The organism is Eggerthella sinensis, from assembly GCF_003339815.1.
Classification (GTDB): domain Bacteria; phylum Actinomycetota; class Coriobacteriia; order Coriobacteriales; family Eggerthellaceae; genus Eggerthella; species Eggerthella sinensis.
The window spans coordinates 1-114,000 of record NZ_PPTT01000011.1 but is presented as its reverse complement, the minus strand read 5'-3'; the positions used below and the strand labels follow the sequence as shown (position 1 = coordinate 114,000).

103 protein-coding genes (1 of these 103 only partly in view) are annotated in these 114,000 nt (G+C 64.7%); 47 read left to right on the top strand and 56 right to left on the bottom strand.

Annotated elements, in window-relative coordinates; all coding sequences use genetic code 11:
* From C1876_RS07970 to C1876_RS07930, 9 genes are all read right to left on the bottom strand, one after another.
* Positions 1-2,685 carry the 5' portion of a molybdopterin-dependent oxidoreductase gene (locus C1876_RS07970; protein WP_114546190.1) on the bottom strand. It extends 45 nt beyond the left edge of the window, so only the first 2,685 of its 2,730 coding nucleotides appear in the window; the start codon lies at positions 2,683-2,685; its stop codon lies beyond the left edge, outside the window.
* Between the two features lie 319 nt (positions 2,686-3,004).
* On the bottom strand, positions 3,005-3,928 hold the full coding sequence (locus C1876_RS07965; RefSeq protein WP_114546189.1) for a slipin family protein: 924 nt from the start codon (positions 3,926-3,928) through the stop codon (positions 3,005-3,007).
* A 33-nt stretch (positions 3,929-3,961) separates the two neighbouring features.
* Positions 3,962-4,390: a GntR family transcriptional regulator gene (locus tag C1876_RS07960; protein WP_227114112.1), complete on the bottom strand. Its 429-nt coding sequence runs from the start codon at positions 4,388-4,390 to the stop codon at positions 3,962-3,964.
* 40 nt (positions 4,391-4,430) lie between these two features.
* Complete coding sequence (nrfD, locus tag C1876_RS07955; RefSeq protein WP_114546188.1) at positions 4,431-5,333, bottom strand: NrfD/PsrC family molybdoenzyme membrane anchor subunit; 903 nt, start codon at positions 5,331-5,333, stop codon at positions 4,431-4,433.
* 148 nt (positions 5,334-5,481) lie between these two features.
* The gene (locus C1876_RS07950; RefSeq protein WP_114546187.1) at positions 5,482-6,639 is read right to left on the bottom strand and encodes a helix-turn-helix domain-containing protein; all 1,158 of its coding nucleotides are present in this window, start codon (positions 6,637-6,639) and stop codon (positions 5,482-5,484) included.
* A 158-nt stretch (positions 6,640-6,797) separates the two neighbouring features.
* Positions 6,798-8,453 carry an ABC1 kinase family protein gene (locus tag C1876_RS07945; protein ID WP_114546186.1) on the bottom strand — a complete coding sequence of 552 codons (1,656 nt, stop codon included), beginning with the start codon at positions 8,451-8,453 and terminating at the stop codon, positions 6,798-6,800.
* A 24-nt stretch (positions 8,454-8,477) separates the two neighbouring features.
* Complete coding sequence (locus C1876_RS07940; RefSeq protein WP_114546185.1) at positions 8,478-8,861, bottom strand: phasin family protein; 384 nt, start codon at positions 8,859-8,861, stop codon at positions 8,478-8,480.
* Positions 8,862-9,057: 196 nt separating this feature from the next.
* Positions 9,058-9,258, bottom strand: coding sequence for a hypothetical protein (locus tag C1876_RS07935; protein WP_114546200.1), 201 nt, complete (start codon positions 9,256-9,258; stop codon positions 9,058-9,060).
* A 235-nt stretch (positions 9,259-9,493) separates the two neighbouring features.
* A complete protein-coding gene (locus tag C1876_RS07930; protein WP_114546184.1) occupies positions 9,494-10,540 on the bottom strand; it encodes a DMT family transporter in 1,047 nt (348 codons plus the stop codon).
* A gap of 256 nt (positions 10,541-10,796) precedes the next feature.
* Here C1876_RS07930 and C1876_RS07925 point away from each other — a divergent pair, with 256 nt between their 5' ends.
* Positions 10,797-11,705, top strand: coding sequence for a LysR family transcriptional regulator (locus C1876_RS07925; protein WP_114546183.1), 909 nt, complete (start codon positions 10,797-10,799; stop codon positions 11,703-11,705).
* Between the two features lie 48 nt (positions 11,706-11,753).
* On the opposite strand, the gene C1876_RS07920 is transcribed toward C1876_RS07925, so the two are convergent.
* The 4 genes from C1876_RS07920 to C1876_RS07905 form a co-directional block, all read right to left on the bottom strand.
* Positions 11,754-12,422, bottom strand: coding sequence for an HAD family hydrolase (locus C1876_RS07920; protein ID WP_114546182.1), 669 nt, complete (start codon positions 12,420-12,422; stop codon positions 11,754-11,756).
* A 219-nt stretch (positions 12,423-12,641) separates the two neighbouring features.
* The gene (locus C1876_RS07915; RefSeq protein ID WP_114546181.1) at positions 12,642-14,399 is read right to left on the bottom strand and encodes a proline--tRNA ligase; all 1,758 of its coding nucleotides are present in this window, start codon (positions 14,397-14,399) and stop codon (positions 12,642-12,644) included.
* Entirely contained in the window at positions 14,396-15,463 is a 1,068-nt protein-coding gene (gene ispG / locus C1876_RS07910) for a flavodoxin-dependent (E)-4-hydroxy-3-methylbut-2-enyl-diphosphate synthase (RefSeq protein WP_114546180.1), read from the bottom strand. Before ispG ends, C1876_RS07915 begins: the two co-directional genes overlap by 4 nt.
* A 111-nt stretch (positions 15,464-15,574) precedes the next feature.
* A complete protein-coding gene (locus C1876_RS07905) occupies positions 15,575-16,669 on the bottom strand; it encodes a site-2 protease family protein (protein WP_114546179.1) in 1,095 nt (364 codons plus the stop codon).
* Positions 16,670-17,074: 405 nt separating this feature from the next.
* Here C1876_RS07905 and C1876_RS17495 point away from each other — a divergent pair, with 405 nt between their 5' ends.
* Positions 17,075-17,338 carry a hypothetical protein gene (locus tag C1876_RS17495; protein ID WP_148044499.1) on the top strand — a complete coding sequence of 88 codons (264 nt, stop codon included), beginning with the start codon at positions 17,075-17,077 and terminating at the stop codon, positions 17,336-17,338.
* A gap of 10 nt (positions 17,339-17,348) precedes the next feature.
* On the top strand, positions 17,349-17,630 hold the full coding sequence (locus C1876_RS07900) for a ribbon-helix-helix domain-containing protein (protein WP_114546178.1): 282 nt from the start codon (positions 17,349-17,351) through the stop codon (positions 17,628-17,630).
* Here the strand turns inward: C1876_RS07900 and C1876_RS07895 are convergent.
* Entirely contained in the window at positions 17,627-18,517 is an 891-nt protein-coding gene (locus C1876_RS07895; protein WP_158544649.1) for a LysR family transcriptional regulator, read from the bottom strand. The genes C1876_RS07900 and C1876_RS07895 overlap by 4 nt on opposite strands.
* 216 nt (positions 18,518-18,733) lie before the next feature.
* On the opposite strand from C1876_RS07895, the gene C1876_RS07890 reads away from it, so the two are divergent.
* The gene (locus C1876_RS07890; protein WP_114546176.1) at positions 18,734-20,344 is read left to right on the top strand and encodes an FAD-dependent oxidoreductase; all 1,611 of its coding nucleotides are present in this window, start codon (positions 18,734-18,736) and stop codon (positions 20,342-20,344) included.
* A gap of 59 nt (positions 20,345-20,403) precedes the next feature.
* On the opposite strand, the gene C1876_RS07885 is transcribed toward C1876_RS07890, so the two are convergent.
* The 5 genes from C1876_RS07885 to C1876_RS07865 are packed head-to-tail and all read right to left on the bottom strand — an operon-like array spanning position 20,404 to position 24,583.
* A complete protein-coding gene (locus tag C1876_RS07885) occupies positions 20,404-21,471 on the bottom strand; it encodes a radical SAM protein (RefSeq protein ID WP_114546175.1) in 1,068 nt (355 codons plus the stop codon).
* Positions 21,472-21,489: 18 nt separating this feature from the next.
* Positions 21,490-22,293: an ABC transporter ATP-binding protein gene (locus C1876_RS07880; protein ID WP_114546174.1), complete on the bottom strand. Its 804-nt coding sequence runs from the start codon at positions 22,291-22,293 to the stop codon at positions 21,490-21,492.
* Positions 22,293-23,426 (bottom strand): FecCD family ABC transporter permease, encoded by a 1,134-nt coding sequence (locus C1876_RS07875; RefSeq protein WP_148044498.1) that lies wholly within the window; start codon positions 23,424-23,426, stop codon positions 22,293-22,295. The genes C1876_RS07880 and C1876_RS07875 overlap by 1 nt, the downstream gene beginning before the upstream one ends.
* A gap of 33 nt (positions 23,427-23,459) precedes the next feature.
* Positions 23,460-24,284, bottom strand: a complete 825-nt coding sequence (locus C1876_RS07870; protein ID WP_114546172.1) for an ABC transporter substrate-binding protein — start codon at positions 24,282-24,284, stop codon at positions 23,460-23,462.
* Complete coding sequence (locus C1876_RS07865; protein WP_114546171.1) at positions 24,281-24,583, bottom strand: hypothetical protein; 303 nt, start codon at positions 24,581-24,583, stop codon at positions 24,281-24,283. The genes C1876_RS07870 and C1876_RS07865 overlap by 4 nt, the downstream gene beginning before the upstream one ends.
* 204 nt (positions 24,584-24,787) lie before the next feature.
* Between C1876_RS07865 and C1876_RS07860 the strand changes: the two genes are divergently transcribed.
* Entirely contained in the window at positions 24,788-25,885 is a 1,098-nt protein-coding gene (locus C1876_RS07860; RefSeq protein ID WP_114546170.1) for a hypothetical protein, read from the top strand.
* Between the two features lie 48 nt (positions 25,886-25,933).
* On the opposite strand, the gene C1876_RS07855 is transcribed toward C1876_RS07860, so the two are convergent.
* Positions 25,934-27,511 carry a helix-turn-helix transcriptional regulator gene (locus C1876_RS07855; RefSeq protein WP_114546169.1) on the bottom strand — a complete coding sequence of 526 codons (1,578 nt, stop codon included), beginning with the start codon at positions 27,509-27,511 and terminating at the stop codon, positions 25,934-25,936.
* Positions 27,512-27,835: 324 nt separating this feature from the next.
* Between C1876_RS07855 and C1876_RS07850 the strand changes: the two genes are divergently transcribed.
* From C1876_RS07850 to C1876_RS07840, 3 genes are all read left to right on the top strand, one after another.
* The gene (locus C1876_RS07850; protein ID WP_114546199.1) at positions 27,836-29,653 is read left to right on the top strand and encodes a molybdopterin-dependent oxidoreductase; all 1,818 of its coding nucleotides are present in this window, start codon (positions 27,836-27,838) and stop codon (positions 29,651-29,653) included.
* A gap of 18 nt (positions 29,654-29,671) precedes the next feature.
* Positions 29,672-30,748 (top strand): molybdopterin-dependent oxidoreductase, encoded by a 1,077-nt coding sequence (locus tag C1876_RS07845; RefSeq protein ID WP_114546168.1) that lies wholly within the window; start codon positions 29,672-29,674, stop codon positions 30,746-30,748.
* Between the two features lie 68 nt (positions 30,749-30,816).
* Positions 30,817-31,434 carry a hypothetical protein gene (locus C1876_RS07840; protein ID WP_114546167.1) on the top strand — a complete coding sequence of 206 codons (618 nt, stop codon included), beginning with the start codon at positions 30,817-30,819 and terminating at the stop codon, positions 31,432-31,434.
* A gap of 65 nt (positions 31,435-31,499) precedes the next feature.
* Here the strand turns inward: C1876_RS07840 and dxr are convergent, their stop codons facing one another.
* The 6 genes from dxr to C1876_RS07810 all read right to left on the bottom strand — a co-directional run bounded on the left by dxr (position 31,500) and on the right by C1876_RS07810 (position 37,446).
* A complete protein-coding gene (gene dxr / locus C1876_RS07835) occupies positions 31,500-32,729 on the bottom strand; it encodes a 1-deoxy-D-xylulose-5-phosphate reductoisomerase (protein WP_114546166.1) in 1,230 nt (409 codons plus the stop codon).
* Positions 32,719-33,642, bottom strand: a complete 924-nt coding sequence (locus tag C1876_RS07830; protein ID WP_114546165.1) for a phosphatidate cytidylyltransferase — start codon at positions 33,640-33,642, stop codon at positions 32,719-32,721. Before C1876_RS07830 ends, dxr begins: the two co-directional genes overlap by 11 nt.
* Positions 33,643-34,422: an undecaprenyl pyrophosphate synthase gene (locus tag C1876_RS07825; protein WP_114546164.1), complete on the bottom strand. Its 780-nt coding sequence runs from the start codon at positions 34,420-34,422 to the stop codon at positions 33,643-33,645. It lies immediately after the preceding gene.
* Between the two features lie 40 nt (positions 34,423-34,462).
* Entirely contained in the window at positions 34,463-35,020 is a 558-nt protein-coding gene (gene frr, locus C1876_RS07820) for a ribosome recycling factor (RefSeq protein WP_114546163.1), read from the bottom strand.
* Between the two features lie 69 nt (positions 35,021-35,089).
* Complete coding sequence (gene pyrH, locus C1876_RS07815; RefSeq protein WP_114546162.1) at positions 35,090-35,806, bottom strand: UMP kinase; 717 nt, start codon at positions 35,804-35,806, stop codon at positions 35,090-35,092.
* A 185-nt stretch (positions 35,807-35,991) separates the two neighbouring features.
* Complete coding sequence (locus tag C1876_RS07810) at positions 35,992-37,446, bottom strand: S1C family serine protease (protein ID WP_114546161.1); 1,455 nt, start codon at positions 37,444-37,446, stop codon at positions 35,992-35,994.
* Positions 37,447-37,740: 294 nt separating this feature from the next.
* Here C1876_RS07810 and C1876_RS07805 point away from each other — a divergent pair, with 294 nt between their 5' ends.
* The 5 genes from C1876_RS07805 (at position 37,741) to C1876_RS07785 (ending at position 41,615) form a co-directional block, all read left to right on the top strand.
* Complete coding sequence (locus C1876_RS07805) at positions 37,741-38,271, top strand: D-alanyl-D-alanine carboxypeptidase (protein ID WP_114546160.1); 531 nt, start codon at positions 37,741-37,743, stop codon at positions 38,269-38,271.
* Between the two features lie 28 nt (positions 38,272-38,299).
* Positions 38,300-39,487 (top strand): iron-containing alcohol dehydrogenase, encoded by a 1,188-nt coding sequence (locus C1876_RS07800; RefSeq protein WP_114546159.1) that lies wholly within the window; start codon positions 38,300-38,302, stop codon positions 39,485-39,487.
* 26 nt (positions 39,488-39,513) lie between these two features.
* Positions 39,514-40,923 (top strand): aldehyde dehydrogenase, encoded by a 1,410-nt coding sequence (locus C1876_RS07795; RefSeq protein WP_114546158.1) that lies wholly within the window; start codon positions 39,514-39,516, stop codon positions 40,921-40,923.
* 76 nt (positions 40,924-40,999) lie between these two features.
* Positions 41,000-41,308, top strand: coding sequence for a type II toxin-antitoxin system Phd/YefM family antitoxin (locus C1876_RS07790; protein WP_114546157.1), 309 nt, complete (start codon positions 41,000-41,002; stop codon positions 41,306-41,308).
* The gene (locus C1876_RS07785; RefSeq protein WP_114546156.1) at positions 41,295-41,615 is read left to right on the top strand and encodes a type II toxin-antitoxin system RelE/ParE family toxin; all 321 of its coding nucleotides are present in this window, start codon (positions 41,295-41,297) and stop codon (positions 41,613-41,615) included. Before C1876_RS07790 ends, C1876_RS07785 begins: the two co-directional genes overlap by 14 nt.
* A gap of 51 nt (positions 41,616-41,666) precedes the next feature.
* Here C1876_RS07785 and C1876_RS07780 read toward each other — a convergent pair whose 3' ends face one another.
* Positions 41,667-42,476 (bottom strand): MerR family transcriptional regulator, encoded by an 810-nt coding sequence (locus C1876_RS07780; protein ID WP_211309524.1) that lies wholly within the window; start codon positions 42,474-42,476, stop codon positions 41,667-41,669.
* A 271-nt stretch (positions 42,477-42,747) separates the two neighbouring features.
* On the opposite strand from C1876_RS07780, the gene C1876_RS07775 reads away from it, so the two are divergent.
* Positions 42,748-43,617: a C39 family peptidase gene (locus C1876_RS07775; protein ID WP_114546155.1), complete on the top strand. Its 870-nt coding sequence runs from the start codon at positions 42,748-42,750 to the stop codon at positions 43,615-43,617.
* Positions 43,618-43,633: 16 nt separating this feature from the next.
* Here C1876_RS07775 and C1876_RS07770 read toward each other — a convergent pair whose 3' ends face one another.
* The 3 genes from C1876_RS07770 to C1876_RS07760 all read right to left on the bottom strand — a co-directional run bounded on the left by C1876_RS07770 (position 43,634) and on the right by C1876_RS07760 (position 46,175).
* Positions 43,634-44,473 (bottom strand): deoxyribonuclease IV, encoded by an 840-nt coding sequence (locus C1876_RS07770; RefSeq protein WP_114546154.1) that lies wholly within the window; start codon positions 44,471-44,473, stop codon positions 43,634-43,636.
* 84 nt (positions 44,474-44,557) lie between these two features.
* The gene (locus C1876_RS07765) at positions 44,558-45,397 is read right to left on the bottom strand and encodes a deoxyribonuclease IV (RefSeq protein ID WP_114546153.1); all 840 of its coding nucleotides are present in this window, start codon (positions 45,395-45,397) and stop codon (positions 44,558-44,560) included.
* Between the two features lie 124 nt (positions 45,398-45,521).
* On the bottom strand, positions 45,522-46,175 hold the full coding sequence (locus C1876_RS07760) for a LysE/ArgO family amino acid transporter (RefSeq protein ID WP_211309523.1): 654 nt from the start codon (positions 46,173-46,175) through the stop codon (positions 45,522-45,524).
* A gap of 68 nt (positions 46,176-46,243) precedes the next feature.
* On the opposite strand from C1876_RS07760, the gene aac(6') reads away from it, so the two are divergent.
* Positions 46,244-46,678 carry an aminoglycoside 6'-N-acetyltransferase gene (gene aac(6'), locus C1876_RS07755; protein WP_114546152.1) on the top strand — a complete coding sequence of 145 codons (435 nt, stop codon included), beginning with the start codon at positions 46,244-46,246 and terminating at the stop codon, positions 46,676-46,678.
* Positions 46,679-46,681: 3 nt separating this feature from the next.
* Here aac(6') and C1876_RS07750 read toward each other — a convergent pair whose 3' ends face one another.
* Positions 46,682-47,290 (bottom strand): TetR/AcrR family transcriptional regulator, encoded by a 609-nt coding sequence (locus tag C1876_RS07750; RefSeq protein ID WP_158544648.1) that lies wholly within the window; start codon positions 47,288-47,290, stop codon positions 46,682-46,684.
* Between the two features lie 118 nt (positions 47,291-47,408).
* On the opposite strand from C1876_RS07750, the gene C1876_RS07745 reads away from it, so the two are divergent.
* The 3 genes from C1876_RS07745 to C1876_RS07735 all read left to right on the top strand — a co-directional run bounded on the left by C1876_RS07745 (position 47,409) and on the right by C1876_RS07735 (position 50,126).
* On the top strand, positions 47,409-48,185 hold the full coding sequence (locus C1876_RS07745) for an ABC transporter ATP-binding protein (RefSeq protein WP_244910078.1): 777 nt from the start codon (positions 47,409-47,411) through the stop codon (positions 48,183-48,185).
* On the top strand, positions 48,178-49,344 hold the full coding sequence (locus C1876_RS07740; RefSeq protein WP_114546150.1) for an ABC transporter permease: 1,167 nt from the start codon (positions 48,178-48,180) through the stop codon (positions 49,342-49,344). The genes C1876_RS07745 and C1876_RS07740 overlap by 8 nt, the downstream gene beginning before the upstream one ends.
* 131 nt (positions 49,345-49,475) lie before the next feature.
* Complete coding sequence (locus C1876_RS07735; protein ID WP_158544647.1) at positions 49,476-50,126, top strand: SdpI family protein; 651 nt, start codon at positions 49,476-49,478, stop codon at positions 50,124-50,126.
* Here C1876_RS07735 and C1876_RS07730 read toward each other — a convergent pair.
* The 6 genes from C1876_RS07730 to C1876_RS07705 all read right to left on the bottom strand — a co-directional run bounded on the left by C1876_RS07730 (position 50,121) and on the right by C1876_RS07705 (position 55,034).
* Entirely contained in the window at positions 50,121-50,594 is a 474-nt protein-coding gene (locus C1876_RS07730) for a GNAT family N-acetyltransferase (protein WP_114546148.1), read from the bottom strand. The two genes, C1876_RS07735 and C1876_RS07730, sit on opposite strands and share 6 nt — an antisense overlap.
* A 72-nt stretch (positions 50,595-50,666) precedes the next feature.
* Positions 50,667-51,437, bottom strand: a complete 771-nt coding sequence (locus C1876_RS07725; RefSeq protein WP_114546147.1) for an energy-coupling factor transporter transmembrane component T family protein — start codon at positions 51,435-51,437, stop codon at positions 50,667-50,669.
* Positions 51,434-52,264, bottom strand: coding sequence for an energy-coupling factor ABC transporter ATP-binding protein (locus C1876_RS07720; RefSeq protein WP_114546146.1), 831 nt, complete (start codon positions 52,262-52,264; stop codon positions 51,434-51,436). Before C1876_RS07720 ends, C1876_RS07725 begins: the two co-directional genes overlap by 4 nt.
* Positions 52,261-53,100 carry an energy-coupling factor ABC transporter ATP-binding protein gene (locus C1876_RS07715; RefSeq protein WP_114546145.1) on the bottom strand — a complete coding sequence of 280 codons (840 nt, stop codon included), beginning with the start codon at positions 53,098-53,100 and terminating at the stop codon, positions 52,261-52,263. Before C1876_RS07715 ends, C1876_RS07720 begins: the two co-directional genes overlap by 4 nt.
* A 192-nt stretch (positions 53,101-53,292) precedes the next feature.
* Complete coding sequence (locus C1876_RS07710; protein WP_114546144.1) at positions 53,293-53,916, bottom strand: tryptophan transporter; 624 nt, start codon at positions 53,914-53,916, stop codon at positions 53,293-53,295.
* 464 nt (positions 53,917-54,380) lie between these two features.
* Positions 54,381-55,034 (bottom strand): TetR/AcrR family transcriptional regulator, encoded by a 654-nt coding sequence (locus C1876_RS07705; RefSeq protein WP_114546143.1) that lies wholly within the window; start codon positions 55,032-55,034, stop codon positions 54,381-54,383.
* 215 nt (positions 55,035-55,249) lie between these two features.
* On the opposite strand from C1876_RS07705, the gene C1876_RS07700 reads away from it, so the two are divergent.
* The 4 genes from C1876_RS07700 to C1876_RS07685 all read left to right on the top strand — a co-directional run bounded on the left by C1876_RS07700 (position 55,250) and on the right by C1876_RS07685 (position 61,650).
* Positions 55,250-57,226, top strand: a complete 1,977-nt coding sequence (locus tag C1876_RS07700; protein ID WP_114546142.1) for an MDR family MFS transporter — start codon at positions 55,250-55,252, stop codon at positions 57,224-57,226.
* 148 nt (positions 57,227-57,374) lie between these two features.
* Positions 57,375-59,387, top strand: coding sequence for a hypothetical protein (locus C1876_RS07695; RefSeq protein WP_114546141.1), 2,013 nt, complete (start codon positions 57,375-57,377; stop codon positions 59,385-59,387).
* 131 nt (positions 59,388-59,518) lie between these two features.
* Positions 59,519-60,046 (top strand): PadR family transcriptional regulator, encoded by a 528-nt coding sequence (locus tag C1876_RS07690; protein WP_114546140.1) that lies wholly within the window; start codon positions 59,519-59,521, stop codon positions 60,044-60,046.
* A gap of 152 nt (positions 60,047-60,198) precedes the next feature.
* The gene (locus tag C1876_RS07685; RefSeq protein WP_114546139.1) at positions 60,199-61,650 is read left to right on the top strand and encodes an MFS transporter; all 1,452 of its coding nucleotides are present in this window, start codon (positions 60,199-60,201) and stop codon (positions 61,648-61,650) included.
* 10 nt (positions 61,651-61,660) lie between these two features.
* Here the strand turns inward: C1876_RS07685 and recN are convergent, their stop codons facing one another.
* Positions 61,661-63,346: a DNA repair protein RecN gene (gene recN / locus C1876_RS07680; protein WP_114546138.1), complete on the bottom strand. Its 1,686-nt coding sequence runs from the start codon at positions 63,344-63,346 to the stop codon at positions 61,661-61,663.
* A gap of 265 nt (positions 63,347-63,611) precedes the next feature.
* On the opposite strand from recN, the gene C1876_RS07675 reads away from it, so the two are divergent.
* Positions 63,612-64,952: an MFS transporter gene (locus tag C1876_RS07675; RefSeq protein ID WP_114546137.1), complete on the top strand. Its 1,341-nt coding sequence runs from the start codon at positions 63,612-63,614 to the stop codon at positions 64,950-64,952.
* A gap of 517 nt (positions 64,953-65,469) precedes the next feature.
* On the opposite strand, the gene C1876_RS07670 is transcribed toward C1876_RS07675, so the two are convergent.
* Positions 65,470-67,398: a hypothetical protein gene (locus tag C1876_RS07670; RefSeq protein WP_114546136.1), complete on the bottom strand. Its 1,929-nt coding sequence runs from the start codon at positions 67,396-67,398 to the stop codon at positions 65,470-65,472.
* A 148-nt stretch (positions 67,399-67,546) separates the two neighbouring features.
* On the opposite strand from C1876_RS07670, the gene C1876_RS07665 reads away from it, so the two are divergent.
* Together C1876_RS07665 and C1876_RS07660 are read left to right on the top strand one after the other, a co-directional pair.
* Positions 67,547-69,079 carry a vWA domain-containing protein gene (locus C1876_RS07665; RefSeq protein WP_114546135.1) on the top strand — a complete coding sequence of 511 codons (1,533 nt, stop codon included), beginning with the start codon at positions 67,547-67,549 and terminating at the stop codon, positions 69,077-69,079.
* A gap of 13 nt (positions 69,080-69,092) precedes the next feature.
* Complete coding sequence (locus C1876_RS07660; protein WP_114546134.1) at positions 69,093-70,616, top strand: ATP-binding protein; 1,524 nt, start codon at positions 69,093-69,095, stop codon at positions 70,614-70,616.
* Positions 70,617-70,672: 56 nt separating this feature from the next.
* Here the strand turns inward: C1876_RS07660 and C1876_RS07655 are convergent, their stop codons facing one another.
* The 3 genes from C1876_RS07655 to C1876_RS07645 all read right to left on the bottom strand — a co-directional run bounded on the left by C1876_RS07655 (position 70,673) and on the right by C1876_RS07645 (position 72,936).
* Entirely contained in the window at positions 70,673-71,452 is a 780-nt protein-coding gene (locus C1876_RS07655; protein ID WP_114546133.1) for a MerR family transcriptional regulator, read from the bottom strand.
* A gap of 177 nt (positions 71,453-71,629) precedes the next feature.
* The gene (locus C1876_RS07650; protein ID WP_114546132.1) at positions 71,630-72,382 is read right to left on the bottom strand and encodes a 4Fe-4S binding protein; all 753 of its coding nucleotides are present in this window, start codon (positions 72,380-72,382) and stop codon (positions 71,630-71,632) included.
* Positions 72,379-72,936 carry a TetR/AcrR family transcriptional regulator gene (locus tag C1876_RS07645; protein WP_114546131.1) on the bottom strand — a complete coding sequence of 186 codons (558 nt, stop codon included), beginning with the start codon at positions 72,934-72,936 and terminating at the stop codon, positions 72,379-72,381. The genes C1876_RS07650 and C1876_RS07645 overlap by 4 nt, the downstream gene beginning before the upstream one ends.
* A 154-nt stretch (positions 72,937-73,090) precedes the next feature.
* On the opposite strand from C1876_RS07645, the gene C1876_RS07640 reads away from it, so the two are divergent.
* From C1876_RS07640 to C1876_RS07620, 5 genes are all read left to right on the top strand, one after another.
* Positions 73,091-73,405 (top strand): hypothetical protein, encoded by a 315-nt coding sequence (locus C1876_RS07640; RefSeq protein WP_114546130.1) that lies wholly within the window; start codon positions 73,091-73,093, stop codon positions 73,403-73,405.
* A gap of 29 nt (positions 73,406-73,434) precedes the next feature.
* Positions 73,435-78,807, top strand: a complete 5,373-nt coding sequence (locus C1876_RS07635) for a YDG domain-containing protein (protein ID WP_114546129.1) — start codon at positions 73,435-73,437, stop codon at positions 78,805-78,807.
* A gap of 225 nt (positions 78,808-79,032) precedes the next feature.
* Positions 79,033-79,986: a histidine decarboxylase, pyruvoyl type gene (hdcA, locus tag C1876_RS07630; RefSeq protein ID WP_114546128.1), complete on the top strand. Its 954-nt coding sequence runs from the start codon at positions 79,033-79,035 to the stop codon at positions 79,984-79,986.
* Positions 79,987-80,069: 83 nt separating this feature from the next.
* Positions 80,070-81,569 (top strand): basic amino acid/polyamine antiporter, encoded by a 1,500-nt coding sequence (locus C1876_RS07625; RefSeq protein WP_114546127.1) that lies wholly within the window; start codon positions 80,070-80,072, stop codon positions 81,567-81,569.
* A 256-nt stretch (positions 81,570-81,825) separates the two neighbouring features.
* Positions 81,826-82,767, top strand: a complete 942-nt coding sequence (locus tag C1876_RS07620) for a DUF368 domain-containing protein (RefSeq protein WP_114546126.1) — start codon at positions 81,826-81,828, stop codon at positions 82,765-82,767.
* Between the two features lie 12 nt (positions 82,768-82,779).
* On the opposite strand, the gene C1876_RS07615 is transcribed toward C1876_RS07620, so the two are convergent.
* Both C1876_RS07615 and bilS read right to left on the bottom strand, forming a co-directional pair.
* On the bottom strand, positions 82,780-83,052 hold the full coding sequence (locus C1876_RS07615) for a TfoX/Sxy family protein (protein ID WP_114546125.1): 273 nt from the start codon (positions 83,050-83,052) through the stop codon (positions 82,780-82,782).
* Positions 83,053-83,054: 2 nt separating this feature from the next.
* A complete protein-coding gene (bilS, locus tag C1876_RS07610) occupies positions 83,055-83,570 on the bottom strand; it encodes a flavodoxin family protein BilS (RefSeq protein ID WP_114546124.1) in 516 nt (171 codons plus the stop codon).
* Between the two features lie 184 nt (positions 83,571-83,754).
* Between bilS and C1876_RS17610 the strand changes: the two genes are divergently transcribed.
* Together C1876_RS17610 and dtd are read left to right on the top strand one after the other, a co-directional pair.
* Positions 83,755-83,892, top strand: coding sequence for a tautomerase family protein (locus C1876_RS17610; protein WP_158544646.1), 138 nt, complete (start codon positions 83,755-83,757; stop codon positions 83,890-83,892).
* Positions 83,889-84,335 carry a D-aminoacyl-tRNA deacylase gene (dtd, locus tag C1876_RS07605; protein WP_114546123.1) on the top strand — a complete coding sequence of 149 codons (447 nt, stop codon included), beginning with the start codon at positions 83,889-83,891 and terminating at the stop codon, positions 84,333-84,335. Before C1876_RS17610 ends, dtd begins: the two co-directional genes overlap by 4 nt.
* A gap of 19 nt (positions 84,336-84,354) precedes the next feature.
* Here the strand turns inward: dtd and C1876_RS07600 are convergent, their stop codons facing one another.
* Positions 84,355-84,717: an arsenate reductase family protein gene (locus C1876_RS07600; protein ID WP_114546122.1), complete on the bottom strand. Its 363-nt coding sequence runs from the start codon at positions 84,715-84,717 to the stop codon at positions 84,355-84,357.
* Positions 84,718-84,835: 118 nt separating this feature from the next.
* Here C1876_RS07600 and C1876_RS07595 point away from each other — a divergent pair, with 118 nt between their 5' ends.
* On the top strand, positions 84,836-85,627 hold the full coding sequence (locus C1876_RS07595; protein ID WP_114546121.1) for an EFR1 family ferrodoxin: 792 nt from the start codon (positions 84,836-84,838) through the stop codon (positions 85,625-85,627).
* A gap of 19 nt (positions 85,628-85,646) precedes the next feature.
* Here C1876_RS07595 and C1876_RS07590 read toward each other — a convergent pair whose 3' ends face one another.
* The gene (locus tag C1876_RS07590; protein ID WP_114546120.1) at positions 85,647-86,099 is read right to left on the bottom strand and encodes a type II toxin-antitoxin system VapC family toxin; all 453 of its coding nucleotides are present in this window, start codon (positions 86,097-86,099) and stop codon (positions 85,647-85,649) included.
* A 15-nt stretch (positions 86,100-86,114) separates the two neighbouring features.
* Positions 86,115-86,534 carry a hypothetical protein gene (locus C1876_RS07585; RefSeq protein ID WP_114546119.1) on the bottom strand — a complete coding sequence of 140 codons (420 nt, stop codon included), beginning with the start codon at positions 86,532-86,534 and terminating at the stop codon, positions 86,115-86,117.
* A 283-nt stretch (positions 86,535-86,817) separates the two neighbouring features.
* Here C1876_RS07585 and C1876_RS07580 point away from each other — a divergent pair, with 283 nt between their 5' ends.
* The 4 genes from C1876_RS07580 to C1876_RS07565 are packed head-to-tail and all read left to right on the top strand — an operon-like array spanning position 86,818 to position 89,515.
* Positions 86,818-87,195 carry a GntR family transcriptional regulator gene (locus C1876_RS07580; RefSeq protein ID WP_114546118.1) on the top strand — a complete coding sequence of 126 codons (378 nt, stop codon included), beginning with the start codon at positions 86,818-86,820 and terminating at the stop codon, positions 87,193-87,195.
* Complete coding sequence (locus tag C1876_RS07575; RefSeq protein WP_114546117.1) at positions 87,195-88,085, top strand: ABC transporter ATP-binding protein; 891 nt, start codon at positions 87,195-87,197, stop codon at positions 88,083-88,085. The genes C1876_RS07580 and C1876_RS07575 overlap by 1 nt, the downstream gene beginning before the upstream one ends.
* Positions 88,082-88,780, top strand: a complete 699-nt coding sequence (locus C1876_RS07570; protein ID WP_114546116.1) for an ABC-2 transporter permease — start codon at positions 88,082-88,084, stop codon at positions 88,778-88,780. Before C1876_RS07575 ends, C1876_RS07570 begins: the two co-directional genes overlap by 4 nt.
* A 36-nt stretch (positions 88,781-88,816) precedes the next feature.
* Complete coding sequence (locus C1876_RS07565) at positions 88,817-89,515, top strand: ABC-2 transporter permease (RefSeq protein ID WP_244910080.1); 699 nt, start codon at positions 88,817-88,819, stop codon at positions 89,513-89,515.
* 11 nt (positions 89,516-89,526) lie between these two features.
* Here the strand turns inward: C1876_RS07565 and C1876_RS07560 are convergent, their stop codons facing one another.
* Positions 89,527-89,994, bottom strand: a complete 468-nt coding sequence (locus tag C1876_RS07560; protein ID WP_227114028.1) for an RrF2 family transcriptional regulator — start codon at positions 89,992-89,994, stop codon at positions 89,527-89,529.
* Between the two features lie 197 nt (positions 89,995-90,191).
* Between C1876_RS07560 and C1876_RS07555 the strand changes: the two genes are divergently transcribed.
* The 3 genes from C1876_RS07555 to C1876_RS07545 all read left to right on the top strand — a co-directional run bounded on the left by C1876_RS07555 (position 90,192) and on the right by C1876_RS07545 (position 93,636).
* Entirely contained in the window at positions 90,192-90,944 is a 753-nt protein-coding gene (locus C1876_RS07555; protein ID WP_114546114.1) for a transglycosylase domain-containing protein, read from the top strand.
* A gap of 90 nt (positions 90,945-91,034) precedes the next feature.
* Positions 91,035-91,841 carry a glycoside hydrolase family 25 protein gene (locus C1876_RS07550; protein ID WP_114546113.1) on the top strand — a complete coding sequence of 269 codons (807 nt, stop codon included), beginning with the start codon at positions 91,035-91,037 and terminating at the stop codon, positions 91,839-91,841.
* 184 nt (positions 91,842-92,025) lie between these two features.
* A complete protein-coding gene (locus tag C1876_RS07545; protein WP_114546112.1) occupies positions 92,026-93,636 on the top strand; it encodes an FAD-dependent oxidoreductase in 1,611 nt (536 codons plus the stop codon).
* 59 nt (positions 93,637-93,695) lie between these two features.
* Here C1876_RS07545 and C1876_RS07540 read toward each other — a convergent pair whose 3' ends face one another.
* Entirely contained in the window at positions 93,696-94,457 is a 762-nt protein-coding gene (locus C1876_RS07540) for an IclR family transcriptional regulator (RefSeq protein ID WP_114546111.1), read from the bottom strand.
* A gap of 309 nt (positions 94,458-94,766) precedes the next feature.
* On the opposite strand from C1876_RS07540, the gene C1876_RS07535 reads away from it, so the two are divergent.
* Positions 94,767-96,044 carry an MFS transporter gene (locus C1876_RS07535; RefSeq protein WP_114546110.1) on the top strand — a complete coding sequence of 426 codons (1,278 nt, stop codon included), beginning with the start codon at positions 94,767-94,769 and terminating at the stop codon, positions 96,042-96,044.
* Positions 96,045-96,142: 98 nt separating this feature from the next.
* Here the strand turns inward: C1876_RS07535 and C1876_RS07530 are convergent, their stop codons facing one another.
* Positions 96,143-97,813, bottom strand: a complete 1,671-nt coding sequence (locus C1876_RS07530; RefSeq protein ID WP_114546109.1) for an MDR family MFS transporter — start codon at positions 97,811-97,813, stop codon at positions 96,143-96,145.
* Between the two features lie 134 nt (positions 97,814-97,947).
* Between C1876_RS07530 and C1876_RS07525 the strand changes: the two genes are divergently transcribed.
* Both C1876_RS07525 and C1876_RS07520 read left to right on the top strand, forming a co-directional pair.
* A complete protein-coding gene (locus C1876_RS07525; protein ID WP_114546108.1) occupies positions 97,948-98,556 on the top strand; it encodes a TetR/AcrR family transcriptional regulator in 609 nt (202 codons plus the stop codon).
* Between the two features lie 59 nt (positions 98,557-98,615).
* Positions 98,616-99,554 (top strand): alpha/beta fold hydrolase, encoded by a 939-nt coding sequence (locus C1876_RS07520; RefSeq protein ID WP_114546107.1) that lies wholly within the window; start codon positions 98,616-98,618, stop codon positions 99,552-99,554.
* 60 nt (positions 99,555-99,614) lie between these two features.
* Here the strand turns inward: C1876_RS07520 and uvrB are convergent, their stop codons facing one another.
* Positions 99,615-101,765 carry an excinuclease ABC subunit UvrB gene (uvrB, locus tag C1876_RS07515; protein WP_114546106.1) on the bottom strand — a complete coding sequence of 717 codons (2,151 nt, stop codon included), beginning with the start codon at positions 101,763-101,765 and terminating at the stop codon, positions 99,615-99,617.
* 220 nt (positions 101,766-101,985) lie between these two features.
* Between uvrB and C1876_RS07510 the strand changes: the two genes are divergently transcribed.
* Positions 101,986-103,059, top strand: coding sequence for a YeiH family protein (locus tag C1876_RS07510; protein WP_114546105.1), 1,074 nt, complete (start codon positions 101,986-101,988; stop codon positions 103,057-103,059).
* Between the two features lie 48 nt (positions 103,060-103,107).
* Here C1876_RS07510 and coaE read toward each other — a convergent pair whose 3' ends face one another.
* Both coaE and mnmA read right to left on the bottom strand, forming a co-directional pair.
* Positions 103,108-103,707 carry a dephospho-CoA kinase gene (coaE, locus tag C1876_RS07505; RefSeq protein WP_114546104.1) on the bottom strand — a complete coding sequence of 200 codons (600 nt, stop codon included), beginning with the start codon at positions 103,705-103,707 and terminating at the stop codon, positions 103,108-103,110.
* The gene (gene mnmA / locus C1876_RS07500; protein ID WP_244910077.1) at positions 103,704-104,777 is read right to left on the bottom strand and encodes a tRNA 2-thiouridine(34) synthase MnmA; all 1,074 of its coding nucleotides are present in this window, start codon (positions 104,775-104,777) and stop codon (positions 103,704-103,706) included. Before mnmA ends, coaE begins: the two co-directional genes overlap by 4 nt.
* Before the next feature lie 243 nt (positions 104,778-105,020).
* Between mnmA and C1876_RS07495 the strand changes: the two genes are divergently transcribed.
* Both C1876_RS07495 and C1876_RS07490 read left to right on the top strand, forming a co-directional pair.
* Positions 105,021-106,964: an acyltransferase family protein gene (locus C1876_RS07495; protein WP_114546103.1), complete on the top strand. Its 1,944-nt coding sequence runs from the start codon at positions 105,021-105,023 to the stop codon at positions 106,962-106,964.
* A gap of 169 nt (positions 106,965-107,133) precedes the next feature.
* Entirely contained in the window at positions 107,134-108,447 is a 1,314-nt protein-coding gene (locus C1876_RS07490) for an NCS2 family permease (protein WP_114546102.1), read from the top strand.
* Positions 108,448-108,531: 84 nt separating this feature from the next.
* Here the strand turns inward: C1876_RS07490 and rpsA are convergent, their stop codons facing one another.
* The 3 genes from rpsA to C1876_RS07475 form a co-directional block, all read right to left on the bottom strand.
* Positions 108,532-109,758: a 30S ribosomal protein S1 gene (gene rpsA / locus C1876_RS07485; protein ID WP_114546101.1), complete on the bottom strand. Its 1,227-nt coding sequence runs from the start codon at positions 109,756-109,758 to the stop codon at positions 108,532-108,534.
* A gap of 275 nt (positions 109,759-110,033) precedes the next feature.
* Complete coding sequence (locus tag C1876_RS07480; protein ID WP_114546100.1) at positions 110,034-110,444, bottom strand: Fur family transcriptional regulator; 411 nt, start codon at positions 110,442-110,444, stop codon at positions 110,034-110,036.
* A 157-nt stretch (positions 110,445-110,601) separates the two neighbouring features.
* Positions 110,602-112,110: a response regulator transcription factor gene (locus C1876_RS07475; RefSeq protein ID WP_114546099.1), complete on the bottom strand. Its 1,509-nt coding sequence runs from the start codon at positions 112,108-112,110 to the stop codon at positions 110,602-110,604.
* Positions 112,111-112,310: 200 nt separating this feature from the next.
* On the opposite strand from C1876_RS07475, the gene C1876_RS07470 reads away from it, so the two are divergent.
* Positions 112,311-113,921: an FAD-dependent oxidoreductase gene (locus C1876_RS07470; protein WP_114546098.1), complete on the top strand. Its 1,611-nt coding sequence runs from the start codon at positions 112,311-112,313 to the stop codon at positions 113,919-113,921.
* Positions 113,922-114,000 lie beyond the last annotated feature (79 nt).

Genomic DNA, 114,000 nt, shown 5'->3' with positions numbered 1-114,000 from the left:
CGAGCACACATGGTCCATGCGGTCGGGAGTCTGACCGGGAATCAGGTGCACGATGGGAACGCCCTTGTCCTTCGCGATGGGCATGTAGGCCGACTTCGAGCCCCAATGGCCGCCGATGACGCCCACGCATTCGGCATGCACGCCCTCAGACGTTGCCAGCACGCCCTCCACCGACACGCCGTCGGCGGTGACGAGCTTCACCTTGTCGCCGTTGGCGAGCCCCTTCGCCTGCGCCGTGGTCGCATTGATCTCGATGGTGTAGCCGTAGGGGTTCTCTTCGTTGATCTCGTTGATGAACGGATTCTCCATCAGCCACGAATCGGTGTTGATGGCATCGGTGTAGTACACGGGCAGGATGTCGAAGTCGGGGTCGGCCACCTCGTATCCGCAGCCGGGCTTCCAGTCGGGCAGCGCCTGGTAGTCGTCGGTTTCCCAAGGAATTCCCAACTCGGCGGCCTTGGCTTCCACCTTCTCCTTCGCTTCCAGCATGAAGTCGAAGTACAGCGGCACGCGGCCCGGATCGCCGTTCGCCCAGATGTACACTTCGTCCACCGTGCGCGGGTGATCGTACACGCCGTGCTCCTTCAGCCATGCGAAGTCGTGGTCGGCGTCGATGTTGGATTTCAGGATGGAATCGGCGAACGCTTCCACGTCAAGCTTCTGGTCCAGGGGCACCGAGTACTCCTCCTTCACGCGGAACATGCCGTTGAGCGTGGCGATGAACTCGGCATTCTTTCCGGCGCGGCTGGCCAATTCGCCGAACAGCTGCCAGCTGGAGGGCGCGTCGTCCTTGGGCTCGACCACCTTCTGCCACACGGGAACGGTCCACGGGTTGCCCATGCCGCCGATAACGCGGTGGTTGCCCGCCGCATGGGGCAGCGGCTCGGTGCGCTCCAGATAGCAGCATTCGGGCAGGAACACGTCGTAGAAGTAGGACGACTCGTTCAAGAACATGTCGATGCCCACCACGTACTCGTAATTCTTGAAGATCTCGGCCTGCTCGTCGTAGTTGCCCCACCACTTGAGCGGGTTGCACGCATAGCACAGGGCCACTTCGGCCGCCTGCGTGTGGTACAAGTCGGGATGAGCTTGGGCGATGTGCTCGAAGTGGTTATCCTCGGAAATGGGCTGGAGCTCCATCATGCCCATGGTGGTGGGCGTGTAATCGCTCTCGTATACCTTCTTGTAATAGGAGTTCGGGAACGCGAGCAGCAGGCCGGCGCAGTCGATGAGGCCTTCGGGCTCCCAGATGCCGGGACGCCATGCCATGTTCGGGTTGCCGTCGGCCCAGCCGTTGCAGATGGGGTCGAAGCCGCAGAACCCGCCAACGGAGTTCGTCGCGCCGATGAGGTTGTTCAGGCTCAGCACGGCCCAGCAGCTGTGGAACGCGTGCTTGTGACGCGTGACGCCGGAGAAGGCATCGACGGCGGCGGGACGGTACGGCAGCTTCACGCCCTCGACCTCCGTGGTCTGGCCGATGCAGGCAGCCTCTCCCAACTCTTTGGCGATCTGGCGGATGGTGGCCGCGGGAACCGTGGTTATCGGCTCTTGGTACTCGGGCGTGTACGTCTCAAGGTGCTCTTTGTACAGCGTGAAGCCCGTGGAGCACTGCTTTCCGTCCACCTCGAACGTACCCTCGAGTTGGGGAGCGCTGCACGTGTCGTACGGCTTCGCAGCGCCGTCGGAATCCATGTACAGCGCATGCCCGGTCTTCTCGTCGAAGACGATGCGCTTGGTTTCGAGATCGACCAGGGACGGGCCGTTGGTGCGGTTCGTGAGGAACTCGACGTCGATGAGGCTCTCCTCGTGGACGAGCACGTAGGCGATAGCGAGGGCCGCGGCGGCATCGGTGCCGGGACGGATGGGCACCCACAGGTCGGCCTTCTCGCCCGCAGCGCCCATATGCGGGTCGAACACCACGTGGCGCAAGCCGTTCTTGCGACGCTCGGCGAAGGGCTCGACGGTCATGTTGAAGCCGTGGCGCGTGGCCGTGCCGGCGTTGGTTCCGAACTGCAGAACGTAGTTGCAGTTGGTGTAATCGGGACGCGCGTTGCCCGTGCCCGTGAGCAGATACTCGATCTGATGGATGCCGGCACCGCAGATGTCCGAGCAGCTTCCCTCGGCGTTGCCGTAGATGACGCCGAGCGCCGTGTGGCGCACCAGCGAGCCGATCTGGCTGGCCACCATGGACATGCCGGTGACGGCATGCGGGCCGCTGCGCTCGATGGCCGCCTTCACGTGCTCGTCTACCAGGTTGTACGCTTCGTCCCAGCTGATCTCTTCCCAACCGGGGTCTTCGTCGAAGCCCTTCTTGGGGTTGGTGCGCTTCATCGGCTTCGTGATGCGATTGGGATCGTAGAGCTGCATGATGCCCGCGGCACCCTTGCCGCAGATGTGCCCACGGCCGATGGAGCTCTCCGGGTTGCCCGTCAACTCCACCACCACGCCATCGATCACGTGCGCCTTGATGGAACAGTTGTTGAAGCACATGTTGCAGGTGGTGGGAATCCACTCGCCTGCGTTGGGATCATAGGCGGTTTTTTCGACGCCTGCTGCTTGCTCGGGTTCCTGCTCCTTGCCCGGCGCGCATCCAGCGACGCCGCCCGCAAGCCCCACGCCCAGTGCGGTTGCTCCCGCACCCGCTACGAAACCCCTCCGGCTGATACCCTTGCCGTCTCCGCTCATGGTGCTACCCCCTTCACGCCTCGTCTACGAGGGCACCCGTTCAACTCCAGCGGCTGCCCCTCCGACACCGCTTAGTGTCTGCTGTCAAGGTACTCTATTACTCTATGACAGTCAATCACTGGGATTATTCTATCTTGAGCATGGTGGAGGGAGGGATGGAGCAAGGGGGACAGAGCGCCGGGTTGAACGCGGGATGGAATGCGGGAGACTACGGGCTTCCCTTCTTCGGATGTTTCACGTGAAACATTTGTTCTAGCTTCCCAGGCGGCTGTGACGGGCTCCCCGCGCACGGCATGTCGGTCCGCGGCGCTGCGGGACGCTACTTCAAGAAGCCCTCGATGTTGTTGAAAGCCTCGCCGAAGGCGCTGGGGGCGATCACGAGACCGCCCTTCTCCTTCACGCTCTCGTAGATGAGGTTCATCGTACGGAGTTGGAGCGCCTTGTCGTTGCGGTCGTAGACGGCCGCCGCGTCGACGAACATCTCGGAGATGTCCTTCTCGATTTCGGCGAGCAGCAGGCGCGCATTGCGCTCGCGCTCGGCCTGCGCTTCCTTCGACATGGCGTCCTGCAGTTCCTTGGGGATGGCGATGTCGCGGATTTCAACCGACACGACCGAGATGCCCCACGAGCGCGTTTTCTCGTCGAGGATTTCCTTGATCTCGCTGTCGATCTGCTCGCGGCGCGTGGCGACCTCGGCCAGGTTGATGCGGCCGACGGCGTCGCGCAGGGCCGTCTGCGCGGCCCACCAGATGGCCGACGCGTAGTCCTCCACCTCGACGCACGCATCCTTGGGATTCCACACCATCCAGAACAGCACGGCGTCGATGTCGAGCGGCACGAGGTCGGCCGTGAGCGCTTCCTCGGCCGTGAACGGCGTGGTGATCATGCGCTGGTCGATGTGGGCGGTGGCGTGCTCGATCACGGGGATGACAAAGTAGAGGCCCGGCCCGGCGATGCGGTTGAAGTTGCCCAGGCGCAGCACCACGACGCGCTCCCACTGCGGCGCGATGCGGATACTGAACGCCACGACGAAACCCGCCACTACCGCGGCGATGACCACGGCCGAGGTGAGCACGCTCCAGAACAGCGCCAGGATGCCGCCGGCCACGATGAGGAACAGCGAGGCCGCGAACAGGTACACGCTGTTGCGCGAGGTCTTGCGGCCGACGGGCGCAGTCATGCCTATGGGCTGCGTCGCGGCTTCCGCCCGCTTCTCTTCGATTCGCTTCGATCTGCTTCGCACGATGGCTCCCCCGCTGCCCTCGGGACGCGTCCCCTACGCGTGCCCTCCCAGGAGCAAAATCTGTTCGCTCACCAGGTCATGAATATCCTCGGGCGTCATGCCCTTCGCCAGCGCCTGCTGCACGAAATCCACCGCAAGCGCCTCGACGTCCTGGCCGATGGCCGACAGGTCGACGTTCTTAAGGTCCGACACGTACGTGCCGCGCCCGCGCTTCGTGAAGATGTAGCCGTCCCGCTCGAGGTCCTGATACACCTTGTTGATGGTGTTGTAGTTCACGCCCAGCTGCACGGACAGCTCGCGCACCGACGGCAAACGCTCGCCGCGCTCGTACTTTCCCGAGGTGATGAGGAACACGAGGCGCTTGCGGATCTGAATCCACAGGGGCACGCCGCTCTTCTCGTCCACTTGAAACGAGCCCATGGCGTCGAACGCGACTTCTTTTTCGATGGTCTTTTCAATCATAGTGATTGTCATAGTATCACATATCGCAATGACAGGTGCGCTACATCCAGAACGCGAGCACGCCCATGCCCGCAAGGCAGAACCGCTGCGCCGCCATGAGCAGCGCGAAGCGCAGGCACGCGCCGCCCACAAGCGTACCGGCCGCCCCCACCGCCAGCACGACGGGGTTCGGCGCGCGCAGGCACACCGCGTCCACCGACAGCGGGATCACGAGCCCCGCCACCACGACGCCCAGCCAGAACAGCATGGAGGACGAGCCCGACAGCAGCTGACGCGCCGAGCGCGCGGCCTCCGGGTCGCCCAGCAGGGAGACCGCCACGAAGCCCGCGACCGCCAGCGCCTCCACTGCAACGAGCGCCATGTCGAGCCGCAGCAGGCTGTCGAGGCCCTCGGCCACCTCGTCGCCCATCGAACGGAAGAAGCCGATCACCGTGAGCGCGGCCGCTCCCGTCGCCAGCGCCGAGGCGACGAACAGCACCGGGACGAGCGGCGTGTTGAGGAACGGCACCGCCGGATAGAGCGACAGGAACACGCCGGCGTAGCCCACCACGAACACCGCCAGCAGCGTGGCCACCACACTGAGCGCGGTCTCGACGACGCGCACGCCCGAGCCGCCGTCCACGAAACCCAGCAGGAAAGCGCCGAACGCGGCCAGGCAAAACAGCGCGATCGACCACGCGCCCGCCGACAGCAAGCTGCCCGACGGGGTGAAGAACAAGCGGAAGGCCTGATCGGGCGCGCCCAGATCAAGCGTGAGGAACACGGCGCCCAGCGCCACGAGCACCGGGCCTGCAAGCAGGCCCGCATCGGTCACCGAGCTCGCATAGCGCAGCCACGGCCGGTCGCTCACGCGCAGCGCGAAGTCCACGAACGAGCCCAGCAGAAACGCGCCGCCTCCCGCGCCTGCGAAAAAGAGGTACCACGCGATGTACGAACTGACCATGAGTCGGACGCTCCCCCTGCAACCGATGACTCCCCTGCGGCCCATTGTACGCCAACCGCCCCGTATTGCTCAACGGCGCCCACGCAAAGGCGGGCCGCTGCTGCGGCCCGCCCGGCGTGCTCGTTCGGTTTTGAATGCTCGGTGCGCGCTACTTCGCGTCGACGTCGATGGGGGCGTTCTCGGCGTCCTTCTTGCGGCGCTTGCGGTCGCGCCACCAGTGCGACAGGCTGTGCACGAGCCACTCCACCACGGGGATGGTGAGGAACGCCACCCAAGCCGGATGCGGCTGATTGAGCACGAACGCCATCCAGCAGAACCAGGCCACCACGAAGATGGGATACGACCCCGAGACGAGCGGCGCGATGCGCTTGCGCCCGATGGCGTGACCCACCATGTAGTACAGCGGGATGGTGAGGAACAGGAACAACCCCATGGCCCAGGCACCGTTGAGAATGCCGAGCAGCAGGTAGACGATGATCACCACGAGCGGGTACGGGAACTTCACCCACGACTTCTCGAACTCGCGCAGGTAGTGCTTGCGCACGGGGATGGTCTTGCCCACCTCGGGACCGTACTTCGCGCGGGCCTCGTCCATCGTGTCGAAGCGTTCGCCCTGCACCGTGTAGCCACACGGCTCGTACCAGCGCTCGTCGTCGCGGTCCCATCCATGATGGTAGCGCGCCTGCGCGTCCTGCCAGGTGTCGAAGTGCTCGCCGTTGATCACCACGCCGTCGTTGCCCACGACGAACTCGTTGCCCTCATCGTCGCGCTTCTTGGCCTTCTTGGCGGAGGCGTGCGTGCCCTCCTTCACGTGGATGCCGGTCCAGCCCACGTGCACTTCCTCGCCGTTCTTGGAGTCCTTCACGTGCACGCCGTCGCGCCACGACACGTGCACGTAGTCGTCGCCGTCGAGCACATGGATGCCGCCGGGGCCGATGTGCACCTTGTTCTTCTTGTCGTACGAAGCCGATTCGGAATCGTCCGACGCGTCGGCCGCAGCTGCCGCGTCGGTTGGCGAGGCGGGCGCAGGAGGCGGCGTTTGCTCGGCCTGGCGCTCGGAGGCGCGGTCGGCGGCCTCGAACGTCACGTCATCGCGAATCTCGTCATCCACGTACAGCAAATCGTCGAGCGACAAGCCGTACAGCTGCGCGAGGGCGATGAGATTGTCCGTGTCGGGAGACGACTCCGAGCGCTCCCACTTCGACACGGCCTGTCGCGACACGCCTAGCTGCTCGGCGAGCGCTTCCTGCGACAGCCCCGCCTGCTTGCGGCGGTCTGCTAAGCGTTGCGCGATCTCTACGTTCATCTTGGGTAGCCTTTCTCGTTTCATTCATCATAGCGTACCCAAAAGACTACGGTTGCGGAGAAGCGAGCGCGACCAATTTCAGTTGGAATTTTCCGCAATTATTGGTTGCGGAGGGCGTGAACTGGGGATATTGACACGCGCGGGCAACGGCGGAACCGCTAGAGCTTGCGTTTGCTGATGTCGATGACCACCCAGACCGACAGCACGGCGGCGCCGAGGTAGCCGAAGAACGCGAGCACCGGCACGCCGAGCAGGCGCGGCTCCATGGACGACAGCGACAGCATGCTCGAACCGATGAACAAGCCGGCGATGATGATGCCGATGGTGAGGCGGTTGATGATCTTCGCCAGCTTCGACAGGGGCGCCTCGCTGCCGAGCACTTCCATGTTCATCTTGAGCTGCCCGCGCGTGAGCATCTTGAGCGTCTCGCCCGAATACTGCGCGGCATCCAACATGCCGCGCGACGACGAGCGCAGCGCGAGCGCGAGATCCTGCATGGCCTGGGCCAGCTCGTCGCCTTTGCTCTTGGAGCGCTGGATGTGCGCGTTGATGATGGACACGACGTTCTCGTTCGGGATGAAGGGCGCGATGGTGCCCTCGAGCGTGACGATTCCGCGCGACACGCTCGTGATGGACGGCGGCAGGGTCACCTTGCACGAGCGCGTGAGCATGAGGATGTCGTTGAGGAACGAGCCGATGTCGATGTCGGCCACGTCGCACGACCCGTAGTCGCTCAGCAACAGGTCGAGGTCGGCCAAAAACCGCGTGTGGTCGATGGCCGAGTTGTCCTTCGCGATGGCGAAGGACATGAGCGCGTCCTTGAGCTCGCTCGCGTTCTCCATGCCCACCGCTTCGATGATGTTGCCGAATCCGGCGCGGTCGCGCGGCGAGAGCCGGCCCATGATGCCGAGGTCGATGTAGACGATCTTGCCGTTGCGGATGAGCAGGTTGCCGGGATGCGGATCGGCGTGGAAGAAGCCGTGATCGAGGATCTGCTCGGCGTAGTTGTCGAGGATCTTCTCGCCGATTTCGGACAGGTCGTAGCCCGCAGCGCGCAGCCGGTCGACGGCCAGGATGGGGATGCCGTCGATGTACTCCATCACCAGCACGTATTCGCCGCACAGCTCGGTGTACACCTTCGGGCAGTCGATGAACGCGACGTCCTCGTTGAGGCGTGCGAACTCCTCGAGGTTCGCCGCCTCGCGCTGGAAGTCCGTCTCCTCGAGGAACGTCGCCCACAGCTCTTCCACCACGTCGCGCAGGTCGAGCATCTGCTCGTCCTTCATGAAGCGCGCCGCATGACGCGCCACCATGCGCATGATGTCGATATCCTGGGCCATGGTGGCCTTCACGCCGGGGCGCTGGATTTTCACGGCCACCGTCTCGCCGCTGACGAGGCGCGCCTTGTGCACCTGCGCAAGCGAGGCACTGCCGAGCGGCGTGGGGTCGATGGCGTCGAACACGTCGCCCTGCGCATCGCCGTAGATGTCGTCGAGCGCCGCGAGGATGACGTCGAAGGGCAGCGGATCGCACTCCATCTGCAGCTTCTCCAGCTCGTCGCAGTACGCCTTCGGCAGAATCTCCGAGCGCGTGGACAGCGTTTGGCCGATCTTCACGAAGCTGGGGCCCAAATCCTCCAGCATGGCGCGGAACGCCTCGGGCGTGAAGCCCTTGAGGAAGTGATGCTTCCGCAGGATATCCGATATTTCCTTGAGCCGCCGTGTGCGCGTCTTCCGGTTCAGATGGAACCGATCCTCAGGGTCGACCTCTGAACCGGAGCTAAAGAAATAGCGCAGCAGCGTGTTCTCTGGCATGGACGGGCAGCCCGCAACCGGGCGCTAGGCGCCGGGCGTCTGCGGCGCGGCCGCCGGAGCAGCCTCGTCGTCGACGGCCACCGGGGACGCATCGCCCACTTCCGCTTCGGGAGCCTCGGCCTTCGCGTTCGCCTGCTCGGCGATTTCGGCAGCCTTTGCGGCGAACGCCGCGCGCTCCTCGGGCGTCATGACGGCCATGCGCGCCTCGAGCACGTCGTAGCGCACGTTTTGCGCCACGTCTTCGGCCTTGTGCTTCAGTTCGGTGTTGATCTGCTTGCCCTGGTCCACCGTGAGCTCGCCCTTGGAGATGAGCTGGTCGACCAGTTCCTTGGTCTTTTCGCCGGTGATGGCCATCGCGCCGATGCCCGCCAGGAAGATGTCTTTGAATCCGTCGCTGAGGTTAGCCATATGAGCCTCCTATGCTTGCGATTCGCCGTCCGCTGCACGGACAGCCTCCGCAATCCATGATGCACCAAATCGGGGAAAAGGGCAATGCTCGCGGCGCGAGGGAGCGCAGCCGTCAAGGGAAGGTTGCCGCATCTTCGCTTCTTCGCCTCCCGTTTGTCCGCCGCCCCTGAGCGGGGCGGCGGCGGAGTACCCGGACTTACGAATGATGGGACAGATGAGGCGGCCGGCGGCCGATGTCGGAGCGGTAGAGCTCGCTCAGCAAGCTCGCAACGCTCGTTTCGTTCGACGTGCCCGCTTTCTTGGAAGCTCGTTCCTTCGAACGCGAAGACGTCTCGGAAATGCCAAGCTGCTTCATCAGATCGTTCGCTTCGTCACTGGACAAGGGTTTCGATGCCATGAACACGCACGCTCCTCCCATATAGCGATCGGCTGTCAAGGCAGTGATACCCTTGTACTATAGAGGAGGGGGAGCGCATGCGCCCCGAGCAACCACCAATCGGGGCAAGGTGACCAGACGAAAGGAGATTTCTCGGCACCCTGCGCACTTGAGCGGCAGAAACGAAGCGGCGAGCGGAGGAAGTCCGCTCGCCGCTTGTCATGCGAGATATGAGTGGAGCTGCGGAAGAAACCCGCTACGCCGCGCGCTCCTGCGCGAACGAACGACGTTCGGGAGGCACGAGGTGGGGCAGGTCCACGCCCGTGACGGGCGAAGACGCGCCGAACTCCGCACCCTCGAACCATCCTTCCTCCAACGCGAAGGCGCCTTCCGCCTGCATCGCCGGCACGGCGGCAGGAGCCGCTTGGCGGCCTTCGACCCAGGTGGCCGCCACGACGGCCGCCACGATGATGCCCGCTCCCAGCAGGCCCGCCGCCGACAGCGTCTCGCCGAGCAGCGCGAACGAGAAGGCCGCGGTGAACACCGGCTCGCCCGTGAGCAGCAGCGATACGGTGGACGACGGGAGCTTCGTCAGCGACACGTTCTGCAGCATGAAGGTGAGGCACGTGCTGAGCAGCGCGAGGAAAGCGATGGTGCCCCACGCCATGGGCTGCACGGCCATGATGTTCACGGGCGGCTCGAACGCGACGGCGCACATGAGGGCCACCACGAACGAAGCGCCGATTTGCGTGCCGGCCACCGTGGTGGCGTCAAGCTGCTCGAGGCCCTTCTCGCCGAACACGAGCGCGCCGGCCAGCGCCACGGAGGACAGCAGGGCCAGCACTTCGCCCCAGCCGAACGTGGCCGCTCCCCCGTTGTTGCACAGCAGGTAGAGCCCCGCGACGACGGCCGCCTGAAACGGCAGGAACGCCAACGGGTAGCGGCGGCGGTTGAGCACCGACGACAGCAGCGGCGCGAACACCACGGGCAGCGCCACGAGGAAGCCGACGTTCGTGGCGGTGGTCAGGTCGAGCGCCACGTTGCAGGTGAGGTACGCGACGGCCATGCACAGCGCGGCGGGCAGCCAGGCGCCGATGCGCGCACCCCGCAGCTGCCGCACGATGCGCGGGCCGAAGAACGCGGCGAACACGAGCGTGGCCAGGCCGAATCGAATGGCGAGGCACCACATGGGCGTGATGCTCTCGTACGCCATTTTCGTGATGGCGTTGCCCGAGCCGAAGATGACCGTTTGCAGCACGACGCACGCGACATACGGCCAACGCTTGTTTGCGATGCTTTCCATGGGGTGCCTCCTTTCGGGTGTACAGAGGCGCTGACAGCGCACTACTTCCAGACCTCGCCTGCGCGAGGCTTCTGAACTCTGTTCTTGGGTTGCGGTGGATATGGTATGGTTTCGCTCGGTAAAAGTAAAATGAGAATTTCTTTTTAAGATTTCAAAAGATTCTTGTTTTCCCACGTCGATGTTTGTAAAATCCAAAATTGTGCATCTGCATACTCGATGGTTATGAAGATCCTGTGGGGTGCGGAAGGAGCCAGCTATGGGCAACCAAAAGTACGATGCGTTCCTGAAAGTGGCCGAGACGGGCAGCTTCAAGCAGGCAGCGCACGATTTGGGCTACACGCAGGCCGGCATCAGCTACCTGGTGAGCACGCTCGAGCGCGAGCTCGACGTGCCCCTGTTCGTGCGCGATTACGGCGGCGCGCACCTCACCACGGACGGCGCCGACCTGCTGCCTTGGGTGCAGAACGTGTGCAACAGCGAGCGCCAGCTGGAAATGCGGCTGGCCGAGCTCAAGCACCTCGAAAGCGGCGTCGTGCGCGTGGCGGCGTTCACGAGCACCGCCATCCAATGGTTCCCCGGCATCGCCAAGCGCTTCCTGGAGCAGCACCCCGGCATCGACTTGCAGCTCATCTGCGTCGACGACGAGGACGAGCTGGAAGCGGCCGTGTGGCGCGGCGATGCCGACTGCGGGTTCTTCGTCTACCCCATCAAGCACGACCTGTTCGCCATCCCGCTGCGCAAGGACCCGCTGCTCGTGGTGCTGCCGCCCGACCATCCCCTGGCCGACGCGCCGTTCGTGCCGCGCGAGGCGCTTGCGGAGGGACCCTACATCCGGCTGAAGAGCGGCACGTCGTCGGAGATGGAGACGCTGTTTCGCAACAACGACGTGGAGCCCGACGTGCGCTTCACCATTGACAGCGACTACGCCGTGATGAGCATGGTGAGCGCGGGGCTCGGGTTCAGCGTGCTGCCCGACCTCATCCTGCGCGACGCGCCGTTTCCCCTGGCCATCAAGCAGCCGGAAGTGGAAACGAGCCGCGAGATAGCCATCGCGCTGCGCTCGATGGAAACGGCGTCGGTTGCCACGCGCGCGTTTTTGGACGTGACACAGCAATGGATAGCCGACACGTACGGAGACGAGGCGGCGGAGGACGGCGGGCGGTAGGCCGAAAAACGAACGAGTGTTTCACGTGAAACACTCGTTCGCGGGTACTTAGGCGATCGCGGCGGCGGCTTCGAGGAGGCCGGGGATTTCGGTGCCGTCGGCGCAGACGAACGTCGGGTGCTCGGCTTCGAGCACGGCCTGCGGGAACATGCCCCACAGCGCCGCGGCGGTGGCGCAGCCCGCGCCGTTGCCGGCCTGCATGTCGAACGGGCTGTCGCCCACGTACAGGCAGGTGCGCGCGTCGAAGCCGAGGCGATCGCAGCCGTGCGCCACCGGGCCCGGGTGCGGCTTGTGCTCCGGCCAGTCGTCGGAGCCCACGAGGAAGTCGAAGTATTGACCCAGATCGAAGCGGTCGATGCCGCGCATGGCCACCTCGTGGCGCTTCGACGTGACCACCGCGAGCGGATAGCCCGCCTCCTTGAGGCGCTCGAGCATGGGAACCGTGCCGGCGAACAGCTTGATCATGTCGTCGTGAATCTGGGCGTTGTACTCGCGATACACGCGGCACAGCTCCTCGTGCACGGACGGGTCGTCCGTGAAGTCCCACATCTGCGTGTTGAGCGGCTGGCCCACCTTCGCCATGAGCACCTCATCGGGCAGCGTTTCGTGCAGCACCGTGCGCGCCGTGTAGCGAAACGTGGTGAGCAGCAAATCATGCGTGTCGAGCAGCGTCCCATCGAGGTCGAAGAGAACCGCTTGCATATCGTGTGATGCCATACCATCCTTCATTTCCGTTATGCGATTCGCGCGAAGCGCGAACAAGAACTCGCAGGTTGGCGCAGTACGTCAGCGAGAGGCGCCCTGGTGCCCGAGATCGCGGGGAGGGCGAGGGCGAAGCGTACTTCGGTACGCGAGTCCTCGACCTCGCCACGAGGTTGGGTGCCAGGGCGCGTCGCAGCATCGGCTTGTTTCGGCGGCTGGCAAGCCGCCGGAACGCTATTCGAACAGCCCGCCGAAGAGGCTGAGTTCGGAGCCCCAGACTTTGGCGTTGCGCTGGGAGAAGGCGATGGCTTCGGCCAGGGCGGACAGCGGGAAGTCGCGACGGGCGCCCGTGCTGCGGCGCTTGATCTCGACCTTCTGCTCGGCCAAGCCGCGCTTGCCCACGATGACCTGCAGCGGCCAGCCGATGAGGTCCGCGTCGGCGAACTTCACGCCCGCGCGCTCCTTGCGGTCGTCGATGACCACTTCGAGCCCCAGTTTCGCCAGGTCGTTCGCCAGCTTCTCGGCGGCGGGCTCCACCTCGTCGTCGCCCACCGTCAGCGGGATGACGCACACGTGCGCCGGCGCCACCGACAGCGGCCAGGCGATGCCGTTCTCGTCGTTGTGCTGCTCCACGATGGCGGCCATGGTGCGGGAGATGCCCACGCCGTAGCAGCCCATGAGGAAGGGCTGCTCGGAGCCGTCTTCCGCCATGAACGTGGCGCCCATGGCCTTCGAGTACTTGTCGCCCAGCTGGAACACCTGCGACACCTCGATGCCGCGTGCGCCCTCGAGCGGCAAGCCGCACTCGGGGCAGCTGTCGCCCGGCTGCACGATGCAGAGGTCGGCCCATTCGTCCACCTGGAAGTCTTCGCCCAGCTTGGCGCCCACGTAGTGGTAGCCGTCCTCGTTCGCGCCCACGACCCACTTCGGCACCGCCTGCAGGCTGCGCGCGCCGATGACGTAGGCGTTTTCGGGCAGGCCGACCGGGCCCATCGAGCCCTTGTGCAGGCCGAAGGCTTCCATATCCTCGTCGGTGAGCAGCGTGAAGCCGCCGGCCACGCGGGCCGCCTTGAGCTCGTTGAGCTCGTGATCGCCGGGGATGAACATGACGACGAGCTTGCCCTCGTCGTTCTTGCCGGACAGCGCCTTCACCGTGGACGACTCGGGGATGTCGAGGAACGCGGCCAGCTCGGCGATGGTGTGCACGTCGGGCGTGGCGATCTTCTCCATGGCGGGCACGTCGTACACCGTGGGGCGCGCCAGGCAGTCGCCGGCTTCGGTGTTGGCGGCGTAGCCGCACATGCAGTGTACGAGCTCAGCTTCGCCCGCATCGGCGAGCGCCATGAACTCGCAGGTCACGTTGCCGCCGATTTGGCCGGGGTCAGCCTCGACGGGACGGTAGTCCATGCCCATGCGATCGCAGATGCGGCCGTAGGCTTCGCTCATCTCGTCGTACGTTTTCTGCAGCGACTCCTGGTCGGCATGGAAGCTGTACGCGTCCTTCATGATGAACTCGCGGCTGCGCAAAAGACCGAAGCGCGGGCGGATCTCGTCGCGGAACTTCACCTGGATCTGGTAGAGCGCGAGCGGCAGTTCTTTGTACGAGCGCAGCTCGTTGCGCACGAGGGCCGTGATGAGCTCCTCGTGGGTGGGCCCGAGGCAGAACTCGCGATCGTGACGGTCGACGAGGCGCATGAGCTCGGGGCCGTAGTCGTCCCAGCGGCCGCTCTCGTGCCACAGCTCGCCGGGCTGCAGCGCCGGCATCATGATTTCCTGCGTGCCGATGCCGTCCATTTCCTCGCGCACGATGTTCTCCACCTTGGCAAGCACGCGCTTGCCGAGCGGCAGGAACGTGTACACGCCCGACGCCGCCTTGCGGATGAAACCCGCGCGCAGCAGCAGCTTGTGGCTGGCGATTTCCGCGTCTGCGGGATCTTCCTTGAGCGTGGGCGCGTAGATGTTGCTCATGCGCATGATGTTCGCGTTCGTCATAGCTTTCCTATCTCCTCCATCAAAGCGTCCACGATGGCACTCTCTTCCACCTTGCGGACGACGTTCCCATGTGAAAACACCACGCCCGAGCCAACCCCGCACGCCACGCCGATGTCGGCGTCGGCGGCTTCGCCCGGACCGTTCACCACGCACCCCATGACGGCCACCTTGAGCGGCTTGTCGAGGTGCGCGATGCGCTCCTCCACCTCGCGCGCGAGCCCGATGAGGTCCACCTGGCAGCGCCCGCACGTGGGGCAGCTGATGAGCTCGGGGGCGCGGCGGCGCAGGTCGAGGGATGCCAGCAGCGTCCAACAGGCGCGGATTTCCTGCACCGGCTCGTCCGTGAGCGAGATGCGCAGCGTGTCGCCGATGCCCTCTTCGAGCAGAATACCCAGGCCACAGGCGCTTTTGATGACGCCTTGGAACGTGGTGCCAGCCTCGGTAACGCCGATGTGCAGCGGCACGTGCGGCAGCTGTTGGCTGAGCAGCCGGTACGTGCGCACCGTGGTCATGACGTCGTGGGCCTTCGCGCTGACCACGAGGTCGCGGAAGCCGCGCTCCTCGCAGTAACGCGCGTATTGCGCGGCCGAGCGCGCCAGCTTTTCGGGCAGGATGAGGTCGTCGCGCGCCGCAAGCTCGCTGTCGAGCGAGCCCGCGTTCACGCCGATGCGGATGGGGATGCCGGCCTCGCCCGCCGCGTCGAGCACGGCGTCGGTTTTGGCAAGCCCCCCGATGTTGCCGGGGTTGATGCGCAGCTTCGCCGCGCCGCGCTTCGCGGCTTCGATGGCAATGCCCGCGTCGAAGTGGATGTCGGCAACCACCGGCAGCGGCGACTGCTTGCACACGGCCTCGAACACGTCGAGGTTGCGCCGATGCGGGATGGCCATGCGCACGATCTCGCAGCCCGCCTGCGCGAGCGCCTCGATCTGCGCGAGATTGGCCGCAACGTCGGTTGCCGGGGCGTTCAGCATGGACTGCACGACGACGGGCGCGCCGCCGCCGAGCGGCACGGAGCCCACCATCACCTGGCAGGTTGCCTCATTCGGTTTGGCATGCGGTGCCATCGGGCCTCCGTTCTTGGGTCTCGTGTTCCTGCGCCGAAGCGCACGGAGAATATTCTACCCCGTAATGGAAGCGAACGGGCGCATCTGCACCGGGTTTCCGCGGATGGGCGCTTAGCCGCCGAATCCCACGCCCGAGAGTATCCGCTGGATGTCTTGGTTCGCCATAAAGAGGAAGAAGCAGAGGAACAGCACCATGCCAGCAGCACTCAGGTAGTTGAGTGCTTTCAGGGACACCATCTTGCGCGAGATCTTCTGGAAGACCTCGATGACGAAGCGACCGCCGTCGAGCGGCGGGATAGGCAAAAGGTTCATGATGCCAAGGGAAACGGAGATGGATGCGACGAACGAGATGATGCTCGCAAGGCCCATGTCAACCGCTTGTTTGGACATCGCGGCGATCCCGATAACCGACGACGTGCTCTGCACGACCTCGCCCGCCGTCGACGGGTTGAACAGCCCCGCGATGAGCTGCACCACCATGCCAATGTACATGAATCCCATCTGAATGGCTTGAAGCGGATTAAGATTGATGTGCCGGATGTCGCCCGCCGCCGTCTGCACGTCGACGCCAATGAGGGAGAACAAAATCACGAACAGCAGCACGGCGAACAGCAGGTTCACGGCCACGCCGGCCACGAGGATGACTGAGCGCTTCCAGAACGGCAGGCTGCGGTACTGCTGCTTGTACTCGCTCTCGAACAGCGCGTGCGCATCGTGCACCGGGCGCGCCCCGCCAAGCTCGTAGGGGCGCATGCCCGCGTCGGCCTGCTTTCTGCTCGGCTTCACGACGGGAGCGCGATACGTGTTGTACTGGTCTTTCTTCGTCGGGCCCACGATGCTGCCCCACTCCGTCAACTCGTCGAGGGCCTCGTAAGCCTCGTCGTCGGTGATACCGCAGTCGGCAGCGATGTCTTCCATGTTCGCCGTGCCGCGACGGTAGAGGGCGGCGAGCACCGGCTCGAGGTGCGGGCTCATCTCGCCCGGCTCCATGCCGCACACCTTCGCGTAGCCGCCCAACAGGAAGGGCGTCACGCCGAACTTCGTGCCCCACTTCGTGAAGCCGATGCTGGGCCCCGGAAGCCCCAACATGAACTCGGTGACGCGCACGCCGAAGGCGCGGGCCGCCAGGTAGTGTCCGCCCTCGTGGATGAACACGAGGAAGCCCAGAATGAGCGTGGCGTACACGATCATGAGAACGATATCCATAAACTCGGTTCCCTTTCGGTTGCGAGGAATGCTTCTTGCGTGCCCCCATTATAAGGAGAAGCGCGCACGCACCAACCCCCGCACGAACCGATGTGCGGAAAATCCACACCGGGCGAATCGTGCGCTGGAAACGCGCTGGAAGCCGACGCGTCGCACGTAAGCTCCGCGTCGGATCGGCACGCAAACCACGTGCAATGCGCGTAGCACCGACGTCGCAAACACGCTAGAACCAGACGGCGTTACGCTGGACGCACGCCATCGAAGCGCTAGATCAACCCTGTACAATAAAACAAGCGGGCCCGCACCATGACAACTGAACATCCCTCCCCTATCTCACCCGGGAGCTATTGCCTTTATCAGACTTTTGCAATACAATTTTGCAATACAAAAGTAGGAGAATCCTACGTGTACGAGATCATCGTTCATAAGCGAGTTCGAGAACGCCATCGGGAACTTGAAGACCGCGATGTGCAACACGCCTGGTACAACTGCCTTCACTCGGCACCGAGAATTGACAGTCCTCTCGACACCTACGTGGCCGTCGGACAAGACGGCAAAGGAAGGCTCATCGAGATGGTGGCGGTGAGACTTGCCGGCAACACATGGCTTATATACCACGCCATGACCCCGCCCTCGAAGAAGACGCTTCGAGAACTCGGCTTTGCGTAAGGAGGATCGTATGGAATACGTTACGAAGAACGGAACCGTGCTCACCGATAAGGTGCTCGACGACATGGCCCAGGAGTATGAAAAGGGCACCTGGCACGGCACGCTAGGAAGCGTGACCATGGGGCGGCCGAAGCTCTATGACGAAGAGCTGGAAACCATATCGTTTCGCCTTCCTAAATCGCGCATTGCCGCTATCGACGAAGCGGCGAAACGTCGCGGCGAAAGCAAGTCCGCATTCCTGCGCGCAGCAGTGGAACAGCATCTCAGAGATGCAGATCAACCGCGTTTCTAGCAGTAAAACGCAGCGTGGGCGCTGATGAAGGCGAGGAAGTCTTCGTCGCAGGAGCTCAAGCGGCGATCCTGGCGGTAGGCGATCGAGAACCCCCAGGTTAAGTCTTCGATGGGGATGCCCACGTAGCCCTCGTTCGGGAACGCGCTCACGTGCGAGCGCACCGTGACGGCGGCGATACCGCGTTTCATGGCCAGCTCGAGCACCTCGATCATCTCGTCCACCGGATACAGGGTGCAGCCGATGGACGGCTCGGCCAGCTTCGCCACGTAGTTGCGCGAGGCCACGTATTCGCTCGGCGTGAGGCACACAAGGTGCATGCCGGCCAGGTCGGCGCAGCGCACCGTCTTCTTGCGCGCCAACGGCGATGCAGTCGACACCCAGAGAAACATCGTGTCCTTATGGAGGGGGACCGAGAGCAGCGCATGGTGATCAACGGGGTTGTTGAGCAGGGCGAAGTCGCAAGCTTTGTCCAGCAGATAGCTTTCGCAGTCGTAATCGACCATGGTGCGCAGAATCTCGATGCGCGCGCCCGTGTTCGCCGTTTCGTTGAATTGCAGCAGCGTCTCGCGCGACACGACGTTGAACAAGCCGGTGGAAACGGACAGCAGCATGGTTTTCGATTCCTGACGGCGAAGCTTCTCGATCTCGTCCATCGCGGCATCGTAGCCGCTCTCGAACGTGAGGGCGAATTGGTAGAAGATGCGGCCGTACGGCGTGAGCACGGTGCCGTCGTGATCGCCCTTGAACAGCGGAACGCCCATCGTCGACTCGAGCCGCTTGATGGCGCTCGAAAGCCCCTGCGGCGTGATGTAGAGCTGCTTTGCCGCACGGGCGTAACTGCCCGTATCCGCAAGCGCGACGACGTACCCGAACACTTTGGAATCCACCGACGTCTCCCCTCCGCCTTTTCCTCGCATAGTAGCGAAGACGCTTCCCGTGGGCAAGCGGCATCCCCTCAATTTGTTGACGAGAGCCAACAGAGCGTTTATTTCGCCCCGCGGCCCCACGCCGAATAATGGGTAGTGCCCCCGATTGCCACAGGCGCTCCGTCGAAGGGAACGGCGCGCAGCGGGAGGCATACGCGAACAACCAAGGAGGACATCATGGACATTTCACGCCGTAAGTTCGTCACCTTAGGCGCAGCGGGAGCGGCCCTTGCGGGCATGGCGGGGCTCGCCGGCTGCGCGCCGACCGCAAGCAGCGCCAACGCGAAGACGGCCGACGCCGCTGCCGAAGGCGACTGGCTAGGCACCGCCCCCGCGCTCACCGTGGACGACTGCGTGCGCACCGAAGAGACCGACGTGCTCGTCGTGGGCTCGGCGCTTGCCGGATCGATGGCCGCCTACGGCGCGCTCAAGAACGGCGCAAAGGTCACCGTGCTCGAGCGCAACAGCTGCCCTCACATCGGCGGCATGACCATCTCGTTCTTCAACTCGAAGACGCAGCTCGACGCCGGCCTGCCGAAATACAGCACGGTCGAAACCGCCAACGACATGTTCAACCTCACGCAGTACCGTTCCGACATGCGGCTGAACACGCTGTGGTGCGAGCGCTCGGGCGAACTGCTCGACAGCCTGAAGGAAGACTTCCTCGAGCCGTACGGGCAGTACTACCAGCCGCTCAGCCTCGAGGGCATCTTCCCCGATCCCAGCCAGGAAATCACGTCCTACATCAGCACGGGCGTCGCGTTCTCGGAAACCGACATCCTCACCGACTTCACGCACAACATCCACACCTACCTCGAGGACGAGGGCGTGCAGACGTTCTACGACACCTGCGCCGAGGTGCTCGTGCAGGATGAAAACGGCGCGGTCACCGGCGTCATCGCCACGAACGCCGACGGCGAGCACGTGCACTACCACGCTGCGAAGGGCGTTGTCATGTGCACCGGCTCGTTCGGTTCCAACGAGGCGATGATGAGGAAGTTCTACACCACGCACTTCGCCGAATGGGCGCTGCAGAACAACGCCTACCAGGCGTACATGGGCGACGACCCCGTCACCGACACGAACATGGACGACGGTAGGGGCCATCAGATGCTGTGCTGGGCCGGCGCCGAGATGGAGGAGATCTGCGGATACGCCGCATGGCAGACCACCGCATGGCGCTCGTTCCCGTACCTGCTGGTGAACACGAAGGGCGAGCGGTTCATGAACGAGTGCACCTCGCTGCTGACGTCGGCCCACATCGTGGCCGACCAGCCGGGTCACGGCAACTACGTGTGGCAGATCATCCCATCGAACGATTTCGAGATGCCCTCGTCGTTCGGGTACGACCGCGAAGCTGCGGCCGAGATGTTCAAAATCGAGCAGACCGAGCACTACGAAGCCGACTCCATCGAGGAGCTGGCGAAGCTCATCGACGTCGATCCCGACACGCTTGCGACAACGGTCAAGCGCTACAACGAGTTGTGCGAGAAGGGCGAGGACACCGACTACGCGAAGGCGCCGCGCTATCTCGACCCCATCGACGACGGCCCCTACCAAGCCTGGAAGATGACCTACCTGTTCTACTGCACGCTGTCCGGCGTCCGCTGCAACGACAAGCTGCAGGTGCTCGACGCCAATTGGGACCCCATCCCCGGCCTGTACGCCGGCGGCAACACCGTGGGCTACCGCTTCGGCGGCAGCTACGAATCGCTGCTGCACGGCGGATCGAACGGCCTCGCGGCAACGCACGCCTACGTCGCAGGCGAAAGCGCCGCAGAACGCTAGCCGACCGCTCAACCATCCTTCCCCCCCTCTATGACCGGAGCGCCCCACGGGCGCTCCGGTCAGTTCACCATGGCGTAGTGGGGTATGATGCCGGGATGGGTTTGCCTCCAGAGGTACTTCCACTCCATCTGCATGTCGAACAGGGTGAACAGCAGCTCGCTGTCGGTGCGATACGCGGCGTACTCCTCCGCGAGCGCCATCATCGACGGGGTGCTGCGACGCTTCTCCACTTCCGCCTCGATCACGCCGTCGAGGTACTCCTCCACCGAATGCGCGTAGAACTCGTCGAGATCCATGTCGCCCACGTCGATCATGGTGTCGAGATGGTCGAAGTCGAACGTGTTCTCCTCGAATCGTCCCGCCGCCACGTAATCGCGCCACGCGGCGCGCGTGTCCATCCGGTAGTGGTTCCTCTTCCGCAGATGTTCCGGCAGCGCTTCGTACTCCGCGCGCGTGTAGCGCTCGCATTCGTCGGTGAGCACCTCGGTCTTGTTGAGGATGGGACGGCATTCGATGCGCCGCTCTCCCGGCAACTCCTCCAAAAACGCGATGAGCTCTTCGAGGTAGGGCGTGGTGCTCTTCGACAGAAACGTGGTGTGGTAGTTGCGCATGCCGTGGCGCGCGACGGCCTTCGCCGTGTTCACCATCAGGTCGAAGTCGCCCCGACGGCGCGCGAACTCGTCATGGAACGCGCGCGTGCCGTAAAAGGTGGTGAACACGATGCGCGTGCCCGCGTCCTTCGCCTCCCTGAAAAACTCGTCAAGCTCGTCTTCGGTGCGCATGCGCATGCCGTTGCAGGCGAATCCGTTGCGCCCGTACAGCTGATAGGCGAAGCGCATCTCATCGAACACGCCCGGATAGTCGGGCGTGTCGCCCCCGGCAAACGACATGACCATGTCGTAGCCCTTCGCGCGGCGCCACTCGTCGAAACGGCGCGCCACCCGCACGGCGTCATCGTACGACACGAGCTTGCGCGGGTTGTCGGGCGGCCGCTTCTCACCGGCTCCGCCGCCTCCCCGCCCCTTGCAATGCATGCATGCGCACTCGCACGGCTTGCCCCAGTACCCCACCGACAGCTTCCCCAGCCCCCGGTAAAACGTCCCGTCTCGGGGAATCCTCGCCCACATATGCAACCCTCTTCCTCGTCAAAGCGCGTCCGGGCGGCTCCTGCCAACCGGTACGCACACCTTGCGGCTGAAACCGCCGCAATCGAAATCGGCAATCTGTATGTCCACGCCGTAGATATCGCGCAGATTCTCCTCCGTCACCACCTCGTCCGGGCTGCCGATGGCCACGAACCGCCCGCGCTGCATGATGGCCACCGTGTCGCACACCAGAAACGCGTGGTCGGGGTAGTGCGTCGTCATGATCACGCCCATGCCGCGCTCGCGCATGTCCTCGATCACCTCGAGCGTCTGCATCTGCTTGCCGAAATCGAGGTGCGAGGTGGGCTCGTCAAGCACGATATACGCGGCCTCCTGTGCGATGGCGCGCGCCAGCATCACAAGCTGCAGCTGCCCGCCCGATAGCTGCGTGCAGGGACGGTCGGCGAGCGCGGCGAGCCCAAGCGATTCCAGCGCGTCGGCGCACGTTCGATAGTCCTTGCTCGTGGGTTTCGCCATGCGGTTCAAATGCGGCGTGCGCCCCATGAGCACGAGGTCGAGCACGCTGTAGGGAAACGTGAACTGGTAGGTTTGCGGAATGTACGCCACGATGCGCGCCAACGCCGCAGGCGCGATGTTCCTGATGTCCTTGCCGTCCAGCAGGATGCGTCCCTGCTTGAGGGGATGCAGGTTCAGGATGGCTTTGAGCAGCGTCGACTTCCCGATGCCGTTCGGCCCGAGGATGCAGAACACCTGCTCGCTGTCGATCTCGTACGTAAGGTCGGCAAAGATGTCCGTCTTCCCGTCGTAGGAGAACGTCGCGTGTTCGATGGTTATCTTCGTCATCAGGCCCACCCGCGATTCAGGCGCCTCAGGATCACGAGGAACAGCGGCGCGCCGATGATGGCCGTGGCCACGCCGATGGGGATCTCGCTTGAGATGAGGCTGCGGCAAATACAGTCGATGATCAGCATGAACGTACCGCCGAAGAAGAAGCACAGCGGAATGAGCCGCCGGTTGTCGGGCCCGATGAGCATGCGCACCATCTGCGGCACCACGAGGCCCACCCAGCCGATGGTTCCGCACACCGACACCGCGATGGCGGTGAGCAGCGTCGCGGCCAGAATGATGACGAGACGCGTTTTCGTGGTATCCACGCCGAGCGCCTTCGCCTCCTCGTCGCCCAGCGACAGCACGTTGAGCTTCCACCGCTGCGCGTTCAGCACGAGCGCGCACGCCGCAATGCCCACCACAAGATAGGCCACCTCGGCGCCGCCGACCTTCGAAAACGATCCCATGAGCCAGAACACGATATCGCCCAAACGCGCATCCTCCGACCCGATGAGGTACTGCAGGACGGTGAGCCCCGCGGAGAACAGCGAACCCACCACCGTGCCGGCCAGCACGAGCAGCAGCGTCGGGTTGCCGTTGAACGCCCGGCTCGAAAAGTACGTGGCGGCCACGGCGAGCATCGCGCCCACGAACGCGAGCGCCATGACCAGGTACTGCCCGCCGTAAAAGAAGAACCCGAGCCCCGCGCCGAACGCCGCGCCCGCCGTCACGCCCAGAATCGACTCCGACACGAGCGGGTTGCGGAACACGCCCTGGTAGCTCGCGCCCGCCATAGCCAGGCCGCCGCCCACGAACACCACGCCCAGCATGCGCGGCAGCCGGATGGTCCAAAGCACCAGATAGCTCGTCGTGTCCCAGATGATGGGAACGGGGTTGGGAATCTCGTAGGCGACGCCCGGTATGAGCGTGGGCAGTTCGAGCACGTCGATGAGGGTGTCCACCATGCCGTACGCGAACGCGGCGAACGTCTCGGCGACGCCGGTTGTGTAGCGCCCCACCACGAGGCAGAACAGAAACGACGCCGCCAGCAGCACGCCCGCAATGACGGCGAACAGCCGCGTTTTTCTTCGCTCCCCCCGCTCGATCGAGGTCGCAAGATCCTCGTTGTCCAAAGCGTCCTCCCCCATGATCACCCGTTCTCCCCCACGTGGCACCTTCGCTTACTTCTTGTGACTTGCCGTAAGCTCGATGACGTCGCCGTTTTCCATGGCGGTCAGCTCGTCTTCGCTCGCCTCGTAGTCGAAGAAGTTCAGCGCGTTGTTCTTGAGCGCCTCCTTCACGCTCGGCCCCGTGTAGGCCTCGCCCTGCAGCACCGACATCAGGTAGTAGGCGCACACGTCGGTGAAGGGGAACGACGAGGGCGCTTGCCCCGCAAGGGTGTAGGGCACCGAGTAGAACTGCCCCGATTGGTAGGCGCGCGACGAGGTGAACGCCTCGTTGGCCTCGAGGGCGGCGCGCTCGACGCTGTCGCGGAAGTTGATGACGATATCGGCATCGTAGGCGAGCACCTGCTCCATCGACACCTCGGCGTACTGCGGATCGTCGTAGCACATATCGGCGCCGGCGGCCTTCGCCACCATGATGACCTCGGCCGTGTTCCCCTGCAGGCGGTACACCCCTTCGCCCATACCGTGCAGGATGACCACGCGCGGTTTCTCGGTCACCTTGCCCGCCGAATCGTACAGGTCTTTCAGGCAGGCGTTCTGGTAGTCGATGAGCTCTTGGGCGCGCTTCGTGGTCGCTTCCCCGAACACCTCGCCCATGAACAGCAGATACTCGTCGATTTCGTCCATGCCGCCCGGCATGCAGCACAGCACGGTGATGCCCGCGTCCTCCATTTGCTTCAGGCGCTCGTCGCTCGCATCCATGGCGCGCAGGAACACGAAGTCGAGATCGAGCCCCAGCATCTCCTCGATGTTGGCCGCGCCTTCCTTGTCGAAGGGCTTCTCGGTGTAGTGATCGCATCCCGGGTAGAGAATCTTCATGTTCTGATGTCGATGTCGTAGCCGGCGGTGAGCGTGTCGGTCACGCCGAGCATCGACATGAACGGCACCTCCGCCCAAGCGTTGCAGGCGTACGAGGTGATCTCCTCGGGCACGCACACCTCCACGCTGCGCCCGAGCATGTCGGTGACGGTGCGCATGGTCTTGGCCGCCTGCTTCTCACCGGAATCCGTGCCGACGACTTCTTTCTGCCCGCATCCGGGCAGCGCCCCGAACGCGAACACGCTCAGCCCCGCCACGGCCCCTATCTTGACGAACTGCCTGCGATTCATGGCTCCCATTCCCATCCTCCTTGTGTGCCGCTTTCAAACCAATACCGTTTGCAAGTATATGTCTCATCCTCATGCGAGATTATTACTTTTTGAGAATAAAAGAGGTGAGCATGACGTATTCCCTGATGAGAAAGGTAGTGGTTTTCCAAGCACGCCTTCCATGATATTCTGTTACGAGGATAATTGCATCATTTCAACGGAAAAGTGGCGCACATGGGCACACCCGTCCCCCGCACTCTCACGCGAACCTTCGACTACGCGAACGCCGAGACGCTCATCACCCATCGGGTGTACTGGGCGACGACGTTCATCCACGACCTGAAAGCGCGCCTCCTGTTGCTGCTGCGGCAGCAACCAGCCCACTTCGACTTCCTCAGCCAAACGGCGCACGATCAAACGCTCAAGAACATCGCCGACATGCTTCCCCCGCAAAGCGGCCAGGCGACGGGCAATACGGGCAACGACGCCGTCGCATGCCCCACGCTCGACGAGCTGCTCCGGACGATCAGCGCATGTCGATTCGACCTCCCATCAACATCGGAGGGGTACTTCACGCTCTATCAGGCCATCGCAGGCGGCGGCGCCCGCTCCACCGACGCCCCGGCCCGCCCCGAGCGCGCGCTGGCGTTTCTCAACGGCGGCCCGTACGAAACGCTGCCGAAGCCTTCGCGCTCCGGCTTGCGAAGCACCCAGCTGAAAACCCTCCTTGAGGCCTGGCACTACGCCATCGATCAGGGGAAGCAGGACCCGCTGCTCATCTTGGGGTCGTTCATCGTCGATCTGTACAACCTCAGCCTCTTCGAGGAGCACAACGAGGTTGTCTGCCTGCTCATCGGATTGCACCTGCTCAACCGGGCCAGCCATCGCATCGCGGACTTCATCAGCATCCCGTCGTTGCTGAACTACTCGCATGCGTACCTCGTATCGGCCATGCGCGCCAGCTCCAAAGCATGGGAGACGGGACGCAACGACTACCGGGCGTTCACCGAATACCTGCTCGACATCATCCTCGAGGCGTACCTACGCTTCTACCAGGTGTATCTCATCACCGACGGCAAACCGCCCACCAACACCGACCGGGTGCGCATGATTGTCACGCAGCGTTCTCACGGCACCGCGAAACAGGACATCGTACGCACGTGCCCGCTCATGAGCGAAACCACGGTCGAGCGATCGCTCACCTCGCTCGTGAAGGACGGACGGCTGCTGAAAGTGGGCGGCGGGCGCTCGACGCACTACGTGCCGAGCGAGAGCCACTATGGGAACATCCCCGCGCTGCTCGAGCGTCTGGAAACCCCGCTATTCGCCTAAGGAAGGGACCGCGCAGCGCGCTATCGAACGTTCGCACGGACGCTCCGGTCACTCGCGTTCGGCGAGGACGAGGTCCATCATCTCCTGGCGATCGCGAATCTCGAGCTTCGTGTAGATGTGACTGACATGGGTTTTCACCGTGCTCACCGACAACACGAGCTCCTCTTGGATGAATGCGCGGGTGCGCCCTTGCGCCAGCAGGCAGAACACCTCCGATTCGCGCGGCGTCAAATGGTACGCTTCCGAAATCGCGATGCAGCGTTCGGCGATGGTATCGGCAAGCCCGACGGCTGGCCCATCTTCCGCACGGCGAATATCGGCGCTCTCCGAAGAGCGCATGCCCACCCGCATGGCCTGGAGGGCTTCGGCCTCTTCGAGCTTGCTGTAGCGCTTCGACTCGCGATAGGTGTACAGTATGGCGACCACGATGATGGCGTAGGCGGCCAACACGATGAACGCGCTGTCGATTTCGCCGACGTAACCCGACATCATCACCCATCCGAACGACGTGAGCGCAAACGTCATGCCCCCGACGCCCAGAACGCGGAACGGCGGCATGTCGAGCGCATCAAGCGACTGCGCCATGATGCTCCAGAACAGAAGGTAGGCGAACGCCTCGTCCACGTGGATGACCACGGCTTTCACATCGTTCAAGAACGCAATGTCGCCCGGCCGCTGAATGCCGATGAGGAACAACCCCGCCACCACCACGATGGTGGCAGGTTGAAAGCGGATGGACATGGACAGGCGCGCTGTTTTCACGAACGCCGCATACGCGAACACGACGAGACACACGGCCAAGATCAGGAATTCCGAGATACCCCACACCGTCTTGATGGGGAACGCCGATTCGCCGCCCCAGAGCCCCCAGAAACTCAAACGCCGAATGGTAGCCAGCATCAGCCCGCCCATGACGATGAGCAGAACGAGGTTGCGCTGGCCGCTTTTCATCAGCACGATGCGCCGCGGCAACGTGGAAAGCCCGAACACCGCATGACGACCGGTGCGCGCCGCATCGCCGCCGTCGGGCACCACGCGGCGATGATCGGCCGCGCGGCGCGCCCCCTCGAACACGAGCGCATTGACAAGGGGGATGGCCACGGCAAGCACCACCTGCCCCATCGGTGGAAGCACAACGGCGCTCAATGAGAGCAGCAACGTCTTGATCAGCAGCGCGCCCACAATCACCCAGACGATGACGGTAAACGGGCGCATGCGCGCGAGGAGCAGGCAGAAGCGCGAAGAGAACCAGAAATGTCCGGCACCCGAAAGCAGCAAGCCCAGCAGAGCCATCGGCAGCGGTTCAACCGCCGACTGCGCATACGATGATGCGAAGCAGACCGTCCCCGCGGCTGCGGCAGCGGGGACGACGAAGCGCAGAACATGATCTTTCGCTTTGACGAACTGAGGTGCGCACAGAAAGCCGACGGTCACAAGAGCGATGCCGAGAAGCCAGAACACACGGGGATTCGCGAAGGAGCTCATGCCTGTGGCCGCGTCGATGAACCCCAACGCATGCCCCTCGAGCGAGCACCAGGTGAGGTTCAGCGCGAAGCCGAAAGCGCACAGCACGTCGCACGGTTCGATCCGTCGGAGCGGATTGCCCTTCGCCATCGCTTCGCCCATATCGCACCACCCTTCCCCTGCGCGTCCGCGCTCTTTTATTGTATAAGAAAACTGACTGGGACACCCTTAAAAAGGAGAGCTCGCGTCGGCGTGCGTTACGATGAAATAATATCCGCAGGTCATAGCCTCGTTTTTTCCATCGGCCATTTTGGTCGATTTTTTCGCACAGCCGCGCGCACTCCCAATATCGGCCTCAAGTCCGATGGCGAAAGCCCTTCGGTTTCCTACCATACTCGTCGGTGCATCCTGCGGAAGCGGCCGGGCTACCGTCTCCGCAGGTATCGCCCACAGGCAAGACAAGGAGACTGACGAGAGGAGAGGATGATGTCTACCAAGCACAAATTGATCGGTCTGGGCATGTGTCTGGCATGCGGGCTGTTCGCCGCAGCGGGATGCGCGCCGCAGGGCACGACAAGCGACAGCAACCAGAATGCGGGGGCGACGGACGCGCAATCGCCCGCCGCGACGGAACAGCGAGCCTACACCGACGAGCAAGAGGCCGTCATCGCAGGCGAAGAAGGAACCACCACGTACGACAACATCGACGCCGAAGCGTTCCCCGGCAAAGACTACATCGATAGGCTCTACGACAAGTGGGCCGATATCGCAGTGGAGTACGCACCCGAGATTCGCACGTTGCCCGATGGGCGCATGGTGCAGCGCACCCCCACCGAGTACCAGATCGAGGCCGGTACGTGGCAGACGCAGGCCGAGACGAACTCGTTCAACACCTATTGGCTCGACGCCGACAACAAGGGCTGCGGCTCGTGCCACGTGGATCTTTCGACCATGATCAAGAGCATGCCGTTCGAGCACCCCACCGTGTGGAACGACGAGTTGAACAATCAGATGACCGTGCAAGAATGCATCGATTGCCACCGTTACGCTCCCGGCTACATCACGAACGTGCAGGACTTCGGCACCCTCATGCACAGCGTGCACATGGGGTCGCGCAACAAGGCCGCGTTCGAGGACACCTACGACGGCGATTGCATGAGCTGCCACAACGCCACCGAGAACGGCAAGGGCATGGAGATGTGGGACCTCGTGAAGTACAACCACCTCTGGGGCATCGTCGATGTTGCAGCCGACGACCTGACCGACACCTCGTTCTCCTTCGAGCAGGAGACCGTCCAGTCCGACGTGTTCTCGTTCGAATGGATGCACGGCTACTACTGCCAGATGCGCCACGGTTCCGAGATCGAAGGCCTCGATCTTCCGCAGAGCCTGTTCGACTCGTGGGAAATCACCATCGAAGGCAACGTGAGCCAGCCGTACACCGCGCTGCTGAAGGACCTCGTTGAAGAAGCCGAGAAAGACGGCGTCGTGGTCACCAAGAATTCCAAGCTGGTATGCAACTGGAACATGGTGGGCGGCGGCGGTATCTCGAACGCCAACATCACGGGCATCCCCGTCAGCTGGCTCGTGGAGAAAGCCGGCGGTTACACCGACGACTCCAACGGCGTGCGCGTCATGCGCGCCGACGGCACCTCGAAGCGCTCGTTCTCCATGGACAAGCTCAACGACGACGAAGCGTTGCTCGTGTACAAGATGGACGACGAATACCTGGGCGCCAAGCAGGGCTATCCGTGCACGAACTGGGTTGAAGGCGTGGACGCGCAGGTGTGCTCCAAGCAAGTCGACCGCTACGTAGTGTCGAGCGACTGCCCCGATTTCACCGATTCTCAATACCTGTTCGACCATCATGACGGCAGCCCGAACGGTTGGTTCAACGAAGAAGGCGTCATCGTGAACCGTCCCAACGCCACGATTCTCGACGTTCCCGAAGGCCTCGTCATCGAGACCGGCAAGCCCTACACCTTCCACGGCTACGCCGATGCCTACAACGAGGAGATCGACTACCTGGAGTTCTCGTTCGATAACGGCGAGACCTGGACGAAGTACGAAGTTGACGGCTCCGACGTGAACAAGGTGGTGTGGTGGAACCTCACGTGGACGCCGCCCGAGCACGGCGCTTACACGATCACCGTGCGCGCGGCCACCGTCGAAGGAAGCGTGAGCTACCAGACGCACACCGTCATGGTGAACGCCAAAGACGAGATGCCCGCCGTTGAAGATACGGTGGTGTATGAAACGAAGGGCCTGGTCAAAGTTGATAACGCAAGCGATACCGCCGCGTAAAGGAAAGGAGCGAATCGCATGAAGACTTCTCAAAAAGTACTGTCGAGCGTAGCGGGATCGATGCTCTTGTTCTCCGGCGCGGGCGCAGCCCTCGCGAACCTGCAGCCGAACGTCGCGCAGGCCGACGAAAGCACCGAGCCTACCGGCACCGTGCACGAAGCGGGCGAATACGCCATCGCGGCCGCTTGGAACGACGCCCTGAGCGACGATTACACCAAAGTGGCCAACGTGGACGGCACGTTCTCGTTCAATCAACTTGGCACGACGCCCAACGACGAGCTGTTCAACATGTTCGGCACGGCCGTGCTGTCCATGTGCTCGAAACCGGCTCCCGAACTGGTGGACGAAGGCCAAGGCGTGGCGAACTTCTACGTGAACGTCTCGGGCCATATGACCAAATCGTTCAGCGTGAACGTGGCGGATCTGGACGACGAACAGGGCGTGCTCATGGGCTGCTCCTGCATGACCGGCTCCCCTCTGGGACAGGCGTACGTCGTCGGCGTGCCGCTCGCGTCGGTCGTGGAGATGGCCGACCTCGAAGACGGCGTGAACACCGTGACGGCTTACGGCGCCGACGGATTCGGCCAACCGCTGCCCCTGCGGTACGCGCTCGACAAGAATGCGCTGTTGGTATACCAGGTGAATGGGCAGGAGCTGCGTTCCGAGACGGATTCCTCGCTGCAGCTGTGGATGCCCGAAACCGTGGCGAACTACTTCACGCGCAATATCGTGGAAATCCAGCTGACCCACGAGGATGCCGAGCCCGACGTGCAGCAGGTGGACCCCTGTTACCGCAACAAGATCAATATCACGAACAATGCCGACGGATGCGCCTTCGCGGCAGGCGACCATATCACCTTCGAAGGCGTGGCCGACGACCTGGGAAGCCCCGTCGTGGCCGTGGAGTTCTCCTTCGACGGGGGCTCGACCTGGACATCCTGCGAGACGGAAGGCGCCACAGCCGACAAGTGGGTGAACTGGAGCTTCACCACCTCGTTCGAAGAGGCGGGCGAATATCAGATGATCGCTCGCGCCAAGACGGCCGACGGGGTGGTCTCCCCGCTCACCGCCTCGCTCGACTTCAGCATCAAATAGAACCGCATCCCGCCCGAGGCACACCCCTCCCCCTGCCTCGGGCGGCCGCCAATCGAAGGGACGATCCCATGCACCAACACGCTTGCAGAACGCTCGGAGCCTTCGCGCTTGCCGCCGCATGCGGCCTCGCGGCGCTCGCCTGCGCAGGCTGCACCGCAGAACGCGATTCGACCCCGGCCGAGGCCGCAAGCCTCGAAGCGTCCGAAGACACCGTCGAGGGCCGGACCCTGCTGCTGCCCGACTGGTACTTCAACAACACGAGCGACGAAGACGTGATCGAGGTGCTGCTGAACGCCGGCTGCACGAGCGCCGAACGCTCGGGCGACTGCTTCGCCGTCACCATGACCGAAGCGTACGCCGCCGCATTCGTGTCCGGCATGCATGACGAAGTGCTCGACATCGTCGAAGAGCTGTCGAGCGAAGCCGCCGCCTGCGGAGCCACTCTGGAAGCCGACGGCGACTTCGCCGTCATCACGCTCACGATGCCCGCGGAGGTCTACGCCACTGAAACCGGTGCAAACCTCGCCCTCGACGCGAAGGCCGCCGCCGCTGCGGCCTATGTCTACCGCAGCGCTGCCGACCTGGGCGCATGCGAAACCGTCGTCGTCGACGAGCAAGGCGGCGAGCTTTCCCGCGCAACGCTGCCCGACGATCACGAGGAGCTGCTGAACGCGGCCGAGCAGTAGGCGGCAGGCGCCCCTTTACGAGAAAAGCGCCCGTTCGGGCGCTTTTCTCGCTTTTCTCGTAGGTGCTAGCGAACGTTTTTGCGGGCTTCTTGGCGGGCCCAGGCGTCGAGGGCTTCCAGCTGCTCAAGGCTTTCCACGCGCTGCACGCCGGCGCGCTCGTGGGCGTCCATGACGGCTTCGACACATGCCGCAATGCCCAGATAGCTGCCCTCTTCGGCGAGGAAGGCGGCCACGGCCACCTCGTTCGCGGCGTTCATGACGCAGGGCAGCGTGCCGCCCCGCTCGCCGGCCGCGCGCGCGAGCGCGAGGCAGCGGAACGTGTCGGTGTCGGCGGGAGCGAACTCGAGGCTGCCGAGCTTCGTGAAGTCGAGCGGCGCGACGGGGGCGTCCCATCGGTCGGGATAGCTGAGGGCGAACTGGATGGGAATGCGCATGTCGGTGGTGCCGAGGTGCGCCTTCACGCTGCCGTCGGTGAACTCCACCATGGAATGGATGGCGCTCTGCGGCTGCACGACCACGCTGATCCTGTCGTAGGGCATGGCGAACAGGTGGTGCGCCTCGATGACTTCGAGGCCCTTGTTCATGAGCGTGGACGAGTCGATGGATATTTTCGCGCCCATATTCCACGTGGGGTGCGCGAGCGCAGCCGCGGGCGTGATGCCCTCCAAGTCGGCGCGGGTGCGTCCGCGGAACGGGCCGCCCGACGCCGTCACCCACAGGCGCGACACTTCGCGCGGGTTCTCGCCCAGCAGGCACTGGTAGATGGCGCCGTGCTCCGAGTCGATGGGCATGAGGCGCCCCGGCTCGGCTGCCATCGGCATGATGAGGTCGCCGCCCACCACGAGCGATTCCTTGTTCGCCAGCGCGAGCACCTTGCCCGCAGCAAGCGTTTCGTAGCTGGCGCGCAGGCCGGCCGCGCCCACGAGCGCGTTCACCACGATGTCGGCCTCGGGAAGGCGCACGAGGTCGACCACGGCATCGGCGCCGAAGCCGAGCGTCCCTTCGCCTCTCTGCGCGAACGCCTCGGCAAGCGACGAGGCCGTACCTTCCGGCTTCGCGCTCTCGACGTGCGCCGCCAGCTCGTCGGCGATGGGCTCGCGGCTCAGGCGCTCATCGCCCACCGCGAGGTGGCGCACGCCGAATGCGCGCGCCTGCGCCAGCAGCTCGTCGGCCCGCGCGTTCACCGCGAGGCCCACCACTTCCAGCTTGTCCGCATGGCGCCGCGCCACATCGAGCGTCTGCGTGCCGATGGAACCCGTGGAGCCCAGCACCACGATGCGCTTTCTATCCGACATAGGGAATGCAGCCTCCTCCAACCAGCAGGATGGCCGAGGTCACGGCCACGAGGAACAGCGAATCGCAGCGATCGAGCAGACCGCCGTGCCCCGGCATGATGGTGCCGGAGTCCTTGAAGCCCGAGTTGCGCTTGATGCGGCTCTCAGCCAGGTCGCCGAGCACGCCCATCAACCCGCTGATCAGGCCGAACACAATCGCTTGAGGAATGGACATCGTCACGCCCGGAATGAGCGTCATCACGCACCAGAACGCGGCGGAACCCACGAGACCGGCGAAGAAGCCTTCCCAGCTCTTCTTCGGCGACGTACGCGGCGCCAGCTTGTGCTTGCCGATCTTGCTGCCCACGAGATACGCGAACGAATCGTTCGCCCACACGCTGAGGAAGATGCACAGCGCCAGCACGCCGCCCCACGGCTGCGGCAGCGACGTGCGGATGATCATGAGACCCGAGAGCAGCATGCCGCAGTACGCGGCGCCGAAAAAGCTCACGCCCACGTCGGGAACGCGTGCGCGCATCCAGAACACGTACCACATGATGAGCGCCAACAGCAGCGCCAGGCTGACGAACAGGGCGCCGTTCAATCCCAGGAAGAACACGCTCACCGGGTACAACATGGCCGCGATGATGCCCAGCATCTCGTTGGGAAGCTTCGCATCCGAGCGCAGCATGTAGTAGAACTCCCCCGCCGTGATGCCGGCGGTGGCCACGAGCAGGACGAGCGTGGTCCAATCGCTGATGAGGATGCAGAGGACGGACAGCGCCACGTACACGAAGCCCGTGCGGAAGCGCACCTGCAGGTCGGTGGCGTTCTTCAGCTTCTTGGGGGTCTTCTCGTACGCGAAGTCTTTGATGCGCCCCGTGCGCTTGCGATCGTCGCCCTCGTCGGGCAGACCGTCGGGCCGCTCCTCCACTTACTTCACCGCCCCGAATCGTCGATCGCGCGACTGGAACTCAAGCAGCGCGCGCAGCAGCTCGTAGCGGTCGAAGTCGGGCCACAGCGTCTCGGTGCACACGAACTCCGCATAGGCGATCTGCCACAGCAGGAAGTTCGACACGCGCATTTCGCCGCTTGTGCGAATGAGCAGGTCGGGATCGGGAATATCCGCCGTGTACAGGTGCTTCGACAGCGTTTCCTCCGTGAGCGGGTCGGGCGTGCGGCCCTCGCGCAGCGCGGCGTGCGCGCCGTCCATGTAGGACTGCATGGCGTCGAGCAGCTCGACGCGGCCGCCGTAGTTCACGGCCACCACCAGCGTCATGCCGTCGTTGTCCTTCGTCTTCTCCCACGCCTTCGCGAACGCGTCGCGCGTCTTCTTCGGCAACTCGTCGGTGCGGCCGATGGTCATGACGCGCACGTGCTCTTCGTGCAGGCCGTCCACCTCGGCGAGCATCGTGGTGGCGAACAGGTTCATGAGGCCGATGACCTCGTCCTGCGGGCGCTTCCAGTTCTCGGACGAGAACGAGTAGATGGTGAGGTAGCGCACGCCCACGTCCGACGCGCAGCGGATGGTCTCGCGCACCGCGTCGATGCCGGCCTTGTGGCCGAACAGGCGGTTCTTGCCGCGCTCCTTCGCCCACCGGCCGTTGCCGTCCATGATGACGGCCACGTGCTGCGGCACCGCCGCAGGATCGAGCTGCGTCGGATCGAGGTCCGCCGGAGGGTTGGGGAATATGTAGTCAAGCGGTTTGTTCATGTTTACCTGACGGCCGTCTCTCCCTTACTTGAACGGAACCCTAGATCTCCATCACTTCCGCTTCCTTCTTCTTGAAGGATTCGTCGACTTCGGCGATGTACTTGTCCGTGAGCTTCTGGACCTCGGCCTGGCCGCGACGCTCGTCGTCCTCGGGAAGGCTTTCCTCCTTGACGGCGCGCTCGATGGCGCTGTTGGCATCGCGGCGGGCGTTGCGCACGGCCACGCGTGCTTCCTCGGCGTAGCCCTTGCACTGCTTCACCAGGTCGCGGCGACGCTCCTCGGTGAGCGCGGGGAACGGCAGGCGGATGACGGAACCGTCGTTGGACGGCGTCACGCCCAGGTCGCTCTGCATGATGGCATGTTCGATGGCGCCGAGCACGCCCTTGTCCCACGGCTCGATGACCAGCATGTGCGCGTCGGGCGTCTTGATGCCCGCCATCTGGTTCACCGGCGTCGGCACGCCGTAGTAGTCAACCCTGATGCGGTCGAGCACCATCGCGTTCGCGCGGCCCGTACGCACGGAGGCGAACGCCTCGCCCAGCGAAGAGAGAGCCTTCTGCATACGCTCTTCCGCGTCCAGCATAATATCGTCGATCATCCCGGTTCCTTTCACCCTGCTCCTGAGCAACGCGCCGCGCAACGGAGGCGGCGCGCAGATGCGTTATCGTTATTCTACCGTGGTTCCGACGCTTTCGCCCTTCAAAGCACGCGAAATGTTGCCCTTGGTCGTCAGGTCGAACACGATCATCGGCAGATGGTTGTCCATGCACAGCGACGTGGCCGTGGAATCCATGACGTTGAGGCCCTTCGACAGCACGTCCATGTAGCTGATGGTGTCGTAGCGCTTCGCGTCGGGGTTCTTCTTCGGGTCGCTGTCGTACACGCCGTCCACCTTCGTGGCCTTCATGAGCACGTCCACGTCCAGCTCGCACGCGCGCAGCGCAGCCGTCGTGTCGGTGGTGAAGTACGGGTTGCCCGTGCCGGCGGCCAGGATGACCACGCGGCCCTTCTCCAGGTGACGGATGGCGCGACGGCGGATGTAGGGCTCGGACACTTCCTGCATGTTGATGGCGCTCTGCACACGCGAGAAGATGCCGTGGCGCTCGAAGGCGTCCTGCAGGGCGAGAGCGTTCATGACGGTGGCCAGCATGCCGATGTAGTCGGCCTGCGCGCGATCCATGCCCTCGGCCGAGCCGGCGAGCCCGCGGAAGATGTTGCCGCCGCCCACGACCACGGCCAGCTGCACGCCGTCGTGCACGATGTCGGCAATCTGGTCGGCCAGGTCGTCAACCACCTTGGGATCGATGCCGTACCCGACATCTCCCGCCAGCGCTTCGCCAGATAACTTGAGCAGCACGCGGTCGTATCGGTATTGTTCAGACATAAGCCTTATCCTCTCGGTGGTGGTTCCTTTTGCTGTTCTAACCGCCCATCTTACCCGAAAATGAAATCCCCCGCGTCCCCATGCGCCCCCGTTTCCAGCCATTCCACGCAAAGGACAGACGGGACGAACGAAGGCCCCCGGTATCCGGGGGCCTTCGTCAAAGGGGGAGATGGTACGTTGGGGAACTACGCCGCGTCTTGCTGGGAGCTGCTGTTGCCGCCGAAGAGGCGCTCGAGCATGGACTCCTGGGCGTTGTTCTGCTGGGTCGAGGCGTTCTGGGTGCTCTCGTCGGAGCCGAGCGTGACCTCGATCTGCTTGGTCTCGCCGTTGCGGTTCACGTCAAGCGTCACCTTGTCGCCGGGGTTCTTGGAACGGACGTCCAGCATGAGGTCGCTGGCAGATTCCACGTTCTCGCCGTCGAACTTCGTGATGATGTCGCCTTCCTGCAGGCCGGCCTCGGCAGCGCCGGAGCCCTCGCTCACCGCGGCGACGTACGCGCCGGCATCAGCCGACAGGCCGTAGCGCTGGGCGTTCTGAGCGTTCACCGTGGACAGGGACACGCCGAGCTGTGCATGGGTCGGGGTCTTGCCGTCGATGATCTGCTGGGCAAGGTTCACCGCGTAGTTCACCGGGATGGCGAAGCCGACGCCGGAGTAGTTGCCCGAGTAGGACGTGATCAGCGTGTTGATGCCGATGAGCTTGCCGTCGGCGTCCACGAGGGCGCCGCCCGAGTTACCGGGGTTGATGGCCGCGTCGGTCTGGATCATGTTCGGGTAGATGGTGGTCTCGCCGGAGCTCTGGCCGTACTGGTCGGTGCTGGCGTCCATGATCTGCGAACGGCTGGTGGCCGACACGATGCCGGTGGCAACGGACTGCTCGAGGCCGAACGGGCTGCCGATGGTCATAACCCACTCGCCGATGATGAGGTCGTCGGAGTCGCCGATCTCAACGGGCGTGAGGCCGCTCGCGTCCTTGGCCTTGATGACCGCGATGTCGGAGCTGGGATCGCTGCCCACGACGTCGGCGTCGTAAGTTTCGCCTTCGATGGTGACCTTGTACGCGTCGCCGCCTGCGATGACGTGGTAGTTCGTAATGATGTAGCCGTCGGCCGTCAGCACGACGCCGCTGCCGAGGGAAGCTTCCGTCAGCGTGCCGGAGTCGGAACCGCTGTTCGTGCCGTTGCCGAACATGCTACCCGAGCTCGACTGGTTGGCGTACACGTCGATGGCCGCCACGGAGGGCAGGGCCTTCTGCGCCACGGCCTCGGCCAGCGTCTGGTCGGACTCGGCGTCGGTGGCGTTGATGCTGCCGGAGTTCTGCGAGCCCAGCTGCGTGGACGAGCCGCCGTCGCTGCTGGAAGAACCGCCCGTGGAGGCCTGCCAAATGCCGAAGCCGCCCAGGCCGATGGCGCATGCCACGGCTGCGCCGCAGAAGGCCAGCAGGAACGTGCGGCCGCCGTGCGACTTCCTCTCGACGTTCACCGAGCCCGCCGGATGCTGGGGATGCTGCGGCTGCTGGTAGTATTGCTGCTGCTGATAATATGGCTGCTGGCCCGTGGGGGCCGCGTGCTGGGCATGTTCCTCGCCCTGCGTCGGCGGCACAGGGCCGGTGCCGGGGGTGTTGCCATGCGTATCAGTCATGTGCTTCACGCTCCTTGGATTCGTGATGGTCTCTGATTACTGTACGTACCGATGTAATGCGGTCACCTTATCACGCCGCCTCGCGCAAGGAAGCGCCTCGAAGGCAATTGTCACCTTTGCGACACGGAATTACACCATCTGGTGTACTCCCCGAAACCAAGCCGTACACCCGGAGGAGCACACAGGCCGCGCAGGCCCTTCCAACAACCGGTTTTCCCAAGAACGTGGCTGCTGACGCACAAGGAGCGCGGTATCATACGAGGCGTTGTCAACGATGCCGTCAGAGGAGCCCGCATGGCTGAATCATCACGCCCGCGCTTGAGCGTGGGGCAGCGCTTCGAGGCGCTGTACGTCCGCTTGCTGCTGCGCCTGCTTCCCCACCTCATCAACCTGTTCAAGCACGTGTCGCCGAAGATTCGCGCGGAGGTGGACTACCTCGAGCCCGGCTACACGTTCATGCTCACCGTGAGCGGCACGAACCTGAGGTGCGCCTGCCGGCGCAGCGCCTCCGGCGCGTTCAAACGCGTGCCTCCCGCCGCCATCGCCACCGACGTGGAGCCGGGCAGCGGCCTTGCCAGCGCCGATGCGCACGCGACCACCGTGGACTACGTCATCGCGTTTCGCTCGCTCGCCTACGCCTTTGCGTGCTTCACGGGCGGCATGACGCTGAAGGCCGCGCTCGCGCAGCGCGCGTTCTCCACGCGCGGGCCCAACAACACGGGCGTCGCCCTCACGTATATGTTCACGGCGCTGCTCAAGCTGTTCTTCGGCTGGCGCGCCGCGTATCGCGCGCCCAAGCCCGCCATGTCAACCCCGCGCGCGTAAGCGCCGCCGTCCGCAAAAGGAGCCCCCCATGAACGGTTTCGAATTCAGCTGCCCCACGAAGATCGTCTGCGGCGCCCACGCGCTTGACAAGCTGCCCGACGAGGTGGCCGACCGCGGCATGTCGCACCCCCTCGTCATGACCGACGCCGGCCTCATGAAGCTGGGCGTGGCCGCGAAGCTCACCGGCGTGCTGGACGCGGCCGGCGTGGCCTACGAGGTGTTCGACCGGGTGCCGCCTGATTCGTCGATGGACGTGGTGAACGAGGTTGCGCGCCTCTACGCCGCGCGCGGCTGCGACGGGTTCATCGCCATCGGCGGCGGCTCGGTCATCGACACGACGAAGGGCGCGGCCGCCTCGCTCGCCTGCGAGGGCGTCGATTTCGCTACGCTGCAAGGCTCCGAGATCCTGCACGCCGACCTGCCGCCGTTCATCGCCGTGCCCACGACGGCCGGCACCGGCAGCGAGGTGACGCTCGTGGCCGTGGTGGCCGACACGCAGAAGCACGCGAAGCTGTCGTTCACCTCCTACAAGCTGGTGCCGCACGTGGCCATTCTCGATCCGGCGCTCACCTCGTCGCTGCCGCCGAAGCTCACCGCCACCACCGGCATGGACGCGCTCACCCACGCCATCGAGGCCTACACGTCCATCCAGAAGAACCCCGTGTCCGACGCCTTCGCCGTGAAGGCCGTCGAGCTCATTGCGGCGAACCTGCCCGCGGCCTGCCGCGACGGCGCGAACGCCGACGCCCGCACGAACCTGGCGCTGGCCTCGCTCATGGCGGGCGCCGCGTTCTCGAACGCCATGGTGGGCATCGTGCACGCCATCGGCCACTCGCTGGGCGGGTTGTGCCACATCCCCCACGGCCAGGCCATGATGATGCTGCTTCCCCACTGCGTGCGCTTCAACCTGGACCGCGGCATCCACGCGGGCCTCTACGGCGAACTGCTGGACGCGCTGGCGCCGGCGCGCGCCGCGGGGCTTGGAGCGAACGCCTCGTCCGACGAGCGCGATCGCGCGTTCTGCGAGCACCTGGCCTCGCTCAACGACCTGTACCACGACACCTACAGCGTGCCGTTGCGCCTGTCGGAGCTGGGCGTGGCCCGCGAAGACTTGCCCGCCGTGGCCAAGCAGGCGCGCTACGACGGCGCCGCGCTGTACAACGAAACCGAGATCACCCTCGAGGACGCGCAAGCCATCCTCGAGGCCGCCTACTAGGAACCCGCACCGCGAAGGAGTGTCGCATGTCCACCGTCCCCACCTTCGAGAGCCTTGCCGACGTCGAAGCCCAAGCGCAGAAGATGCGCGCGTACTTCCAGAGCGGCGCCACGCTGCCCGTGGAGCATCGCAAGCGCGCGCTCGAGCAGCTGCGCGCCTACCTCAAGGCGAACGAGGAGCGCATCCTGGCCGCGCTGACGGCCGACCTGGGCAAAGCGCCCTTCGAAGGCTACGCCACCGAGCTCGGCCTGGTGTACGACGAGATTTCCACCTGCCTCAAGCACCTGGGCTCCTGGTCGCGGCCGCGCCGCGTGCCCACCCCCATCGTGCACTTCCACGCCACGTCGAAGGTGTACCCGAGCCCGATGGGCGTCGTGCTGGTGCTGAGCCCGTGGAACTATCCCGTGCAGCTGGCGCTCGTGCCCCTCGTGGACGCCATCGCCGCCGGCAACTGCGTGGCGCTCAAGCCCTCGCGCACCTCGAAGGCCACGAGCGAGCTGCTCATCGAGATGCTGGCCAGCGTGTTCCCGCCCGAGTTCGTGTGCGGCTTCCCCGGATCGGGCGCCATGAACGACTGGCTGCTCGAAACGCGTTGGGACAAGCTGTTCTTCACCGGCAGCCCGAACGTGGGCCACACTATTATGGAAGCGGCGGCGAAGCACCTCACGCCCATGACGCTGGAACTGGGCGGCAAGAGCCCCTGCATCGTGGACGAGAGCGCCAACGTGAAGCGCGCGGCGCAGCGCATCGCCTGGGGCAAGGGCATCAACTCGGGGCAGACCTGCGTGGCGCCCGACTACTTCCTCGTGCACGAGCGCGTGGCGGACAGCCTCGTGGAGCAACTCGACGCGTGCTTCCACCAGTATTACGGCGCGGACATCCTCGCCTGCGACGAGTGGCCGCACATGATCAACCGCCGCCATTTCGACCGCGTCATGGGGCTCATCGAAAACCGCAATCCCGACGCATCGGTGGCGTTCGGCGGGCACGGCGACGCCGAGACGCTGCGCATCGAGCCCACCTGCCTGCGCGGCGTGACGCTGGAAGACCCCGTCATGAACGAGGAGATTTTCGGGCCCGCGCTGCCCGTCATCACATACAAGACGCTCGACGAGGCCTTCGCCATCGTGCGCACCTTCGAGAAACCGCTGGCCACCTACATCTTCAGCGACGACAAAGCCGTGCAGCAGCGCGTGATCCGCGAGCTGCCGTTCGGCGGCGCCACCATCAACGACGTGGTGGTGCACCTCGCGAACAACCACATGGGCTTCGGCGGCGTGGGCAACTCCGGCATGGGCGCCTACCACGGAAAGGTGGGCTTCGACTGCTTCACGCACTACAAGTCCACGCTGACGAAGGGCACGTGGATCGAGATGCCCATCCGCAACCCCCCGTTCGGCGACAAGATCAAGCTGCTGAGGCTGCTCATGAGGTAGCGTTGCAACCGCTTCTCTTGCGTTATGGTACAAATTTTGGTATAAATATATGATAAATTTGTACCAAGGAGGCACTATGGTCATGCAAGCAGCTCTGCCCCAGATTCGGCCTATCAGCGATCTTCGCACGCGCCTCAACGATATCGAAACGCTCGCCCGCGAAACGCGGGAGCCCATCATCATGACGAAGAACGGCTCCGCGTCCCTCGTCGTCATCGACAGCGACGCCTACGACGAGCATCTGCAACACGAGCGTGCCGTTCGCAAGCTGCGCGAAGCCGAGATCGAGGAAAAATACCACCCTGCCGCAATCTCGTATGACGATGTCAAGGCGCGCGCCACTCAGCTCATCGAAGCGGCGGAGCAGCTCAATGCGCAGGATTGAGTTCAGGCCGCGCGCGAGCGCCGACCTCGACGGCATCCTCGTCTACATCGCGCTCACGTTGAAGTCCCCGCAAGCCGCGCGCAACGTCTCCGATGCTCTTTTTTCGACCATCGAGCGCGCAGCCGAACTTCCAGACCTCGGCCAACCATTTTTCGATGACGACTTGGTTCGTAAAACATATCGGCGCATGCTTGCGAAGCGTTACTGGATCTATTACACCTACACCGCCGACACGTTGACCGTGCACCGTATCTTCCACACTAGGCAGGACACGGACCAATACGGGTTCGAATTCCTGGACGACTGATTCCAGCCGCCGAGGGCGCTCGCTGACGCGGCGCCCTCTTGAGCATCGGCGTTACTTCTTCTCGACCGGGACTTGGATCTCGGTGAGCCAATCGCTTTCGGGAATGTTGTTCCAGATGCCGTCGATGTAGCTTTCGCGCGGCAGGTCGACCATGCGGTAGCCGTTCTGCTCCACCCAATCCATCGCGAACGCGTAGGCGCGCGGCAGGTCGGCGTACGGGCCGCGGTGCATGACGGACACGACGGTGGCCGCAGGCACCTCTTCGAACACGATGCCGTCGGTTTCCACGCCGTATTCCTCGACGGCTTCCGAATACTTCATCGTGATGTCGCGCTCTTTGTACTCGCCGTCGAGGTACGTGATGAAGCAGTACTCGGGCGTGGCGCACGTGAGATCGGGGTTCGCCGCTTTCACGGCGCGGCCGATGGCGGGAATGACCTCGAAGTACGCGGAATAGGTGGGGACGGTCATCGTTTTGGAGAACACGATGCAGCTGGGAAGCTCTTTCATAGTTGCCTGATAGTCCATGGGAAACCCCTTTTCTTCGTTGTCGAGCATGAATGCGATGCGCGCAAGACGGTCTTGGCGCGCGGCGAGCTCTCGTTCGATCTCGTCGCGACGCTGCATGAGGATGGGACGCGGATCGGCGCCGCGCACGATGGCCGCCACCTCGTCGATGGACAGCCCCGCCTGCCGAAGCGCCTGGATGCGGTGCAGCTCTATGAGCTGGCGCGTCGTGTACAGCCGGTACCCGGTGGCGCCGTCGACGGCCTCCGGATGCAGCAGCCCGATGCGGTCGTAGTGGTGCAGCGTCTTGATGGTGGTCTTGCCCATCTTCGAGAACTCTCCGATGTAGAACACGGTTCTCACCTCCTTCGCATCGCATTCAACAGCCTCCTGCATGAGGAGGGTCAAGGGGTTCGGCGAAAAAACTTCGCGAAATGTCGTCGGGTGCAGCATCGCACGAAACCGGCGGCGGCGCACGCGGCGGCGACGAAATGAGGAGGTTTTGCGACGAGTGAAACAATACGGCAACGCGAGACGTGTTCGTGGTGAGGGGGATGTCTTTCAGGTTGTTTTCAACATCGTCCGATATGCTCGGAACATGCCGACCGAAGAGAAGGGTGCGACCATGGCTTTCGAACCGACCGAACGACGCACCTCCCGCGTTCGCACCACCACGTACCGGCGTCGGCTGTTCGCCCGGCAGTTCCTCCCCCATCCGCGCCGCGGCACGCGACCACTGTTCAGCCGGAGACGCGGCCGGTGGGCCGCCACGCGCCTGTGCTTCGGAGCGGCAACCGTGCTCCTGGCCGCCGTGGTTGCCTTCCCGCTGCTGTCGTCGCGGCTGGCCGTCGCCGATATCGATGCCGAGCAGCGCGCCACGAACGACGTGGCCGCCCTGCAGGCCGAGAGCTCCGACACGCAGCGTTCCGTCTCGATCGACGTGCCCGCCGAGCAGCAGTACCCCGAACTGCCCACCGGATGCGAGTCCGTCGCGCTGACGAACGCGCTGCTCTCGTACGGCTTCGATCTGGAGAAAACCACCATCGCCGACGCATGGCTGCCCCTCAGCGACAGCACGTTCGTCTCGGCGTTCCTGGGCGACCCGCACTCGACCGACGGCCACAGCTGCATGGCGCCGGCTATCGCGAGCACCGCGTCGGCGTACCTGGCCGCCCAGGAATCCTCCCTTCAGGCGTTCGACATCACGGGCTCGTCGCTCGAGGACGTGCTTGCCGAAGTGGAGGCCGGCCATCCCGTCATCGCCTGGTGCACCATCGACCTGGCCGACCCCGGCACCGCCTACCAGGTGGCGCGCGAGGGCGACCGGACGTACCGCCTGTACGCGAACAGCCACTGCGTGGTGGTGAGCGGCTACGACCTGGACGCGGGCCTCGTGCTGGTCAGCGACTCGCTGGCGGGCCAGGTGAGCTACGACCTGCAACTGTTCGCTTCCCGCTACTACGAACTGGGCGCCCAAGCCGTCGTCATCAAGTAGCCCGCCGGCCTGTCGGCTACCCCTCGGCGTGCGCGGCGCGCAGGGCGGCGATTTCCTCGGCGTAGCCGGAAAGGGCCTCGTTGGGGGTTTCGAGGAAGTACGGCAGGTGGCGCAGCTTCGGGTGGTTCGTGAACGCCGCGAGCGCGTCAAAGCCGATGGTGCCTTCGCCGATGCGGGCATGGCGGTCTTTGTGCGACCCGAGGCCGAATTTGCTGTCGTTGAGGTGGACGGCGCGCAGACGGTCGAGGCCGATAACGCGGTCGAACTCGTCCACCACGCCGTCGAGGTCGCCCGCGATGTCATAGCCGGCGGCCCACACGTGGCACGTGTCGAGGCACACGCCCATGCGGTCGTTGAGCTCGATCTTGTCGATGAGCGTTGCCAGCTCCTCGAACGTGCCGCCGATCTCGGAGCCCGAGCCCGACATCGTCTCGAGCAGCACCGTGGTGGTTTGCCCGGGCTGCAGCACCTCGTTGAGCATGGCAGCGATGTTGTCGATGGCCACGTCCACGGGCTGCCCCACCGCGGCGCCCGGATGCATGTTGTACAGCTGATGAGGCGTTTCCTCCATGCGCACGAGGTCGTCGCCGAGCACCATGAGGGCGAAGTCGTGCGTCTTCGGCACGTTCGACGCGGGGTTCACCGTGTAGGAGGCGTGCGCGAGGATGGTCTCAATGCCGTGCTCGGGCGCGAACTGGCGAAACGCCGCGATGTCCTTCGGGTCGATGGCCTTCGCGCGGCCGCCGCGCGGGTTGCGCAGGAAGAACTGGAACGTGTTCGCGTCGATGGACACGGCGTCCTTCGCCATGTGGAGGTAGCCCTTCGCGCTTGAGAGATGGCATCCGATGGTGAACATGGGCGCGCCCTTTCCGATCCTGTAATCGTTACGTATATGGTAGCAGATAAAGACGCGCCCGCGACGGTGCCGACGAATTCTCCGCTACGCGCGATCGTGCGCTTTCCGCAGCTCCTCGATGGCCTCGCCGTACTTCGACAGCGTCGGCTCGGGCGCTTCCAGGTAGAACGGGATGTCCCGCAGCTTGGGATGGTTCGTGAGGGCGGCGAGCGCCTTGAGACCGATCTGCCCCTTCCCGATGGGCGCGTGGCGGTCCTTGTGCGATCCGAGGGCATCCTCGCTGTCGTTGAGGTGGATGGCGTGCAGTTTGTCGAGCCCGATGACGCGGTCGAACTCGTCCACCACACCGTCGAGGTCGCCCACGATGTCGTAGCCCGCACCCCACACGCGGCATGCGTCGAAGCAGACGCCCACGTGATCGGCCAGTTCGATCTTGTCGAGGATGGCAGCCAACTGCTCGAACGTGCTGCCCACCTGCGTGCCCGAGCCTGCCATGGTGAGCAGCAGCAGACGCGTGGTCTGCGAGGGCGTCACCACGTCGTTGAGCGCGTCGGCCACCTTGCCGAGCGCGACGTCGACCGGCTGCCCGAGCGCGCTGCCGGGTTGCAGCGCGTACAGCATGTGCGGCGTCTCCTCCATGCGCGCCAGATCTTCCGCGAGCACCATCATGGTGAAGTCGTGCTCGCTCATCTTGTCGCTTGCGGGGTTCACGGTGTACGGCGCGTAGCCCATGATCACCTCGATGCCGTGCTGGGGCGCGTACGCCTTGAAGTCTTCGAGGTCCTGCGGGTCGAGCGCCTTCTGCGCGCCGCCGCGCGGGTTGCGCGTGAAGAACTGGAACGTGTTCGCGTCGATGGACACGGCGTCCTTCGCCATGCCGAGGTATCCGTCTTTATCCGAGAGATGGCATCCTATGGTGAACATAGCGCATCCTTTCCATCAGGGAGGTTTGCCAGCATCGTAGCCGAAGGAGGGACGCGGAGGGCAAGCGAGAGGGCGCTTGCACGCACTTGTTGGAAGGCCGTTGCGCGATCGTGCGCAGGCGCACTCAGACCCAGCCGAAGAAGGCGGCTATGAGGCGGAGGCCGTAGGCGATCACCACGAGGCCGCATACCACGTTGATGACGCGGAGGATTCGGTCGTTGAAGCGGCTGCCCAGGGCCGAGACGATGAGCGCCATGCCGGGAAACCACACGAGGGACGCCATGCAGGCGCCCGCGACGAACGCGAGGCCGTCCGCGCCGCCGAACGTGGCACGAAAGGCGCCCAGCATCATGGTGCCATCGATGAACGCCTGCGGGTTGCACCAGGTCACCAGCAGCGCCGCCACGAACACGCCGCGCAGGCCGGGCTGGTTCATCCGTGCACGCGCCGCGTTCCCGGCCGCATCTTTCTTGGCCGGTTCAGCGTCCTTCTTGCGGCGCGGCACAATGAGCACGATGCCGATGGCAATGACGAGCCCGCCTCCCACCAGCTGCATGAGCGGCCCGAGCCAGGGCACGGCGTCCATAACGGCCCCGACGCCGAAGAAGCACGCGAGCGTGAGCGACATGTCGAACAACGTGACGAACAACGCCGTGATCAGGGCACGGGTACGCGGTTGCGAGACGGCCGCATTGATGACGAACAGGTTCTGCATGCCGATGGGCGCGACGTACGCGAGCCCCATCGTGAACCCCTGCAGCATTACCGAGAGCATCATGCAATCAACCTGCGTTTCTGGTACCGTGTTCCCAACCTTACCCCACGCGCTCCGAAAGCGAGATATCCATGATACGCGAAGCGACGCCGCTCGACCTGGAAACCGTCACGATTCTTGCCGCGCGGCTCTGGCCCGAGCACACGCCCGCGCAGCTGGAGCCCGAATTCGCCGAGCTGCTTGCCAGCGACGAGGCCGCCGTCTTCCTGCTGCTCGACGGCGATGCTCCGGCCGGGTTCGCCCAATGCCAGCTGCGACACGACTACGTGGAGGGCACCGACTCGAGCCCCGTCGGCTACCTCGAGGGCATCTACGTCGAGGACGCGTGCCGCCAGCGCGGGCATGCGCGCGCCCTGCTGAGCGCCTGCGAAGCATGGGCGGCCGCGCACGGCTGCACCGAGTTCGCAAGCGACTGCGAGCTCGACAACGAGACGAGCCGCGCCTTCCATCTGCGCGCCGGCTTCGAGGAAGCCAACCGCATCATCTGCTTCGCGAAGAAGCTGTAGCGCTTACGATGCGCCCGCCAACAAGAGCTTCTTGAGCTTGGGGGCGACGGCGTCGGGGAGTTCGGGGGACAGGACGTGCGCGATCTCCTCGATGGACACGCGCATGCCCGTTTCGGCGCGGTACGCCATGAGCCCGAGGATGCCGCTCACCACGAACTCGAGCACGATGCGCGCATCGCCTTCGAGCGACGCATGCTGCCCGGCGGCGAACGCACCTGCCCACAGCTCCATGATGGCGCCTTTCACCCGACGGTTGACCAGCGGAGACGAGGCATTCGCCAACAGCAGGCACAAGTGATCCACGTTGTGCTGGTACTTCTGCAGGGCACGCGAAAGCTCGTGGTCGCGATCGGGCGTCGTCGTGTCGCCTGAGAAGTGCATGAGCAGAAACCCCGGCAGTTCCTTCGGCAGGTTGCGATCGATCATGTCGTCGAGCATCGCGTAGATGTCGTCGTAATAGTAGTAGAAGGTGCCGCGGTTGCACCCGGCGCGCGCCGTGAGGTCGCCCACCGTCATACGGTCGATGGGCGTCTCGGCGATGAGCTCCCAAAACGCGTCTTCGAGCCGCTGCTCAACCGACGGCCCCGCCGCATCCTTGCGCGGTCGCGCCATGGCGGACTCCTCTCGGCCCGGCGTAATCCAACAGGCGCCCGGCGTTTGTTCGTTTTTTCCAACACGCTGTTTGATTATGATAGCAGAAACGGATACTCGCAACCGAAAAGGACGCACCATGGAGCACCATCAGCCGATGATCGCGTTTTCCGACGTGAGCATGCGCTTCGGGCGCAAAACGCCCCTGGGAGACGAACGCAAAACCGTGCTCGACCACGTGGACCTCGACGTGCCCGCCGGGCGCATCGTGTGTCTGCTCGGGCCGTCCGGATGCGGAAAGACCACCATGGTCAACCTCGTCATGGGCATCCTCGTGCCAACGTCCGGCAGCGTGCGCGTGCTGGGCGAGCAGGCACCCTACCCCACGGCGCGCAGGCGCATCGGCTTCATGCCGCAGGACACGGCGCTGTACGAGGACGTCACCGCCGAGGAGAACCTGCGGTTCTTCGGCACGCTCAACGGCATGCGGAAGACCGAGCTCGCGCCCGCCATCGACGACATGCTGGCGTTCACGCGCCTCGAGGACGATCGCCGCCGTCTCGCGGGCGCGTTCTCGGGCGGCATGAAACGCCGGCTGTCGCTGGGCGTGGCGCTGCTGCACCGCCCCGACCTGCTCGTGCTCGACGAGCCCACCGTGGGCCTCGACCCCGAGCATCGCCGGCGCATCTGGGAACACTTCCGCGAGCTGGCGGCCGGAGGCGCGACCTTGCTCGTGACCACGCACATCATGGACGAGGCGCTGCAGTGCGACGAGGTTGCCATGCTGCGCGACGGGCACCTCATCGCCTACGACACCCCCGCCGCCCTGCTCGAGCGCACCGGCACGGCCAACCTCGAGGACGCCTTCCTCACCTTGGCGGCCGACGGCGCGCGGAAGGAGGCGCATCATGCGTAACGCCCTGGCCATCGCACGCCGCGTGCTTTCGCAGTTCGCCCACGACAAGCGCACGCTCGCCCTGCTGTTCGTGGCACCCGTCGTGGTGCTGTGGCTGCTGTCGGTGCTGCTCGGTGCCGACGCCTACGAGCCCCGCCTGGCAACGGTGGACCTGCCCGCCAGCTTCCAAACCGCCCTCGACGAGCAGGACGCCCGCATCACCGACACGAATCAGGCTGAAGCCGAGCGCCTGCTGCGCGCGAACGAGGCCGACGCCGTGCTGCGCATGCGCGACGACACCACCCTCGAGATATGGGCCGAGGGCAGCGATTCCACGAAGACGGCCGCCGCAGCGAACGTGGTGGCGAAGGCGCTGAGCGAGGCGCAAAAGGATGCGGCCGACGAGATGAAGGCCGACGTCGAAGAGCGCACAACGGCCATCGAGGACGTGCTTGTCGCCCAGGGCGCGAAGGGCGGTCCGCTCGCCGACGAGCTCGATTCCTTCGACTTCGACATGGCGGATTACCTGCCGGTGCAGGATGTGGAAACCACCTACCTGCACGGTACCGAGGATTGGAAGATGTTCGACTTCTACGGGCCCGTGTTCATCGGCATCTTCGTGTTCGTGTTCGTGTTCCTGACAAGCGGCATGTCGCTCGTGAACGAGCGCGGCGCCGGCACCATGACGCGCTTTCTGGCCACGCCCGTGAAGCCCGTGCAGATCCTCGGCGGGTACACGCTGGGCTTCGGCCTGCTCGCGCTCGTGCAAGCCGCCGTCATCCTGTTCATCGCGCTCACGTTCATCGGCTTCCCGAACGAAGGGGCCGTGTGGCTCGTCACGCTGCTGGTGGTGTCGATGGCCCTCGCGTCGGTGACGCTCGGCCTGCTGGTGTCGGGCCTGGCCAAAAGCGGGTTCCAGGTCATCCAGCTCATGCTGCTGTTCGTGGTGCCGCAAATCCTGCTGTCGGGGCTGTTCGACCTGTCGAGCGCGCCGGAGTGGATGCAGGTGCTCGGCCAATGCTTCCCCATCACGTACGGGGTGGACGCGCTGCGCGCCGTCATGCTGCGCGGCGCCGACTTCGCCAGCGTGGGCATCGACCTGGCCGTGATCTGGGGATTCATCGCGTTGTTCTTCGCGCTGGCCGCCCTTAAGTTCCGCAAAAAGCGCGTGCGGGGGTAAGCTGCGAGGGTAAGCCGGCGGGGGGGCGAAGCGCGAAACGCGAAGCGCGCATTGACGCCCCCCCCCCCCGACTCTAGTACACTGGCGGTAGAGCGTTGTGCAGGCCGCGATGGGTTTGAGGGATGGGGAATATGAAGAAGAGCTTGGTGCTTGCCGGAATCCTGCTGGCCGTCAACGTGGTCGTCACCGTGGCGTTTCTGTGCGTCCTCCCCGATCAGGTGCCCGTGCACTTCGGCCCGTCGGGTGCGATGGATCGCATCGGCAGCAAGTACGAGAACCTCTCGCTCCTCGCCATAGCGCTCATCCTGGGCATCGTCCTCGCGCTGTGCGGGCTGTTCGGCAAAGGAAGCAACCGCGCCACCATGGCGCGCCTTGCCGTGGGCATGCAGGCCATCTTCATCCTCGTGGGGCTGTTCATCTTCCTGAATCAACTGCGCTACGACGGCAACGCGGCCACGGCAAGCGCGCCTGACTTCGACATGTCGCAGATCAGCGCTATCGTCATTGGCACGACGTTCCTTCTCATGGGGTACTTCATGCCGGAATCGACGAGAAACGCGGTGTTCGGCATCCGCGTGCCGTGGACGCAGAAGAGCGACGAGACATGGGCTCGAGCGCACCGCTTCGGCGGCATCGTGACCGTCGCGGCGGGCGCGATGATCGTGCTGGCAGGCGTCGTGCTGAAGGGCTCGGCGGCCTTCGTCGCCCTGGCCGTCATCTTCGTCGCATGGACGCTCGCATGCCTGATCGGCTCCTATGTTGTGTGCAAGCACATCTCATAACCCGTGTGAGCGTTGCAGGTCCTTCTCCATCATGGCGTAGACTAACACGGCGTTGTTTTCCACGGGGAAGCGCTCGTGGCGCTGCGTGCGGTAGCCGCGGCGCTCGTAGAGGCCGACGGCGGGCAGCGACGCGTCGAGCGCGGCGGTTGCGTGCTCGCGCGCGATCTCGTCCTCGAGGTGCTGCATGATGAAGCTGCCCACGCCGCGTCCCTGAAACTCGGGCGCCACGTACACGCGCGTGATGTGGTTGCCGTCGCGGCAGCCCGTGCCCGCGATGCGCCCGTCGAGCAGCACGACCCCCTCGCGACCTGCCGCAACGTCGGCTTCGATGGCGGCGCGGCTGTGCAGCCCGCAAAACGAGTCCACCACTTCCTGCGGATAGTAGCGCGGATACACGTCCCGAATCGTGCGCTGTACCAGGTCGAACAGCTCGTCAACCTGACCCTGCTCCGCCGCCTCGTAGTGCATCCGCATCCCTTCCGTCGCCCTGTTTTCAGCCGTCCATTATCGCACAGCCGCGGGCGACGCGCGGGAACGAACCTATCCCAGCAGGCCCAGCACCACGGCGAGCACCACAAGCGCGACGGACGCTACAAGGGCGACGACGTCGAACGCGGCGAAGGGGTACTCCTTGTAGCCGCTCGATGCCGTGCGCAGGTTGAACCCGCGCACCTCGGCGGCGATGGCAGCGCTGTTCGTCTTGCGCACCGACGACACGAGCAGCGGCACGCACAGCGGCACCATGAGGCGCGCCTTCTTCACGATGCCGCCCGCGTCGAACTCCACGCCGCGCGCGGTCTGCGCTTCCATGATGCCCTGCATGTCGTTCATGAACACGGGGATGAAATGGATGGTGGACGTGAACGTGAAGGCGTACTTGTACGGCACGTGCAGCACCTTCACCACGGCGTTCGTGATGTCGTTCATCTTCGTCACGTAGAACACGAGGAACAGCGGGATGGCAGCGGCCACGAGGCGCACGATGGTGGTGAGCGCCGCGAGCAGGCTCCCCGTGCCGATGTAACCCCACGGCAGCTCGACGAGCACCGCGCCCGTCGGGGTGGTGAGCACCTGCACGACGGCCAGGATGAGCGAGAAGGCGAACACGGCCTTGGCAAGCCCGATGGTCGGGCGCACCATGCCGCACGAGGCAGCCAACGCGAACCCGACCAGCAGCAACGCGGCCAACAGCACGAGGTTGCTCGTACAGAAGCACGCGAGCGCGAACGCCACGGCGCAGGCCAGCTTCGCCACGGGGTTCATGCGGTGCAGCAGGCTCGTCCCGGGCACGTACTCCAAAAACGCGTTCATCGCCGTCCTCCCTCGTCCATGATGGCGGCGGCCATCTCCTCCACGGTGTTCGCGCGGCCCACGGCGGTGTCGGCCAGGCCGGGCAGCGTGCGCGTCAGCTCGAGCGACACCGCCACGATCTGCGGCGGAATGAGCGACGCGCGCTCGAGCGTGTCGCGGCGGCGCAGCACGTCGAACACGGGCCCGTCGTCCACCACCTGCCCGTCGCTCATCACGATGCAGCGCGCGGCGTAGTCGGCCACCACCTCCATGTCGTGGCACACCATGATGACCGTCGTGCCGCCCTCGTGGATGCGGCGAATGATGTCCATCACCTTGACGCACTCGCGGTAGTCCAACCCCGTCGTGGGCTCGTCGAGCACGATCACCGGCGGCGCGAGCACCACGATGGACGCGAGCGCCAGCAGCTGCCGCGCGCCGCGGTTCAGCAGGAACGGATCGTCCTCGGGATCGAAGCCGAACTCCTCGATGAGAGCGTCCACGCGCGCCTCGGCGCCGGCGTCGAGCGAGCCGAGCGCCTTGAAGCCGAACAGCAGCTCGTCGCGCACGGTGTTGCAGCAAATCTGGCTGTCGGGATTCTGGAACAGGAAGCCCACCCGACGGGCGAGCTCGCTCGTACGCAGCTCGGTCGTGGGAACGCCGTCGATGAGCACCTGGCCCGTATCGGGCTTCAACAAGCCGTTCACCAGGCGCATCGTGGTCGACTTGCCGGCTCCGTTCGTACCGACGAACGCCACGAACTCGCCGTCGGCCACGGTGAAGCTCACGCCCTTCAAGACGGGCAGGGCCGCGTCGTAAGAGACGTGCACGTCCTTGAACTCGATCATGCGACCACCTGCTCGAGCGCGGCGCACGCTTCCTGCACGTTGCGCACGGCCGGCCCCGCGTACGCGCCCTCCGCGGCGAGGCGGTTCATGAGCGTGGTCGATCGCGGGCAGTTGACGCCGATGCGCTTGAGCTCGTCCGAATGCACGAGCACGTTCGCCGGCGCGTCGGCGAAGCGGATACAGCCCTCATCCACGATGACCAGCACGTCGGCGTACTGGGAGAGCAGCGCGATCTTCTGCTCCACCACCACAACCGTGGTGCCGTGCTCGCGGGCGTAGGCGGACAGCAGGTCGAACACGCCCTGCGAGCTGGCCGGATCAAGCTCGGCCGTGGGCTCGTCGAGCACGAGCACCTTCGGGCGCATGGCCAGGATGGAGGCGATGGCCACCTTCTGCTTCTGCCCGCCCGACAGCGACGAGATCACGCGGTCGCGCAAGTCGGCGATGCCCATGTCGGCCAGCGCCTGCGTCACGCGCTGCTCCACCTCGTCGCGCGGGACGGCGAAGTTCTCCAGGCCGTACAGCACCTCATCCTCCACGATGGACGTGACGAACTGGCTGTCCACGTCCTGGCAGACGCTGCCCACCACGCGCGACAGGTCGGTGAGGGCCGTCTCGCAGGTGTCCATGCCGTCGACCACCACCGAGCCGTAGAAGTCGCCGGGGTAGCAGTGCGGCACGATGCCGTTGAGCGCGTAGGTGAGCGTCGACTTCCCCGACCCGGCCGCGCCGGTGATGCCGACGAACGCGCCGGGCGCGATGGAGAGGTCGATGCCGCTCACCACCGGGCGCGCGCCCTCTCGGTATTGGAATGAGAAGTTCGAGATTTCGATCATGGGGATGCTTTCTGTCGTGGGTCGCAGGTTGGCGTAGTAAGTCAGCGAGGGTTTCCGTGGCGCCCCAGATCGTGGGGAGGGCGAGGGCGAAGCGTACTTCGGTACGCGAGTCCTCGGCCTCGCCGCGAGACGGGGTGCCACGGAAAGCCGCAGCGTCGAGTCGTTCCGCCGCTCGTAGAGCGGCGGAATCCTCTAGCGCTTCAGGACTTTCTTCAGCGGCATGGCCAGCACTTGGACGAGGATGGCGTTGAAGGTGGCGGTGCCGAAGACGATGGCGGCGTAGGTGGCGAGCGCAACCATCACGTCGCCGCCGGTGGACACCACGTTGATGTAGATGGCGAGCAGGGCGAACGTGCCGCCGGACACCACCGTGGAGAGGAACGTGTTCACGAGCGGGTTGAGGTCGAGCTTGCCGCCGATGTTCATCGGGATCTTGATGAGCAGGCCGCACGCGAGCGCGCCGAGCAGCTCGGAGGGGATGTTCAGCAGCGGCGTGGCGTTCAGCATGGGCACCTGGCAGATGAGGCCGGCCAACAGGCCGATGATGAGCGCCTGCCCCACCTTCGGCCTCGTGAGGATGATGGCCAGGCAGTACATGGCGATGATGAAGTTCGGCTTCATGCCCATCGACGAGAGCAGCGAGCCCACCGTGAGCTTGAGCACGGCGCCGGCCGCAAGCAGCACGGCGATGAGAATGAGATCCTGGGTGGTGAGGCCCGCCTTCTTCTGCGGAGCCGTCACGTCGCGCTTGCGGCCTTGGCTCGAAGCCGCTCCGGCCGTCTGGGTTGCAACCTCGCGCTTGATCTGCTGTTCCATGTTCCTCAATCCTTTCTTTGGCGGAGTTCCCGCCGGTCTTTGCCCCTCCCGGGGCGTCTGGTTTGCCGGCACGAACTTCGCGGATGAGGATGAACCCCGCACAATCAACGGTATGGTTTCGGCTGCTCACCTCCCACAATGAAAAAGACCTGTCCTTCTCATCGAAGGACAGGTCTTATAACCTGCGGTGCCACCTTCACCGTTGATTCTGCGATGCAGAACCCTCTCACGAACATGCCAACACATGTTCTGCCCTTAACGCAGGCTCACGGTCCAGATACTCAGGTGCCGAAACGCGGCTCCCTTTCCCCTTTCCCTCGGCGATCCATTTACCATCCAGCTTCCTGCGGGAATCCCAGCTACGCCCGCTCTCTGTGAGTGCTCATGATGGCTTGACTTTCGCCTCATAGGTTTCAAGGTATTAAGTTGTGGCGCAAACTATAGCACAGCACTGAGGATTGTTGTCAAGAAAAAATTTCAGCTCCGTTGGCGGCATCCCCCGCCGACAGGTAGGCCATGACGAGGCGACGGGTGTCGGTTGCCGAAGGCTCGCTGTCGCCGCAGACGTACAGCATCGAGCGCGTGCGCGCGAGGCCGATGGCCATCGACGAAGCCACGAGCGCCTCCTCTTCCACCGGTTGATCTGCGAGCATGCGGCGTCCGGGATGCTCGGCCAAGTACGAGCGCAGCGCGGCGGCGATGGAGCGTTGCACGGCCAGCAGGTCGCGCTGCCCCTGGAAAAACAGCTGCGGCATGGAGCGCAGCGCCTCGCGCCGCAGCCCCACGATGCTCTCGTCCACGCCGGACGCGAGGCTCGTGCCCACGATGCCCACGAGCACGTCGAGGTAGCATGCCTCGTCATGCTCTTCGAGAATGGCGAACAGGTGCTCGTCGTCGGGAAACGAATCCATGCGGCCCGTGATGGCCGAGGCCTTCGAGGGGAAGTAGTTGAAGAAGGTTTTCTTGGAAATCTCGGCACGCGCGCAGATGTCTTCCACGGTCACGCCGTCATAGCCCCGCTCGATGACCAGCTCGAGCGCCGCCCGCTCCACCGCAAGCCGGGCCTTGAGCTTTTTGCGATACCGCAGGCCTTCTGCCGACGGCTGAACCTGTTCCACGATGCGCGCTTCCTTCCTGTTCCCGCAATGTGCCGTTTCGGTGCAGGGTACCACAACTTTTCAGACAAGGGCTTTTCATCTACTGAATGAATATTTATACTGAGTGTAAATCACGTCATCCGCATGAAAACGGGCGTCTTTGAAGTCGGGTTCGCTGCAATGCTCCCCTTCAAAGGCGCCTTTGTTCGCGGCGCATATCGGAAGGAACAGAGTATATGGGTTTATCGCGTAAGCAGATCGTCATGCTGGCCGTCCTCGTGTTCGGCACGTTCGTGACGGTTCTGAACCAGACCGTCGTGGCTCCCGCCCTGCCGTCGGTCATGGCCGAGATGAGCGTCGACGCCTCCACGGCGCAGTGGCTCACCACCGGCTTCACCCTCGTCAACGCCATCATGATTCCCATCACGGCATTCCTGACGGACCGCTTCACCACGAAGCGGCTCTTCCTCGTGTCCATGGTCATCTTCACGGCAGGCAGCGCGCTGGCCGGCTGGGGTCCCAGCTTCGCCGTGCTGCTGCTCGGTCGCCTCGTGCAGGCCGCCGGCGCCGGCATCCTCATGCCGCTCGTGATGACCGTGCTCATGTGGACGTTCCCCGTCGACAAGCGCGGCACGGCCATGGGCCTGTTCGGCATCGTCATCGCGTTCGGCCCGGCCATCGGCCCCACCGTCGCGGGCGTCATCATCGACCGCTACACCTGGCATGACATGTTCTACATCATCACGGTGCTGTCGGCTATCGTGGTGCTCATCGGCGTGTTCGTGCTGCAGAAGGGCGGCGATACGAACAAGGACGTCACCCTCGACGTGCCGTCGGTCATCCTGTCGTCGGTGGGCTTCGGCGGCCTCTTGTACGGCCTGTCCACCATCGGCTCCTACGGCCTGCGCGCCGACGCCATCGCGGGCACGCTCGTGGGCGTGGTGGCGCTCGTGTTCTTCTTCCGCCGCCAGCTGAAGATGGAACATCCCATGCTGCAGGTGCGCGTGCTGCAGAACCGCAAGTTCCTCATCGCCACCATCATCGGCATGCTCGTGCAGGGCGCGCTGCTGGCCGCCGGCATCCTCGTGCCCATCTACCTGCAGTCGCTCATGGGCTATTCGGCCACCGTGTCGGGCCTCGTGCTGCTGCCGGGCGCCATCATCATGGGCGCCATGGGCCCCATCGCCGGCCGCCTGTTCGACAAGCACGGGCCGCGCGTGCTCAGCATCATCGGCATGGGCGTGCTGACGGTTACCACGTTCTGCTTCGCGTTCCTCGGCACCGAGACGGGCCTGATCACGCTTACCATCCTGTACACGGTGCGCCTGTTCTCGCTGTCGCTCGTCAACATGCCCATCACCACGTGGGGCATGAACGCGCTCGATAACGAGCTGGTGAACCACGGCACCTCGGTGAACAACACGTTCCGCCAGGTGGCGGGCTCGTTGGGCACGGCCATCATCGTGTCCGCGTCCACCATCGCCACGAACGCGACCTCGCGGGTGATGACCCCCACGCAGGCCAGCATCTTCGGCATCGACGTGGCGTTCGCCCTGGCCGGCGTGCTGTGCCTCATCGGCTTCATCATGGTGGTGGCGCTTGTGAAGAACAAGCCGGGCGAGACGGCCGAGCTCGACAAGGACAACGCGCGCCGCACGGTGCTCGAGTCCATCATGAAGCGCGACGTGTTCACGCTTCCCGCAAACGCCACCGTGGCCGAGGCCATGCAGGTGCTCGTGGACAAGCACATCAGCGCCGCTCCCCTCGTGGACGAGCAGGGGCAGGCCGTGGGCTTCGTGTCCGACGGCGACATCATGCGCTACCTGTCGAAACGCAGCACCATGATGATGGACCCGGTGGTCATGATCATGCAGACGGTGGACGCCGACGGCGGCAACAAGGACTTCGCCCGCAAGCTCGACGAGCTCATGACCATGCCGGCGAAGAGCATCGGCGCGAAGGGCATCATCGGCGTGGACGTGCACGCCGACCTCCCCGAAGTGTGCCGCGTGCTGGGCGAGAACCACTTGAAGAAGGTCCCCGTACTTGACGAGGGCCAGGTGGTGGGCGTGATCAACCGCTCCGACATCACCCACTACTCCATGGAGCAGTACCTGGCCGAACGCGACGCGGTGGACGCCCCGGCGAAGCTCGAGCGCGCCGAGGAAGCCGCTGCGCTGCCCGACGACGAAGCGGTGGCGTCGTCCATCTAACGCGCCCTCCCCTTTTCGCTCCCCCGAGACGGCAGCCGCTTGGCTGCCGTCTTTTTTCGCAGCGTATCCCGCCGCTTTCGCAGGGATCGTCTACGGATTCCCCCTGCATGCTAGCATCTGAGCGTCAGCCTGCCCGAAGGGAACTCCCATGAGAAAACGCCTGCTCGCTCTTGCTATCGCTCTCGCATTCGCCTGGTCGCTCGCCCCCGCCGCCGCATTCGCGAGCACCGTGGCCGTCGCCATCGAGATCGGCGCCGACGGCGCGCCGGTTGAACCGTCGGGAGAAGGCTGGACGTACTCAACCGAAGGACTCGTCCTGGAAGCGGGATATGCGTTCACGTTCACGGGGCACGCGCTTCACGTCTCGAGCGAGAACCCGCTTCGGAACAACGGCGTCATCGAGGACGGGACGTTCGTCGACGCGTCCCAGACATACGGCTTCACCGTGCGCAACGAAGCGAGCGGCGTGATCAAAGGCGGGGCGTTCAGGGGCACCGTGAGCAACTGGGGGCTCATCGAGGACGGCGCATTCTATTCGTCCGTGTACAACATGTCGAACAACGCCGGCGCCGGCACTATCGCGGGCGGCACGTTCCGCGACTACGTGACCAATTACGAAGGCGCCACGATTTCGGGAGGCGTGTATAGCGACGGCGGCAACAACAACTCCGTGCAGAACGACGGCACCATCAGCGGCGGTGAGTTCAACATCAACGTGAACAACGCGGGCGTCATGGGGGGCAACAGCACGTTCAGCGCCTACGTGGAGAACCGTTCCGCTGGAACCATCGAGGGCGGCACGTTCGACGACGAGGTGTACAACACGGGCTCTATCGCCGACGGCTCGTTCAAAAGAACCGTCACCGTAACCGAAGGCGGCATCATCGCAGGCGGAACGTTCGCCTCATCGAGCCGGGTGAAAAGCAACGACGACGGCACCATCACAGGCGGCACGTTCGATGGCACGGTGATCAACGGCGATGTTGATTGGCCGGGCGCCGTCATCACCGGCGGCACATTCACGGGCGTGGTGAAGAACCACGACACCATCGCGGAAGGAACCGACGCCGACGGCAACCCGACGATTCCCCGCTTCGACGCCGTGGTGACCAACGAGTCCGACGGCGTTATTGCAGGTGGCGCGTTCGAGGGATCGGTCATCCAGAACGACGGCGTCATCGCGGGCGGCACGTTCGGCGACTCGGGCTCCGTGCAGAGCAGCGGCACCATCAGCGGTGGAGCATTCGGCGGCATCGTGGGCAACGAGGCGACGGGCACCATCAAGGGCGGCGAGGCGGATGGTCCCACCTTTGACGGTAGCGTGAGCAACTACGGTGTCATCGCAGGCGGGACGTTCCTGGAAAGCGGGTCCGTTGCCAACCGCAACGCCTCGAGCGGCCCTGGAGCTATAACGGGCGGTGTGTTTCTCGGCACGGTATCGAACGTTGGCGTCATTTCAAACGCAACCGACGGCGACGGCAAGGCGACGATTCCCCATTTCTCTGGCATCGTGACCAACGGGCGCAGTGGCGTTATTTCGGGCGGGCGCTTCGAGCATGCCGTCATCAATCGGAACGGCGCGTTTAATGCGGGCGCTTACCCGGTGAAGTTGAGCCTGACCGGGCTGACCATCAGGGAGTTCACCGAAACTTCGACGCTGGACACCGGCGACAACAGAGGGGAAGACACCGACATCGGACGGTACGCAACCTTCGAGAAGGACAGCTCCGAAAGCAATCTGTTCACGCTCGCGGCCGACAAGGGCTATGCGCTTCCCGACACGATCGCGCTGCACCGCGAGTCGCCGGACGGCCCGGAACTCATCGCGGGAGACGACTACACCTACGATGCGACCACCGGCACGCTTGCAATCAAGAAGAGTGCCGTCACAAGCCCGCTCTATCTCGCAGCAAGCGGAATCCCGATATCGGACCCCGAGCCGGGCCCGAGCCCCGATCCGGGCCCTGCGCCGGATCCTGCGCCGGTGCCCGCCACGCAGGGCGCATCGACGCCCGAGCCGTTGCCGCCGTCGGCCCCTGCGCTTGCAGCGACAGGCGATACCGCTTTGCCGCAGGTGGCGTTCGGCCTCGCCCTGTTCTCCGGATGTGTCCTGATCGTACGCGCAGCACAACGTCGAGCGAATCGACGAAACCAGTCGTAGGTGATCGAGCGGCAAGCCCCCATCCACAGCGGCGGCCTTCATGGCCGCCGTCTCCATGTTGGGCTTTGAACATTTCCCGTTGCGTTTTTTACTATCAGTGATAGTATTAGCGGTGAGAGGAAGGAGCCGGCATGGCAAGCAGTTCGATCGAGATCATGATTCTGGGCGCGCTCATCGAGCGGCCGATGAGCGCCTACGAGATGGACCGGGTGCTCGAGGAGCGCAACGTACGCCGCTGGATTCGTATCAGCTCGCCATCGGTGTATCGCAATGTCATCCGCCTGTGCGAGCAGGGCTACACCGTAGGCACCGTCGTCAAAGAGGGCGAGATGCCCGAGAAGACGGTGTACACGATCACGGACAAGGGGCGCGAGCGGTTCGCAGCGCTCATGGACGAGGCGGCGGCGCTGCCCGCGCGCGTCGATTTCGGCTTCCTCCCCGTTCTGGCGAACATCAGCCTCGTGGACGAGCAGACGGGCCGCGCGCTCATCGACGAGCTGATCGAAACGCACCTGAGCACTGCCGACCGCGTCGACGCGATGATCCCCTCTTACGACCGTCTTGAAGCACGCGCCACCATGGAGCTGTGCGCCGCGACGTACCGCCTGGTGGCCGAGCACCTAAAGCACTTTAAGGAAGAACTCTACCCCGCGTCGTGATACCAAACGACACGAACGAATGTTTCACGTGAAACATTCGTTCACCGCACGCGGCGCGCGGAGAAACGCATGACGACGGAAGCCGGATCGAACCGGCTTCTTTTTGGGCCAGTAACTATCACTGATAGTAGTATTCAAGATAGGAGAAACACATGAATGCACGGGAACTGCGGGCAAAGGGGCTCGAAGCCGGCAAGCGAGCAGCCCAAAAAGGCGGCGCCAAACCCTTCCCCACCGGCGCGGTGCTGGCGGGGTTGGCCCTGAGCCTGTTCATGGCGGCGCTCGACGCCACCATCGTGAGCACGGCCATGCCGAAAATCGCGGGCGACCTGGGCAGCTTCGATCACTACACCTGGCCGTTCACCGCGTATCTGCTCACCTGCACGCTGGCCACGCTGCTGTGCGGCGCCTGCGCCGCGCGCTTCGGCCACAAGCGCGTCTTCGCCTGCGGCATCACCGTGTTCGCCGCCGCGTCGACGTGCTGCGCGCTGTCCACCAGCCTCGACGCGCTCGCGCTGTGGCGTGCCGTGCAAGGCGCGGGCGGCGGCCTCGTGGAAGCCGGCGTGTTCATCGCGATGGCCGAGCTGTTCGAGCCGCGTGTTCGAGGGAAGTACATGGGCATCCTGTCGTCCATGTACGGTCTGGCAAGCATCGCCGGGCCACTGGCCGGCGGGCTCATCGCCGACCTGGCCAGCTGGCATTGGATCTTCCTCGTCAACCTGCCGCTGAGCATCGTCGCGCTCGTGCTGGTGGTGCGCTATCTGCCGGGCAAGCAAGCGCACGTGACGCACGCCTTCGACCTGCCGGGCGCTGCGACCGCAACGGCCGTCGTCGTGCCGCTCACGCTTGCGTTCAGCCTGACCGGGAACGCGTTCTCCTGGTGGTCGGCCCCGTTCTTCGGGCTGCTTGCGCTGGCCGTGGTCATGATCGTGGCGCTGGTGCTGGTGGAGCGGCGGCGCGAGCACGCCATCGTCCCCGTGTCCTTCTTCGCCCTTCCGCAGGTGAACGGCGCTATCGTGCTGGGATTCTGCGCGCAGTTCGCCCTGCTCGTGGGCGTCATGTTCGTGCCGCGGTTCGTGCAGGAGGGGCTCGGCCTGTCCTCCACCGCCTCGGCGCTGGCCACCATCCCCATGACGCTTGCGCTCGTGGTGGGCAGCGCGTCGGCGGGGCGTCTCTTCGGCGCGAACGGCAAGATGCGCGCCATCAGCCGTGTCGGGTTCGTCGTGTTGGGAGTCGGCGCGCTGCTGCTGTGCCTCGTCACCCGATCGACCGGCATGGTGCAGCTGGCGTGCTCGTCGGCCGTGCTGGGCTTCGGCATCGGCGTGAACATGCCCATAACCAACATCGCAGCGCAGACCGCGGTGGCCCCGCGCGATATGGGGAAGGCCACGTCGCTGTCGCTGTTCTTCCGCGGCCTCGGCGGCACCGTGGGATCGGCCGCGTGCGGCGCGGTAGCCGGCACGTCGTTTCCCGATGCGGCGCTGCCCGTGTTCGCGCTGTGCGTTGCAGCCGCCGTCATCGGCATTGCGATGACGCAGGCGCTGCCCCGCCACATCGCGCGGCGCGGTGCTCCGCAGGCGACGGCCCCTCAGCAGGCGGCCTGAGGCCCTCGGCCTACTCGGCGGCGCGTTTCAGCAGTTCGCGGGCGTGCGCGAGCGACGTCTCGGTGGCGTCGCCCGACAGCATGCGGGCGATCTCGGCGGGACGCTCGTCAACGGAAAGCTGACGCAGGTCGGTTTCGGGAAGGGCGTTCTCGTCGCCGGCGGCCTTGCGCACCACGTAGTGAGCCTGCCCGCGCACGGCCACCTGCGCGAGGTGCGTGACGACGATCACCTGGTGCGTGCGCGCGAGGTCGGCCAGCACGTCGGCCAGGGCGACGGCGGTCGAGCCGCCCACGCCGGCGTCCACCTCGTCGAACACGAGCGTGTCCACGTCGTCTACCGCGCCGAGCACCACCTTGACGGCCAGCATGACGCGGCTCACCTCGCCGCCCGATGCGATGCGCGCGAGCGGGCGCGCCTGCATGCCGGTGCCGGGGCGGAACAGGAACTCCACCGCCTGCGGGCCCACCTTCGTCCACTGCGCGCGCTCGAGGGGGCGCAGGTCGCACACGAGTTCGGCGCCGCCCATTTCAAGGCGGCCCATCTGCGCCGTCACCGCCGCAGCGAAGCGCGGGGCGGCCTCGGCGCGCGCGTCCGTCAACGCCGCAGCCGCGTCCGCGAGCGCGGACTCGGCCCGGTCGACGTCCTGCTGCGCCGCGCGCTCGCGCTCGGCCGCGTCGTCCACGAGCGACACGAGGTCGGCGGCCTCGGCGCGGTGGGCCAGCACGTCTTCCATACGGGGGCCGTACGTGCGCAGCAAACCCTGCAGCGCGGCCATGCGCTCCTGCTGCTGAGCGAGCGCCTCAGGGTCGAACTCCACGCCCTCGCGGTAGTCGCGCGTCTCGCGCGCCATGTCTTCCAGCACGTACCCGGCCTCGCGCAGGGCATCGGCGAACTCGCCGAGCTTCGCGTCGTAGCGCGCCGCCGCGTCGAGCGCCGAAACCGCGCCGCCCAGCGCGTCGATGGCGCCTTCCTCGCCCGCGAGCGCCTCGTGCGCCGCGTTCGCGGCGACGGCGAGCGCTTCGGCATGTTCCACGCGACCGAGCTCCTCCAGCAGCTCGTCGTACTCGCCCTCGCGCGGATCCACCGCGTCGATGCGCTGCAGCACGAAGCGCGCTTCGTCGAGCTTCGCGGACGATGAGGCGCCCGCCTCGCGCACGCGCGCGAGCTCGACCGCGGCAGCTTGCGCGGCGGCGAACGCGGCTTCGTAGGCTGCCCGCGCCGACGCGACGGCCTCGCCGGCCCATGCGTCGAGCATGCGCACGTGGAGCGCAGGCTTCATGAGCTGCTGATGCTCGTGCTGACCGCACAGGTCGATGGTGGGCGCCACGGCGCGCGCGAGCTCGCCGACGCTCGCCATGCGGCCGTCGAGAGAGACGCGCGAGCGGCCGTCGGCGGTCACGCGGCGCGTGGCGACGAGCTCGGCTTCGGCGAAGGATTCGGCGGCGGGTTCGTCGGAGGGGTCGGCGGCCACGAGGCGCGGAACCGCGCCGTAGAACCTTCCGGACACGGTGAGGGCTTCTTCCCCGTCGCGCACGGCGTCCTTGTCGGCGCGGGAGCCCATGAGCAGTTTCAAGGCGGAGAGCAGGGCCGTTTTGCCGGCGCCGGTTTCTCCGGTGAGGACGGTCAGCCCGCGCGCGGGCACGAGCGCGGCCTCGCGGATCAACGCGAGGTTCTCAACTTGGATCTCATCGATCATCGCGTACCTCTTTACCTTCTGCTCGATCTTGAACCACCAAGTATACCAGCGTCGTCGCATCCCACAAAAGGCGTTTCCCGAACCGCGCGAATCCAACGCGTTTCCAGCGCGCTTTGAATGCGCATCACTGCGGATTGCCGGCGGATTGTCTGCCTGCAACCAATTCTTGCGGGCAAATTCCAATCAAAAGCGCTGGTGGCAACCGTACCGCAACCGCAGAATGAGCGTCGTGAACACCGTACCGACGAATTCAAAGGAGCACCCCATGAACACCCCACCCCCTTCTTCCGACGCCAACCGCGGGCCCCTCGCCGCCGTGGGCGGACGGCGCTTGCCCCGCCGCTGGCTGGCCGCCGTCGTCGCCGTCTGGACCGGCTTCGCGTTCACCAGCTTCGCCACCATGGCAGCAAACTACGCGGCGGTCTGGTACGTCACCGAAACCACGGGCAGCCCGCTTGCCCTGGCCATCGTGTACGTGTGCGCGTTCTTGCCGGTGGGGCTACTGGCCCCGCTCGGCGGCGTGGTGGCCGACCGCTTCAACCGCAAGCGCGTCATCATTCTCTGCGACCTGTTCATCGCTGCCATGGCGCTCGTCGTAGGCGCGGTTATCGCCATCGGCCACGTCTCGTTCCCGCTCGTGCTGGTGATGGCCACCGCATGCGGCGTGGCGCAGGCGTTCCGCACCCCCTCGTTCAACGCGGCCATGCCGCTGCTCGTGCCCGAGAAGCACCTGCTGCGCGTCAACGCGCTCGATAACCTGCTGAGCAGCATTTCCATGATCTGCGCGCCCGCCCTGGGCATCTTCCTCTATACGACGATCGGGTTTCAGGCCGTCATGTTCCTCGATGCCGCGGGCGCGCTGCTGTCGGTGCTGGCCATGCTGACCGCCGCGGTGCCCACCATCGTCGCGCACGACGTGGCGAACCAGAGCGCGTTTGCGAACGTGAAGTCCGGCTGGCACGAGCTGTCCGCGACGAAGGGGCTGCCGGTGGTCGTGCTGTGCGTGGTACTGGGCATGATGGCGTACGGGCCGCTCGATTCCATCCTGCCGCTCATGGTGTCGTCGCACTTCAACGGCAACGGCTACATGGCGTCGCTCGTGACGGCCGTGTTCGGCATCGGCATGCTGGCCGGCTCGGCCGCGCTCATGGTGCGCGGCGGCAGCACGTGGCTCGCACGCATCATCGCCGTGGCCGCCATCGTCGTGGGCGCGGCGACGACGGTTGCCGGACTGCTTCCCACCAGCATGTTCGTTGCGTTCGTCGTGGCCATTGGCGTGATGGCCGTGGCGTGCGCCGGGTTCAACGGCCCGCTCATGACGCTCATGCAGAAGAACGTGAGCGAGGAGAAGCTCGGCCGCGTCATGGGGCTGCTGTCGGCGTTCATGGGCCTCGGCATCCCGCTGGGAACCGCGCTGGGAGGCGCGGTGGCGCAGGGCATCGGCGTGACGAGCTTCTTCGTGGTGGACGGCGTGGTCATCCTGGGTCTGGGAGCGCTGCTCGTGTTTCTGCCGAGCGTACGCGCCCTCGACCGGCGCACGAACGCGCTGAGCGCGACGCAGCCCGCCGCCGAGACGCCGGCAATGGAACCGAGCGCAGCTGAGTAAACAGCCGTAGATTCCCGCAGGTCAACGCCGCGCCCGTTCAACGCGTGAGAAACGCGAGGGACGGGCGCGGCGTTTTTGCTTGATGTGCGCTGGAAACACGTTTGGGGCGCGCTGGAAAGACACAAGGCCCCGCAGGAAAACGTGCTGGATCGAGACGGCGTTTGACAGTGCCGCACGCCATCGGCGCGTAGAATCAGCTGGCTATACTGATAAGCAGGAAACGCCCGGCGGCATGGTACCTCTCCCTCTCACTATTCTAGATGAAAAGAGGTGATGACCATGACCGTGTTGGAGTTGATTGCGTTGGCGATTTTGCTCTTGGAGCTTGCTTCTCGCACCATCGAGCTGTACCTGGTGATAAGAGACGCGCTCCTAACCCGGAGGGGAAAGGAGCGCCACCGTTAAACCCAAACCGCCGAAGCGATTCTTAGAGCCGTGGGGAGTCAACAGCTCCCTGCGGCTCGTCTCGTAGTATACCCTCCTCTCGTCCACGTTTGCAAGCTTCGTATCTGGTGCGTTACAGGGCGAAGCGGTCCTTTGTCGCTATTGGCTTCTTCTTTTCTCGGTGCTGCTCCATGAGGTACAGCACGCAGTCGGTGCGGTTGCAGGCGCGCAGCAGCTCGATTTGCCGGTCGAAGGTGCGCTCGTCGATGAAGCCGGCTCGCAGCAGGGCTTCCACCATGGCGCGGTCGCCTTCGGCCGCGACGCGATGGAGCGCTTCGGCCTCCTGCTCGCGCAGCCGGGCCACCAGCACCGCACGCGTCGTGTCGTCCAAACGGTATGGCACGGCCAAACGATGCAGCACCGCACCCAGCTTGTCGGGCAGGTTCTTGCCCGAACGCAGCAGCTCGTCGTAACGAGCGTAGTCGAACGGAACCCCATCGGAGGCCGGGTCCACGAGGAAGCACGTCAGAAGCTGATCGGCCGATACGTGCACGACGGTGCCCGTGTGCTCGAGGCGACAGACCGCGTACTCGAAGCTGCCCTCGCCGATGGAGCGCACGCTGGCGGGAATGGGCACGGGGCCCTCGAGGATGCGCGAGCAGAAGCAATGCGCGCCGATGACCTCGAGGCCCTCGGGAAGCGCGAGTCGCTTCGTGCCGCGGCATGCGTTGTCGCGCTCCACGAGGCGCACGGTGTCGGCCACCACGAGCGATGCAGGCGCATACGGCAGCGCACGCACGCCGATGCGCACGAGCGGACGACCCTCCACCGCCCGCGGTAGCACGAGCACGTCCTCCGGCGCCGGCGCCCCCGCGGCGACGAAGGCCTGCTCGCCGGGCGACGGCGCATGCGCCACCCCGCTCTGCCCACGCGCCGCCGCGGCGCGGACGGCGGCCGCAGCCGCAAACCGCTTCGACACCGAGGTGGGCGCGGACGGCCCCGCCACCAGCACCGCACCGGCTTCGTCGAAGTCGTACCAGCACCCCTCGAGCTCGACGGCGCGCGGCCCCGCAAGGCGCACGCCGCGCGCCGCAAGCGTCCGCGCCGCAGGCGCCGCTTCCGAGCACAGCCACACGGCGTCGTCCCAGCCCTTCGCATCCACGCGCGCCAGCGTGGGCGGGCACGCGACCACCGCAGGCGGCTCGCATCCCGCCGCGAACGCCGACGCGCCGATGCGCTCGACGCCGTCCGGCAACGACACGCGCGCATCATACGGCGACGCCAAAAACAGCAGCGACGCCCCGTCGTCGGCGAACAGGTTGCCGTCAACCGCGCAGAATCGCTCGTTGCGCGCATCCACCGAATACTCGCGACGCTTGAGGCGCGGCGACACCCCCGCGAGGTCGCACGGCTGCTCGCCCAGCATGCGCACGCCGGCACCCACGTGAATGTGGAGCGCCGACAGCGCCAGAAACGCATTCGAGCCGACGCGCTCCACCGTATCGGGAATGACGAGCAGCCGCACCCCGACGCCCTGCACAAAACGACGCGCGAACGCCTCGGCCGCCACGCGCTTCACCGGCACGCCGTCGATGTACGCGGGAAGCGCCACCACGAGCCCTTCCGCATGCCCGATCGCCGCCGCACAGCGCCGCAGGTCCACCGCAACAAGGGCGTAGCCGTCCTCGTCGCGCCGCACGCCGATGGCGCCACGCATGTCCGCCGCACGCGCCGCGACCTCGCGCGCGTCGGCTTCTCCCGGCGCCCCTTCCTGCTCGATGGCCTGGGAAAGCAGCTCTTCGCGCTCCTCGTCCGTCAAGCCCATGCCCAGCGCGCCCACCACCAGCAGGTCGCCGTCGGTGCCCGCGTCCTTCGAAGGTTCCGCCTCCCACGCCCGATAGGCCGGAAGCTGCGGCGACCACACCTCGCCCTCCACCGCCCGCGCGGCGTCCAGCACGTTCACTTCACGGACGGCAAGCGTCGGCATATTTTTGTGCATTTGCTCAATGAGATCATCAACAGGAGTATCAACGTCGTAGAACACCAGATCATCCGTAGACATAGTTTCGTGCTACCTCCCAAAACTTATCGGTGCGCTCGTTGTTTACCACCCGCTTCCCCCATGCTACACTGCCCGTAGCCGCGAAGGCAAGCGCCAAAAAGCGCGCGCCGCCTCAACGCTGCACGCGTCGTCCGTCGAAGGAGCCGCCATGGCGACCGAATCGGTCGAGCCGCTTGCCCGCCAAGCCCTCGACCTCGCAAAAAATGCCCTGCTCGTGAATCTGCGCTTCATGAACGCCGCATTCGCGCGCCTCGCTCCGCTCCCTCTCCGCAACGCCACGCTCGCCACCGACGGCGCGCACCTGCGCTACGACCCCGCCGCCCTCGCGCGCCTCTACGCCGACGAGCCGAACGAGCTGACGCGCGCCTACTTCCACCTCGTGCTGCACAACGTGTTCTTGCACCTCTACCCTGGCGAGCACATCGACCCGCTGCGATGGGACACCGCCTGCGACATCGTGGTAGAGCGCACCATCTCCGAGCTCGACCTACCCGCCACGCGCACGACCCGCGCCGCGCGGCAGCACGCCACGCTCGCGCGCATCGACGCCGCATTGCCGCTGGCCACAGCCGAAACCGTCTACCGCTTCCTCGGCGACGAGGGCCTTGCCGATGCCGAGCTGGCCGATCTGCGCGCGCCCTTCTACGTGGACGACCACGAGCCGTGGTATCACCTCCAGGCTGCCGAAAGCGACGCGGATGCGGCAACCGAGGAAGGCCGCCGCGCCGAGGAGCAGGACGGAGCGCCTACCACGCAGGCGCACGCCGCCGCCGAAAACGGCACCGACGTCGACCTGCCGCCCGAAGCGTCCCGCGCCAAGAAGAGCCACGCGTCGCATCGCGGCATGGACCCCGCCGACATCACGCAGAAGCAGGCGCCCGAGAACGCGAAACCTTCCGTGGGAGAGCGCTTCGCCGACACGGTGAACCTCGACCGCTCGCGCGAGCAATGGAAGAACGCCGCGCTCGAGATGGGCGTGCAGCTCGACGCGTACGCGAAGCTGTGGGGCGTGAAGGGCGCGAACCTCGCCATGAACCTGCGCGCCGTGACGCGCGAGAAGCAGGATTACCGCGAGTTCCTGCGCAAGTTCGCGCGCATGGGCGAGCAGATTCGCGTGAACGACGACGAATTCGACTACGTCTACTATTGTTACGGCCTCACGCGCTACGGCAACCTCCCGCTCATCGAGCCGCTCGAGTACGTGGAAGAGAAGCGCATCCGCGACTTCGTCATCGCCATCGACACCTCGGCCTCGACGAAGGACGGCCTCGTTCGCCGCTTCATCGAGAAGACCTACGGCATCCTCAGCGCGGAGACGAGCTTCTTCGCCGACATGAACGTGCTCATCGTGCAGTGCGACGCCGCCATCGTGGACGTCGCCCGCATCGCGAACCTGCGCGATCTGGACGACTACCTCGATCATCTCGAAATCAAGGGCCTCGGCGGCACCGACTTCCGCCCCGTGTTCGCCTACGTGGACGACGCCCTTGAGCGCGGCGACCTCACGAACCTCGGCGGCCTCATCTACTTCACCGACGGTCAGGGCACCTACCCGGCCCGCAAGCCCGACTACGACACCGCGTTCGTCTTCGTCGACGACGCGTCCGCCGCCGCAAGCCCGCAGGTACCCACGTGGGCCATGAAGGTAGAACTCGACGAAACCGTCATCCTGGACGACTGAAAGGATCAGACCGATGGACATCAAGCAGGCGAAAGAGCAGATTAAGAACGCGATGGTTGCGTACTTCGCGAAGGACGAGTTCGGCAACTACCGCCTGCCCACCGAGCGGCAGCGACCCGTGCTCCTGCTGGGCGCGCCCGGCATCGGCAAGACGGCCATCATGGAGCAGATCGCGCAGGACCTCGACGTGGGGTTCGTGTCGTACTCGATGACGCACCACACGCGGCAAAGCGCGCTCGGCCTGCCGTTCATCGCGAAGAAGACGTACGACGGCGTGGAGTACGACGTGTCCGAGTACACGATGAGCGAGATCATCGCCGCGGTGTACGACGCGATGGAAGCCACCGGCAAGCGCGAGGGCATCCTGTTCCTCGACGAGATCAACTGCGTGTCGGAAACGCTCACGCCCGCCATGCTGCAGTTCTTGCAGTACAAGATTTTCGGCCGGCATCGCGTGCCTGACGGCTGGATTGTGGTGACGGCCGGCAACCCGCCCGAGTACAACCGCACGGCGCACGACTTCGACATCGCCACTTGGGACCGCCTCAAGCGCATCGACGTCGAGCCCGACTTCGCCGCTTGGCGCGACTTCGCCGTGGAAACGGGCGTGCACCCCGCGGTGCTCACGTACCTCGACATCGAGCGCGGGCACTTCTACCGCGTGGAAACCACCGTGGACGGCAAGTCGTTCGTCACCGCGCGCGGCTGGGACGACCTCTCGGCCATGATGAAGCTGTACGAAGAGCAGGGATTGCTCGTCGACGAGCTGCTGATCGGGCAGTACGTGCAGAATGCCGAAATTGCCAAGCGTTTCAGCGTGTACTACGACCTGTTCACGAAGTACCGCGCCGACTACCAGATCGATCGCATTCTGGAAGGCGTCGCCGACGACGCCGTGCTCGACCGAGCGCGCGCCGCCGGTTTCGACGAGCGCGTGTCGCTCATGGGGTTGATCACCGACGCCCTCGGCGGACGGGTGCGTGACACCGTGCTGGAAGAGCGAGCCGTGGAATTCGCGCACGGGATGCTGGTGGAGATGCGAGACGAGGAAACCCCGTCCGCACTCCTTCCCCATCTGCGCGCCCTCTCCTCGTCGCTCCAAACGCGACTCGACACCGAGCGCAAGGCGGGCTTGCTCTCCGACGAGAAGTACGTGGCTTACGAGCGCACGCTTGCGCTGCTCGACCGGGCGCTGCGTCTGGAAACCTCCGGCCGCAACGTCGTGTTCGACGACGTCAAGGCCCTCTTCGCCAACATGGTGGACGCGCTCGACGCGCGCATTGCGGCCACGTCGGCAGCGCTCGACAATGCGTTCCGCTTCGTGGAGGACGCCTTCGGGTCGGGGCAGGAGATGCTGCTGCTCGTCACCGACCTGTCCGTGAACCGCTACAGCATGGCGTTCATCAACGACCACGGCTGCGAGCGCTACTTCGCCCACAACGAGGACCTGCTGTTCTACGAGCGCGGCGCCGACCTCGCCGACCGCATCAACCGCCTCGACCTCACGAGCGAGAACGGAGAGAACGGCGAGCACTAGGAATCAGGCAAGAAAAACGAACGGGTGTTTCACGTGAAACACCCGTTCTCGCATCGCTAGGCGCAGTATGCGCGGATGGCGTCGCGGAGGAACGCCGCCGCGCCCGGAGCGATGGCCTCGTAGTACGCCTTGAAGCGGTCGTCGGCCACGTACATCTCGGCGATGCCCTGATGCGCCGCCTTCGAATACGTCCCGTCCTTCCAAAACGCGCTCAGCCACTGACGGTGCAGGTCGGCCGCGCGCTGGGCCTCCTCGCCCGCCGGGTCGCCCGTTGCCATGGCCGCCACGAGGGCGTCCTTGATCTCCTGTTCGAGCGCCTGCGTGCGCTCGAACTGCTCCTGGCTCATGCCCATCACCTTCGCGTTGCTCGCGTCCGCAGCATCGTCGCCCCAGCGCTCGCGCACCTCTTCGCCGTACTTCTGCTCGTTCTTGTCCACAAAGCCTTGCTTGAAGGCCTCGAACTTTTCCTGGTCGTTCATCTCGTCAGATCCCTCCATACAGGCGAGCGTCTTCTCCACGCTCGCAATCAGTCCGTCTAAACGCTGTTTGCGCAGGTGCAGTTCGCGCAGGTGGCCAGCCAACGCGTCGCGCGCATCGAAGGCGGGGTCGTCAAGCAGCCGCTTGATGTCCGCGAGCGGCATATCCGCCTCGCGGTACAGCAGCACCTGCTGCAGCCGGTCGACTTCGGCCGTCCCGTAACGACGGTACCCGTTCCGAGCGCGCCGTGCACGCACCAGACCCAGCTCATCGTAATGGTGCAGCGTCCGCACCGTGCATCCCGACAACGCGGCCAACTCGTGCACCGTGTACCCGTCGTCCGTTCGTTCCCGCTCCATGAGCGCCTCCTTCCTGTGCGCCCCCAGTGTAAGCCCTCACGTAACGTGAGGGTCAAGCGAAAATCCCGGCGAATATCCCGCTTTGTCGCGCGCCTATGCGTTGCCTGGGGTGTTCTTGAGGTCCGCCGCCCGCAAGCCGTTGGCTTTAGCCCGCGTCGAAAACGATCAGTCGACCGCTCATCTCGTTCCTCCCATGCGCAGCTTCAGCACGTCTTTCGGGCACGCGTCGGCGCAGGCGGCGCACTGGATGCACTCCGCGTCGACGATTGCACCCTCCCGCAGCAGCGCCTCCACGGGCAGGCTCATCGGACACGCCTTCTCGCATTTCCCGCACCCGATGCAACGGTCGGCCTCGGGCTCGATGTGCAGCTGCGGCAGGTGCAGCGCGCGGCCCAGCTTGCCGCCGAGCACCATGAACGGCGCCATCCAGCAGATGCAGTGGCACATGGCGCGCCGCCCCAGAAACAGGTTCGGGATGAAGAACAGGGCCACGATGCCGAAGTAGATGGGAAGCCCCAGCGGGCTGTTCATCGACACGCCGCCGGGAATGCCCGCGAGCGGCTCGACCATGGTGAACCCGCCCGCCACCCAGGCGCACGCGATGATAGAGCACAGCCACGGCACCCAGATGACGTACTTGATGCGCGTGCGCCATCCCAGCTTCGCCGGCTTGCCCACCGCCGTGGCCCCGAGTTCCTGCAAACCGCCCGCAGCGCACAGCCACCCGCAAAACGCGCGGCGCAGCACGAGCGACATGAAAAACTGCGTGGCGAACACGAGCGCGCTTGCCACGACCGCGCCCGACAGCGCGCCCTCGATGATGAGCACCGGCGAGAAATAGAAGATAGTAACGGGAAACAGCAGGAACGATACGAGCAGCACAAGGCGTCGCGCTCGCTGTCGCGTCGCCCCCGACCCCCGGGCGCTCATGCGCGCACCATGTTCACGAAGCCGTGGAACGCGCGGTCCATGCGCTCGAGCAGCTCCTCGTCGGTGAACTCCGCGCCCGTTGCCAGCATGGCGGCCATGCCGTGCACGAACACGATCATGTTGAGGTACAGCTCGCGCGCCGCCTCGGGTGACAGATGCCCCAACTCCTCGATGCACTGCTGCACGCCGTCGATGGCCACGCTTTCGTACACCTCCTCGAAGCCCGTCGCATGCATGTGCGGCGACAGGTAGAGAAAGTGGAACAGCGTGCGCTCGGTGCGCGCCAAGCGCAGGTGCGCAAGACCGTTGGACTCGAATGCGTTGCACCCGTCGTGCTCGTGCTCGCGGTTGTAGGCGCCCACCCACGCCCGCGCATGGTCGTACAGCGCGCGCACGAGGCCGTCCATGTCGCCGAACAGGCTGTAAAGGGGCTGCACCGAGCACCCGGCTCGCTGCGCCACCGTTCGCGCGCTGAGCGTCGATTCCCCCTGCTCACGCACGATAGCAAGCGCCGCATCCAGCACGTGCTCCCTGCTCACCCTCTGCTCCGGCATCGTTCGCCTCCCATGCATAACACTCGTTATATTACGGTTGTAATATAACGAGGGGAGAGCACGGTGTCAAGAACGTTTTTTCCACTGCGAAATAGGTGGTGCAGCCGCACGGTTTATCGCATAGAATGAACGGATACTGAAGGGGGGATGTGTTATGTCGCACATTCTGAACGCGCGGCCGCTCCGCGCACTTTTCGCTTCGCTGCTCCTCGTTTTGGCCATCCCCGCCCTCGCCTTCGCGAGCCCTTCGGCGCTCAATGGCAGCGGGACTTCCGACGACCCGTATCAGATAGCCACTGCTAACGACCTCAGGACGCTTGCGAGCGAAATCGGCAGCAGCGGCACCAATTTCTCGTACGTTCTCATGAACGACATCGCGTTCGATGCGACGCAAGAAAATGGCTATACCCCCCCCCAGGCACATTTAAGGGCACCTTCGACGGGGACGGTCACTCAATCAGCGGCATAAACACCACCGGTCGCTCAGCGCTGTTCCAAGTGGTGAACGGCGCTACCATCAAAAATCTCACCATCAAAGACTCGCTTGTCACCTCAAGCGACGGTTACGTTGGCGCCTTCGCGGCCACGTCGGACAACTCGAAGTTCGAGAACTGCACGAATGAGGCCACGATAGACGGCACGAAAATCGTGGGCGGAATCGTCGGAAATCCGAAATCCACAGAGTTCCTGGACTGCACGAACAACGGAAACGTCACAGGTGGAAACCAGGTCGGCGGTATCGCCGGATTTTCCAGTTACGACTGCATATTTACCCGCTGCGTCAACAACGGCACCATCACCTCGCTCGGAAACGATGGCAAAGCAGGCGGCATTATCGGGCAGAGCGACCACGACGCATTCGTCAACTGCTACAACACCGGCGAATTCGTGGGAGCGGTGTATGGCGGAGGCATAGCGGGAACGCTGAATACCCTGAACTCCTCCGTTCCCTCAACCGGGCTTTTCAACTATCAAGAGGCTACCGGAAGCTACAGCAAGGGCGGATTGACCGGGTTTTCCTACCTCTATTACACGTTCAGGGGCGTCTATTACCACATCGACAAGCTCGCTTCCGGAGCAACCAACCAAAGCATGATCGCCCCCAAGCAAAAACCTCTCGAAGCGTTCCAGAACGGCGAGGTGGCCTACCTGCTCAACACGGATGACGGCAAGGCAGCCAACTCCGGCACGTGGTCGCAGGGTGCCGACCATCCCGTGTTCGCCGATAGCTCCACCTTCCTTGCCACGCAGCGCATCACGTTCACCGATGTCGACGGCACGTTCAAGTACGCCTACACCCGGGCGGACGGGTCGGTCGTCGCGCCGGCGTTCAACAACGTGGTCTCCTGGCGGGACGCCGCCGGCAACGCCGTGGATCTCGCAGGGCCCTTCACGGCAGACACCACTGTGTTCGCCGTCGCGAAACCTCCCTTCGAAGGAGCGGGCACGGACGACGCGCCCTATCGGATCGAAACCGCCGAGCAGCTTTCCGCGCTCTCCCAGTACACGGCAGACAGCAACGCCAAGTTCGCCAACAAGTGCTGGAAGCTGATGGACGACATCGCGTTCGACAGCACCCAAACGGACAACTTCGCCGCTATCGGCACCTCGACCGCCCCCTTCACCGGCACGTTCGACGGGAACGGCCACACCATCAGCGGCATCAACACCACGGGCAGCGCAGCGCTCTTCGGCGAGACGGGCAGCGCCGCCATCAAGAACCTCGTTCTCACCGACACCGTCGTGAACAACGCGAGCGAGGGAGCGGTAGGCGCGTTCGCGGGCAAGGCGAACGGCACGACGTTCGAAGGCTGCACGAGCAGCGGCACGGTAGGCGGCAACGCGAACGCTGGCGGATTCGTGGGCAACGCGCAGAACTCCTCGTTCACCGACTGCACGAACACGGGGGCGGTGACCGGAGCGAACGGAGGGTTCGACAGCGTCGGCGGCATCGCAGGTCGCTCAACCGGCAGCACCTTCTCCCGCTGCGTCAACACAGGGTCCCTCACAGCGATCGGCAAGGACGGCTCCGCCGGCGGCATCTCGGGCGTCACCGGCACCTCCGGAGACACCGGCGCCTTTACCGCCTGCTACAATACGGGAACGATCACCGGAACCTCTGTCGGCGGCGGCATCGCGGCCACGCTGAACGGCACGTACGACCTGAATGATCTGTTCAACCTTGAAGAAGTAAGCACCTCGCCGGACATTCAAGGCGGCATTATCGGCCTCATCTACGATTCCGCGACCGTTCGGGGCGACGGCTACTACCATGTCGATCGCACAGCCGCCGGAAAGGGCCTCGGAAACAGCCTAGCCAACGGTCAGAAAACCCTCGACGCATTCGCAAGCGGCGAGGTGGCCTGGCTGCTCAACACCAAGGGAGGAACCGAGCCCTCGAGCGCCACCTGGTGCCAAGACGCGACCCATCCCGATTTCGCCGGCGACGGCGCCATCGCCACCTGTCGCATATCGTTCAAAACGGTGGACGGCTCGAAGCTGAGCCCCGTCTTCACCCGCGCGGACGGCACCATCGACCTGCCCGCGCTCGACCACACCGACTCCTGGCGGCACGAAGACGGCACCACCGCCGCCTCCGGGGACGTCTACGCGCAGGACGAAACCCTCACGGCCATCGGGCCATTCCCGTTCGAGGGAGCGGGCACAGCCGAAGACCCCTACAAGATTGGCACGCCCGAGCAGCTTGCGCTCCTATCGAAGTACACCGCCGAACGCAACGACCTGTTCCTCGACAAGTCCTGGGAGCTGATAAGCGACATCGCGTTCGACCCATCCCAGAGCAACAACTTCACCGCTATCGGCACGTTCGCCAACACGGGAGACAACGATCGCGACCAGCCCTTCAGCGGGTCGTTCGAAGGCAACGGCCACACCATCAAAGGCCTCGCCATCAATCAATACGACAGCGCTGACTCGATTGCGCAGGGCCTGTTCGCCAGCATTGAGAACGCGCGCATCAGCAACGTCATCGTTGAGGGATGCACCATCGAAGGCACGTACCTCGCCGGCGGCATCGCAGGTCAGGCCAAGAATTCAACCATCACCGCATGCACGAGCAAGGACAACCGCATTTCCACCAAAGAGCAGTCGGGAGGCAGCGTCCCGCTCGATGGCGCGGGCGGTATTGTGGGGTACCTGGCCGACGGCACGAGCAAGAGCGCCAAGAGCGTGGGCACCGCCGTGTCGAACTGCTTCAACGACAGCTCCGTCATTGCCAACCTCAGCCCCGGCGGCATCGTCGGCGAGCTTGAATCGCACGGCGGCACGGTGGCCAACTGCTTCAACAACACGACCGACATCAGGGTCTACGATACAAGCGCGCCGCGCGAAACGGGCGCCATCATCGGCTGGAACAAGTGGGAGGACGGGTGCAGCAACAACTTCTTCCTCGAGGCGGCCAACCTGAGCGGCGGATACAACCCGAGCGGGCCCGCCCCCAGCACCGGAACCACGTCCGCAACCGAGGCGCAGATCGAAAACGGCGAAGTGGCCTACCTGCTGCAAAAGGCGAACAGCGAGTACGTATGGGGCCAGAAGCTGAACAGCGAAGGCAAAACCACGCCGTGGCTCTACGCGAAACCGCAAACGCCGCCCGATCCGGGCAATCCCGATCCGACGCCCCCGCTCGCGCCCGAGCAGGTGTTCCAAGTCACCTTCGTCAAACCGAACAACGACGTGGTCGCCGTGCTGTACACGAACAACAAGGGCGATGCGCTCGTGCCGCCCGCGCTCCCGCGGAAGTACCGCGCCTGGAACGTCACCGACTTCGGCAACGTCACGAGCGACCTCACCGTGACGGCTCTCGAGAACGCGCTGACCGCAGCGGCATTCGAGGCGATGCCCGCCGTGCCCTACAACGGCACCGCGCAGGAGCCCGCCCTGACCGCAGCCGACCCCACGCTCACCGCCGACGACTTCACCGTCGCGTACGAGCGCAACAAGGACGTCGGCACGGCGAAGGCGACCGCGACGGCTACCGAACACGGCAACTTCACCGGCAGCGTCACGCTCGAGTTCGCCATCGAGCGACAGGCGCTCACGCCGCAGCTTGCAGGCGTCGTCGCACCGAAGGCCTACGACGGGAAAACCAACGTTGAAACGCCCGCGCTCGCGTTCGACGGGCTTGCCGCGGGCGAGTCGCTTGCATGCGGGACGGACTACGAGGAGACGGCGGCCTTCGACGATGCCGAAGTGGGCACCGGCAAGGCGGTCACCGTCGCCGTGAAGCTCCTCGACACCGCCGTCACCCGCAACTACGCGCTGGCCTCCGACACGCTTTCCGCCACCGGCGACATCGTCAAAGCCGTGCCTGCGGTGGCCTCGTGGCCGTCCGCGTCGGTCGTGTACGGCCAGCAGCTGAAAGACGCCGCGCTCGACGGCGGCGAAGGGTCGCTTCCGGGCTCGTTCGCCTGGGAGGACGAGACCGTTGTGCCCGACGGCGCAAACCTCACGCATACGATGCTCTTCCAACCCGACGACGCCGATCACTACGCCGCGGTGCCCGGCCCTATCGAGGTGGAGCTCCGCAACGCCACGCCCCAGTTCACCGAGCTTGCAAGCTCCATCGAGTACGGCCAAACGCTCAAGGACGCCGCGCTGGCGGGCACCGGCACCAACCCGCACAACGGCGTTGTGGTGTCCGGCACCTGGAGCTGGCAAGACGACGGCACGCGTCCCGCGCAGACGGGTTCCTACTCCGCCGCGTTCGCCCCGATTTCGGACGAGGACGGCAAGACGCACTACGACCCCGTCATCGCGAACGTGACCGTGCAGGTGAACGAGACGACGCCCGTCATCGCCATCGACCTGCCCACCGTGCAGATTCGCGGCCAGAAGGTAACCGTCCACGCGACGGCGAAGAATCCGCACGACAGCGCCTTCGCCGACCGGCTGCCGCAGGAGGTCGCGCTTTCCTACCGTATCGGCGACGGCGCCGAGATCCCGTTCGACGGCGCGTTCACCATCCCGGCGGACGCCGCTCCGAACACGGAGATCACCGTCACCGCCGCCACCGAAGCGGTGCCGGGCGCGTACCGGGCCGCTTCGCAGACCGCCGTGCTGCGCGTGACCGACAAGAACGTCATCGACCCGTCGCGCCTGCATCTGACGCAGGACAACCTGACCTACGGCTCCACGCCCAATCCATCCTACCGCTTCGACGGGTCGTCGTCAGGAAACGCTGCTTGGACGGTGCTCTACAGCGCCGATGGCGGCGCCACCTTCGCGTCCGACGCGCCCCGAAACGCCGGGTCGTACCTGGTCAAGGCCGTTTACGAAGACGACACGAACCAGGGTGAGATCACGACCGGCTTCAAGATCGAACCGCGCGACCTCGTCATCGGCGTCGTCCTCTCGAAGACGTCGTTGAACGTCGGCGAAGCCCTGCCCACGGCCGCCCTGTCCTACGAAGGCCTGCTTGAGAACGAACAGCTGACGCCCGACCAAGAGACGGTCTTCGCCGGGTTCCCTGCCGACAGCGCGAAGGCGGGCACGTACACCGTGCGGTGGGCGAACCGCGACGAGATGCTACAGGCCATCGAAGCGCTCGACGGCGCGGCGAACTACCGCATCAGCGTGACGGACACCGCCGCCTTCTCCATCAAGGAAACCAACGGCGGCGGCATCCCCGATCCGAAGCCGCTCCCGCCCCTCAAGCCGGGCGACGCGGGCACGTCGGGCGCTCCGGGCGGCGCGGGCACCCCGGGCGATGCGGGCTCGCCGAGCGCTGCGGGTTCGGCCTCGACGAAAACGGGCGATAGCACCGCCGTGTTCGCATGGATCGCCCTGTTGGCCGCGTCGGCCGGGGTCATGATTGCCGCAGCGGTGCGCCTGCGCAAGCAGCCGCGGTAACGACAACCGTAAAACCCAACGTCAAAGACGCCGGACGGCTTTCCGCCATCCGGCGTCTTCTCGTTTCGCCGCCTTCCGTACGCCTTACATCCCCGTTTCAGGGGCTTGACGGCAAGGCATCGGGGAAAGCACGGCTCGCCATCGAAACCCCGTTGCGAAATTCAGCGCGCGCGGAGGGCCATACAATCAGCGCGAAACTTGTTCACAACGAAAGGAGACCTATCCATGAAGAACGTCGAAGAGAGGCGCAACCGCTCCATCGCCCGCGAATCCGACTTTCACGCGACCATGCGCGCGCCGCACATCGACAAGACGGCCATCAGCCCGTATGACGATTACTGCGACGGCTACGGCATGCCGGGCGCGTACGGCAACGGCTACGTGTCCGTGCTGAAGGTGTCCGCCGGCGTCGTCGAGAAGACGAACGACGCCCTGGTCGACCGCATCGTCACGTACGACAAGGCCGAGGCCGCCGATGCCTACGTCGGACAGATCAACATGCTCACCGCTTCGTCGTTCTGCGGCATGGCCGGTCAGGTGTGGGGCTACGACGTCGCTCGTCACGACGACGTCGACAACGGCAAGAGCAAGCCGCTGTTCACCGCGAAGCAGTGGAACGATCGCGAGCTCAAGGTGTTCGACGCTCAACCGCTGCTGAACGCCGGCGTCGAGCTGTTCGGCACCGAAGACAACCGCCGCTACCACCCCATCCCGGGTGCGCACACCATCTGCGCGAACAAGGGCGTCGTCGCCTATCGCCCGAAGACCGACCGTCCTCTCAAGGACGGCGAGGGCTACGGCGTGTGGTCCTTCATCGCCATCTCCCTGTCCGCCGACCGCGACTTCGCCGCCGACCTGTTCATCGAGGATGCCGGCGTGTGGACCGAGAACGACAACGAAGAGGACATGATCAAGTTCCTCGAAGACCACCGCAAGGCCATCGTCTGGTCCGTCGTCGAGTGCGGCCGCGACCAGAACGTCGTGTACGACCGCACGTACGTCGGCTTCGCGCACCGCATGATGAAGCCGGGCGAGATCGGCAACGCCATCACGGTGGGCCCCTACGTCACCCTGGCGCGCAACGCCGTGCCTTCCACCGGCTTCGATTCCCTCAACGATCTGCACCTCACCGATTGGCTGAAGGAAATGGACTTCGAGCCGCTCACCAACCTCGACTAAGCACGTCTCCCCTACGCAATCCACCTTCGAGCCGCCCGGGTGGTCCCCGAGCGGCTCGAATACGTTAGACAAGGACTGGAAACATGGCAGATAAAACCGCTTCCGGTTCCGGCGGAACATCGGCCCAGGACAGCTCGAAGAAAGTTGGCCTGATCGGCCTGGTGGGCATCGTCATCAGCGCCATGATCGGCGGAGGCATCTACAACCTCCCCCAGAACATGGCGGCAGACGCTTCCGCAGGAGCCATCATCATCGCCTGGGTGGTTACGGGCATCGGCATCTGGTTCATCGCGAACACGTTCCGCATCCTGTCAGCTGCCCGCCCCGAACTCACGAACGGCCTGTACACGTATGCCGAGAAGGGCTTCGGCAAGCTGATCGGCTTCTTCGTGGCGTACGGATACTGGATTTGCAACTGCTTCGCGCTTGTTGCCTATTCCGTGCTCGTCATGGCCACGCTGAACTACTTCGTGCCCGATTTCTCCGGCGGCAACAACATCCCGTCCATCATCGGCGGGTCCATCATCACGTGGATCATGTACCTGCTCGCCTTGCGCGGCGCGAAGTCCACGAGCTTCCTGAACATCATCGGCACCATCGGCAAGCTGCTGCCCGTCATCATCTTTATTCTGGCCGTGGCTACCGTGTTCAAGTTCTCGGTGTTCATGGAGGGTTTCTGGGGCATCAAGGACGGCATCGACCTTACGCTGAACTTCGACAACGTCATGCCGCAGGTGTCGTCCACCATGCTGGTCACGCTGTGGCTGTTCCTCGGCATCGAGGGCGCCGTGGTCGTGTCCGGCAAGGCGAAGTCGCAGGCCGCCGTGCGTAAGGCGACCACCATCGGCTTCCTCGTGACGCTTGCCCTGTACATCATCGTGTCGCTGCTGCCCCTCGGCGTGTACTCGCAGGCGGAAATCGGCAACATGGCCGACCCGTCCATGGCGGCCATCATGCTGAAATCGTTCGGCAGCTGGGGCGAGATCATGGTGAACGCCGGCGTTATCATATCGGTGCTCAGCTCCTGGCTCGTCTGGATGCTCATGCTGGGCGAGATGCCGCTGGCTGCATCGAAGAGCGGCATCTTCCCCAAGATGTTCACGAAGGAGAACAAGCAGGGTTCGCCCTCCACGTCGCTTCTGTGGACGACCATCGTCATTCAGGTGGTGCTCATCGCCTCGTTCTTCATCGGCAGCAACGCCTGGACCACCATGATCAGCATCACGAGCGTCATGGCGCTGCCGTGCTACTTCTTCTGCACGTTGTTCCTGTTCAAGATCGCCTACAAGAAGGAATACCCCAGCGGCATCTTCGCCAGCCGCGGGATGGCCATCTTCACGGGCGCAGCCGGTTCGCTGTACGGCTTATGGCTCATCTACGCCGCGGGCCTCAACTACCTCATGGTGGCCTGCATCGTGTACGCCGTGGGCCTGCCGCTGTACATCGCGGGCGTGAAGCAGCACGACCCGAAGGCGAAGCTGTTCTCGTCGCGATCCGATAAGATCATCCTCGCCGTGGTGCTGGCGCTCGGCATCGCCGGCCTCATCTACTCGGTCATCACGTTCGGCAACATCCACATCTAGCCAACCTCGCTTGGCGCGATGTCGAAGGCCCGGAGCCGCCCAGCGGCCCGGGCCTTTTTGCGCGCCCGCCTCTCCGCCTTTCCGCGCCCTGCTGCTCTCCACCTCCCCTGCCCTTCTCTCTTTACCTTCCCTTTACACAGCTTTTACCGATTCTTAAGCGGTTTGGAAATCTTGCAGGGTCGCGGCGCGCCACCTGGGACTTTCCGTGCGGATACGCCATGCTGGAAGCTATCGACGGCAAGAGGAGGTCCCATTCGTGAAGGGCGCAACCGGAGTCATCATCAATTTCGTGCGCGGATTCTGCATGGCGCTGGCCGACAGCGTGCCGGGCGTATCAGGCGGTACCGTCGCGTTCCTGCTGGGCTTCTACGACCGCTTCATCGGCTCGCTCGACGACCTGTTTCACGGCACGAAGCAGGCGCGCTTCGCCGCCCTGCGCTTCCTGCTCAAGCTGGGTCTGGGCTGGGTAGTGGGCTTCGGGCTCTCGGCGCTCGTGCTCACCAGCTTCTTCGACTCGCACATCTATGCGGTGAGCTCGCTGTTCATGGGCTTCATCGTGTTCGCCATCCCCATCGTCGTCCGGGAAGAACGGCAGGCGCTGAAGGGACGGCTGGGAAACCTCGTGTTCGCCGGGGCGGGCATCGCGCTCGTGGTGGCGGTGACGCTGTTGAGTCCGGCCGCAGGCACGGGCATCGACGTGGCGGCGGGCAGTCTCGATGCGGGGCTCGTGGCGTACGTGTTCTTCGCGGCCATGGTGGCCATCTCGGCCATGGTGCTGCCCGGCATTTCGGGCTCCACGCTGCTGCTCATCTTCGGGCTGTACGTGCCCATCATGGGCGCGGTGCGCGCCGTGATGGGACTCGACCTGGCCTATCTGCCTATCCTCGTCGTGTTCGCCGCCGGCGTGGCCTGCGGCGTGCTGTTGTTCGTGCGGCTCATCCGCCTGTGTTTGGCGCGCTTCCGCTCGCAGACCATCTACGCCATCATCGGCATGATGGCAGGATCGCTGTTCTCCATCACGCAGGGGCCGCTCACGCTGAGCGTGCCGCAGCCCGCCATGGGCATCGGCTCGTTCGATCTCGTGTTCTTCCTCGTCGGCGGCATCGTGGTGGGCGGCCTGCAGCTGCTGAGGACGCGGCTGGAAGAGCCCGAGCCCGCGCACGAGAACGAGAGCACCGAGGCGCGCGAGAGCGCCTAGCGTGCCGCTTCCCTACTCGGCCGCAGCTGCAGGCTGATGAGCGTTCATGAACTCCTTGAGCTCCTGCTTGCGCGCCGGGTCGAGGTGCGCCTTCGGGATGCCCTGCACCGCGCCCTCGAGCGCGTACAGCATGTGCAGGCACACGCCCGGGTCGATGGTTTGCACCTTGAGCCAGGCCTGCTCGGCACCCATCGTCAGCAGATCGTCGGGCGTGGCCACGCCTACCTCGGCGAGCTGCTGCTCGGCGTGAGGGCCGATGTTGGGGAGGTCGGTCAGCTTCGCCATGGTTACTCCGCTCCGACAACCGCGGCGCGCAGGCGCGCCAGGTCGTCGTCGTTGGGGTGGTTCGACGCTTCGTCGAAGTTGTCGATGAGCTGCTGCATGCGCGCCGCCTGCTCCGGCTTGGCCTCGGCGGTTTGCACGTAGCGGCTGCGCACCACGGCCGGCATACGACCTTGGCACATGAACGAGCCAATCACCTGCGCCGATTCCGGCAGATGCACGAGCACGCGCGACACGACCCCGGCGAAGTACGTCTCGTCGGCACCGAACCCGGCTGTCCCGAACAGAAACACGTCCTTGCCGCCCAGCGTGACCAGAACCTCGGCCAGCTCGTCGGTGCAGTCGCCGCGGTTCGTCCAAAACCCCACGTACACGCGATCGGCCTGAGCGAGCGCCGCACGGTCCACGTCGCCGACGCGGCCGAACGCCACGCAATCCTCGCTCGGCAGCGCGGCGGCTACCGCACGAGCCAGCTGCTCGGTGTTGCCGGTGCTGCTATCGTACACAATCGCATAGCTCATGATGCGTCCTCCCTCGTGCGCACGTCGGCGCCTTCATCGGTGTTTCGAACGTTATACACCCCGTCGCGCCCCCGGTAAACACGACGCACACGATCAGCACGCAGGCGCGCGCAACAAGGCGTTGCGCCATCCAGCGCGGCGCCGCTGTGCGATAATGACGCCATCGCTCCGAGAAAGGATGCCCATGCCCTACCTCACCGTCGAAGGCGGCCCGCTCGACGCCGCGCAGAAGAAAGACCTCATCGAACAGCTCACCGCCACCGCATCGGCCATCATGCACGTGCCGTATCGCCGCGCGCACGAAGGCGCGGACGAGCGATGAGGGCGGTGGTGCAGCGCGTGAGCCGCGCGCAGGTGGACATCGACGGGCAGACGGCGGGCGCCATCGAGCGCGGGCTGCTCATCCTGCTCGGCGTCGGTCACGACGACACCGAGCAGCAGGCCGAACGCCTGTGGAGCAAGATAGCGCGCCTGCGCATCTTCGAAGATGCCGACGGCAAGACGAACCTCTCGCTCGCCGACGTCGGCGGCGAGGTGCTCGTGGTGTCGCAGTTCACCCTGTTCGCGAACTGCAAGCGGGGCAACCGCCCCTCTTTCACCGAGGCGGGCGCGCCCGACGAGGCGAACCGTCTGTACGAATGGTTCGTCGAACGCGCGCGCCGCGACGTGTCCCGCGTGGAAACGGGGCGCTTCGGCGCGTACATGGACGTGAGCCTCGTCAACGACGGGCCCTTCACGCTGTGGCTCGACACCGACACGCTGTAGGGGCTGCGCCCGAGCGCGCCTAGAGCAGCGCCTGCTCCCACTCCGCTTCCTTGAAGCCGACGAGCACGAAGCCGTCGCCCACCACGAGCGGGCGCTTCACCATCATGCCGTTCTCGGCGAGCAAGGCGTAGGCGTCCTCGTCGCTCATGCCGGCGTCGAGCAGGGCCTTCACGTTGCGCTCGCGATACAGCATGCCGCTCGTGTTGAAGAAGCGGCGCAACGGCAGCCCGCTTGTCGCATGCCACGCGGCCAGCTCTGCAGCCGTCGGGTTCTCTTCGACGATGTGGCGGTCGGTGTACGCCACGCCGTGCGCGTCGAGCCACGCCTTCGCCTTCTTGCACGTGGAGCACTTCGGATACTCGACGAACAGCACGTCTGCCATGGTTCCTCCTTGGTTCGTTCATGCCAACAACCGGTTTCCCGCTCATGATACCAAAGGGTGAACGCGAACCCGGGCGCGCCTTGCTATACTGGGTACGTCCAGACGGAAAGGCACACCCATGATCTTCTACTTCACCGGCACCGGCAACTCGCTCGCGGCGGCGCAAACCATCGCGCGCGCAACCGACGACCTGCTCGTCGACATCGGCGCAGCGTACAAGTACAAGGACTTCGACTTCACGCTCGCGCAGGACGAGCAGCTGGGATTCGTCTTTCCCACCTACGCCTGGACCACCCCTCCCATCGTCGACGCGTTCATCAAGCGCGCGCATTTCCGCACGGGCAACAAGGAAACGTTCACGCCCGGCTACTGCTTCGCCGTGCTGTCGTGCGGCGCCTTCGTGGGCAACACGGCGCGCTTCTTCGGCAATCTCCTGCTCAAAGAGCAGGGCATCAACCTCGATGCCTCGTTCAGCGTGAAATCGGTGGGCAACTGCACCTTCCTGTACGCCCCTGCCGAAGGCGAGAAGCGCGAACGCCTCCTGGCCGGCGCCGAGCTCGAGACGCGCCGCGTGGCCGACCGCATCGTCGCGCGCGAGGAGGTGCATGCCGAGCACCGCAACACGCTGGGCATCGTGCTGTCGAAGTTCACCGCGAAGGACGAGAAGCCGCGCTCGACGGCCGAGTTCTTCACGCTGCCCACCTGCATCAGCTGCGGGCAGTGCGCCGACCTCTGTCCCACGAACACCATCACGCTCATCGAGGGCACGCCCCGCTGGGCCGAGCTCGGATGCACGCAATGCCTGGCTTGCCTGCATCGCTGCCCCGTGAACGCCATCCAATACGGCCCCCGCACCGAACGCCGCGGCCGCTACGCCAACCCCGTCCTCGGAGCCAAAAAAGGCGCGTAAGCATTCCGCATTAGAACGCTCACCAATCAACTTCGTCGTACACGATGCCGTACTCTTTTTCAAGATGATCGACAAAGTCAGAAGGAGAGCAAGGGGTCACGCGCGAAAGCTCGAATCCCTTCCTATCGCGCGTGATAAGAACATCGGCTTTCACTTTTTCGGCGCAAAGCGCGACGAGGCAGTCTTCGAAATCGGGCCATTTGGCCCGAGCCGAGTTTTCGATGTCCTCTTTGCCGATCCCGCACACGTTCAAGTAAGCAAGGTTTTCCAAAATGACGTCCTGAATGGCAGCACTGTCAAATTCGCCGTGTCTTCTCATAAGATAAAACACGTCGGTGAAAGACTTCGCTGATACCCACAAATCGGCATCGCCATACAGGCCCATAGCCTTGATGGCGCACACTTCCCGGTAAAACTCTTCCCGACATGCAAGCAGGTCGAGCAAAACATTAGTATCGAGCAAAAGACGCATCAGTGCTCTCCTTCGCTAGAAATACTCCGGGTACTTTTCCCGCATAGCTTCTTCCCGCAATTCATCAAACGTCTTTCCAGACCACGATGCAGGGGCTTTCAAGGTCATGCGATCAATGCGAGCCTTGATATTTGCCTTCTGCTCCGAAGTGAGCGTGCGCCGTCGAACAGCCACTTCGTCAAGCGGCGAATCTGTTTTTGGGAGCTCGCCGTTTTCGATGACGTAGCGATACGCAGCGTTGATGAGTTCGGTAGGGGTCGAGCCTATCCTTCTCAAAACGGCATCCCCTTGCTCTTTGATCTCCACCGGAACACGTGCAGTGACGATGGTGTCGGGCCGAACGAGCTTCTCCTGTCTTGCTCTTTTCGCTCCCGCCGCTTCAAAAGTATTTTCATGACTCGAAGGCGTCGCTTTGTGCTTTGTGGCGATAGCCATATCAGTCTCCTTTCAACACCATCACTATACGGTAATACAGTATTACATGCAAGCGATATCCTCCCTACGATTCCTTCTTGACGCTTCCGTGGCTATTGTTTATAGTGTGCATATCGGGTATATACACACTACCCGGTTGGAGGGGACGAGGAACGTGCTTGGACCCTCCCGGCGCGAAGCGGGACGCCGCAACGCGCCATCGGGCGATTCGGGACGCCGAACCGCTCTTCACCGCCCCGCCCCCACGGGCGCGGCGCGCACGGAACACGAAAGGGAGCCTGAGTTGGACATCATCATCTCGAATGCGAGCGACCGGCCCATCTACGACCAGATCGTCTCGCAGATGAAAGCCCTCATCCTCACGGGTGAGCTGGACGAGGGGCAGCAGCTGCCCTCCATCCGGGCGCTGGCCGGCGATCTGCGCATCAGCGTCATCACGACGAAGCGCGCCTACGCCGAGCTGGAAGCGCAAGGCTTCATCGAGACGGTGCCCGGCAAGGGCAGCTTCGTGGCCGGCGGCAACTTCGAGCTGCTGCGCGAAGAACGCCTCCGCCACATCGAGGAGCTGCTCACCCAGGCCGTCGACGAAGCGCGCGGCGCGAACGTCGAGGTCAGGGAGCTCCATGACATGCTCGACCTCATCGCAGAAAGTGACGACTGATGAACGATCTTCTCCGCATCCGCAGCCTGTCGAAGCACTACGACGGCTTCGACCTCCAGAATATCGACCTCACGGTTCCGGCCGGCAGCGTGGTGGGCTTCGTCGGCAGCAACGGCGCCGGCAAGACCACCACCATCAAGGCCATCCTGGGGCTCATCTTCCCCGACGCGGGCTCCATCGAGCTGTTCGGCCAGAACGTGGGCGAGCACGCCAGCGCGAAGGCCATCAAGCAGGCGAAACAGCGCACGGGCGTCGTGTTCGACACGTGCTCCTTCCCCGAGGAGATGTCCATTGCCTCGGTGGGCAAGCTCATGGCCTACAGTTACGACTCGTGGAGCCCCGCCGACTTCGAGCAGCGTCTCGCGCAGTTCGAGCTGCCGAAGGACAAGACCGTGCACGACCTGTCGCGCGGCATGAGCATGAAGCTGTCGCTGGCCTGCGCGCTCGCACACGACCCCGACCTGCTCATCCTCGACGAAGCCACCGCCGGTCTCGACCCGCTCGCCCGCGAGGAAGCGCTCGACCTGCTGCGCGTCTACATGCGCGACGAACGGCACGGCATCCTCATGTCGAGCCACATCACGAGCGACCTTGAGAAAATCGCCGATTACATCGTGTGCATCGATGACGGCCGCATCGTGTTCTCCGTCGAGAAGGACGCCATCACCGACCTCGCCGGCGTGGCGCACTGCCGCGCGGCCGACTTCGAGCACATCGCTGCAAGCGGCTTCTTCGCCCCGGGCGAGCTGCGCAGCATGCGGCACCCTTACGGCATCGACGTGCTGGCGCCCGACCGCTTCGCGTTCGCCGAGAACTTCAAGAACATCGCCCTGGACAAGGCCGATATCGACACGTACATGGCCCTCATGCTGAAAGGAGAGGTCCGATGAAAGCTATGATCATGTCCGATCTCCTGATCGCCAAGAAGTACCTGCTGCAGCAACTGGGCATCGCCATCGTCGTGGGCATCTTCATCTGCATCATGATCGGCAACCTGTACGTAGTGGCACCCGCCGTGGGCGTGATGATTCCCTTCTCGCTCACCATCACCATCCTGTCGCTCGACGAACGCGCCAACTGGCAGCAGTTCCGCCTTGCGCTGCCCATCGCGCGCAAGGACGTCATCGTGGGCCGCTACGTCAGCTTCGCCCTGCTGTCGCTATGCGGCATCGCCGTGGGCCTGCTCACCACGTTCATCGTCATCGCCGCCGCGCAGCTCATGCCGAGCGTGCCGCAGCTGGCCGACCTCATGGTGAACTTCTCGTGGCAGGCCATCCTGTTCACCTGCGTGGCCGGCCTGGCCATGCTGCTGGTCATGCTGTCCATCACCATGCCGGTGTTCTCGCGTTTCGGCATGACGAAGGGCGTACGCTACCTGCCGCTGCTCATCATCTTCGGCGTGTTCATCGCGTTCTCGCTCGACGGCAACGGCCCGCCCGCCGACTTCCTGGCCAACATCAACCTGCTGCTTGAAACGCCCCTCGGCACCATCGGCTTGGCCGCCGCCATCCTCGTGATCGTCGCGGCCGTCTACGCGATCTCGGCCACCATCTCCACGCGCCTGTACGCCAAGCGCGAACTATAGGCTCTCCACCGTGGGAAGGAGCGTCCTGTGAAGACCATGATGATCTCGGACTTTCTCGCCTTGGGAACGTCGCTGGGGAAAAACGCGGCGCTCTGGGCGCTCCTCTCAGTCGGCACCCTCATGGTGGCGGGAGCCAGCCCGCTCATCGTCCTGCTCGTGGGCCTCCCCATGGCCCAGATGGTGCTGATGCCCATGCTGCTACGCGACCAACGGCGCGACTGGATCGCTTTTCGCCAGTCGCTGCCGCTCTCGCGCGCCGACGTGGTGGCAGGACGCTATGCGAGTGTCGGCGTCATCGTGGCAGGATGCGTCGCGCTCGGTGCGGCATCCTACGTCGTATCGTGTGCGATCATCGCCGCGGTGCCCGGACTGCCGCTGATCGCGCACTTCACCGTTGGCTTCGACGCACCTCAGCTCGTAACGGCCACGGCCGTCTCGTTCGCCCTCACGCTCACCACGTTCAGCGCCACGCTTCCCTTTTTGCTTGCAGGCACCTGCCGAAACGTCGTCACCTGCGTGCCCGTCGCGTTCATGCTCGCAATCCTCGTGTGGCTCTACCAGCTTCGTAGCATCGATTTCGACGCATTCTTCCCATTTGTCGGCACGGCGGTAACCGCCGCTCAAACCTTGGGAGGCTCGCTCCTGATCGCGGCCTGTGTTTTAGCAGCGGCTTGCACGCTCTACATCGTCTCGGAACGCGCAGCAGTTCGCGCATACGGCTCACGGGACCTCTGAGCCCGGTTACCTTATTTCATGTGCACGAGGTCGGCGAGGGTCACGTGATCCACGTAGTCCTCGATGGCCTGGTCGAGGCCGCGCCAGAAGTTGATGGCCACGCACTCGTCGCGACGCGGGCACGCCTCGGCCCCGTCCTCGAGGCACGACACCGGGGCACAGCTCCCCTCGGTGGCGCGCAGCACGTCTCCCGCCGTGATCTCGTCGGCGGGGCGCGCAAGCAGATAACCGCCGCTCACGCCACGAACGCTCTTCAACACGTTCGCCTTCACGAGCGCGCCGCCCAGCTGTTCAAGGTACTTGACGGACAGGTCCTCGCGTTCGGCGGCCTGTCGCATGGTGACGAGCGAGCCGGCTTCGCCTTGTCGTGCGATGTCGATCATGAGCCGCAAAGCATACCGCCCCCGCGTCGATATCATCATGTCCGTCACACCGTCCTTGTCGTCGTGCGCAGCCGAACGCGCACTGGCGGCGGCCACGAACCCCTCTTCGTGTTGTTTTCCCAGTATATCCCATCGTTTGCCCGAACGATCGGGCCTTTCTTGCAGGAATGTAAGGATGGGGCAAGCGGTCGGTAAGGCAGCGTTAAGGACGGCTTGGTATAACTGATACAGCACATGAAGCAGAACCCGCGCAGGACGCGCGGCACGACAGGCACCACCGGAAAGGCGGAACCATGGCACGAACGGCGCAGCGGACATCCCAGGCCCATCCCTTCGTCGCGTTCCTCGGACGCGTGGGACTCGTGGTGTTCATCCTCATCGTGTTGGTGGAGGTGTACTTTCTCGCGCGCGGCTTCAACCTGTATCGCGAAGCGCTCGAGGCCACCGACCTCGACGACATGGCCGCCGCCATCCAGAACAGCGAGAACTTCACGCCCATCGACGAGCTGCCCGACCTGTATCTGCAGGCCGTCGTGGCCGTAGAGGATCATCGCTTCTACGCGCACCCCGGCTTCGACATCATCGCCACGGGCCGCGCGCTCATGAACGACCTCAAGGCCGGCGCCATCGTCGAGGGCGGCAGCACCATCACGCAGCAGCTTGCGAAGAACCAGTACTTCTCCCAGGAGCAAACCATCGACCGCAAGATCGCCGAGATCTTCATGGCCGTCACCATCGAGCAGCACTTCTCGAAGCGCACCATCCTCGAGCTGTACGTGAACTCCATCTACTTCGGCGACGGCTACGAGGGCATCGGCAACGCGAGCGAGGGGTACTTCGGCAAGGACCCGAGCGCCCTCGACGCCGACGAGTGCACCCTGCTGGCCGGCATCCCGAACGCGCCGAGCATCTACGCCCTCTCGCAGAACCCCGACCTGGCACGGCAGCGTCAGCAGGAAGTGCTCAAGAAGCTCGTGCGCTACGACTACCTCAACCAGAACGCGGCGCAGCACATCGTGAGCAACGTCCAGGCGATTGCCGCCTAGCGGACGGGCCGCCGCGTGCGGTTCTGTAGTCGTCGTAGCGGTGCGCGATTCGTCGCGGCGAACCCCGAGGGCTTTGGTAGGATAGGCACCATGAAACGACTGAAAACCATCGCTGCCGCCGTCCTGTCCGCCGTCGCCCTCGCGGGCACCCTCGGGCTGGCCACCGCCTGCAGCTCCCCCTCAACCGACACCGCAGCCCCCGCCTACGTGAGCCCCTACGACTGGAACGGCCTCGAGCGCTCGGGCGCCAACAACGACCGCCTCGCCTACTACGAGGACGGCACGCTGCGCTCCCGCCTGGGCGTGGACGTGTCCGACCATCAGGGCGTCATCGACTGGAACGCGGTTGCCGCCGACGGCATCGATTTCGCCATGGTGCGCGTGGGCAACCGCGGGTACACCGAAGGCGCGCTGTACGCCGACGAACGCTACGCCGAGAACATCGACAACGCCACAAGCGCCGGCCTCGACGTGGGCGCGTACTTCTTCTCGCAGGCCGTCAGCGTGGAAGAGGCCCGCGAGGAAGCCGACTTCGTGCTCGAGCTTTTGGCCGGGCGCCATCTGGCGTTTCCCGTGGTGTACGACCACGAGCCCGTATCCGACGCCTCGGGCCGCGCGAACAACCTCGACCGCGAGACGCTCACGGCCAGCGCGCGGGCGTTCTGCGAGCGCTTGGAGCAGGGCGGCTACTCCACGATGATCTACGGCAACAGCGGCGACATGGCCCGCTACAACCGCGCCGACCTGGGCGAGCGCCCCGTGTGGTTCGCCGAGTACGACGCCGCCGAGCCGCACGGCCAGTTCGACTTCGTCATGTGGCAGTACACGAACGCCGGCACGGTGAACGGCATCTCCACGGCGGTCGACCTCAACCTGCTCTTGACCGAACTCGCGTAACGAGCCCCGCACCCAACTCCTCATACCGCCATCCCACCAGGCACGTTCCGCATCGTGGAACGGGAGTTCCGCATGGTGAACTGGGGCCGTTGAGGCCGGGCGCGCCCGTTTCTATAATCCTCCCCAAGAGCTACGGGACGGCGAACACGCCGCAACGTACCACCAATCGAGGGAAGGGGCCATCATGAAAACGACGGATGCGAACGAGCGAGGGCTGTCACGCAGGAACTTCATCGGCGGCGCGGCGCTCGGGCTGGGCGCGCTGGCCATGGGCGGGCTGGCCGGATGCGCGCCGAAGGCCGCGGGCAACGCGGACGCGGCGGAGCAGAGCGGCTCGGCCGGCAACGCGAAGGGCGTCTCCTGGGACGGCGAGTACGACGTCATCGTGTGCGGCGGAGGCGGCAGCGGCCTGACCGCAGCGTACTCCGCGCTTGAGAGCGGCGCGCAGAAGGTGCTCATGCTGGAAAAGGGCGCCGCGTGCGGCGGCACCACCGCGCTCGCCGAAGGCGCGGTGCAGGCTTCGGGCACGCCGTGGCAGAAGGACCTCGCCGGCGTCACCGACGACAGCCCCCAGCTGCACAAGCAGTTCTGGATGACCGATGCCGAGGGCCTCGTGAAGGAGGAGCTCGTCGCCTGCATGGCCGACAACGCCGCCGACAACCTGCAGTGGATGGCCGACAGCTTCGGCATCACGTTCTCCAACGTGTTCGGCTGCTACCCCACGCCGTACATGAAGGACGAGTACATGCGCGACCGCATCCACCTCATCACCGATGCAGCCGATACGACGAAAACCGGTGGTGCCGTGTGGACGACGAACGCGCAGAAGGCCGTCGAGGCGAAGGGCGGCGAGATCAAGACGAAGACCGAGGTCGCCGACATCTACCAGGATGACAGCGGCACCGTGGTGGGCGTGGCCACCGCCGACGGGAAGAACTTCAAGGCGAACAAGGGTGTCGTGCTGGCCATGGCCTCCATCGACCACAACGAGGACCTGGCATTCAAATACGACCAGCAGCAGTATTGGGACCTCAAAACCCAGGCGGTGGCAACGGCGGCCACCGACACGGGCGACGGCATCCGCATCGGCATGGCGCACGGTGCCGACGCGGCCTTCCACGGCGCGGTCGACCTCATCCTGCAAACCTGGAGCTACACGAACAACCAGAACCCCGAGATCCCCTACATCCTCATCGACCAGCGCGGCAACCGCTTCGTGCGCGAGGATACCACCTACGCCTTCCACTGCCGCGCCATGTTCAACGCCGCGATGGCGCAGGGCGGGGCCGAGGGCTGCACGTACATGCTCATGGACGGCAAGATGCTGAATGCCGACGCGAAGTGCGCCTGGTCGGACAACGCCGAAGACGGCGCGAAAGCCCGCGGGGCCGCGCTGGCCGATGGCAGCATGGTGCAAGCCGACACGCTCGACGAGCTGGCGGCGGCGCTCGACATGGACGCCGGCAACCTCGCGGCCACGGTGGACGCCTGGAATGCCGCCTGCGCGGCCGGAGCCGACGCGGCCTACGGGCGCACGGTGCAGCTGACCGCGCTCGACGCCGCCCCCTTCTTCGCCTGGAAGACGCAGAACACGAACATCGGCTCCATCGGCGGCCTGCTCATCAACACCGACGCGGCCATTCTCGACACCGAGGGCAACCCCATCCCGCATCTGTTCGGCGCGGGCGTGAACACGGCCGGCTGGATCGGGCCCTACTACCCCGGCTCGGGCACCTGCCTGCAGGGCGCCCTCAACTGGGGCCGCATCGCCGGCGCGTCAGCCGCGAAGGCGTAAGCATTCCTCACTGAAAAGGGCGGCCCGACGGTCGCCCTTTTCAGTGCCGCTCGATGACCCTACTCGACGTAGCCCATGCGCTCGGAGATGCGTCGCGCGGCCAGCATCACCTGCTGCGCGATGTCGTCGAGCCGCTCCTCGGCGATGCTCTCGGGCGTGCCGCTCACGCCCACCGCCGCAAGCGCGTCGCCCCGGTAGTTGAAGACGGGCGCGGCCACGCAGCAGTGTCCCAGCTCGTATTCCTCGCGATCCATGGCCCACCCCTGCTTGCGCACCTGATGCAGGTACTTCGCGAACGCGGCCTTGCCCGTGAACGTGTTCGGCGTGTACGCCTTGAAATCGTAGCCGTACAGCACCTCGTCAAGCTCAGCGCTGGAAAGGCAGGCCAGCAGGCACTTCCCCATGGACGAGCAGTACGCCGGCGACCGGTAGCCCACCTGCGTGTACACCTCTTCGCCCCAGTCGGTGGATTCCTTCTCGATGTAGGAAACGTACGCGCCGTCCAGAATGCCCAGGTGGGCGGTGAGCCCCAGCGAGCGTTTCAGCACGGCCAAGTACGGCTTGGCCTCGGTTTGCAGCTCGAGGGAATTGATGTGGTAGCTCAGCGTATCGAACATCTTGGGGCCGATGGTGTAGGCGCCTTCGAGCGTTTGCTCCACGTAGCCGCGTCCGAGCATGGTGCGCGCGATGCGGAAGACGGTGGACTTGCTCATGGACGTGCGCTGCGCCAGCTCCGACAACCCGAGCGGCCCCCGGGCGCGTGCAAGCTCTTCAAGCACGTCGAACGCCCGATCCAAAACCTGTACGGTACCCTCTCCCATGGATGACCCTTCCCCGAGATCGATGCGTTTTCGTCAGTATACGCCAACCCGCGCCCGCTTGGCGATGCGTTGAACACGTGGTACACTGAACGCCGCATTTTCACGTGGTTTGCAAGGAGCTCTGATTTCGATGGCTGGGTACTACTTCCTCTAATCGCTTTGCGATTTCCTCGTCAACGCACGTCTCGCGCGTCGTCGCAACGTGCAGTTGCCCTTTTCTCGGCTTGATTCCATCTGGAATAGGTGGCGCAACCGTACGCGCTCCCCCTATGCTGAGCCTGTCAAACCCATCGAATCAAGGAGTTTTCCATGACTGCATCGACCGCGCCTCTGAGCGCAGCCGGTCGCGAGCTGCCGAAGCGCTGGCTCGCCATCATCGCCACCATCTGGGCCGGCCAAGCCGTGTCCATGATCACCAGCTATGCCGCGGGATACGCCGTGGTGTGGTACATCACCGAAACAACCGGCAGCGCCATCATGCTGGCCGCCGCTGCCATCTGCGCCTACTTGCCGCAGGGGTTGCTGTCGCCCTTCGGCGGCGTCATCGCCGACAAGTACAACCGCAAAACCGTCATGATCATCGCCGACCTGTCCGTGGGCATCGTCTCGCTCGGTCTGGGCGTGGTCATCCTGTTCGGGCAGGTTTCGTTTCCCCTGCTCATGATCCTCGTGATCGTGCGCAGCATCGGCCAGGCGTTCCACGGCCCCGCCATGATGGCGGCCATGCCGCAGCTCGTGCCCGAGAAGCATCTGCTGCGCATCAACACGCTCGACCAGCTGCTCATGTCGGTGGCGTCCATCGGCGCGCCGGCGTTCGGCATCTTCCTGTACACCACCATCGGGTTCCACTCGGTCATGTTCCTCGACTTCGCCGGCGCGCTCGTGGCCGTGGCGGGCCTCGCTTTGGCGAAAATTCCCTCCACCGCCGACGAGACCACCGAGAATCAGCACGTGCTGGCGAACCTGCGCGATGGATGGAAGGCGCTCTCGTCGAACCGCGGGCTCGTCATCCTCATCGTGGGCATCACCATCGGCATGATGGCGTTCGCCCCGCTCGGCGCCATCTTCCCGCTCATGACCTTCGACCATTTCGGCGGCGACGGATACATGGCCTCCATCGTGGAAGCCGCGTTCGGAGCGGGCATGATCGTGGGTTCGGTCATCCTCATGGCGTGGGGCGGCGGCAAGCGCCTGGCCGGGCTCATCGCCGTGGCGTCCCTCATCGTGGGCATCACGACCTCGGCCTGCGGGTTCCTCACGCCCGAGATGTTCGGCGCGTTCGTGGTGCTGTGCGCCGTCATGGCCGTGGCCTGCGCCTGGTTCAACGGGCCGCTCATCACGCTCATTCAGCGCAACGTGCCCGAAGAGAAGACGGGCCGCGCGCTCGGCCTGGCCATGGCGGCCATGGGACTGGCCTCCCCCATCGGCATCGCCATCGGCGGCGTGGCCGCCGAAGCCATGGGCGTGGCCGCGTTCTTCGTGGTGGACGGCCTCGTGTGCATCGTGCTGGGCGCCACCATCTACCTCGTCAAGAGCGTCCGCGCCCTCGACCACGCCACCCCCGCCGAAGCGCCCGCGGAGGACTAGGGCTTATGCGGGCGGCGGTTCCAACCGCTGCACCGTGCCGAAGCGGCGCATCCCCGTAGCGGGATGCGCCGCTTTTTTGCGCCCCGGCCGCGGCCGCGCTATTCGGGGGCGCTTGCGGTTTTGGCGGGCTGGACGGTTGCGGCTTTCGCGGCGGCCGACGCCGTGCCGCTCGCGCGGGAGGTGCGGGATGCGGTAGCGGGCTCGGCCGTCAGCTCAACCTCGTCGTCCTCGATGGTGTCCTTGAGGGGATTCTCCTTCAGGAACAGCAGCAGCACGGCTCCCACCAGCAAGAACGGCGCGAGGTACAGGAAGATGGGCACGAGCGCGTCGTGGTAGGCGTTCTGCACGAGCAGCTGGATATCGGTGGGCAGCTGCGCCACGATGGCCGGCGTGATGGAGTTCGCGCTGAGACCGGTGCTGGCGAGCGCCTCCCCCGCACCCGCCAGCTGGTCGGCAAGACGCGACGTGAACAGGGCGCCGATAACCGACGAACCAAGCGTCGCGCCCACCTCGCGGATGTAGTTGTTCGATGACGTGGCCGTGCCCACCATGGCGTGCGGGAATTCGTTCTGCACGATGAGCACGAGGATTTGCTGGCCCAAGCCCATGCCGAAGCCCAGGATGAACAGGTACACGAACATCATGATGGTGCTGGTTTCCACCGCGATGGTGGACATGAGCACGAGCGCGACCGCCGCCACGAGGCAGCTTGCCACGGGCATCCACTTGTAGCGGCCCGTCTTCGAGGCCAAAAAGCCCGACACCGTCGACATGATCATCATGCCCACCATGGTGGGCAGCATCATGTAGCCCGATTCGGTGGCCGACGCGCCGTTCACGATTTGCATGTACGTGGGCAGATACGAGATGGTTCCCATCATAGCCACCATGATGAGCAGGCCCGCGAGCGACGCAACGATGAAGTTCCTGTTCTTGAACAGCGACAGCGGCATGATGGGCTCTTGCGCATGACGCTCCGCCACCACGAACAGCACGAAACACACCACGCAGGCCACGCCGAGCGCGATCGCCTCGAACGAACCCCAGCCCGCGCTGCCGCCGCCTACGGTGGTGAACAGCACAAGGCACACCGTGCCGCCGATGAGCAGCGCTGTGCCCAGGATGTCCAACTTGAAAGATTGTGCGCTACGCTTCGCCTTCGGCAGGAACGCGGTGGCCAACGCGATGGCCACGATGGCGATGGGCACGTTGAACCAGAAGATGTAGCGCCACCCCGCAACCTCGGTGAACCACCCGCCCAGCAGCGGGCCCACAATCATGGAGACGGCGAACACGGCGCCCATGACGCCCATGTACTTGCCGCGCTGACGCACCGGCACCACGTCGGCGATGATGGCCTGCGACAGGATCATCAGCCCGCCGCCGCCCAAGCCCTGCACGGCGCGTCCGGCGATGAGCGTGAACATGCTGTCGCCGATGCCGCAGATGAGCGAGCCCACCGTGAACAGCGCCAACGCTGCGATGAACAACGGCTTGCGGCCGATGAGGTCGCCCAGCTTGCCGTAGATGGGCATCATGCAGGTGGATGCCAGCACGTAGGCCGTGGTCACCCACAGCATATGGTCGACGCCCCCGAGTTCGCCCACGATGGTGGGCAGGGCGGTGGACACGATGGTCTGATCGAGCGAACTTACAAACATGGCAAGCATGAGCCCGGCGAACACGGCGATGAGCGCACGCTTGTTGATTCCTTCCTGGTGTTCCGGCGCCGCAGCGGCGCCCGCTCCTTCACGAACGGTGGTGGTCACGTTTTTCCTCTTTTCGTCGCTTGTCTATTACTCGACTATCGTCTACTATTTGACTACCGACGACAAGCGACGATCAAGTCGAAGCGTCGCTTACGCGACGACTCCGCAGAAATCGTCAAGTAAAGGATGGAGAAATGGCGAACACCGACCTGCGCTACCGCCGCACCGAGCGCTTCCTCCTCGAAGCGTTCGGCGAGGCGCTTGAGAAGCGCGCCCTCGACAAGATCACCGTCACCTCGCTCGCTGCGGCGGCCGACATCAACAAAGCGACGTTCTACCTGCACTATCGGGATATCTACGACCTTGCCGAAGCGTATGCCCACGCCATCGCCGAGGAGCGCGTGGCCGCCATGGACTACCTCGAGCACTACTTCGACGACCCCAAGCAATTCGCCGCCTACCTTGTAGGGGATTTCGAAGCCAACAAGCAAGAAGCGATGCTTCTTGGCAAGAACGGGCTTATGCACTATTACTTGGAGGCATTCACCGATGCCATCCATGCGCGCTTGCACGAACTCCGATCCGTTCCCGATGACAAACGCAGCTCCATGATGACCACGTTTGTGCTGAGCGGAGTTCTGAGCCTGCTACCACGCTATGGCGACGACTTGACCACCGTGATCGAGGTGGCCGGAGAGGCGATGGCCGCCATCGACGAATACGGGCGCGCGCATTTCGGGGAGCAGACGAACGGGGGCCCCGCACCGCAACGAGCCGTTGCGGCAAAGTGCCAACCAGAATAGGTGGCATCTCCGCCCCCGCAACCCCAGGATAGAGGCATCCCCGATCAAGGAGCCTCCCCATGCGAAAAGAATTCACGCCCGAGTACGTGCCGGCCCAAGGCATCGTGCACTACCTGCTGCACGGCCCCGAGCATCGCGACGCGCCTATCCTGCTCTACCTGCACGGCGGCCCCGGATTCCCCGAGCATTTCCACGCGCTGCAGCTCGAGCGCGCGTGGAACGGCCTGTTCACGCAAGTGCACTGGGATCAGCGCGGGGCGGGCATGACGCTGGCCTGCAACGACCGCACCGCAACGCCCCAGTCCATCGACCAGATGACGGACGATCTGCACAGCATCGTCGAACACCTCAAGCGCCGTTACGAAACGCCGCGCATCGTCATCCTGGGGCATTCATGGGGCAGTATACTGGGAAGCCTGTACGCGTTGCGGCATCCCGAAAACGTGGCCGCATACGTGGGCAGCGGACAGGCGGTATCCATGCGCGCGAACGAGCGCGAGGGGTTCATGCTGGCGCTGCGCCAGGCGCAGGCCGCGCACGATGCCAAAAGCGTCGCGGCACTCGAGCAGTTGGGCGACTACCCGCCCGCCGACTTCGACGCGCTGATGAGCGCGCTGCCCACCGTACGCAAGGTGCAGGAGAAGTACGAGCAGGGCGCGGGCGGCCTGGCCATCGCGCTGAGCGTGCTTGCCGACGGGATGTTCAACCTGCGCGACATCCCCAGCCTCGTGCGCGCGTCGAAGACCAATCGACCGCTGCTGCGCGAGCTTGTCGACTTCAACCTGCGCGCCTATCCCGCCCGCTACGCCTGCCCCGTGCACTACATCCTCGGTCAGGACGACACCACCACGCCCACCGCGCTGGCCGGCGCCTACTTCGACGAGATCGCGTCGCTGCGCAAGGGCATGACCATCATCCCCGACGCCGCGCACAGCCCCATGTTCGAGCAGCCGGAAGCCTTCGCGAAGGCGCTCGAAGTCGTGCGCGCCGGCCTGTAGCCGCGCAGGGGCGCGAAGCGCGACCGGCGCTCCACCCCGTGCGCGCTTCGCGCCCGCGCCCTACGACCGGCGGGCGCTGCCGTAGGCGGCGTTCTTGCGGTTGCCGTACGCGCTGCCCTTGCGAGCGTTCTTCTTGAGATCCTTCAGCACGTCGTCCTCGCTGCCGCCTTCCACCTGCACGCGCAGCTTGACCACCTGGTCGCGCAAGCGGGCGGCTTCCTCGAAGTCCATGCTCTTCGACGCGGACGCCATGTCGTCCTCCATCGAGGCGATGATGCGCAGCACCTCTTCGCGCGACAGCTCGGCCAGCTCCTTGTTCACCTGCTCGGCCGTGGTGGTGCCCATCTCATCGGTGACGTAGCTCATGATGTCGTTGATGGCCTTGCGGATGGTCTGCGGCTCGATGCCGTGCTCCTTGTTGTACTGCATCTGGATCTCGCGGCGGCGCTTCGTCTCGTCGATGGCGAGCGCCATAGAGTCCGTGATCTTGTCGGCGTACATGATCACCTGGCCCGACACGTTACGGGCCGCACGGCCGATGGTCTGGATGAGCGAGCGGTGGTTGCGCAGGAAGCCCTCCTTGTCGGCATCGAGGATGGCCACGAGCGACACCTCCGGCAGGTCGAGGCCCTCCCGCAGCAGGTTGATGCCCACGAGCACATCGAACTCGCCGCGGCGCAGGTCGCGCAGGATTTCCACACGCTCAAGCGTGGCGATGTCGGAGTGCATGTAGCGCGCTTTCACGCCCTGGTCGAGCAGGTGGTCGGTGAGGTCTTCGGCCATCTTCTTCGTGAGCGTGGTGATGAGCACGCGCTCGTTGCGCGCGGCGCGCTCCTTCGACTCGTCGATGATGTCGTCGATCTGCGAGGCCGACCCGCGCACGATGATCTCGGGGTCGAGCAGGCCGGTCGGACGAATGATCTGCTCAACCTGCTGCTGCGACACCTTCTGCTCGTAGTCGCCCGGCGTGGCCGACACGTACACGAACTGCGGGATGCGGTCCTCGAACTCGTCGAAGCGCAGCGGGCGGTTGTCCAAGCAGCTGGGCAGGCGGAACCCGTGCTCGGCGAGCGTGATCTTGCGCGAACGGTCGCCCTCGTGCATGCCGCGGATCTGCGGCACCGTCACATGACTCTCGTCGATGATGCAGAAGAAGTCCTTCGGGAAGTAGTCGATGAGCGTGTAGGGCGGCTCGCCCGGCTCGCGCCCGTCCATGTGACGCGAGTAGTTCTCGATGCCCGAGCAGAAGTTCATCGTCTCGATCATTTCCAGATCGTAGTTTACGCGCATCTCGAGGCGCTGCGCCTCGAGCAGCTTGCCCTCCTCCTTGAACTGCTGCAGGCGTTCGCGCAGCTCGTCGCGGATGGTTCCCAGTGCGCGGTCCATCTTCGGGCGCGCCGTCACGTAGTGCGAAGCCGGCCAGATAGGCAGCGCCTCGAACTCGTTGAGCACCTCGCCCGTCACGTTGTCGATCTCGGTGATGGACTCGATCTCGTCGCCCCAGAACTCAAGCCGAATAGGGTTGTCGGCATAGGGAGGGAAGACGTCGAGCGCGTCGCCGCGCACGCGGAACGTGCCGCGCTTCTGCTCGTAGTCGTTGCGGTCGTACTGGATGTCGATGAGCTCGTGGATGACCTGGTCGCGATCCATTTCCTTCTGCTTGTCCACGAACACGGCCATACCGGCGTAATCCATCGGCGAGCCGATGCCGTAAATGCACGACACCGATGCCACCACGATGCAGTCGCGCCGTGACAGCAACGCCGACGTGGCCGCATGGCGCAGCTTCTCCACTTCCTCGTTGATGGACGCGTCCTTCTCGATGAACGTGTCGGACGAGGGCACGTAGGCTTCCGGCTGGTAGTAGTCGTAGTACGACACGAAGTACACGACGGAATTGTCGGGGAAGAACTCTTTGAGCTCGCTGGCAAGCTGCGCTGCAAGCGTCTTGTTCGGCGCCATGACCAGCGTGGGCTTCTGCACCGCCTCGATGGTTTTCGCCATGGTGAACGTCTTTCCCGAGCCTGTGACGCCCAACAGCGTCTGATAGCGCAAGCCCTCTTCAATGCCTTGGGTCAGCTTCTCGATGGCCTGAGGCTGGTCGCCGGACGGCTCGAAGGGCGACACCAGCTTGAACGGCGTGTCCGCAAGCCGCACCTCGGGCAGTTTGCCCTCCATTTCGATGCCGTCGATATTAGAAAGATGCGCCATACTGCTCCTCCCGCAAACGTAGGAGAATCAGTGTAGCACAGCCCAATCAATATGAACATATGTTCGTAAAGAAACGGTAACGAAGCGCACATTTCCCTCCAAACCACCACCAGCTCGCGCCGGTCGGCCGCGAAACGCTCCTTCGCCAATTTCCTGCACGTTCGGTGCGCAGTGGTATACTCTGTCGCCGTTGTCGCCCGATGGAAACGAAGGATCGAACGTGAGCACCGTGATGAAATACCTGCCCGGATTGGCCGTCTGCCTGGCCATCGCCCTGCCCTGCTGGTTCATCGGACAGGCGTTCCCCCTGGTGGGAGGCCCGGTATTCGCCATCTTGGCAGGTATGGCCATTGCGGCGTTCTGGAAGCAACCCACGCGCGGATGCACCCAGCCAGGCATCGCGTTCACCGGTAAGAAGGTGCTGCAGGCCGCCGTCGTGCTGTTGGGATTCGGTCTGAACCTCGCGCAGATCGCCGAGGTGGGGCTCATGTCGCTGCCCATCATCCTGTCCACCATCGCCACCGCGCTCATCGTGGCGTTCGTGCTGCACAAGGTGCTGCACATGCCGTCGGAAATCTCCACGCTCATCGGCGTGGGCTCGTCCATCTGCGGCGGCTCGGCCATCGCGGCCACCGCGCCCGTCATCAAGGCGCACGACAAGGACGTGGCTCAGGCCATCTCGGTCATCTTCCTGTTCAACGTGCTGGCCGCGCTCATCTTTCCCTCGCTCGGCAGCGCGCTCGGCCTGTCCAACGAGGGCTTCGGCCTGTTCGCCGGCACGGCCGTGAACGACACGTCGTCGGTCACGGCCGCCGCGGCCGCCTGGGACGGCATGCACCCCGGCTCGAACGCGCTCGACCAGGCCACCATCGTGAAGCTCACGCGCACCCTGGCCATCATCCCCATCACGCTCGTGCTGGGCATCCTGGTGGCCCGCCGCGACAGCCACGACCCCGCCGCACTCGAGGCGCAGCAGCGCAGCGTGGTGAGGCCCGCCGGCCCCCTCGGGGGCTTTAGCCTGCGCCGTGCGCTGCCCGTGTTCATCCTGTTGTTCATCGCAGCGTCCATCGTCACCACCATCGCCATGGCGGCCGGTGCCGATGCCGCCGTGTTCGACCCGCTCAAAACCCTGTCGAAGTTCTTCATCGTCATGGCCATGGCCGCCATCGGCCTCAACACCGACATCGTGCACCTCGTGAAGTCGGGCGGCAAGCCCATCCTCATGGGCCTCTGCTGCTGGGTGGCCATCGCCGCCGTCAGCCTCGCCATGCAGCACCTGCTGGGCCTGTGGTAAACAAAAAGCCCCGGCATTGCCGGGGCTTTTTCGTTGCGCAAGCGCGACTTACAGGTCCTTGGAATACTCGCCCCACCAGGCGAGCACTTTGTTGTGCATCTCTTCGGGGGTGCCGTCGTTGTTGAACACGACGTCGGCGGCCTCGATGCGGTCCGCGTCGGTGATCTGCTGCGCGATGCGGCGACGCACGTCCGTCTCGTCCCAACCGCTCTTCACCGCGCGCTCGATGCGCATATCGATGGGCGCGAGCACGGCAATCACCACGTCGGCGTCGTAGGCGAGCGACGTCTGGCGGTTCTTGAACACCGAGTACTCCACCACGACGGCCTTGTTGCCCGCACGCTCGAGCTCGGCCACGCGGTCGGTGAACGCCTCCTCGATGCGCGGCAGCGTGATGCGGTTGAGCTTGCGCGTCTCCGCGGGACTCACGAACGCCTTTGCCGCCAGGGCCGGACGCTCGATTTCGCCGTCGGCACCCAAAATGTCCTCGCCGAACGTCTCGACGAGTTCGGCCTTCACCGTGTCCCACTTGAGAACGTCGTGACCGACCTGGTCAAGATCGATGTTCGGCAAGCCCTGATCGACGAGCGCCTTGCGGGCAGTCGACTTGCCGGCTCCCATGCCGCCGATGATGAACAGCTTCTTCATGCTTGCACTACCTCCTCAATCATGCCGCCTCCCAATACGGTATCGCCGTCGTAGAGGACGGCGTATTGGCCCGGCGCCGTGGTTGGCTGCGGACTCCTCAGCGCGATGCGAACACGCTGGTTGTCTTCCGGCTCTATGATACACGCACAGGGACGGCTTCGGTAGCGCAGTTTCACCATCGCGCCGTACGGCTCGCCGAGCGACGCGAACGCCTGCCAGTTCATCACGCCCACCACCACGGCGTCGATGAGCGCGTCCTGCGCGAATCCCACCACGAGCTCGCCCGTCGCAGGGCGCTTCTCCACCACATAATAAGGTTCGGGCCCCGCCACGCCGATGCCCTTGCGCTGCCCCACCGTGTAGTTCGCCAGACCCTCGTGCCGCCCGAGCACCGCGCCCGCGCCGTCCACGATGGGGCCCGGCTCGTCCTGCACGCCGTGCGCGTGGAGAAACGGCCGATAGTCGCCGTCGATGAAGCAGTTGTCCTGGCTTTCCGCCTTCTCGGCCACCGCGAGCCCCAGGTCGGCGGCGATGATGCGCACCTCGGCCTTCGTCATGGCGCCAAGCGGCAGCACGAGGCGCGCCAGCTGCTCCTGCGACAGCAGCGACAGCATGTAGCTTTGGTCTTTGCGCGCGTCGAGGGCCGTCAACACTCCGAAGCGACCCGTGTCGGACAGCCGCGCGATACGCGCGTAATGCCCGGTGGCAACGCGGTCACAGCCCTGTTCGTCCGCCACGGCCAGCAGCGTGGGAACCTTGCAGCGCGCGTTGCAGCCCACGCACGGGCTGGGCGTGAAGCCCGCGGCGTACGAGGCAACGAACGGCTCCACCACGCACTCCTCGAACGTCTCCTCGCATCCGGCGACCACGTGCGGAATGCCCAGCTGCGCGCACACGGCCGCAGCATCGGCCACCGCCTGCTCGGTGGCGGCGTTGTCGCGGAAACGACAGGTGACGCCCACCACCTCGTATCCGGCGCGTTGCAGCAGCGCCGCCGACACCGCGCTGTCCACCCCGCCGCTCATGCCGAGCGCAATGCGCCCAACCGCTTCCGCTCCTTCGTTCGCCACGCTTCCATCCTTTCCGCTCGTCTGTTCGCCCCCAGTATAGCGAACGCGGCCGACGCGACGGCAAGGCGCGGCGGCTTCCTTGAAATATGCGCGCAGGCATCCGTTTCAACATTTGATGGAAAGAGGGGCTCGCGTCACCTGTTACCGCTGTCGAGGGGGTAGAGTGTGCGAACATTGCTATACTGGCAACTTGCGCCTTCGGGGCGCTTGAGGGACATCAAAGCAGGAGGGGTCGCACCACACATGTCGGGAACGAAATCACGCTACATTCCCGCGCTTGACGGACTGCGCGCGTTCGCCGTGCTCGCCGTCATCGCATATCACCTGGGCATGCAGTGGGCTCCCGGCGGCCTGCTGGGCGTCACCGTGTTCTTCGTGCTGTCGGGCTACCTCATCACCAGTCTGCTGCTCATCGAATGGGACAACACGAGCACCATCAACCTGCCCCAATTCTGGCTGCGGCGCGTGCGGCGCCTCATGCCCGCCATCATCTTGGTTATCGTGTGCACGGCCGCGCTGTGCACCCTGCTCGACCACAGCCTGCTCACGAAGCTGCGCGAGGACATGTGGGCCGCACTGCTATGGGTGACGAACTGGTGGTACATCCTGCACGACGTGTCGTACTTCGACGCGCTCGGCGCGCCGTCGCCGCTCACGCACTTCTGGTCGCTCGCCATCGAGGAGCAGTTCTACCTCATCTGGCCCGTCGTGCTGCTCATCGCCCACAAGGCGGGCGTGAAGCGCACCACCATGCGCAACGCCACCCTCGTGGTTGCCCTGCTGTCGGCGCTCGAGATGGCGCTGCTCTACAACCCGCTCGACGACCCGAGCCGCGTGTACTACGGCACCGACACGCGCGCGTTCTCGCTGCTCATCGGCGCATGGCTGGCGTTCGTCTGGCCCTCGCACATGCTGGGCGCCCAAAAGAGCGTGCACCTCACGAAGCAGGTGCGCTCCATCCTCGACGGCGTGGGCCTCGTCGCGCTCCTCGCGTTGCTCGGCCTCATCGTGTTCGTGGACGGGTTCGCGCCGTTCCTCTACCGCGGCGGCATCCTGCTCGCCTCCATCCTCACGGCCATCGTCATCGCTGTCATGGTGCACCCCGCCAGCTTGCTCGGGCGCATCGCAGGGGCGAAGCCGCTCGTGTGGGTGGGTCTGCGCTCGTACGGCATCTACCTGTGGCACTTCCCCCTGCTGCTGCTCATGAACCCGCGCAACTTCACGGGCGAGACGCCCTGGTGGATGTACCTCGTGCAGGTGGCCGTCGTGTTCGCCTGCGCCGCGTTCTCGTACCGCTTCGTGGAGAATCCTCTGCGCAAGGGCGCGCTCGGCACGTTCGTGAAGGGCGTGAAGAACAAGGAAATCGACGTGCCCGACTGGCTCAAGCACCATGCGGTGGGCGTCGTGGCGGGTTCCGCCGTGGTTATCGTGGCCGTGGGCGGCCTCATCGCCGTGCCGGCAACCGCGGCCATCGGCGGTGCCGACCTCCTCAAAGAGCAGGGGCCGCAAACGTCGCAGCCTACGGAGCCGCCTATCAACGACACGCCGGGAGCCGAAGCCGAGAAGCCGAAACTCGACGTGCTCATGATTGGCGACTCCGTATCGGTGCGCACCATCCCGAACTTCGAGGAGACCTTCCCGTACGGCATGATCGACGCCGCGGTGAACCGGCAGCTCTACATGGGCCGCGAGGTGTACGACTTCTACAACGATCAGGACGTCGTGGGCGGCATCGTGGTGTACGCGCTCGGCACGAACGGTCCCGTGGACGACGCGACGCTCGACGACCTCGTTGCCGCGGCCGGCCCCGACCGGCAGGTGTTCTTCGTCAATACGCGCAGCCCGCAGTCGTGGGTCGAAGGCACGAACGCCTCGCTTGCCGCCGCAGCCGAGCGCTTCGACAACGTGCACCTCATCGACTGGAACGGCGCGAGCGCCGGCCACGACGAGTACTTCGACGGCGACGGCACGCACCTCACCGAAGAGGGCGCGCAGGTGTACATCGACCTCGTGTACGGCGCGGTGGAAGCGCTGCTGCCCTCGCACGAGGAGAACGCCGAAGCGGCCGTGGTGAAGTCGCCGCTCGAGCTGGCCACCGACGGGGCGCAGGATGCGACCGAGCAAGCCGTGCGCGCCATCGCGCGCTCGGCCGCCGCCTCGCTCGCGCCCGAGCAGACCGCCTCCTAGGACGTCCGAGGGCGTACGGCTCCGGCATAAAGTTCCTCGTCCTGGCCATATTGGTCGAAAACCTCCTCGCCAGACCTTCCCACTGCGAAACTGGCTCGTTACAATGCGAACGTGGTATTGCAGTTCCGCAGTATCGCGCTACAGCAAACGAGAAGGGGGTTGATCAAGGGTGGACAAATTCTTCAAGATCTCAGCGCGCGGGAGCACCGTGCCCACTGAGATCATCGGCGGCCTGACCACGTTCTTGGCCATGTCGTACATCATCGCGGTGAACCCGGCGATGATGCAGGCGGCGGGCATGCCGTTCAACGCAGCGCTCACGGCTACCTGCGTCGGCGCAGCCATCATGACGATCGCGATGGGCGTGTTTGCGAACCGGCCCATCGCGCTCGCATCAGGAATGGGCATCAACGCCGTCGTGGCCTACTCGCTGTGCCTCGGTTTGGGCGTGGATTGGCGCGTGGCCATGGGCGTCATCTTCCTCGAGGGCATCGTCATCCTGCTGCTGGTGCTGTGCGGCCTGCGCAAGGCGGTCATGGATGCCATCCCCGTCGCTCTCCGGCGCGCCATCGGCATCGGCATCGGCCTGTTCATCGCGTTCATCGGCCTCAAGGGCGGCGGCTTCATCGCGGCCGACGAGTCCACGCTCATCGCGCTCGGCGACCTGACGAGCCCCGCCGCCATCGTCGCGGCTATCTCCATCGTCATCGCGGTGGTGCTGACGGCGCTCAACTTCAAGGGCGGCCTGCTCATCTCCATCGTGGCGGCCACCATCGTGGGCATCCCGCTTGGCGTGACGCCCGCCATCACCGACTTCAGCTTCGCGCCGGACTTCTCGGCCTTCGCCGCCCCGTTCCAGATGACGCCCGACGGCGCGCTGGCCATCGCGGAAGTGCTCGTGCAGCCCGTGCTGCTGCTGTTCGTGTTCAGCCTGCTCATGAGCGACTTCTTCGACACCATGGGCACCGTGGTGGCCGTGGGCAGCCGTGCCGACTTCGTGGACGAGAAGGGCGACGTCGAAGACGTGCAGCCCATCCTCATCGTGGACTCCGCCGCCGCGGCGTTCGGCGGCTTCGTGGGCGCAAGCTCCATCACGTCGTTCGTGGAATCGGTTTCGGGTGCCGCCGCCGGCGCGCGCACGGGCCTGTCGAACATCGTCATCGGCATCGCGTTCATCGTCTGCGCGTTTCTGGCGCCCGTCATCGGCATGGTGACGAGCTCGGCCACCTGCGGCGCGCTCGTCGTGGTGGGCTACCTCATGATGACGGAAATCGGCGCCATCGACTGGAGCGACATCACGTCGGCCTTCCCCGCGTTCATGACCATCGCGGGCATTCCCATGACGTACTCCATCGCGAACGGCATCGGCCTCGGCTTCATCTCCTACTGCATCATCAAGGCCGTGAAGGGCGAGGCGCGCGACGTGAAGCCGCTCATGTGGGTGGCCTCCCTCGCCTTCCTCGCGTCGTTCATCTTCTCGTAGCGCATCGAGCGCATGCAGCGCATGGCACGAAAAAAGGGGCCGGTCACATGACCGGCCCCTTTCAGTATCGCCTGATGCGGGAGGTTATTCCGCAGCCTCTTCGGTCGCGGCTTCTTCAGCGACCTCGGCGGCAGCCTCGGGCTTGTCGGCCTTCTTCTTGGCCGGCTTCTCCTCAACCTGGATGGACTCGTCCACTTCGATCTCGAAGCCCAGGTCGGCCGCAGCGGCCTTCATGGACAGGGAGATACGACGACGCTCGGGGTTGATCTCCATGACCTTCACCTTCACCTCGTCGCCGGCCTTGACGACCTGAGCCGGGGTGTCGATGTGGCGCATGGCCATCTCGGAGATGTGCACGAGACCCTCGATGGACTGGCCGAGCTCGATGAACGCGCCGAACGGCACGATCTTCGTCACCTTGCCGTCGACGATGGTGCCCACCGGGTAGCTCTCGACGAGCTTGACCCACGGATCTTCCGTCGTCTGCTTGAGGCCGAGCGAGATGCGCTCGCGCTGCAGATCGACATCCAGAACCTCGACCTCGACCTCGTCGCCCACCTTGACGACCTCGGACGGATGGTTGACGTGGTTCCAGGAGAGCTCGGAGATGTGCACGAGGCCGTCGATGCCGCCGAGGTCGACGAAGGCGCCGAAGTCGACGATCGAGGAAACCGTGCCCTTGAGGCGCATGCCCTTCGACAGCTTCGCGAGGATCTCGGCACGCTCGTTCTTGCGGCCTTCCTCAAGCAGCACGCGACGGGACAGCACGACGTTGTTGCGGTTGCGGTCCATCTCGATGACGCGGGCTTCGATCTCGGTGCCCAGGTACATGTCGAGGTCCTTGACGCGACGGAGGTCGACCAGCGACGCCGGCAGGAAGCCGCGCAGGCCGATGTCGAGGATGAGGCCGCCCTTGACCACTTCGATAACCTCGCCCGTGACCACTTCGCCAGCCTTGAACTTCTCTTCGACGCGAATCCAGGCACGCTCGTACTCGGCACGCTTCTTGGAGAGGATCAGACGACCGTCCTTGTCTTCCTTCTGCAGCACGAGGGCTTCGATCTTCTCGCCCAGGCTCACGATATCGGAAGGATCGGCATCCTTGCGGATGGACAGCTCGCGGGAGGGGATAACACCCTCGCTCTTGAAGCCGATGTCAACGAGCACTTCGTCGTGCTCGATCTTGACGACCGTGCCGTCGACCAGATCGCCCTCGTCGAACTCGGTCAGCGTGCCGTCGATCATCGCGTTCATCTGCTCATCGGAGATGTCCTCGAAGTCGATGACGGACGTGTTTTTGATTTCGGTCAAAACGGACCCCTTTCAAATTCCTGCCAATCGGGGACCCTTCGTCATGATTACTTGCTACTTCACCATGTTCGCTTGTGCAAGAAACTTGCCCGTGCAGCGGTGTAACAAACATGTCTCGGGGGCCTACATTACGTTGTGCTTACAGCTTGTGCGTTATAAGCCATAGTAGTATAGCACAGGAGACCGTAGGAGCCCGGCTCTTTTTGCCGAACCCCCACGATATTTTCGAGCTCTGCATGAGAGCCGACTCGTAGCACGAAGGTGCCGCAGCAAGCCTACGCCTTCGCTTGGCACTCCGCGCATACGCCTTCGAAGATGATCTCGTGGTGCTCGATGGCGAAGCCGTGCGCGTCGGACACGTGCGACACGATGTCGGCCTGGTACGGCATGTCAACGTCGAACACGCCGCCGCACACGCGGCACTTCGCGTGGTAGTGCGGCTTGTTGAGGAAGTCGTAACGGTCGGCCCCGTTAGGAACCTCCACGCGCAGCACCTCCCCGCGATTCGCGAGCACGCCGAGGTTGCGATACACCGTCGCGCGCGAGATGTTCGGGTGGCGCTCGCGCACCACTTCGTACACGTCGGCCGACGTGGGGTGATTGTGCAGCGACTGCACTGCTTCCAGAACGAGTGCTCGCTGAATGGTGTTGCGCGTCGTCGCGCGCTCTGCGGTTGCGGTTGCCATGATAATCCTGTCGTCAATGCGTCTAACCATACTGTTGATCAATTAGGATTATATATCATTAGTCAAACAATGGGAAGCGACGGAGGGAAAGGGCCGGATACGACGGCGAACGTCCACAACCCCCGCCCGCCCTACGCGCTCGCTCCCGGGCGGAGCGCTACTCGAACACCGCTTTCTGCGGCTGCTCCTCTACGCCCGAGGCGCGCACTTCCACCAGATCGAGGAGCTCTTGTTGGGAGTGAATGCCCAGTTTGCGGTACATGCCGTATACGTGGCTCTTCACGGTTTCCTCGGACAGCACCAGCTCTTCGCTGATGAACCGGCGGTTACGACCCCGCGCCATCATGCCGAGAATCTCGGACTCGCGCGGCGTCAGGCTATTCTCCACGCTGAGCATCTGCGTCACGGCGTCGAGCGTAGTGTCGGTGTTGACGGGGTTCGCCGGACGCGCGATGCCCCAGCCCGTGGTCAGGTTCCGATTGCTCAGCATGAGCAGCGCCGAGAACAACAAGACGAACGACACCACCATCGCCGCCACTTGCAGCGAACCGGTCGAACCGGGCAGCTGCGCCAACCAGCTCGATGCCGAACCGCCCAGAATCTGCCCCGCCATTGCCGCACAGGTAGGCCATGCCACCACCCAGGCGGCCGGCAGCTCGAACGTCTTCGTCAAATACGAGCACACGCCCCACATGAGGAGATGCACGTAGCAGAATCCGATGAGCTGCAGCGATTCGCCCACCACGGGAACTCCGCGAACGCAGGCGACAAGCAACGCGCCGAACGCCATGAGCGGGAACCCCACCTGATACACCAGATGGTTGAAGTCCATCTTCACGAACACCGCGGTCAGCAGCAACAGCAGCGCCGCTAACACGAAGCTCGAGGCGTTGACGAGGATGGTAACCGGATCGCTGCCTTCCATGACGAGGCTGCCCAGCAGCACGCCAAGGGCAAGACCGTGGATGAACGCGGTGATGACCAGCTTGTACGGAAGCCGCAGAGGCGTGTTCATGCCGTGCTCGAACACCGTCTTACGCGGAAGGTCGCGCATCACCCGGTAAAAGCACAGGGCCAGCGGCACCGGGATCAGCACAAACAGCAGCTGGCCTACCACGAGGGGCAGAAACGAGAGCAGGCAGATGGTGAGCGCCGATCCCAACATGGCGACGATGCCCTGGAACAGCACTTCCTGCGGCCCCAGAAATCCGAACACGCGCGCCCATTCCACCAGGAAGCACGCCGTTCCCACACCGACGCCGAGCGACCCCACCGTGTACAGCACATAGTGGATCGGCGTTTGCAGCGACGCCTCGAACCACTGCATCCACACGAAGCAGACGAGCGCGCCGGCCATCATGAGCCCGGCAACGGCCCCCACGTACCATCGCTGACGAAACGCCGACGTGAGCGGTCGAAACCACCGACCGAGCACAGCATAGGCAAGCGCGTACGCCGCCACGGGGCCGATCCACGCAGGATACAGCAATCCGGACGACAGCTCGACCGACGGAAAGAACAGCGGACCCTGAAACGCCAGGTTCACCCACGTCCAATACAGCGTGAGCGCCGTCAGCAGATACGGCCGCGTGACGATGCTCCGCGCGAGTTTTTGCAGGATGCGCATGCGCTCCGATTGCTCGTTGATAACCTGATTCGCTTTCATGAAAGCCTCCCCTCCCCGCTGCATACCCTACCGAAAACCAGAACAAACGTCCTCCCCCGGATCGGGGGAAGTGGACGTTTGAGGGCACTTCACCCACAACTTGGGAAGACTACCACACCCGGCACACCCCACAGTGGGCATCGAACGCAAGCCGCACCGAGCGGCTTGCCCATGCACCGAATACGAAAGGAAGTGGGAACATGTTGGGGAGGAACCACGACATCGCGCTGTCTCGACGCTCGTTTCTGACGGGAATGGCCGGCGTTGGAGCGGTAGCCGCGCTCGGGGGACTGGCCGGCTGCGCCCCGCAGGGAAGCGGAGCGGCGGACAGCGCCGGCACGAGCAAGCAAAGCACGGTCGAAACCACGCCGCCGGAAACCGTCGACGCAACCTACGATACCGATCTGCTCGTGGTGGGCGGCGGCGGAAGCGGGCTGGCATGCGCCGTGCAGGCCGCGCTCGACGACACGAGCCTCATCCTCGTCGAGAAGAACAACCAGCTGGGCGGCAACGCGAGCTTCGTGGAGGGCATGTTCGGCATCGGCTCCAAGCTGGCCGAGGAAAACGGCGTGAGCGTGGTGCCGGCCGACGTCATCGAGAAGGAACTCGAGGACGGCCAGCATCGTCAGAACGGCGCCCTGTGGGCCGCCTTGTGCGCCAAGTCGGCGGAGAACATCGAATGGTGCCTCGATCAGGGCGTATTGTACTCGGGTATCGTCGACGATTACAACGGCACCTGCCTGTATCCGACGTTCCACTGGTTCAAGGGCAACAAGGCCGCCATCGGCTACGTGGAACCCATGACCAAGCGCGTGCAGGATCTCGGCATCGAAACGCATCTTGAGACCGCCGTCAATCAGCTCATCATGAAGGACGGCAAGGTGGCAGGTGCTTACGCTAAGGGGCCCGACGGCGTTATCCAGTACAACGCGAAGGCGGTCGTGTTCGCCACCGGCGGGTTCGGCGGCAATCCCGAGCTCATCGCCCAACAGGGGTGGGACACGACGAACCTGTTCATCGTGGGCTCGGACAAGGCAGCAGGCGACGCTTACCGCATGGCGATGGACGCCGGAGCGCAGGACTTCATGATCGATACCGCCCAGAGCATTCTGTTCAACATCCCAGCCCTTCCCCCTATCGACTTCCACAACGATGCGATGAACCCGATCAACGGCTACTTCGGCATCGCGCACGGCGGCCCCGTGCTGTGGGTCAACGAGCACGCCGATCGCTACACGCGCGAAAACCTCACCGACGACAACCTCGTGCTGCAGTGCATCCCGAGCAAGGCGAACAAAGCCAACTACGCGGTGTTCAACGAGGCGGTTTTCGAGGAGTTCTTCGGCACCACCGACGACGCGCGGGCCACGTTCGAGAATGCGCTGGCCAACGACAAGACGGAAACGCTGTTCAAGGCCGACTCGATTGGCGGCCTGGCCGAGGCAACCGGACTCGACAAAGCAGCGCTCGAAGCTACGGTCGCGCGCTACAACGAGCTGTGCGCCAAGGGCAACGACGACGATTTCGGCAAGAAGGCCGAAATGATGGTGGGGCTCGATCAGGGTCCGTACTACATCGCGCAGCTCGGGTACAGCTTCTTCTTCGAAACCGGCGGCATCGTAACCGACAAGCAGCGCCGCGTTATCAAGGCGGACGGCGAGCCCATCGACGGCCTCTACGCCATCGGCAACGACGGCAACATGCTGTACCGCCACGTGTACACCATCAACATCGGCGGCACCGCCTTCGGCAACCAGGTAAACTCCGGAAGAGAAGCAGCCCAAAACGCAGGCGCATACTTGAAGAGCTAGAGCAAGGACGCTCACCGCGGGCGGGGGGGATGGAACCCGGAGCCCTCCCCTTCGCCCGCGCTTCCACTCCCTCTCCCCA

Excerpts from the sequence above, each read along its gene's own strand:
- C1876_RS07960 (WP_227114112.1), bottom strand. The coding sequence starts at position 4,390 with ATGATTGAAAAGACCATCGAAAAAGAAGTCGCGTTCGACGCCATGGGC.
- nrfD (WP_114546188.1), bottom strand. The coding sequence starts at position 5,333 with ATGGTCAGTTCGTACATCGCGTGGTACCTCTTTTTCGCAGGCGCGGGA.
- C1876_RS07950 (WP_114546187.1), bottom strand. The coding sequence starts at position 6,639 with ATGAACGTAGAGATCGCGCAACGCTTAGCAGACCGCCGCAAGCAGGCG.
- C1876_RS07945 (WP_114546186.1), bottom strand. The coding sequence starts at position 8,453 with ATGCCAGAGAACACGCTGCTGCGCTATTTCTTTAGCTCCGGTTCAGAG.
- C1876_RS07940 (WP_114546185.1), bottom strand. The coding sequence starts at position 8,861 with ATGGCTAACCTCAGCGACGGATTCAAAGACATCTTCCTGGCGGGCATC.
- C1876_RS07935 (WP_114546200.1), bottom strand. The coding sequence starts at position 9,258 with ATGGCATCGAAACCCTTGTCCAGTGACGAAGCGAACGATCTGATGAAG.
- C1876_RS07930 (WP_114546184.1), bottom strand. The coding sequence starts at position 10,540 with ATGGAAAGCATCGCAAACAAGCGTTGGCCGTATGTCGCGTGCGTCGTG.
- C1876_RS07925 (WP_114546183.1), top strand. The coding sequence starts at position 10,797 with ATGGGCAACCAAAAGTACGATGCGTTCCTGAAAGTGGCCGAGACGGGC.
- C1876_RS07920 (WP_114546182.1), bottom strand. The coding sequence starts at position 12,422 with ATGGCATCACACGATATGCAAGCGGTTCTCTTCGACCTCGATGGGACG.
- C1876_RS07915 (WP_114546181.1), bottom strand. The coding sequence starts at position 14,399 with ATGACGAACGCGAACATCATGCGCATGAGCAACATCTACGCGCCCACG.
- ispG (WP_114546180.1), bottom strand. The coding sequence starts at position 15,463 with ATGGCACCGCATGCCAAACCGAATGAGGCAACCTGCCAGGTGATGGTG.
- C1876_RS07905 (WP_114546179.1), bottom strand. The coding sequence starts at position 16,669 with ATGGATATCGTTCTCATGATCGTGTACGCCACGCTCATTCTGGGCTTC.
- C1876_RS07900 (WP_114546178.1), top strand. The coding sequence starts at position 17,349 with ATGGAATACGTTACGAAGAACGGAACCGTGCTCACCGATAAGGTGCTC.
- C1876_RS07890 (WP_114546176.1), top strand. The coding sequence starts at position 18,734 with ATGGACATTTCACGCCGTAAGTTCGTCACCTTAGGCGCAGCGGGAGCG.
- C1876_RS07885 (WP_114546175.1), bottom strand. The coding sequence starts at position 21,471 with ATGTGGGCGAGGATTCCCCGAGACGGGACGTTTTACCGGGGGCTGGGG.
- C1876_RS07880 (WP_114546174.1), bottom strand. The coding sequence starts at position 22,293 with ATGACGAAGATAACCATCGAACACGCGACGTTCTCCTACGACGGGAAG.
- C1876_RS07875 (WP_148044498.1), bottom strand. The coding sequence starts at position 23,426 with ATGGGGGAGGACGCTTTGGACAACGAGGATCTTGCGACCTCGATCGAG.
- C1876_RS07870 (WP_114546172.1), bottom strand. The coding sequence starts at position 24,284 with ATGAAGATTCTCTACCCGGGATGCGATCACTACACCGAGAAGCCCTTC.
- C1876_RS07865 (WP_114546171.1), bottom strand. The coding sequence starts at position 24,583 with ATGGGAGCCATGAATCGCAGGCAGTTCGTCAAGATAGGGGCCGTGGCG.
- C1876_RS07860 (WP_114546170.1), top strand. The coding sequence starts at position 24,788 with ATGGGCACACCCGTCCCCCGCACTCTCACGCGAACCTTCGACTACGCG.
- C1876_RS07855 (WP_114546169.1), bottom strand. The coding sequence starts at position 27,511 with ATGGGCGAAGCGATGGCGAAGGGCAATCCGCTCCGACGGATCGAACCG.
- C1876_RS07850 (WP_114546199.1), top strand. The coding sequence starts at position 27,836 with ATGTCTACCAAGCACAAATTGATCGGTCTGGGCATGTGTCTGGCATGC.
- C1876_RS07845 (WP_114546168.1), top strand. The coding sequence starts at position 29,672 with ATGAAGACTTCTCAAAAAGTACTGTCGAGCGTAGCGGGATCGATGCTC.
- C1876_RS07840 (WP_114546167.1), top strand. The coding sequence starts at position 30,817 with ATGCACCAACACGCTTGCAGAACGCTCGGAGCCTTCGCGCTTGCCGCC.
- dxr (WP_114546166.1), bottom strand. The coding sequence starts at position 32,729 with ATGTCGGATAGAAAGCGCATCGTGGTGCTGGGCTCCACGGGTTCCATC.
- C1876_RS07825 (WP_114546164.1), bottom strand. The coding sequence starts at position 34,422 with ATGAACAAACCGCTTGACTACATATTCCCCAACCCTCCGGCGGACCTC.
- frr (WP_114546163.1), bottom strand. The coding sequence starts at position 35,020 with ATGATCGACGATATTATGCTGGACGCGGAAGAGCGTATGCAGAAGGCT.
- pyrH (WP_114546162.1), bottom strand. The coding sequence starts at position 35,806 with ATGTCTGAACAATACCGATACGACCGCGTGCTGCTCAAGTTATCTGGC.
- C1876_RS07810 (WP_114546161.1), bottom strand. The coding sequence starts at position 37,446 with ATGACTGATACGCATGGCAACACCCCCGGCACCGGCCCTGTGCCGCCG.
- C1876_RS07805 (WP_114546160.1), top strand. The coding sequence starts at position 37,741 with ATGGCTGAATCATCACGCCCGCGCTTGAGCGTGGGGCAGCGCTTCGAG.
- C1876_RS07800 (WP_114546159.1), top strand. The coding sequence starts at position 38,300 with ATGAACGGTTTCGAATTCAGCTGCCCCACGAAGATCGTCTGCGGCGCC.
- C1876_RS07795 (WP_114546158.1), top strand. The coding sequence starts at position 39,514 with ATGTCCACCGTCCCCACCTTCGAGAGCCTTGCCGACGTCGAAGCCCAA.
- C1876_RS07790 (WP_114546157.1), top strand. The coding sequence starts at position 41,000 with ATGGTCATGCAAGCAGCTCTGCCCCAGATTCGGCCTATCAGCGATCTT.
- C1876_RS07785 (WP_114546156.1), top strand. The coding sequence starts at position 41,295 with ATGCGCAGGATTGAGTTCAGGCCGCGCGCGAGCGCCGACCTCGACGGC.
- C1876_RS07775 (WP_114546155.1), top strand. The coding sequence starts at position 42,748 with ATGGCTTTCGAACCGACCGAACGACGCACCTCCCGCGTTCGCACCACC.
- C1876_RS07770 (WP_114546154.1), bottom strand. The coding sequence starts at position 44,473 with ATGTTCACCATCGGATGCCATCTCTCAAGCGCGAAGGGCTACCTCCAC.
- C1876_RS07765 (WP_114546153.1), bottom strand. The coding sequence starts at position 45,397 with ATGTTCACCATAGGATGCCATCTCTCGGATAAAGACGGATACCTCGGC.
- C1876_RS07760 (WP_211309523.1), bottom strand. The coding sequence starts at position 46,175 with ATGATGCTCTCGGTAATGCTGCAGGGGTTCACGATGGGGCTCGCGTAC.
- C1876_RS07750 (WP_158544648.1), bottom strand. The coding sequence starts at position 47,290 with ATGGCGCGACCGCGCAAGGATGCGGCGGGGCCGTCGGTTGAGCAGCGG.
- C1876_RS07745 (WP_244910078.1), top strand. The coding sequence starts at position 47,409 with ATGGAGCACCATCAGCCGATGATCGCGTTTTCCGACGTGAGCATGCGC.
- C1876_RS07740 (WP_114546150.1), top strand. The coding sequence starts at position 48,178 with ATGCGTAACGCCCTGGCCATCGCACGCCGCGTGCTTTCGCAGTTCGCC.
- C1876_RS07735 (WP_158544647.1), top strand. The coding sequence starts at position 49,476 with ATGAAGAAGAGCTTGGTGCTTGCCGGAATCCTGCTGGCCGTCAACGTG.
- C1876_RS07730 (WP_114546148.1), bottom strand. The coding sequence starts at position 50,594 with ATGCACTACGAGGCGGCGGAGCAGGGTCAGGTTGACGAGCTGTTCGAC.
- C1876_RS07725 (WP_114546147.1), bottom strand. The coding sequence starts at position 51,437 with ATGAACGCGTTTTTGGAGTACGTGCCCGGGACGAGCCTGCTGCACCGC.
- C1876_RS07720 (WP_114546146.1), bottom strand. The coding sequence starts at position 52,264 with ATGATCGAGTTCAAGGACGTGCACGTCTCTTACGACGCGGCCCTGCCC.
- C1876_RS07715 (WP_114546145.1), bottom strand. The coding sequence starts at position 53,100 with ATGATCGAAATCTCGAACTTCTCATTCCAATACCGAGAGGGCGCGCGC.
- C1876_RS07710 (WP_114546144.1), bottom strand. The coding sequence starts at position 53,916 with ATGGAACAGCAGATCAAGCGCGAGGTTGCAACCCAGACGGCCGGAGCG.
- C1876_RS07700 (WP_114546142.1), top strand. The coding sequence starts at position 55,250 with ATGGGTTTATCGCGTAAGCAGATCGTCATGCTGGCCGTCCTCGTGTTC.
- C1876_RS07695 (WP_114546141.1), top strand. The coding sequence starts at position 57,375 with ATGAGAAAACGCCTGCTCGCTCTTGCTATCGCTCTCGCATTCGCCTGG.
- C1876_RS07690 (WP_114546140.1), top strand. The coding sequence starts at position 59,519 with ATGGCAAGCAGTTCGATCGAGATCATGATTCTGGGCGCGCTCATCGAG.
- C1876_RS07685 (WP_114546139.1), top strand. The coding sequence starts at position 60,199 with ATGAATGCACGGGAACTGCGGGCAAAGGGGCTCGAAGCCGGCAAGCGA.
- recN (WP_114546138.1), bottom strand. The coding sequence starts at position 63,346 with ATGATCGATGAGATCCAAGTTGAGAACCTCGCGTTGATCCGCGAGGCC.
- C1876_RS07675 (WP_114546137.1), top strand. The coding sequence starts at position 63,612 with ATGAACACCCCACCCCCTTCTTCCGACGCCAACCGCGGGCCCCTCGCC.
- C1876_RS07670 (WP_114546136.1), bottom strand. The coding sequence starts at position 67,398 with ATGTCTACGGATGATCTGGTGTTCTACGACGTTGATACTCCTGTTGAT.
- C1876_RS07665 (WP_114546135.1), top strand. The coding sequence starts at position 67,547 with ATGGCGACCGAATCGGTCGAGCCGCTTGCCCGCCAAGCCCTCGACCTC.
- C1876_RS07660 (WP_114546134.1), top strand. The coding sequence starts at position 69,093 with ATGGACATCAAGCAGGCGAAAGAGCAGATTAAGAACGCGATGGTTGCG.
- C1876_RS07655 (WP_114546133.1), bottom strand. The coding sequence starts at position 71,452 with ATGGAGCGGGAACGAACGGACGACGGGTACACGGTGCACGAGTTGGCC.
- C1876_RS07650 (WP_114546132.1), bottom strand. The coding sequence starts at position 72,382 with ATGAGCGCCCGGGGGTCGGGGGCGACGCGACAGCGAGCGCGACGCCTT.
- C1876_RS07645 (WP_114546131.1), bottom strand. The coding sequence starts at position 72,936 with ATGCCGGAGCAGAGGGTGAGCAGGGAGCACGTGCTGGATGCGGCGCTT.
- C1876_RS07640 (WP_114546130.1), top strand. The coding sequence starts at position 73,091 with ATGTCGCACATTCTGAACGCGCGGCCGCTCCGCGCACTTTTCGCTTCG.
- hdcA (WP_114546128.1), top strand. The coding sequence starts at position 79,033 with ATGAAGAACGTCGAAGAGAGGCGCAACCGCTCCATCGCCCGCGAATCC.
- C1876_RS07625 (WP_114546127.1), top strand. The coding sequence starts at position 80,070 with ATGGCAGATAAAACCGCTTCCGGTTCCGGCGGAACATCGGCCCAGGAC.
- C1876_RS07615 (WP_114546125.1), bottom strand. The coding sequence starts at position 83,052 with ATGGCGAAGCTGACCGACCTCCCCAACATCGGCCCTCACGCCGAGCAG.
- bilS (WP_114546124.1), bottom strand. The coding sequence starts at position 83,570 with ATGAGCTATGCGATTGTGTACGATAGCAGCACCGGCAACACCGAGCAG.
- C1876_RS17610 (WP_158544646.1), top strand. The coding sequence starts at position 83,755 with ATGCCCTACCTCACCGTCGAAGGCGGCCCGCTCGACGCCGCGCAGAAG.
- dtd (WP_114546123.1), top strand. The coding sequence starts at position 83,889 with ATGAGGGCGGTGGTGCAGCGCGTGAGCCGCGCGCAGGTGGACATCGAC.
- C1876_RS07600 (WP_114546122.1), bottom strand. The coding sequence starts at position 84,717 with ATGGCAGACGTGCTGTTCGTCGAGTATCCGAAGTGCTCCACGTGCAAG.
- C1876_RS07595 (WP_114546121.1), top strand. The coding sequence starts at position 84,836 with ATGATCTTCTACTTCACCGGCACCGGCAACTCGCTCGCGGCGGCGCAA.
- C1876_RS07590 (WP_114546120.1), bottom strand. The coding sequence starts at position 86,099 with ATGCGTCTTTTGCTCGATACTAATGTTTTGCTCGACCTGCTTGCATGT.
- C1876_RS07585 (WP_114546119.1), bottom strand. The coding sequence starts at position 86,534 with ATGGCTATCGCCACAAAGCACAAAGCGACGCCTTCGAGTCATGAAAAT.
- C1876_RS07575 (WP_114546117.1), top strand. The coding sequence starts at position 87,195 with ATGAACGATCTTCTCCGCATCCGCAGCCTGTCGAAGCACTACGACGGC.
- C1876_RS07570 (WP_114546116.1), top strand. The coding sequence starts at position 88,082 with ATGAAAGCTATGATCATGTCCGATCTCCTGATCGCCAAGAAGTACCTG.
- C1876_RS07565 (WP_244910080.1), top strand. The coding sequence starts at position 88,817 with ATGATGATCTCGGACTTTCTCGCCTTGGGAACGTCGCTGGGGAAAAAC.
- C1876_RS07555 (WP_114546114.1), top strand. The coding sequence starts at position 90,192 with ATGGCACGAACGGCGCAGCGGACATCCCAGGCCCATCCCTTCGTCGCG.
- C1876_RS07550 (WP_114546113.1), top strand. The coding sequence starts at position 91,035 with ATGAAACGACTGAAAACCATCGCTGCCGCCGTCCTGTCCGCCGTCGCC.
- C1876_RS07545 (WP_114546112.1), top strand. The coding sequence starts at position 92,026 with ATGAAAACGACGGATGCGAACGAGCGAGGGCTGTCACGCAGGAACTTC.
- C1876_RS07540 (WP_114546111.1), bottom strand. The coding sequence starts at position 94,457 with ATGGGAGAGGGTACCGTACAGGTTTTGGATCGGGCGTTCGACGTGCTT.
- C1876_RS07535 (WP_114546110.1), top strand. The coding sequence starts at position 94,767 with ATGACTGCATCGACCGCGCCTCTGAGCGCAGCCGGTCGCGAGCTGCCG.
- C1876_RS07525 (WP_114546108.1), top strand. The coding sequence starts at position 97,948 with ATGGCGAACACCGACCTGCGCTACCGCCGCACCGAGCGCTTCCTCCTC.
- C1876_RS07520 (WP_114546107.1), top strand. The coding sequence starts at position 98,616 with ATGCGAAAAGAATTCACGCCCGAGTACGTGCCGGCCCAAGGCATCGTG.
- uvrB (WP_114546106.1), bottom strand. The coding sequence starts at position 101,765 with ATGGCGCATCTTTCTAATATCGACGGCATCGAAATGGAGGGCAAACTG.
- coaE (WP_114546104.1), bottom strand. The coding sequence starts at position 103,707 with ATGAAGAAGCTGTTCATCATCGGCGGCATGGGAGCCGGCAAGTCGACT.
- C1876_RS07495 (WP_114546103.1), top strand. The coding sequence starts at position 105,021 with ATGTCGGGAACGAAATCACGCTACATTCCCGCGCTTGACGGACTGCGC.
- C1876_RS07480 (WP_114546100.1), bottom strand. The coding sequence starts at position 110,444 with ATGGCAACCGCAACCGCAGAGCGCGCGACGACGCGCAACACCATTCAG.
- C1876_RS07475 (WP_114546099.1), bottom strand. The coding sequence starts at position 112,110 with ATGAAAGCGAATCAGGTTATCAACGAGCAATCGGAGCGCATGCGCATC.
- C1876_RS07470 (WP_114546098.1), top strand. The coding sequence starts at position 112,311 with ATGTTGGGGAGGAACCACGACATCGCGCTGTCTCGACGCTCGTTTCTG.